Here is a 112,921-nt window from a genome sequence, read left to right as displayed (position 1 = left end):
TCTTTGCGCCGGCGCATTGCGGAGCAGTTTTGACCTTGCTCTGGAAAAGCTGGCTGACGACGGCGTAGATACTGCCGGATTGGGCCTAGCCATTGGTTTTGAATTCGGCCCCATTGCGATCAGCCGCCTTGGAATTAAGGGCGATCGTGTTCGCTGCGCGGTGAGCCGTGGCGTTTTGACTTCAGAAGTAGAGCAGGGGCGTTGTACAGGCACCCAAACGGCGATTGGCCCACTTGCCTATGACAAGGCAAGCCAAGCGGTAAAGGACTTGTTTAACGATAACCGTAAAGTCAGCGATCTCGATTACAACGAAGCGACAGAGGCGCTTTCCAATAGCGGCGATGAGGATGCGAAGGCCTCTAGGAATTCCGGCTTCGAAAAGGCAGCAGCATCGCCTGCCATTATCAAAGCCGCTGACCGCGAAGTGCGCCCGCACGCCAGCATCTAATGGTCTACGCCCTCGAATTGATCGCCTCACTTGCGGCTGAATATGAGTCGCAAGTGGTCGAGCACGACACCTACAGCCTTACGCTCGACGTTAGACTTCGTAGGGCGGACAACCGGATTGCCCCTTACCGTATTCTCGCACGAGCAATGGATGGGAACGTAAGCGCGCAGGAGGAGACACCTGCTCGCTTACCCGCACGATGTCCTGAGCGCCATATCAATGGCGATGGTACTTTTTGCATGTACTGGCAGGGGGAGATGTCCCTGAAAATTGACTCCGATGAAGCCGCACACACCTGGTGGGCGACGCTTCTCGGTTATCTGAAACTTCAAGAGCGCGCGGAAAAGCTTCGACGATGGCCAGATGACAATGCTTGGGCTCATGGCAACGCTGCTTCACATCAGCAAAAAGCAATTGCAGCTGCGGCAAGAATCACCTCTCAACTCGAAGCTGAGGTTAAACGTCGACGTGTTCAAGCAAAACAGAAGGGCCCGCACGGACGACGCCCTCAGATGATCTACGTTTCGCAGCAGGGAAGCCTTTTGTACTCAGTTCGAATACTCCATCAGCCCACGTTCAAAGCGGCTGTCACCCGCTTGCGCCAGCCCTGTCTTTGCGGTCTCAGAAAGCGAAAGAATGGTCGACCGGTTGCGCTTAGAAAGTGCCCCCGCCATGCTGATGCCGCCAGAGATCTCGCTCTCGAGCTCGTGAAATGGGAAAAGGAAGAAGAGAAGTTCTGGGCGAACTACAAAGGCAAGCAGTGTTGCGGAAAGATGGCGAGCTGCCCACTTGCAGCTAACGGCGTCATAACGACAGTTACTGAAGGATAGGAATTCGGCATGCTGGAACGATATCAAGGGGAAGCAGGGCGGCGCCGTACCATTGAGGCGCTCTTGGATCAGCGCATCGTTGTCGGCAACAGGGAGTTGGCGGAACAACTTTATGATCGAGCGGAGCTGCTTCAGGTAAATCGAGGAGAAAAGCTAATAGAGCAGGGGGCCTATGATTCTGACGTTTACTTTATTCTTGCTGGCTCCCTCGGTATTGATGTCAACGGAAGGCAAATCGCAGCCCGAATGGCCGGCAATTCCGTCGGTGAAATGTCGGTCTTAGATCCAACGAATCCCAGGGCTGCAACCGTTTTTGGCTTAGAACACACCGTCGTTGCCAAGGTAAGCGAACCGCACATTTCGGAGCTCGCCAATCAATTTCCTGTCATTTATCGGCTCTTTGCTAAAGAATTGGCACGTCGACTGTTCCAGCGCAACTCTCTCATCAACGAGAAGCGAGACCGCATTCGCGTCTTCGTCATTTCTTCAGTTGAGTCGTTACCTATTGTCCGCGCAATGGAAAACCATTTCGCGCACGACGAGTTTCTTCCCGTCGTTTGGACGAATGGCGTGTTCAAAATTGCCAACTACACTCTGCAAAGCCTCGAAGATCAGTTGGATCGCTGTGATTTTGCAATCGCAGTCGCCCATGCTGACGACACGGCCGCATATCGGGGAAAAGATTGGCCCGTGCCACGTGACAACGTAATCTTTGAACTTGGACTCTTTATGGGACGTCTCGGGAAGGACCGCGCCATTTTGATGGAGCCCAGAGACCATGGCGTGAAGCTCCCCAGCGACCTTTCCGGGATTACCACCGTGCCATATCGCTACGAGCCTGGGGAAGATATGGCTGCGCTGATCGCGCCGGCATGCAACCAGATTCGTGATCACATTAAACGTCTTGGATCCAATGTGGGCTAGGAGCATCAATCTTGACTCTTCGCGCCCGACTTGAGGCTGAGGTACACGCCATCCTGCACAATGAGTGGGATATTAATGTGGGTGTCGTAGTGCCAGTCGCAGAGAGACTTCGGCTTAACACCAATCACGCAATCACCCTGGAAAATGCCACGGTCTTATATGCAGACCTGGATGGTTCAACCGCAATGGTGGATAAATACGTGTGGTGGTTCTCTGCCGAGGTCTACAAGATGTTTCTCCGCTGCGCTTCACAAATTATTCGAGAATGCGGCGGTACGATCACCGCTTACGACGGCGATCGTGTGATGGCGATCTTTTTCGGTGGCTCAAAGAATACGAGCGCAGTTACAGCCGCTCTCCAAATCAATGCTGCGGTCATCGACATTATCCAGCCTGCCATTCTTCGACTTTATCCAGGTGCAGATTTCCGGCTGAACCATGTTGTCGGCATAGATACAAGCCCAATTCGTGCCGCCCGCGTAGGTATCCACGGCGACAACGACATAGTTTGGGTTGGTAGGGCTGCAAACTATGCTGCGAAACTAACAAGTCAGCCGGGCCCTGCGACTTGGATTACCGCTGACGTGTACAACGGCATGTCAGACACAGTAAAAGTCAGCCAAAACGTGCATATGTGGGAAATACATCCCTGGCCCGCAATGGGCAATGCAACCATTTATAGATGCAACTGGAAGCAATCCTTCGTATAAAGAATGACCAAAAAAGAAGTTGAAAAGGGATTTAACCTAGGACTTAGCGCTGTCGGTGACGTACATTGCCGGCGATTGACAGCCGGGGATATGGGGGCCATCCAGAAAAAAGAGCGTGCAGGGGCGGATGCCCCTGCCATTGCAAAATGTATGCTGGAGCTGTTAGCGAAAAAATCGGTCGACGGGACATCGTTAGAGCCGCAGGAAATAGAAGCGGTGACCGAAGAAGAGCTAGATCTTTTCTGCCTTCGTTTGGTTGACACTAATTTAATGCCCGATCGACTGGATTCGCTTCCAGAAACTACTAGGCAAGCAGACGAAAGTGCACCAGATTTTCTTCTCCGCTCCTGGAAACAATATACAAAGATCCCCGATCATTTGGTTCCGGATTACTTTAAGTCCACCCATTTCTCCTCGCTTGTGTCATTTTTTGACCAAGGCACTATACGCAGCATGTCTGAAACCGCTCAAAGAGCGGCAAAACTTGGCAGTGCTATTGAAAAGATACGTTCCCCTTCGGGACGCGAGGCCGTCAAACCAATAGAGCTGCAGCCGCTAGTGTCGCCCGCCGTACGCACCAACCAGCACCTACAGGAAATCGTTGAGCACAATGCCTCAATGCGCGATCTCGCGGCTGAATGTGCTGCTCTGATTCAGAGCATGAATGCAACGGCCACCGGAATGCAAATGGATTTCATGGCGAACTCGATCAAGGCAGAACGGCAAGCGTTTTGGGCGACCTGGTTCGCTATCGGTGGTTTTGCTGTGTCGATTCTTGCGCTGGTCGTTTCGACGGCGTTCTCTTACGTCACATTGATGGATGCCCGGGATGGCGCCAAAGAAAATGAGAGGCTGGTGGAGGCATTGAAGGGTGAAATCCGCCGGCTCACTCCGGCATCAAAGTAGCAAATCTTAGAAGGCCAAAGGCAACACTGATTAGAAAGGGCAGGTACATGCAACGACGGGGAATCACCGAACAATACTGGACTTCCTTGACTCAAGATGAACAATTCTATTGGAAGTTTCTCTCCCGCGCGGTGACGATGGGAGCATCGTTCTTCATTGCGAAGACCGGGGTCGACGTTCTTGACAAGATCATTATGGTGTTCACTGCCATTCTGCCCATGCTGATAGTCGAGGGTCAACGAGCCCATACGCGCCTCAGTGTGCGCCTCTCTAAGAGGCTCCTTCGTGTAGGCCTAAGTATGGCCACTATCGGGGTTGTACTCGTCGGAGGCGTGTATTTTGCAATAGCTATAGTTAACGCATTCGCTCACACCTACCAGTCGGTCTCGCATGTAAATTACAGCAACAACTACACGGCCATCATTATGATTGGTATGGTTTTTGTTGCGACACCTATTGCGGCCTGGCGAGTCTTTCGTGGCACGCAGTACTGGGACTTGATCTATACAGTGCCGCGTCAGCAACTGGTTAAGCTCTTGGTTGGCCGCCGCTACAAGGCAGTGAATGGCTTTGAGTTCTGCAGATTCGAATTGAGTGTACTTTTCCTCTGCTTGATGTATGCCCATGTCCTAGCACTCTGCTTAACTCCATTCGTTGAAGTCGCCAAAGTCCTGATTGGGTCTTGATCGGAGTGGCGGCAGCTTCGCTACACGGTAAATCGCTAGTCTAGTTTCGTGACAATTTGAAAGGAAAAAAAATGTCTTCTATTGACGCGCCAATCCGACAATACGTAGAGAAAATCCAAGCTTTGGCAGTCAAAGCCCTGGATGGTGAAGACGTCGCCAATCGACTAGAGCAGACCGTTCGGGATGCCCTTCATCATTTTGGCGTCGTGGTGGGGGTCGACAAGAACGCATGTGCTCGCGAGTTCAGACGCCAACTGAACCAGATAGCACGTCTCACCCATGAGAGCCAGCCAGCCTATCGGCAAGCCATGCAAGAGGCGGCTTCGCATGTGCCTGAAAGTTCGCTGAACTGACCTTCGAAAAACTGGATATTAATTGGGGAGAAATAGAGGAGGGCGCCAGTGCTGGAACAGCATAGACCTTACTGCTTCCTATTTGGATATACACGCCCTTTCTCCTTAGAAATGCAGCGAGTAGCCAGTGTGCCCCCCTTACGACTGCAGGCTCTTGTGGGCATCGTTTTTGAAGCTGAGGTTCCCGCAAAGTCTCACCTATAGCAAGTTGTATGAGGAAATAGCCGATCTGACTTGGCACGTACATCACGAAAAATCAGGGGGCTTCAGGCCAATATTCGAACGTGGTGCGTCAAAGTCGATATCTCCAACACCTGGCATTGCCAGGGCGTCAGCGATGTTCTGGTGCTTGGATGTGAGACGTTGATATTCCGCAAGACTCAGTAGAACATGCGTTGGCTGGCCGCGGTCGGTGATAAAAACCGGCCCGTTAAGGCTGGCCTTTTTTGCCTTTGTCACATTTCGGTTGAATTCTCGATCGGAAAAAGTAGTGATCATCATGACCTCCGCCAAGTTTTAATAGGGCTACAGCAGTATTGTTACTGCCGGAATCAGGGTATTTTTACTTCTCCGCGCTGGCAAGATGCAAAACGGAAGCCAGAAATGGAGAAAGCCCGCCAGAGGCGGGCTTTCGCTTGCGTTTTGCCTGAAACTCGGCAGCCGACTAGAACCGTTTCCGGGGATGAGGACTACCAGGCGATTTAACTGAATCTTATCGCACCGCGGTAAGGTCTACAAGGATTTCCAAGGACTAGCACCCAATTTAATTTAGCTGCAGACCTCGGCACTTTTCCAGTTCCAGGGTATTCACGTTTCCGCGCAAATAGAACTAAAAGTTTGAATATCCTTCAACCAGCCTCCATTCGACAAAACTTGCTAGTCCTCATTTTTGCCATAAGCTACAGGGGTTTCAATCGAGTTGCTAAAGGATTCATTGGAAGTAAAAGTTTAAATGCTCTGTTTGTGAGCTGTTAATTCTCCAAAAGCAGCAGATAACAAACGCCTCATCACTCCTTAATCCCATTTGGCGGATGCTGGCGACGCTCATGTGAGGAACTAAAAGTTTGAATTCTCTGCAAAACATTGAATTTAAACTTTTAGTTCCAATTAATTCAAACTTTTACTTCGCGGGGCTTTAAGAAAAAGCCGCCTAAAAAGGCGGCAATTCCGGGCTATGGTGACATTCGGTGATGTTGCTTTGCTGCCATCGAACTTCGCATAATTTGTATTATGTAAAATGATATAGGCAATGCGCGCCATCCGAAGTATTCCAATAAGGCCCATTCACCTCAGCGAACCAGCAAACGCCACACGAACATTCCCAGCGCGACAGCAAGGCCACCATCCTCCCGCTGCAACTTTCAATGACTGCCCCTGTCATTCAGGCGATATCTCATGAAGCGATCTCCACAGCAGAGATGTCACTCTGAGGTGTCAAAGCTCTTCCGACCTGGGCTGCGTTCGTCGGGTTGCGGAACGACTCAAGGAAGCGCGGCAAATCACTGCTAGTGGATCACTCGACAGGAGAAAAGCATGGAAAATGACAGCTCCATGAAAATGGGATACGGCCGGTTTTGGGCAATGATCGCAAGTTCGACGGCGGTGATGTACGGGCTGATGTACTTGAACACCTACGTCCTCAGCCATATCGAATTCAGCCAGACGCGCATGTGGATGGCCTTGCTGATGGGCGCGAGCATGGCGTTCATTATGCTCGCCTTCATGGCGTCGATGTACAGGAGCCGGCGCGTCAATATTGCCATTTTCGTCGGCAGCATCGTCGTCTTTGCCGGCGCACTCTGGCTGGTTCGCAGCCAGGAAACGGTAGATGACATCAGCTATATGAAAGCCATGATCCCGCACCATTCGATCGCCATCATGACCAGCGAACGCGCGCATATCAAGGATCCACAAGTGCGCAAACTGGCGGACGGCATCATCGACGCACAGATCCGCGAAATCGCCCAGATGAAGGCCCTTATTGCCCGGCTGGAATCACAGCCGGCCCCGGACTCTGCGCCCGATCTCCCCTCGTACCGTGATCGGCAAGTTCCCCCTCCCCCACCCGAAACCGACGCCACTACCGGTATCGATACCTTGAAACCGTTGCGCTAGCGCGCCACGGGATCGCGCACTGATCTGAACATACAAGTGATCCCCTTGCAGTCGGTCCGAACGGTAGCAGTGAAGCCGGCGGATCACCGGCTGGCCAAGCGCAAGCAGAGATCGATAAGGATCTGGATAGCGAATGGCTGGTGCTTACCTGGCCCTATGAGGCTGCCACCGGCATTAGCCAGCCCTCCATCAAGATCCATCACCCTCGGGGGGCGATGATTCCAACTGCGCATTCTTCTCTTCAGCCGGATGGCGCAACTCGCGCAGGATCAGTTCGTGCGTTTCCAGTCTGGCGCGCACCGCGGCCAGTTCCAGTTCGCTCTGCTGCCACTGCTGGCGTGCCGTGGCCAGGGCCTGTTCGGCCTGGGCCAGTCGGGTGTCGGATTGCAAGAGGGCGTCACTTTTCTCGGTCAACCGGGCTTCCAGCAACTGCTGGGTCGCGGCCACCTGGCGCAAGGCTTCCATCTGCTGCTCGCGTCGATCCGCCAACGCCTGTTGCTCCACCAGCGCTTGCCGGGCATGCGACAGTTCGGCCACCAGCCGGACCCCCTCCTGGTTGATACGGCTGATCTCTCCCTGTCTGACGATGGCTTCCTGGCGCAATTGACGCAGTTCGGCCTGCAGAGCCTGGCATTGCTGTTCATGTTGCCGATGATCCTGCTCGCGCTGCTCCTTGGCGGCGCTGCGGTAGTGATCCAAGGCAGCGCGGGCGTGCTGGTGCTTGTCTTCGAGGGAGATGCGATGTAGCTCGTTTTCCTGCAGGCGTTCCTGCAAGCCGGTGGTGCGCACCTCCAGGGCGCGCAGGGCAACGGCTTGTTGCTGGCATTCCTCCCGGCTGCTTTCGTGGGCGGCACGAGCCGCGATCAGGGCTTTTCCAGCCATCTCCAGCCGGCTCGACAAATCCGCATTGGCCGCATTGGCCGCGGCCAGAGCCTGCTCCATCCGCGCCGAGACCGCCCTCACCTCGTCCCTGGCGGCGTTCACGCGCTCATCGGCCTCGGCCTGCAAGTGAGACGCGAGGCGCTCCACCATCTCCTGCAGGGCCGCACTGATGCTGCGGGGCTGTTGCGCGCTTCCCTCCTCTTCTTCCAGTTCCTTCAGATACTTGTGGATGGTGCTCTTGGAACCGGTGTTGCCCAGTTCCACCCGCACCGCGTCCACCGAAGGGTGCCGCCCCAGGGCGACCAGGGTGTCGCGGGCCTTCTTGACGTCGGATTTATACAGCCCGGTACGCGCCATAATCTCGATTCCGTTATTTGATAATGCATTACATAATACGTAATTACATAATAAATATAAACGGGTTTCCCCATTTTTGGGATGTGAATTCACATTGGATATTGGATCATTATCCAGTGTGATCGGCTAGAATGCCCCTTTCAGCGCCTCGCGGCCGTACACCTCCCTTCCAGCGCGCCAGCCCATGATTGCCATCGACGACTACCTGCACGCCGCAACCCGCGAAAACACGCGCCGCAGCTATCGCGCCGCGGTGAAGCACTTCGAGGAGGAATGGGGCGGCTTCCTGCCGGCCACCGCCGACAATCTGGTGCGCTACCTGGCCCGCTATGCCGGCGTGTTGGCCCATAACACACTCAAGCAGAGAGTGTCTGCACTGGGGCAGTGGCATGTGGAACAGGGCTTTCCGGATCCGACCCGGGCACCGGTGGTGCGCAAGATGATGCGCGGTATCCAGGAACTGCACCCGGCCCAGGAGAAACGCGCCCGTCCCCTGCAACTGGATGTGCTGGAACAGACCGTGGCCTGGCTGGAACGCGAACATGAGCTGGCGCGCCAGCAGGGGCGCTTTGCCGACCTGCTGCGTTACAGCCGGGACAAGGCGCTGCTGTTGGTCGGGTTCTGGCGCGGATTCCGCAGCGACGAGCTGGCGCGGCTGGAGATCGAGCGCGTCGAGGCGGTGGCCGGCCAGGGCATGCGCATCCATCTGCCGCGCACCAAGACCGATCGCAGCCTGCAGGGCCGCACCTATCTCACGCCGGCGTTGTCCAGGCTATGTCCGGTAGCGGCTTATCTGGACTGGCTGGCTGCCAGCGGCTTGCGCAGCGGGCCGGTCCTGCGCGGCATCGACCGCTGGGGCCGCATCAGCGAGGAGGCCATCCATGCCGCCAGCATCATCCCCCTGCTGCGTCGCCTGCTGCATTCGGCCGGGGTCGCCGAGGTCCACCTGTACAGCGCACATTCACTGCGGCGCGGGTTCGCCAGCTGGGCCAGCGCGAACGGCTGGGAAATGCGGACCCTGATGGAATACGTAGGCTGGAAGAATCTCAATTCGGCGTCCCGTTATGTGGACTCCCCCGACCCCTATCACCGCGCGATGCTGGAGCGCCTGCTGCCGCCGGCCCCCGCCAGCGGCCGCTAGAGCCGGGCAACAGACTATGCCAGCCCGGCCGCCTTGAGGCGCCGGTACAAGGTCCGTTCGCTCATCCCCAGGCTGGCGGCCAGTTCCTTGCGGCTGCCTTGGAAGTGCCTGGCGATCTGCGTGAGGTCCGTCGCGGCGGTCTTCGCTCTGGCGGGCGCTGCGGATGGCAGGGAGATCGCGGGCTGCAATGCCAGATGTTCGGGCCGGATGACGCCATCGTCGGCGAACAGGCGTGCACGTTCCAGCACGTTGCGCAATTCCCGGATGTTGCCGGGCCAGTCGTGGCGTATCAGTTGCGCCATGGCCTCGGGCGAGGTCCGGAGGCGCTTGCCCGGCAGCGCGCCGCCCCGCTGCAGCAGCGATTCCACCAGCAGCGGAATGTCGTCGCGGCGCTCGCGCAGTGCCGGCAGATGGATGGGAAATGCGCTGATGCGGTAATACAGGTCCTGGCGGAATCCGCCTTCCAGCACCATCTGCGACAGGGGCTTGTGAGTCGCGGCCACCAGGCGGAATTCGGCCTGCTGGGTGTCGACCGCACCCACCCGTCGATAGGTGCCGGATTCGATCAGCCGCAACAGCTTGACTTGCATCCCTAGCGGCACATCGCCGATCTCGTCGAGAAACAGCGTCCCACCCTGGGCGGTTTCGACCAGTCCGGCCTTGCGGGCGTGGGCACCGGTAAAGGCGCCTTTTTCATAGCCGAACAATTCGCTTTCGAACAGGCTATCGGTCAGGCCGGAACAATCCACCACCACGAAAGGTCCGCGCGCCCGGGGGCTGGCTTCGTGCACCGCCCGTGCGAACAACTCCTTGCCGCTGCCGGATTCGCCCAGCAACAACACCGGCAATTCCGAGGCAGCGACCCGCTGCAGCTCTCCCAATGCCCGGTTGAAGGCACCCGACTGGCCCACCAGGCCCTGGCGGCTGGCCTGCACCGAGGCATGTCGCACGGTCTGCAGGCGTTCCACGAAACCGACCACTTGCTGGCTGGCGTCGATGATGGGCCGCAGCTCCACGTCCACATGCTCCGGCCCGCGCGGGGTGTGATGGACATGCAGCACCCGGTCCGGCCCCTTGCTGGCCAGGGCACTTTGCAGCGGGCAATGCTCGCCAGCCTGGTCGCAAGGCACCTGGTAGTGATGCGACATGGCATAGCATTTGTGGCCGAGGTAGGGCTTGCCGGCCACGGCGAACTGCCGCTGGTAGGCGCCGTTGGCGGCCAGGATTTCATACTCGGTGTTCATCACGATCATGGGCGTGGGCTCGTGATCCAGATAGGAAATCAAGGCCTGCACCTGGAAAGCCTGCAGGACGTCGGGAAGAGGTGGCATGCGCACGCTCGCGGAAAGGGGGAAAGTGAAGACTCAGGGTTCAGTCGGACTGCCAATTGGCATTATGCCACTGCCAATTGGCAGTGTCAGTGGCAGCGGAGAATCTGCCCCGGCCGGCGGCGTCAGCGTTCCCCTTGCCGCCAGATCAAGGACTTGCAGCATCCGGGGAGGCTGGCACATATCTTGATATGGATCAAACATCGACCAGGAAGGAATCCGTATGGACAATCTGCACATCGAAGGACATTTCGATCCCGCCACCAGTACCGTCAGCTATATCGTGCTGGACCGCGCGAGCGGTCAATGCGCCCTGCTCGACAGCGTACTGGATTACGACCCGAAATCCGGCCGCACCGATACCGCCAGCGCCGATCTGCTGATCCGGCGGGTGGCCGAGCTGGGGGCGACGGTCCAGTGGATACTGGAAACCCACGCCCATGCCGACCACCTGTCGGCCGCGCCCTACCTCAAGCGCAAGCTGGGCGGGCGCATCGCCATCGGCGAGCATATCCGCCAGGTGCAGGACGTGTTCGGCAAGCTGTTCAACGCAGGCAGCGAGTTTGCCCATGACGGCAGCCAGTTCGACCATCTCTTCACCGACGGTGAACGGTTCCGTATCGGGCAGCTGCAGGCGCGCGTGATGCACACGCCTGGGCATACCCCGGCCTGCATCACCTATGTGGTGGAAGAAGGCGAACAGACCGCTGCCTTCGTGGGCGATACCCTGTTCATGCCCGATTACGGCACGGCGCGCTGCGATTTCCCGGGCGGCAATGCGCGCGTCCTGTTCCACTCCATCAAGCAGGTGCTGAGCCTGCCGCCGTCGACCCGGATCTATCTTTGCCACGACTACCAGCCCAATGGCCGCGCCCTGCAGTTCGAGACCACCGTGGCCGAGGAGCGCGCACGCAATATCCACGTACGCGATGGCATCAGCGAGGATGAATTCGTCGCCATGCGTAGCGCCCGCGATGCCACCCTGGCCATGCCGGTGCTGCTGCTGCCGTCCGTGCAGGTGAACATGCGCGCCGGCCAGCTGCCGCCGCCCGAGGCCAATGGGCTGCGTTACCTGAAGATCCCGCTGGACGCGGTCTGATCCCCTCTCCGGCCGGTATCACCGGGTAACGCCGGCCGGGGTCCTGTCACCCGAGGAGACCTTCCATGCACATCAAGCAATTGACGGCCGATCTGGCCGTCTCGGGCCAGCTCGCGCCTACCGATATGACAGAGATCGTTGGCGCCGGCTTCAAGGCCATCATCTGCAACCGTCCAGACGGGGAGGCCGGCGACCAGCCGAGCTTTCACGAAGTCGCGCAACAGGCCACGGCCGCTGGCCTGGAAATGCGCTACCTGCCGGTCACGCCGGGGCAGCTCGCAGAGGAGCAGGCGGCCGCCTTCGACCGCCTGCTCGAGGAACTGCCCGGGCCGGTGCTGGCCTATTGCCGCAGCGGCATGCGCAGCGTCAGCCTGTGGGGGCTGTCGCAGGCCGGCCGCCTGTCCCCTGACGACATCCTGGCCCGCGCCACCGCCGCCGGCTACGACCTGAGTGCCCTGCTGCGGCGTATCGCCCAGGCCGGGGCCGCGCCCTTCGCGGTGGCCGATTCCAGTCATGAAGTGGTCATCGTCGGCGGCGGCGCGGCCGGTATCTCGGTGGCGGCCAGCCTGCTGGCGCGCCAGCCCGGGTTGGACATCGCCATCATCGATCCAGCCGACGTGCATTACTACCAGCCGGGCTGGACCCTGGTGGGCGGCGGCGTCTTCCAGGCGACGCAGACGGCACGGGTGATGGGCGCGCTGATCCCGCGCGGCGTGCACTGGATCAAATCAGCGGTCGCGGGCTTCGCACCCGAGCGCAATGCCGTGCTGCTGGAAGGCTGCCGGGTGGTGAAGTACGGCCAGTTGGTGGTCTGCCCGGGTCTGAAACTGGACTGGGAAGCTATCGAAGGCCTGACCGATACCCTGGGCCGCAATGGCGTGACCTCCAATTACCGTTACGATCTGGCTCCCTATACCTGGGAACTGGTGCAGCGTTTCAAGGGCGGCACTGCCCTGTTCACGCAGCCGCCCATGCCGATCAAGTGCGCCGGCGCGCCGCAAAAGGCCATGTACCTGTCCTGCGATGCCTGGCGCCGAGCTGGAGTGCTGGCGCAGTCGCGGGTGCAATTCCATTCGGCCGGCGCGGTATTGTTCGGCGTGGCCGACTATGTGCCAGCGCTCATGGAGTATGTCCGCGCCTATGGCATCGGCCTGCATTTCGCAGAGACGCTCACCGCCGTCGATGGCGCGCGCCGGATCGCCACCTTCAGCGTGAGCGCGCCCGGCGGCACGTCACAGCGGCGCCAGGTCCCTTTTGACATGCTTCATGTGGTGCCGCCCCAGAGCGCGCCGGACTTCATTCGCAGCAGTCCGCTGGCCGATGCGGCCGGCTGGATCGAGGTCGACCAGGCCACTCTGCAGCACCGGCGTTTTGCCAACATCTTCGGCCTCGGCGATGCGGCCAATACGCCCAATGCCAAGACCGCGGCGGCGGCGCGCAAGCAGGCGCCGGTAGTCGCGCACAACGTGCTGTTCAATCTGGGGCGGCAGGCTGGCCAGGCGCGCTACGATGGTTACGGCTCCTGCCCGCTGACGGTGGAGCGCGGCAAGATCGTGCTGGCCGAGTTCAACTATGGCGGCCGGCTGGCACCCAGTTTTCCGGCCTGGCTGCTGGACGGCCGGCGGCCGTCGCGACTGGCCTGGCTGCTCAAGGAGTGCCTCCTGCCGCCGCTGTACTGGAAAGGCATGCTCAAGGGCCATGAATGGCTGGCGCAGCCGGAAATGGTGGGGTAACGCGGTGACCTGCCTGCAATCGACGCGCGAGGTGGCACCATGGGCCTGAGCCTGCTGCTGGGTGCCCTGGTCGGCTGCATCATGGGGTTGACCGGCGCCGGCGGCGGGATACTGGCCATCCCGCTGCTGGTATTCGGTCTGCACCTGAGTGTGCCGCAGGCCGGCCCCATCGGCTTGCTGGCGGTCGGGATCGCATCGGCCATGGGGGCGCTGATCGGCCTGCGCGCCGGTATCGTGCGCTACCGCGCCGCCCTGCTGGTGGCCGTCATCGGTATCGGCGTGACGCCGGCCGGCACCTGGCTGGCCCATCAGCTGGACACGCGCTACCTGACCCTGCTCTTTGCGGCCGTCATGCTATGGGTCGCGCTCAAGGGCTGGCGCGATGCGCGCCGTAGCAAGAGCACGGTGGCCAGCGTCGCGGTGGATTGTCCCTGCCTGCGCGACCAGAGCGGGCGCTTCGTCTGGACACCGCGCTGCGCCAGCCGCCTGGCGGCCATGGGCGGCGTGGCCGGACTGCTCTCGGGCCTGCTGGGGGTGGGCGGCGGCTTCGTCATCGTGCCGGCGCTGCAGCGCTTTTCCGACCTGGCCATGCAGTCGGTGGTATCGACTTCGCTGGCGGTGATCGCCTTGATCTCGCTGGCCGGCGTCGGCACCAGCATGCTCAACGGCCACTTCGACCTGGCCATCGGCCTGCCGTTTTCGGGCGGCGCGCTGCTGGGCATGCTGCTGGGCGGCCGGCTGGCGGTGCGCTGGCATCCGGCGCACCTGAAGCTGGCGTTCTCGCTGGTGTGCCTGGGCGTGGCGCTGGGCTTGATCGTCAAGGCCCTGCATTGAGAGTACGCCAGCGCCTCATTTGCAATCGGGGTTGCCGTGCGTGCGCAGGCACTGATTGCGCGCGCAGGCCGCGATGACCTGGTTGCGCCCATATTCGTTGATGTCGGCCGTGACGTAGACCGGATAGGACTGGTATTCGGTACGGGTGATGTCCTGGCAGACAGTATCGGTGCGGTTGCCGTTGGTGACCGAACTGCACCGGGTCTGCCCGGTCGGCACCTGGATGGGGCGCGTACGCATTTCCATGCGGGTCTGGTTGATCACCGGATACTGGGCGTAGGCAGCGGGCGCGCACTGGCTTTCGGTGGCGCGGTAGGCTTCGGTGGCGCAACCCGAGAGCGCCAGGACCAGGCACAGCAGCGTCAGGCGCCGGGGCGCGGTCCCCGTCCGCGCGCGGGATACGGGTTCAGACGCGCGGCGCGCGTCGCGGGCGGGCTGGATGGGGTTCATTGATTCTCCGGCGATCAGGTAAGCAAAACGGCGATCATGCTACCTCATCCGGCCCTCGGTCCAGCGCTTTCACAAGAGCAGCGCCTGCCAGCCCTCCGGCTTCCATTGCGCCAGTCCGTTGCCGGCGAAGCGCCACAGGTGCAGCCAGCCATGCGCCAGCAACTGGCGCACGATGGCATGGCGCGCAATGATGTCGTCGATGGCAGCCTGCGGCGCGTCGATGACCACCGTCAGCCGCAAGGGTTCGTGTACCCAGCGCTGGCCGTCGTGCAGCGACTGCCTCGACAGGCCGATACGCAGATCGCCTCCATTGCCCTCGAACACACCGATGGTTCCGCCCACCACGTTGTGCAGCAGCTTGTTGCCGCTGCCCATGCGCGCCGGGTCGCTGGTGGAGGCGTGGTATTGCCAGTTGATCCAGTGCGTCACCAGCATCGGCGCGGTCATCAACAGTTCCAGCACACTGCCGTCGGCGTCCTGGCCGGCGTCATAGTCATGTAGGAAACAGCGTCCCCCCAGGTCCAGTCCCCGGCTGCGCGCGCGCGGCGCGATCAGGAAGGCGGCGTTGCCGGTAAGGCCCCATTCCGGGCGGGTCTCGGCACCATCGTTGGCGCGCTGGCGCAGGGCCTTCAACAGCGCCTCCGGCGCCTGCGGCGTCTGCAGGCCGAGCCGGGCGGCACGTTCGCTGCGCACCCGGTGCCCGGCCTCGGCCAGCACCGGCTGCAGCGCATGCCAGCGCTGCTGGCTGGCCGGCGGCAGCAGGTCGAGGTCGAAGGCTTCCACTTCATCGGTGGTGGTATTGTGCAGCACCGCCAGGAAGCGGCTGTCATCGGGAATCGCGATCCCCCGCGCCTGCAAGCCCTGTCTTACCTCACGCTCGTTGAGCAGTTGCGCCAGCGTCCGGGCATTGACCTCGCCGGTCTGGCCGCAGCAGGCGCCGCAATCCAGCGCCGCTGCATGGGCGTTGTTGGCGGACTGACTGCCGTGGCCGACCAGCAGCACCAGCGCGGCGATCTGCCGGTCCAGCCCCATCGCATGCAATACGCGGGCGGCCAGGGCGACCTTGTCGGCCAGCGGGATGGTTTCCAGCTGCGGACGGCACAGCGCCCGGTAACGCGTCGGCAAGCCTGCCAGATCATCGCGCGCACGCTCCGCCCGGCCGGGCCGCAGCCATTTCCACAAGCCCCCCAGCGCCGTCACCCCGGCCACCTCGACGAAGGAGAAGGCCGAACCAGGCCAGCGGGTATTGCCTTGCCACTGTTCGCGGGCGGCCAGTGTCCGCCGCCGGGCACGGGCCACGGCCGCCGTCAGTACCCCGCTGGCAGCCGCTGCGCCGGCTGGCTGGATGCCATCCCTCACCTGGTAGGCCGGCGCCAGCAGGCCCGGCAGCTGCGGCCGGCTGGCTTCACTGGCCAGTGGCGTGTAGGCCACCGGCAAGCCGAAGAAACCGGCGAAACCCAGGGTCTGGATGCCGGGATGCACGCTCTCCAGAGCCCGCCGCAGCGGTTCGCTGCGCACGTCGATGCAGAAGGCGGCCTGCACCTCGATGGCCGGCACCGGTGCCGCCGCCGTTTGCCGCAGCTGCGCCGCCAGCCGGCGCTGGTAGCCGGCTTCCAGCGCGACCTGCCACAGTTCGTCCACCAGCAGGTCGTGCTGCGCCTGTTGCAGACGTTCCGGTGCGCGCGCCCAGGCATGCTGCACGGTGTGGAAGGCATGGCTGGCCGCCGCATCGTCCTTGCATTCCAGCAGCAAGGCGCCCCAGGCCATGCGGATGGCCAGCAGTTCGCGCAGGTGTGCATCGCTGCCCTGCTCCAGGCGCGCCTGCCAACCCAGGTAGGCACACCAGGAAGCCCAGCCGTTGACAGTCAGCAGCACGGCTTCCAGATAGTCGGCCCAGACCTCGGCCGGCAGTCCCAGATGTTGCATGACCCAGCGTTCGGCCTCGCGGGCACAGCCCGGCAGCGCGCGGATGCCACGTGCCAGGTGTGGCAGGCCCATCAGCAGGCCGATGCCGTGATCGTGTTCCAGCGTCTCGCGCCAGAAGGCATACAGTCCCATGCCGCGCTGTGGCTGCCAATCGGCCTGGTGGCGGTCGAAATAGGCGGCGCAGGTCTGGCTGACCTGGTGGGTGATGGCCTGCCGCCAGGACAGGCGCCGGTGGCGCTGGGGGTCGTTGTCCAGTACGTCGATCAGCAGCGGCAGGCGCGGTGACTGGGTGGAAGAGCCCAGCACCGAGAGGCAGTGCGCCACATCGATGCCACGTGCGGCGGCTTCAGCGGACTGCGCCAGGGCATAGTCCAGGTCGGCAGGAGTGACGCGGCCCTGCTCCCAGGCCTGGCGCAGTTGCTCCCGCGGCGGCAGCACCTGGATGCCGCCCAGCAGCAACATGCGCGCGGCGACCTGGCGCAGCGGCAGGCCGACGCGGGTCCAGTGGGGGTTAACGGCGATGGCGCGGTCCAGCGGCCAGGCCGGGGCGATGGCACCGCAGGCATCCTGACAGGCCTGCTCCAGCTGCCGGGTCTGGTCCTCGGTCCAGGCCGCCCGGGCGGAGCCGGCCAGGGCGGCCTGACTGTGGTGGGTAAAGGCATTCATGGGCAATCTCCAAACCATCCGGTTCAACGCTGAGCATCGCTCAGCAAGGTGGGGGCGGCCTGCGTCGTGGCCTCACGGCGCGCCCTGGGAGCCCAGTCGGCAGGCCACAAGCTCAGCGCCAGCCGGGTATAGGCTTCATCCAGATAGAAGCCGGCGTAGCTGCGGCGACGCCAGGCGGCCATGGCCTGCGGATGCAATTGCAGCAGTCCCATGCACACATACAGCACCAGCATGGTCGCCAGGGCCAGGGCGCCGAAGCCGCTCCTGGGCGCATCGATGATCTGCAAGGGCAAATGATGCGCAGCCAGGGCGGCCAGGGTCAGGCCGGCGGACGCCGCCAGCCCCAGCGTCAGCGTCCTCAGCGGCCAATGGCCGGGGCCGGCCCGCAACCACAGCAAGGGCGCCCAGGCCAGCGCCAGCACACCGCTCCACCACCACGGCCAGGCACCAGGAGCGGCGGCCTGATGCAAGGCCAGCACCAGGCCGCCGCTCAACAGCGGGGCTGCGACCACGCTGGCCACCGAGGGCGACGGCGCCACGTACAAGGCCTGCAGACGCGCCTCGCGCACCACCGAAGAGGCCGACAGGAAGGCATGCGCCTTGTACAGCGAATGGCCGATCAGGTGCAGCGCGGCGAACAGGTATAACCCGGCCGCGCATTCGAGCAGCATGAAGCCCATCTGCGCCACGGTGGACCAGGCCAGTTTGACCTTGATGCTGATGCGGGTGAGCATCACCAGCCCGGCCAGCAGGACGGTGGCGGCGCTGACCACCAGCAGCACGCTGCGCGCGACGAACGCCTGTTCCAGTAGCGGTGCAAAGCGCACCAGCACGAAGCCGCCCAGGTTGACCACGCCCGCGTGCAGCAGGGCCGATACCGGGGTGGGCGCTTCCATCACCTGGATCAGCCAGCCATGTACCGGCAGCAAGGCGGTGCGCAGGATCACCGCCAGCGTCAGGCACAGGGCGCTGCCCTGCAGGGCCGGCGACATCCCGTGCTGCGCTAGGTGCGCCCACAGCGCCGGGAAGCTGCCACTGCCCACGGCTGACCAGGCCAGCCAGGCCGCGGCCAGCAGCAGCAGGTCCGCCAGGCGGTCGGCGATGCGCTTCTTGTAGGCCGCCAGCCGGGCGAAGGGGCGCTCGGGATAGAAGCACAGCAATTTTTCCAGTGCCAGGCCGACCAGCGCCCAGGCGGCAATCAGTACCAACCAGTGATCGGCCAGCAGCAGCAGATGCACCGCCGTCAACACCCCGGCCAGCGCCGCCACGTACTGGCGCTGCCCGGCTTCGCCCTGCAGGTAGCGCGCCGAAAAACTACCGATGACCGTACCCAGCGCCTGCACCAGGACCGCCAGCACCAGGCCGAGGGTGGACACCCCCAGTACGCCCGGCCAGGGGCCGGCCTGGCTTCCCAGGGCCAGGTTGACGAGGGCCGCCAGCAGCGCCAGCGCCGACATCGCCTGGAAGCCGCGCCACAGCCCCGCCTGAGACGCCCCGGAGCAGACCGGCAGCATGGCCGCCAACAGCATCAGCGCCGGGCACAGCCAGGCGGTATGGGAAAGAAAGTGAAGAGTGGTCATGACGGCAGCCCCATGCATTGCGAATTGTGCGATGCACACATGATGCTTGCCATGGATCGTTCTGTAAATTACATTTATATGAACGAATCAATCTATAATTAAGAACAATGCGGTTAGAACAGCTCAATTTCCACCATCTTCGCTATTTCTGGCGGGTCGCCAAGCTCGGCCATTTGACCCGGGCCGCCGAAGAACTTCATACCTCACAATCGGCGGTATCGGCGCAGATCCGACAGCTGGAAAAACAGCTGGAAGAAGACCTCTTCCTCCGCGAGGGTCGGCGTCTGAGCCTGACCGATACCGGGCAGTTGGTATTTACCTATGCCGACAACATCTTCGGGCTCAGCCAGGAAATGCTGGGCCGGCTGGAAGGCCGCTCGGCCGGCGTCACCCGGCTGCGGGTGGGCAGCGTGGCCACCTTGTCGCGTAATTACCAGGAAAACTGGATCAGGCCCATGCTCTCCGATGCCAGGGTGGCGCTGACCCTGGAGTCGGGCTTGCTGGAAGGCCTGCTGGAGAGGCTGGTGCAGCATCAGCTGGACGTGGTGCTGGCCAATGAAACGGTACCGTCAGACCCGGACCGTCCGCTGCACTGCCGCTTCCTGGGCAGTCAGGCCGTCTCGGTGGTGGGGCCTGCACATCGCTGGGACAGTCGCAGCCTGCGCATCCCGCAAGACCTGGAAGGGGTGGACATGGCCCTGCCCGGCCCGCGGCACGCCTTGCGGATGCAGTTCGACGCCCTGTGCATCTCCAACGACGTGCGCCCGCGCATGCGCGCCGAAGTCGACGACATGGCCATGCTGCGCCTGATCGCCCGGGACAGTGGCTGGTTGACCGTGCTGCCGGAGGTGGTGGTGCAGGATGAATTGCGCGCCGGCACCTTGGTGGTCGCCGGCCAGACCAGCGAACTGGTGGAGAGTTTCTATGCCATCACCACGCCGCACCACCATCACGATGAATTGCTGGACCGGCTACTCAGCGCCGGGCCACGCGCCGCTTGAACGGCTTGCCCTGACTATATGCAATCTAATACCATTATTGCCATTCAGGTAATAGCGTACACTTCGTCAGGTCAGGATGAGCTTCGGTAAAGCCGCCTGCTTCACAATAAGAAACGCGGCGGACAAGATGAGGAAGGCACTTTTCAGGTATCGCAACGAGCTGGTGAGGATCGAGCTCAAGTGCCCGGGCACCCCGGCACGGGATGACCAGGATGCAATGGGGGGAACCGGCGCAAGTGGCTGGACCTGGGATCTCTACATCAACGGTGAGCTGCAATTCTGCGGCCAGGACGCTCCTTTTGCCTTTGCCGAGGAAGCCATGGCCGCCGCCAAGCAGGCCAGCCGGCACTTGATCGACCTGTTGCACGCAGCTTCCTGACCCCGTTTCCTGGCCTGGCCCCTCCACTCGCCGCGTCGCCGCCGTAACGCGTTTTCCGTCCTTTTTTCGACCAGTGCTGCTGAAGTCTTGCGTCATCGGATTCGATTCTATATTATATGTTTTAATATAATATTTAATTAAATAGTGAATTGGTATGACGGAAACTCCAGCATTGCTGGCCGAGCAGATGCGCCGCGCCGCCGGTGAAGCGGTGAGCGCCCTCAAGGCCCTGGCCAACGAAGATCGCCTGCTGCTGATGTGCCAGCTCTCGCAACGGGAAATGTGTGTCAGCGAGCTGGAAGAGGCGCTCGACATTCGTCAGCCCACCCTCTCGCAACAACTGGGCGTGCTGCGCAGCGAGGGCGTGGTGACCACCCGACGCGACGGCAAGCGGGTCTATTACCGGGTGGCCGATGCGCGCTTGCTGCAGATGCTGGAATTGATGTATCGACTATATTGCCCCAAGGAATGAACATGCATATCGACTGGCACAGCTTCACCCCGGGCGTTTCGCTGGCCGGGGGCATGATGATAGGCCTGGCCGCGGCCATCCTGGTGCTCTTCAATGGCCGCATCGCGGGCATCAGCGGTATCGTGGCCGGTCTGCTGGCACCGCGCCCGGGCGACAGCGGCTGGCGACTGCTGTTCCTGCTGGGGCTGATACTCGCTCCCGTGCTGGTCGGGCTGTTTGGCGCCCTGCCTGCGGTACGCATCGATGCGGGCTATCCGCAACTGATCCTGGCGGGGCTGCTGGTCGGACTGGGCACACGCTATGGCGCCGGCTGTACCAGCGGACACGGAGTGTGCGGCCTGTCGCGCTTTTCGCCGCGTTCGGCGGTCGCCACGGCCTGCTTCATGATGGCCGGGTTCGCCAGCGTCTACCTGCTGCGCCATGTGGCCGGAATCTGAGGAAAAGGAAATGAAGATGTCGATCAAACTCGCTGCATTGCTGGCCGGCCTGCTGTTCGGCCTCGGCCTGATCGTCTCAGGCATGGCTGATCCGGCCAAGGTGCTGGCTTTCCTCGACCTGGCCGGGCGCTGGGACCCTTCGCTGGCCTTCGTGATGGGTGGGGCCATCGTCGTCGGCGTACCGGCCTTTGCCTGGGCCCGGCGCAGGAAGCAGTCGCTGTTGGGCCAGCCGATGCAACTCCCTGCTGGCGGACGGGTCGACCGTCGGCTGGTGCTGGGCAGCCTGTTGTTCGGAATGGGATGGGGGATGGCGGGCATCTGCCCGGGGCCGGCCTTGGTGCTGCTGGGCGAGGGCGTCGACAAGGCCCTGGTGTTCGTGCTGGCGATGCTGGCCGGAATGGCCCTGTTCCGCTGGCGGGAACGCCTGACCCAGCGGCCAGGCTAGGACCACGCAGGGCCGGCGCGCTTAACTGTGGCCACCGGCCTGGAACACACCCAGCAGGGACATGCCCCCGATGAGCGCCACCACGATGATGGCTGCAACGATGGCGATTGCGGTCTTGGGCTTGCGGTCAGACATGGTGGTCTCCTTGGTGTCGGGCAGGGTCGTCTGAGAGAGCCGGAGAGATAGAGCCGGAGAGATGCGGCCGAGAAAAGGATGATCGCTCCTACGACCTGCCCATGAGGTCAAGAATAGCAGCCAGCCTGCATCGACGACATCAGCCACTGTCGCGTCCACTGCTTCCAGGCGGCTGACAAGGGCGTCGGATTGCGGGAAGCCGCGCCCGGCAGGGCCTCAACAAATGCGAATTGCCCTCATTTTCGCTAATTGTCGTGGCCTTATCACGGCCTCGACTCTAGAATCGGCGCCATTCCGATTTCTCGCTCCCCTGCCCTGCCATGCCCAAATTCCATCTCGAACATCATAAGGTTGACGCCATCTCCTGGCTGCGCGCCGCAGTCCTGGGCGCCAACGATGGCATCGTTTCCACCGCCAGCCTGCTGGTCGGGGTGGTGGCTGCCAATGCCAGTCACGACAATGTCCTGCTGACCGGCGTGGCCGGCCTGGTGGCCGGCGCCATGTCGATGGCGACCGGCGAATATGTCTCCGTGCATTCCCAGGCCGATAGCGAAAAGGCAGCACTGAGTCAGGAAAAGGAAGAGCTGGCCACCGATCCCGAAGGCGAGCATCGTGAACTGATGGCGATCTACATGCGACGCGGCCTGAGCCAGGAAACCGCGCATCAGGTCGCCACCCAGCTGATGGCCCACGATGCCCTGGATGCACATGCCCGCGATGAACTGGGCATTTCGGAAACCACTACTGCCCGGCCCGTGCAGGCGGCCCTGGTCTCGGCCCTGAGCTTCGCGGTGGGCGCGGCATTGCCGCTGGCAGTGGTATGGCTGACGCCGACGGCGAGGCTGCTGGAAGCGATCGTGATCGCTGCCTTGCTTTCGCTGGCGGTACTGGGGGCAGTGGCCGCCCGCACCGGCGGCGCCAACCTGTGGCAGGGCGCACTGCGGGTCAGCCTGTGGAGTTCCCTGGCCATGGCCAGCACGGCGGCCATCGGGTCCTTCTTCGGCGCGGCGGTCTAGCGTCCGCCCGGCGCCGGCTTGCCAGCGCCCTCACAGCCAGCCCAGCCAGGCAGCCCACACCAGCTGTCCCAGGTAGCGTGAAGGCAAAAGCGTGAAGGCGCCCGCCACCACACAGGCGCCGAGATAGAGCCTTTGCATGGTGCGGCGGTGCCGGACAACGTCACCGCGCCTGACCGCCGCCAATGCGCGATACAGCAGCAGGCCGCTCATCGGCACCAGCAGATGCAGCGGCGTATAGCCGGCGATATTGGGCAGGTCATGCGAGCGGATGAACAGCGCCGACAGCATGGTGATGCACATGCAGGTGATCCAGGCATAGCCCAGCGCGCGGTGCCAGCGCGGACGTACGATGCGGCCGAGCCGGGTCCAGAGGGCGAAGGGGCCGATCAGGACGGCACTCAGGGCGGCGCCCAGGTGCAGGATGACAAACGGTGTCGGGGACATGGCATCTTCCAGCAAAGCGAGGCCCCGATTCTCATCCCAGCCTTCCGCCGTCGCCAGCGTTTTGCGACCAATGGCGCCCTGCTCTGCGCGAAATGCAGCCCGGCGTGACCGCAGGTAGGTCCGGGCTCAGTTGCCGCGGTGGGCCTCGCGACGCTTGCGCTCCTCGTCTTCGCCCACCAGTTCCTTGACCCGCCGCGCCAGCACATCGGCCGCAAACGGCTTGGTCAGCACCTGCATGCCGCGCTCCAGATGACCGTGGTTGAGCACCGCATTCTCTGCATAGCCGGTCACGAACAGCACCGGCAGATCCGGTCGCGGGGCGCGAATGGCGTCGGCCAGCTGGCGGCCGTTCATGCCGTTGGGCAGGCCCACATCGGTGATGAGCAGGTCCAGTTCGGGATAGGCATGGAGCAGCTTGAGCGCCATCGGTCCATCCTCGGCTTCCAGTACGCTGTAGCCGAGGTCGGCCAGCACTTCCACCGTTACCATGCGCACCAGCGGTTCGTCGTCCACCACCAGGATGGTCTTGCTGCCCGGCGCCGGGGTGGCGCCCGCCTCCTCCGGGACCGGCAGGTCCTCTTCCCCGCCCTCGCCCAGATGGCGCGGCAGGTAGATGCAGATGGTGGCCCCCTGGCCCAGCTCGGAATAGATGCGCACCGCGCCGCCGGACTGGCCGGCAAAGCCGTACACCATGGACAGTCCCAGGCCGGTACCCTGCCCGGTGGGTTTGGTGGTGAAGAAGGGATCGAAGGCGCGCGCCACGATGTCGGGCGACATGCCGGTACCGGTATCGCTCACGCACAGCGAGACATACTGGCCCGGTGCCACGCCGCGCTGCAGGGCGGCCATGTCGTCCAGCCAGCGATTGGCGGTCTCGATGGTCAGCCGCCCGCCATGCGGCATGGCATCGCGGGCATTGATGCAGAGATTGAGCAAGGCATTTTCCAGCTGGCCGATATCCACGAAGGTGTTCCACAGTCCGCCGGCGGCAATGGTTTCCACCGTGATCGCCGGGCCCACGCTGCGGCCGATCAGTTCATGCATGTCGGCCACGATGCGGTTCAGGTCGGCGGCTCGCGGGTCCAGCGTCTGGCGTCGCGAGAAGGCCAGCAGTCGCTGCGTCAGCGCCGCCGCCCGCTTGACGGCCGACTGGGCGCCGTTGAGATGGCGCTCGATGTCACTGATGCGACCCTGGGCCATGCGGACCTTCATCAGCTCCAGGCTGCCGCTGATACCGGCCAGGATATTGTTGAAATCGTGAGCCAGACCGCCGGTCAGTTGCCCGACCGCTTCCATCTTCTGCGCCTGGCGCAACGCTTCCTCGGCTTCCAGCAGTGCGGTGGTGCGCTCCTGCACACGCTGCTCCAGGGTCTCGTTGAGGGAACGCAGCGCGGCCAGCGCGCGATCGCGCTCGGCCTCGACGGCGCGCCGGCCTTCGATATCGATGAGCACACCGGGGAAGGTGCTGGGTACGCCGTCCGGCGTGAGTTCCACGCGCCCGTTGGCTTCCAGCCAGTAATAGCGGCCATCGCACCGGCGCGTACGGTACTGGTGGGCATAGGTGCCGCCCCGGGCCATGGTTTCGCGGATGCGCGCCGCGAGCAGTTCGCGGTCGTCGGGATGCACCGCCTCCATGACATCGGCGATGCTCAGGCGCGAGAGATCGCGGTCCGGCGCCAGGCCGAAGGCCACCGCAAAGCCTTCATCGACATTCAGGCGGTCGGAGGGAATGTCCCAGATCCAGGTGCCGATGATGGCGCCGGCTTCCAGGGCCAGCTGTACGCGCTGCACATTCTCGCGCAGGGCGGTCTCGGTCCGGCGGCGCGCTGTCACGTCACGGAACAGCACCGACACCTGCCGCATCTCCACCGGACCGACCCGGGTAGCCGATACCTCGATATGGCGCCCGACCGCCTGGAATTCCTGCTCGAAGCGCAGTGGCTGGCCGGTCAGCAAGACCTGGCCGTACACGTCCAGCCACACCTGGGCATTGTCTGGCTCGATTTCGCGCAGACGCTTGCCGACGATGCCTTCGATGCCGGTATGCCGGTGATAGCCCGAATTGGCCTCGATGTGAACGTAGTCGCTCAGGGGGCCATGTGGCCCATCGATGAATTCGATGATGCAGAAACCATCGTCGATCGCCTCCAGCAGGGCATGACGATAGGCGCTGCTCAGGGGATTGTTCCCCTCCATGGGCGGTTGCTGATCCAAGTTGATGCCTTTCCTGGTCGTACGTTCGTACGTGTCTGATTGAAGTGCATTGGTCCCGGCCGCCAGCGGCCACGATCGAGCTTGTCGGCAAGCTTAGCGGAAAGCCCGGCCGCGCGGTCGATCTCCAGGACAAAACCCGCGCCATGACAGGCCGGCTTGCCGCACGTAAAATGGCGGCCCGCCGCCTGTCGGCATGTTCCTTCTCGTTGATTGGCTTCTATGACCCAAGGTCCGTCCAAAACGCTCCCGTCGGCACAAAATTTTCCCGCACGCCTGGATCACCTCGTCCTCAACACCCACTACGACATCGACACCGCGCTCGCCCAGCTGCAAGGCCTGGGATTCACGCTCACCCCGCGCGGCCATCACACCCTGGGTTCGGTCAACCATCTGGTGATGTTCGCCGGTGGCTATCTGGAACTGATCGGCCAGCCCCGCGACAGCGACAAGGTGCGCCAGGAAATCCTGGACAGCCCGCTGGGACTGGACGGCCTGGTCTATGCCGTCGACGACGTACCGGCCTGCCACGACGCCTGGCAGGCCATGGGCCTGGCGGTGCAGCCGGTGCAACATTTTTCACGGCCGGTGGCCCTGGACGGGGGCAGCGTCGATGCCCACTTTTCCACGGTGCGCCTGATTCCCGGGCAGTTCGCGGCGGGCCGCGTGTACGCCTGCCACCATTTCACGCCGGAACTGGTCTGGCGGCCCGAATGGATGGTCCATGCCAATGGTGTGCGCGGTATCGACCGCCTGCTGGTGACCGATCCTCAACCGCAGGCCGCACAGGCGGCCTATGCCCGGCTGGGCGTATGGGACGACGGCTTTGCGCTCGAGTTCGCACAGACGGCCGATCTGCGGGCGCGCTTCGGTGCGCTGGCTGAATTTGCACCGCAGCGTCCGACTGCGTTCGCGGCGTTGTGTTTCCTGGGTGGGAACCTGGCACATCTCGCCGCCGCAGCGCAAGCCCTGGATCTGCCGCTGCAGCAAGACCCGGACGGCCAGCGACTGGTGCTGGCCCTGCCCGCCTTCCAGGCCCTGTTCGAGTTCCGGGCCGCACGCTCCAGCTAGCGCGTTTCGGCCGCCACGTGTGGCGCGCAATCGTCGGGGATCTTCTGGCCCGGGGTGATCAGCGGAATCACCGCCGCCACCGGCGCCACCAGGGCCAGCGCGGCGGCCGCCCCGGCGCGCGCGGCCAGTCCTTCCTTGCTGGCACCGATATCGGGCTTGGCGAAGCTGCCGCGCACATACAGCGGTGTGCGCAGCGAGAGTATGCGCACCTGCTTGGTACGCGGATAGACGTTCAGCGCCAGCGCTTCCCGCCCCAGATCCACCTGCCCGGTGATGTCGATGGCCGCGTCCTCGGTATTGAGGATGCCGTGCCGCACCTGCGCCAATCCATCCTTGATCGTCACATCGGCCGCTCCGCACAGCAGTTTCACCTGCTGATCGCGGTACATCTTGGCAAAGACCGCATTGGCCAGGTTCAGGCCAGCTGCCTCCAGGATGAACTGGCTGATGGTGCCCTGGCTCAGGTCGGCCTTGATCCGGCCATCGGCGCTGGCCAGCACGGCGGCCACCGAGTTGCCGCTGCCACTGAGCGTGGCCTGCCCATCCAGCTTGCCGAAGCTGGCATCGAGTTTTTCCAGGCGCGGGAACAGCTGGCGCACCTGTACACCCTGCAATTGCAGTTGCAGTCGCGAGCGGATCTCGCTCTGCCGGCCATCAAGAGTAAGCTCCCCCTGGCCGCTGCCGCCGGCCATGGTAAAGCGCAGCGGCGCGGCGGTGAGCACCTGGTCCTGCAGGCGGATGAGGGTGCTGGCATTCTGCCAGTCCATGCCGCCGCGCAGTTGCACGCGGTGGGCCTTCAGGTCGATCTCGGCGTCCAGCCTGGCCCAACGCTGCGGCTGGGCCGGCTTTTGCGGCAGCACCCGGTCCTCGCCCTGGCTCCGACCGCCCTGATTGCGCTGGCCCGCGGCCGGCACGTAGTCCTCCAGCCGCAACAGGTCGGCGTGCGCCGTCACGCTCAGGCGGTTCTTGGGCGGCCCCCGGTAATAATGGGCGTCGCCGGCAAAATCGCTCTCGCCGACCTTGCCGGTGAAATGGGCGTAGCGCCAGTCCCAGGCCTTGGTCTCGGTATCGACCCGGGTGATGCTCAACTGGCCTTGCGTGCTGAATGCGCGCGTGGCGGGCAGCGGCACCCCGGTGGCGGCGAAGAGGCGATCCAGGCTGTCGCCGCTGAGAGTGATCTTGAGGTCGGCCTGGCGCAATTGATGAGGATTGATGAGATTGCCTTCGATCCGGGTGAGGACCTCGCCGACCTCTCCTTGCGCCCGCAACGGGTAAACGCTGCCTTCGTTGAGCAGGTCGGGCAAGGGACCACCCCGCAGTTGCCCCTTGAGCGGGGCGTCGCCGTAATGACCCGACACCCCGGCCTGCAGGACCAGCGCCGGCGGGACATCGCGGCCTTCGGCCGTGCGCGTGGCCTCCGGCCCCAGTGGGCGGGCGTCGAAACGCAGGTCCAGATCCAGCGGCTGATCCACATAGCGGATCAGGGCGTGATCGAAACCGATGCGGTGGATGTCGAAGCTCCAGCGCGAACGCGGTTGGTCGGAAAAGCGCCAGTTCTTGCGGCGATCATCGACCCGCTCCATGACCAGGTCGAGACCGCTCACCTGCATGTCGGTGATGTGCCAGTGCCAGCGCAGCAGCGGTAAAGGGGAAAAATGCAGATCCAACAGGCTGGCACGTACCAGGTGATCGGCGCTATGGGCCCACTCCGGGTTGCCGATCTGCAGATCGCGGGCAGTGAAATGCAGTTGCGGCAGCCAGGACACCTCGCCCTGGGGTGTGGCCGGTGCCAGCGACCAGGACAGGCTGATCGGCCCGTCGACCCGTATCTCACGCGCCAGCAGACCCGAGAGCTGGCCACTGAGCCAGGGCTTGGCGAGGTTCCAGTCGAACAGAGCCACCAGCAGCGCCAGCATGACCAGCAGCGCGACCAGCGCGCCGGCGCACCAGGCCAGCAGCCGTGCCAGCTTCGCCATCAGCGGCGCCCTCGCCCAGTGCACGCGCATGTCTGCCCCTCCTTCCCGTTTCATGGTTCTGTCCTGCCGCGGTTGGCTCATCCAAACGCAACAGTATCAGCTTGGGCCGTTCCCCTGCCTATAGGAAAACCGGCCGCCTGCTTGTCAGAGGGATGGCCGCTACGCGCGACGACGGGTTCAGAACACCACGCCCGATCCGAGGATGATGTTGGCGTACGGCGTGCATTCGCCGGTGCGGATGCAGGCCTTGGCGCGGGCGCACTCACGCTTGAAGTCCTCGTGGCTCAGGCGGCGGGGTTGCGCCAGGCCGAGGGCGGCGACCTGCGTGGCCAGCGCCGGACTGACGGTCTGCATCTCTTCGGCCACAATGTGGAACTCCACCTGCAATTCGCTGAGCACCGTCTGCAACACCGTCATGAAGTCCGGCACGCCGCGCGCCACGGCCAGGTCGATCATCGGCACCCCGGCCGGAACAGGCAGGCCGACATCGCCGATGACCACGGTATCGCCGTGGCCCATGGTGGCGATCAGGTGGGAAATGGCGGCGTTGAGCAAGGCAGTTTTTTTCATGGCGGTCCTGGCGGGTGATCAGAGTACGACTTCGTCGCGGGTCGGGATGGATGTCTGGGCGCCGACGCGGGTGACGCTCAGAGCGGCGGCGGCCTGGGCGTAGGCGATGGCGTCGAAGGGCGCGCGGCCCTGGGCAATGGCGCCGATGAAGCCGCCGATGAATGTGTCGCCCGCGGCAGTGGTATCGACCGCCTGCACCTTGCGCGCTGGCAGATGGCGTTGCCCACCATCGGCAAAGGCACCATAGACGCCCTTCTCGCCCAGGGTCACCACCACATTGCGGGCGCCTAGCGCATGCAGGCGCGCAGCCAGTTGCGGGATGTCGTCGGACTGTGCAGCAGCCCGGTCCTCGGCCAACATGGCGGCTTCGATTTCGTTGAGGATCAGGTAATCGACCTTCTGCAGCAGTTCGCGCGGCAGCGCCTGGGCGGGCGCCGGGTTCAGCACCACGGTCTTGCCCAGGGCATGGGCCAGTTCGATGCTGTGGATCACGGTCGCCATCGGCACTTCCAGTTGCAGCAGCACGATGGACGCCTGTTCGATGAGCGGCCGGGCGCGTTCGATGCGGTCCACGTCCAGGCGGCCATTGGCGCCGGCAGCGATGACGATACTGTTCTGTGCCTGGGCGTCGACCATGATGGAAGCGATGCCGGTGGCTTCGCCGGCCACCTCGTCGATGTAGTGGTCGTCGATGCCGCAGCCGGTGATGGACTGGCGCATCTGGGTGCCGAAGGCATCGTCGCCCACGCAGGCCACCATGGCTACCCGGGTGCCGGGTGCCGCCAGGCGGGCGCAAGCCACGGCCTGGTTGGCCCCCTTGCCGCCGGGGATGGTCATGAATTTGTCGCCGGCCAGGGTTTCGCCCGGCATGGGCATGCGCGGCACACGCAATACCAGGTCCATGTTGACGCTGCCGATGATGACGATCATGTAGGTTCTCTTCAGGTCTTGATCTTGTGGGTCAACGGGGCCGTCGAGCCCCGCGGTTGTAATTGGGGTGCCACCGTCTCGCGCCGTGCCGGCAGCGCCGGGTCGGCGATGCGCTCGAGCAGGAACTGCGCGGTCAGGTTGCCCAGCTTGCGGGTGTTTTGGGCGACCGTGGTCAGGGGCGGATGGACGAACTGGGCCAGTTCGATATCGTCGAAACCGACCACCGACAGCCGCCCTGGCACTTCGATCTGCAGTTCACCTGCGGCGCGCAGTACACCGATGGCCATCATGTCATTACAGCAGAAGATGGCGTCGGGCCGCTGCGCCGTGGGGCGCGCCTGCAGCAGCTGCATGGCCGCCTGGTAGCCGCCGATGCCGCTGAAGTCGGCATGCAGCAAGTCGTCGCTGGCCAGCCGGTTGCCGCCCTCCTCCAGCGTCTGCCGGAAGCCCTGCACCCGCTCGTCGGACAGCTGCAGGCCGGCCGGGCCGGCGATGCAGGCTATCCGGTGACGTTTCAGTTCCAGCAGGTGGCGCGCCGCCAGGCTGCCGCCCAGGGCGTTGTCGGTACTGACCAGGTCAATGTCCAGCGCCTTGGGGGCGCGGTCCAGCAGCACGGTAGGAATATCCAGCTTGCCGGCCGGGTTCAGGTCGGTCTGGTTCAGGGTGGCGATGATGAGGCCGTCGCAGCGCTTGGTCTGCAGTACCTGCAGGTAGTCGCGCTGCTTGGCAGGATCATCGTCGGAATTGCACAGGATGACGCTGTAGCCGGCGCCATAGCAGTGGTCCTCGATCCCCCGCGCCAGCTCCGAAAAGTAGGGGTTGGTGTTGTTGGGAATGATCAGGCCGATACTGCCGGTCACCTTGCTGCGCAGCGAACGGGCCAGGGCACTGGGCACGTAGTCCAGCTGACTGACTGCGGCCAGCACGCGCTCACGCGCCTCGGCGCTGACCGGCCGGGTCTGGTTGAGCACGTGCGAGACGGTGGTATAGGACACCCCGGCCAGCCTGGCGACATCCTTGATGGTCGACATGGCGTCCCGCTTCAGCGTGCGTGGCGCTGGCCACGACGGCGATAGGTATCGAGGATCACGGCCACCACGATGACCGCGCCGGTGATGATGCGCTTCATCGGTTCGCTCACGCCCACCTGCGCCAGGCCAGCCTCCAGCACCGAGATGATCAGCACGCCGATGAAGGTGCTGACGACGGAGCCGCGCCCGCCCATGAGGCTGGTGCCACCGATGACTACGGCCGCGATCACCTGCAGTTCCATGCCGACGCCGCCATTGGGATCGGCCGCTTCCAGGCGCGAGACCTGGAACAGGGCCGCGATACCGGCCAGCGCCCCCATCAGGGCGAAGGCCAGGATCTTGCTGGGATTGGGGTTCACGCCCGACAGCCGCACCGCTTCTTCGTTGGTGCCGATGCCGATCCAGTAGCGACCCAATACGGTACGGGTGAGCACCAGCTGGGCGATGATGACGATGGCGATGGCCGACAGGAAGGCCGGCGACATGCCGAACAGGATGGGCGAGCTGATCACGTCCACGGCGCTGCCGATATATTCAGTGCGCGAATTGGTGACCTGATAGGCCAGGCCGCGCGCGATTTCCAGCACGCCCAGCGAAACGATGAAGGACGGGATGCGCCAGTGCACCGAGACCATGCCAGTGAGTGTGCCGCACAGCGCGGCCACCACCACACCCAGAGGCGCGGCCGCATACAGCGGCCAGCCCCAGCGCACCATGGCCATGGACAGCATGGAGGCCGCCAGCGCCATCACCGAACCCACCGACAGGTCGATGCCGCCGATGATGAGGATGAAGGTCATGCCCACCGACATCACGACCAACGGCGGGATGTCATTGGACAGCGTGATGAAGGTAGCGGCGCTCAGGAAGTTTTCGCTGAGGAAGGCGAACATCACGCACATGGCCAGCAGCGCCGCGATCAGTCCCAGGTAGTTCTTGAAACCGGCCAGGTAGGCCGCTTGCCGGCTGGCGGCGGGAGTAGTGGAAGTTTGCATCTGTCTCGTCAATTCTTGGCAGTTGAAGTTCTGGCGGGGCGCAGGCCGGCTGCTCAGGCCGTGTTGCCGGCCCCGTGTGCCGCCTCGGCGGCTTCCTGGCGTCCGACATAGCCGCTGAAGGCGGCCGCCAGGATGCGCTCCTGCGACCAGTCGGCACGGCTGAAGGTGTCGGCGATGCGTCCGGCGCTCATGACGGCGATGCGGTCGCAGATCTGCATCAGCTCGCGCAGGTCGCTGGAGACCACCAGAAGGCCCTTGCCTTGCGCCGCCAGTTCGGCAAACAGGCGATAGATATCGGACTTGGCGCCGATGTCGATGCCGCGGGTCGGTTCATCGAACAACATGATGGGGCAATCGCGGTACAGCCAGCGCGCGATCACCACCTTCTGCTGGTTGCCGCCGGACAGTTCACCGGCGGCCTGGGCCACGCTGCCGCTGCGGATGCGCAGCTTCTTCACGTAATCCTGCGCCACGCTGCTCTCGGCCGCATGGTCCAGCATGCCGCCACGGCTCACGCTGCCCAGGTTGGCCAGCGAGGTATTGACGCTGATGGCCTGGGGCAGCAACAGGCCCTGCCCCTTGCGGTCTTCGGTGACCATGGCGATGCCGACCTTGACCGCATCCCTGGGGCTACGGATGCGCGCGGGTGTCGGGCTGTCGCCGATGTAGATTTCGCCCTGCTCGGCGCGGTCGGCACCGAAGATCAGGCGCAGCAGCTCGGTGCGTCCGGAGCCGATCAGGCCCGCAATGCCCAGCACTTCGCCGGCATGCAGCGCCAGGCTGGCCGGCTGCACCACCGGAGCCCGACCCAGACCACGGATACGCAGCACTGGCGTACCGATGCGGCGGTGACCGGCATCCAGGTCGACCTTGGTCAGCTCGCCGGCCATCAGTTGTACCAGCTGCTCGGTGGAATAGCGGCCGATGTCGTCATTGCAGACCAGCTTGCCATCGCGCAGCACCACGATGCGGTCGGCGATGCGCTTCAGTTCTTCCAGGCGGTGCGAGATGTAGATGATGGCCACGCCTTCGGCGCGCAGGCGCTCGATGCGGGAGAACAGCAGTTCCACCTCGCGATTGGTCAGCATGGCCGTGGGTTCGTCCAGGATCAGGCAGCGACAGCTGCCGATCAGGTTGCGCGCGATCTCGACCATCTGCTGGTGGCCCAGGCCCAGCTCACCGACCGGGGTCCACGGGTCCAGCTCACCCAGTCCGACCACTTCCATCTGGGTGCGGGCGGCAGTGGCCAGCTGCTTGCGGTCGATCCAGCCGAAGCGCCGCGGCAGTTTTTCCAGGAACAGGTTTTCGGCGATCGACAGCGTGGGAATCAGGTTCAGTTCCTGCATCACCATGCGGATGCCGAGGCTTTCGGCCTGGGTGCGCGAGACCGGTTGATAGGGTTGGCCGTCCAGAGTCATGCCGCCGGCGCTGGCGTCGACCAGGCCGCAGATGATCTTGGAGAGCGTACTCTTGCCGGCGCCGTTTTCACCGGTCAGGGCCAGCACCTGGCCCGGATGCAGATCCAGGTCGATGCCATCGAGCACCGGAGCGGCATAGCGCTTGCCGATGCCGGACAGTGTCAGCAAGGGCGAGCCTTGGGAGGGGGAGTCGTTGGGCTGCATGGTTCTGTAGCGCGCAAAGAGAAAGAGACAAGATCCTGCGCCCGACTCGGCGGGCGCAGGTAGCTTGCAGGGATGATGCGAGGCGCGGCGGTCTTACTTGGTGACCAGTGAGACCTTGGTCTCGACCACGCCACCCAGGGCGCTTTGCGGCTTCTTCTCGGACAGCGCCTTGAGCGCGGTCTCGATGCCGAAGACCGCCTGCTGCTGGGCGAACTGGTCCACCGTGGCCAGCACGCGGCCATCCTTCAACATCGGCTTGATGGCGTTGATGTTGTCGTAGCCGACCAGTTGCACCTTGCCGGTCTTGCCGGCAGCGCGGATGGCGGCGACCGCACCCAGGGCCATGTTGTCATTGCCGGCCAGGATGGCCTTGATGTCCGGATGGGCGTTCAGGATGGAGGCCGCGACCTTGTTGCCCTGGTCGATTTCCCACTGGCCGGACTGCACGGTGACCACGTTGGCGCCGACGTCCTTCATGGCGTCCTGGAAGCCCAGGGTGCGTTGCTGCGCATTGAAGGTGGTGGAGACGCCTTCGATGATGGCGACCTTGTCACCCTTCTGCAGCTGCTTGCCCAGGTAGTCGCCGGCCAGCTTGGCGCCCTTGCGGTTGTCCGGACCAACGAAGGGCACGGTGATGCCCTTTTCCTTCAGGGCCGCGTCATCCAGCTTGTTGTCGATGTTGACCACGATGATGCCAGCGTCGATGGCCTTCTTGACCACCGGCACCAGGGCCTTGGAATCGGCCGGGGCGATCACCAGGGCGTTGACCTTGGAGACGATCATCTGCTCGACGATCTTGATCTGGTTGGCCGTGTCCTGCTCGTCCTTGATGCCATTGGCGATCAGGTCGAACTTGCCGGCATTGGCCTTCTGGTACTCGCGGGCACCGTTTTCCATGTTCAGGAAGAACTCGTTGGCCAGCGATTTCATGACCAGTGCCACCTTGGGCTTGGTTGGGGTCTGCGCCATGGCGGCGCCGGGGAGGACTGCACAGGCCAGGGCGGCGATGGCGAAATGGCGGCGGGTGAATTTGTTCATCTGGGTCTCCAGTATTGATGTTGCCGGCGTTTCCTAGAAGATAGACGCCGTTATCGGTGCGCAAACGTTTGCGCGGATTGGAGAATAGCACCGTGAAAACAGAAAATAAAGCTGCGGTGCAGCTTTTTTCAGGTTTCCGGTAGGACCGCGGAAGTTTCGGGAGAGGTAGACAGCCAGACGCCGCGCGGGCGGCCGAGGCTAGTTCAGCATGCAAACGGCGGGAAGCATCGACAGGACGCTTCCCGCCGCGGCGAAAGAACAAAGTCAGGAAATCCGGGGGTGACCAGCGCAGCACCGTCTCCATGACCGGACCCTTGTCCGGGATGGAAAACGGCATGCTTCAGGCCGGCACTGGTTCTGTACCCCGTCCTGGGGTGGAGGCCGGCGCCGCCTGTTGCGAGCGCCTGCCGCTTGCGTCGCGTCCGCCTGCTGCGGGCGCGCGCCTGAATCCGGGTCTGCGATCAGTGGCCGAAATGGGTGCGGCGCCAGACATAGGCTGCGAAGGCACAGCTGCCCACCGCCACATACAGTGCATACCACACCAACGCCTGGCCACCATATGCCATCAACATTTCCATCAGGTTCATGTCTGTCTCCTCTGATATGACTGCCGCGCTGTTATTCGCGTGGCTTATCGTCCCAAGGGATGAAAATGTCGAAACAACAACATCCCCCACTTGCTGCGGGCCCTGCTGTCAGCTGTGAGCGGCCTGGCGCCCTTCCACGCCAGGCCACTGCAGGCCCGTGCAATTATCTTGCTACTGCCAAATGATGGTGTAAAGAATCCATTATTCCGCGCAGCAGCATTTCCCTGCCGAGCTGCGGCATGCCTGCAGAAACGCGCGGCAGTTCGAATCCTCACTGATGAGCATGGAACGGCAATACGCGGCCGGGGCGCACTAAAGGTGTGCGGAAACTTAATTTTTGTTCAATCTTTTGCGTTGCAAAACCGAAAGTTGGTAAATCGTCGCCAAAGCACGACTTGTTACCTACTTGCGGAGGATTTTCGAGGTTTTTTGCCGGCATCAGGCGTTCCGGGCGCCGGGAGAAAGCGCCCTACCCTGATGTTCACGCCGTTTATATCTTGCGCCACAACACCAGCGTTCCGCACAAGCCTGCAAGGATGGAGCCGCCCAGCACCCCCAGCTTGAGTTTGGCTTCGAAATCCGCTCCCAGACCCTGGAAGGCCAGGCCACCGATGAACAGGCTCATCGTGAAACCGATCCCGCACAGCATGCAGACCCCGATGAACTGGCGGGTGGTGGCACCGGCCGGAGCATCGGCCAGGCCACTGCGTATCATCAGCCAGGCTGCACCAAAGACGCCGATGGTCTTGCCCAGTACCAGCCCGCCCGCAATCCCCAGTGGAATCGGTTCGAACAGGCTGCCCAGCGACATTCCCTGCAGCGAGACACCGGCGTTGGCGAAGGCGAACATGGGCAGCACCAGGAAGGCCACCCAGGGATGCAGGCCATGCTCGAGGGCGCCGGCCAGTGGCTGCTCGCGGGCGTCGCGCATGGGAATGGCCAGTGCCGTCACCACCCCGGCCAGCGTGGCATGGATACCGGACTTGAGCACGCAGACCCAGATCACCAGTCCCACCACCAGGTAGACATCGGCGCGCCGCACCCCGCCCCGATTGAGCAGGAACAGCGCCAGGCAGCCCACGCCTGCGCCGGCCAGCATGCCCAGCGACAGGTTGTCTGTATAGAACAGCGCGATGACCACGATGGCGCCAAGGTCGTCGATGATGGCCACTGCCGTCAGGAATACCTTGAGCGACGTCGGCACACGCGCGCCCAGCAGCATTACGATGCCGATGGCAAACGCGATATCGGTGGCGGCAGGAATGGCCCAGCCGCGCAGGGCGACCGGGTCGCCAAGATTGACCAGTGCGTAGATGGCGGCCGGCACCACCATGCCTCCCAGGGCGGCTGCCGCCGGCAGGATGGCCTGCTTGCGCGAGGCCAGCTCGCCCTCGACGAATTCCCGCTTGATTTCCAGCCCGACCAGAAAGAAGAACACCGCCATCCACAAGTCGTTGACCCATAGCAGCAAGGGCTTGGACAAGACCACCAGGCCGCCGACATCGACGGTTCCGTGAATCCGCGTAAAGGCCGCGTAGGCATCGCGCCAGCCGCTGTTGCTGATGAGCAGCGCCAGCACCGCGGCGATGGCCAGCACGATGCCGCCGGCGGCTTCATGGGCGAAGAATCGGGTGAAAGCGTTGCCGCCGTGGGAATCATGAGGGGTGTTGGCCAATGGCTGCTCCTTGTTGGGGTTGCGCGAACAAGGCCTGACTGTAGCAAGGCAGCGTCTTTTCTCCAAGCCTTGCCGCTGCGACGGCATGGTGACGGTCTCCAACAGGCCGGATGTGCGCAGACAAAAAAAAGGGCCGTCCCTCTCCACAGGAACGGCCCGACCCTCCACACCACAAACCTTGGACAATGCCTGACATCATCCATCGCGCCCTGCATACAGGACGCGCTTGATACAAATCAGCGGAATACCAGCACCGGCACCTTGCTGCGCGCCAGCAGCTTCTGGGTCTGGCTGCCCATCAGCAGACGGCCCAGCGTCGAACGCGCCTTGGACGCCATGAAGATGGCATCGCAGTGCTCACGCTCGGCCACCCGCATGATCTCCTCGTAGGGGCGACCACCCTGAGCCACCTGCACCGAGCAGGGAACGCCCTGCTCGCGCGCCATCTCCGTGATCATCTCTACGCTGGCCATGGCCCGCGCACGTCCGGCTTCGTCGGTGCGCGCCACATCCACGCCTACGCTCACCTCGGGAATCGACAGCGCCCGCAGATTGCCGGCCACCGACAGTCCCACCAGATTGCTGCCGCAGCTCTTGGCCAGTGCGATGGCGGCCTTCACCGACTCGTTACAGAGACGGGAACCATCGGTTGCCAGCAGAATGTTCTTGAACATGATGACCTCAGCGGGTGACAGAAATTGCGTCGAACTCGTATGACTGCATACTAAGCCCGCCCTACCTGAAGCGACTTGACATGCATCAAGCGCCCAGGGCTCGCCGCGCCAGGCTGGTATGTGTTTGCGCTGGATCAAAAATGGCGCCCCGGCGTGATCGCCCGGATGCAAAAACGGCCTGCGCAATGGCAGGCCGTCCTTGTGGCATACCGGCCGATCACACGGGCCGGAACGCCAGGAAACGCTCTACCAGTCGCCTGAGCACCGGACGGAGCTGGCCGGCCAGCGTCTCATCCAGAGCATACGGCGCCTGTTCCTGCATGTAGCTGCGCTGCGCCAGTTCCAGCTGGATGGCGTGGACCTGCTGCGCCGGCTGTCCATAGTGACGCGTGATGTAGCCGCCCTTGAAGCGGCCATTGAGCACCGCCGGATATTGCGGCGCCAGCTCCTGCGCCAGCGCCAGCAGATCCTCGCCCAGACCGGGAGCGCAGGCCGTGCTGCTGGCATTGCCGAAATTGAAGACCGGCAGCTCACCCTCGAACAGGTGCGGGATGTGTGAGCGGATCGAGTGGGCATCCCACAGCAGGGCATAGCCGTGGCGCGCCTTCAGGCGGGCCAGCTCGTCCTGCAGCGCCGCGTGGTAGGGATGCCAGTAGCGCTGCAGACGCCGCGCCACTTCGGCCTCATCCGGCTCGCAGCCGGGGCGGTACAGCGCGACATTGTCGAAGGTGGTCAAGGGGCACAGGCCGGTTGTGTTCTGTCCCGGATAGAGGCTCTGCCCGTCTGCCGGGCGGTTCAGGTCGATGGTATAGCGCGAATGGAAGGGACGGATCACCGAGGCGCCCAGGCCGGCAGCGAAATCGTACAGCTCGGCGATGTGCCAGTCGGTATCGTCGACCTGCAGACCGGTTTCGCTGAAGACCCCCTGCAGGTCCTGGGGCAGCTGGGTGCCGACGTGCGGCATGGAAATCAGCAAGGGCGCGCTGCCCTGGTGCAACTGGAAAATATCGTTGGACATGGTGTTTCCTCAATCCTTCAGCAGCGCGGCAACGGCGCTGCGGTAAGCACGACGGGCGCTGTCTTCCAGCGCGTGATGGCCATCCCTGACCACCTGACGACCGCCGACATGGACATCCCGGATCGGCTGTCCATCGTGTTCGCAAAAGACCAGCGCCGAGAGGATCTGCTCCGGACTGCGCTCGGCCAGGTTGATGTCCTCACCGTCGAGGACAATGAAATCGGCGCGCTGCCCTGCTGCCAGCCCGGCCACCGGTCGTCCGCTGGCGCTGGCGCCGCCAGCCACTGCCTGCAGGTACAGGCGTTCGGCCACCACCGGTTCGGCTTCGGATGCCAGCACATTGCGCCGGCGATGGTGCAGACGCTGGCCGTATTCCAGCAGCCGCAGTTCCGAACGCAGGTTGATCGCGATATTGCTGTCCGAGCCTATGCCCCAGCGGGTGTTGGACGCCAGCAGGCGCGCGGCATCGATGATGCCATCGCCGAGATTGGCCTCGGTGGTCGGGCACAGGCCCACCACGGCTCCACTGGCGGCCACCGCCTGGTATTCGGCCTGATCCATGTGGGTGGCATGCACCAGGCACCAGCGCGCATCCAGCGCCTGCAGCGAAAGCAGCAATTGCACCGGGCGCTGTCCGCACCAGGCCAGGCAGTCATTGACTTCGCGTTCCTGTTCGGCCACGTGGATATGCACCGGCGCGTCCTGGCCGCCGGACTGCTGGCGCAAGCCGCTGACCAGTTCCTCCAGCCCCGCCGGCGACACCGCGCGCAGCGAATGCGGCGCCACCCCGTAGCGCCGCAGCGCATTCTCGGGCAAGGCCTGCAGCAGGCGTTCGCGCATGGCCAGGAGGCTTTGCGCCGAACCGATGAAGCGCGCCTGTTCGGCCGAGGTCGGCTGGCTGCCGAAACCGCCGTATTGGTACAGCACCGGCAGCAAGGTCACGCCGATGCCGGCCTCCCCGGCCGCCTGCATCACCCGCAGCCCCAGCTCGGCCGGGTCGGCATAGGGAGCGCCACCGGGGGCATGGTGCAGGTAGTGGAATTCACAGACCGAGGTATAGCCGGCCTTGAGCATCTCGATGTAGAGATGGCGGGCGATGGCCTCCAGATGTTCCGGTTGCAGGCGCTGGGCAAAGCGGTACATCAGCTTGCGCCAGCTCCAGAAGGAATCCGAGGGGCTGCCCATGACTTCGGTCAGTCCGGCCATGGCGCGCTGGAAGGCATGCGAGTGCAGATTGGGCATGCCGGCGATCACCGGTCCGCGGGCCTGTGGCGCCTGTCCGGCGGTCTGGTCGGCGCGGACGTCGATGAGGGTGCCGGCCGCGTCCCAGCGCAGCATCACGTTGCGGCGCCAGCCTTCCGGCAGCAGGGCCAGCGGGCAGAACAGCATGCCGCCGGCGAGATTGTCAGGATGTTGCAGGTCTTGTTCGTGAGGCGATGCCATGTGCTCACCTTTATTACGGGTGTTTCCGGAATGGATGCCAGGCCCGGCCATGCCGCAGGTAGCGGGTGCAAGATGGCCGGACCGGCACTTCAAGTATTACATCAATCGCCTGGCGTTCGCTCAAGGCTTGCGCTGGATGCAGACCGCCAGCACCACGCTGCCGGGGGTGCACAGCAGCTCCGGCAGGCGTGCGTCGTGACCATCGCGCAGGCGGGCGAATTCGCCGCAGCGCAAGGCCTGTTGCAGGCCGGTCGCGTCGGACAGGCAGGCCGCGCCCCGTGCCACATACAGCAACACGGTGCCGGCCGGCAGGCAGCGGGCATTCTGTTCGCGCAGCACCACCACCTTGCCGTGGGCGTGCTGGCGTCGCACCATCAGGTTGAAGTCCAGCGTCGGCGCGCCATGAAGCCGCACGCTGATGGCCTGCTCGCCGGGGAAGTCATAGGGGGCGAAGCATTCGGCCAGGTCGTGCAGCGCCTGGTCCTGGGAATACATGTGAAAGCCACCGCCTTCGAGCAAGACGATGGTGCGATCGATGCCCTCGAAGGTCGAGAAGGCACCATCGGCGCCGACATCGGCCACGCTGACGCGCCACAGGAAACTGGCGAAGTCCGCCTGCGGCGGCTCCACGCAGAGCTCGCGCGTCTGGCCGCCCTCGTTCTTCCAGGGCACGGCCGCGATGCTCCCCAGTTCGCCGACGAACTGGATCGCGCCAGGCTGCTGACCGGCCTGCACCGGGACACTGGTCAGTTCAAGCACCATGGGCCACCTCGCGCGCCAGCATGGTCTGCAGGAAGCTGCGGGTACGCGCTTCACGCGGCGCAGTGAAGATTGCCGAGGGCGGCCCGGACTCCACGATGCTGCCGTGGTCCATCACCACCACCACGTCGGCCACTTCGCGGGCGAAGCCCATTTCGTGGGTGACGATGAGCATGGTCATGCCCTCGGCCGCCAGGTCCTTCATCACCTGCAGCACTTCGCCCACCAGTTCGGGGTCCAGCGCCGAGGTGGGTTCGTCGAACAGCATCACCTTGGGTTCCATGGCCAGTGCACGGGCAATGGCCACGCGCTGTTTCTGGCCGCCGGACAAGGTGCCGGGATAGTCCTTGGCCTTGTGCTCCAGGCCGACCTTCTTCAACAGCCGCAGGCCCTGGTCCTGCGCTTCCTTGCGCGGTACGCCACGCAGGCAGGTCGGGGCCAGCGTGATGTTCTCCAGCACGGTCAGGTGCGGGAACAGGTTGAACGACTGGAAGACCATGCCGACCTCGGTGCGCAAGGCGTCCAGCTTGGCCTCGGGCATCATGCGACCGCCCTCCACCACCGGATGGCCGCTGACCACCACGGTGCCGCCTTCAGCCGTTTCCAGGCCGTTCAGGCAGCGCAGGAAGGTGCTCTTGCCACTGCCGCTGGGGCCGATGATGACCACCACCTGGCTGGGCGCGACCGTAAAGTCGATATTCTTGAGAACGACATGACTGCCGAAGGATTTCTGCAATCCCTTGATTTCCACGATGGACTGCGACATCACACCCTCCCTTCCGAACGCAAGACTTTCTCGACCCGGCGCAGCACCAGGGTGGTGGCGCTGGTGAGGACCAGATAGATGACGGCGATGGCCAGATAGGTCTCCAGCGAGCGATAGGTCACGCTGATGATCTTCTCGCCTTCGTGCATCAGGTCAGCGATGGTCAGCAGCGACACCAGGGCCGAGTTCTTGATCAACGCGATGAATTCGTTGCCCAGCGGCGGAATCATGCGCACGAAGGCCTGCGGCAGGATCACGCGGCGCATGGCCATGCGGTAAGGCAGGCCTAGTGAGCGGGCCGCTTCCATCTGGCCCCGCTCGATCGACTGGATGGAACCGCGCACGATCTCCGAGACATAGGCGCCGCTGTAGATGCCCAGGCCAAGGATGCCACAGACATAGGCGGGCAGCAGCAGGCCCAGGTGCGGCAGTCCGAAGAACCACAGGAACAGTTGTACCAGCAGCGGCGTACCGCGCACCAGGGTGAGGTAGACGGTGCAGATGCCATAGACCAGGCGGCGCTGCGGATGGAGCCGGCCAAGGCCGACCAGCAAGCCCAGTACGCAACCCAGCACCAGCGAGGCGGCCGTGATCTCGACCGTGACCAGGGTACCGTGCAGCAGCGATGGCCAGCTGTCCCACACGCCCGAAAAATCCAGATTCATGAAGTGCTCCGGCAAAAGAGGTCCCGTTCCCGCGCGGAGGGCAATCCGCCCGGGCCTTGTGCTGCATCAAGGTGGGGAAAAACGTGAATGTCGGCAGCGACCCGCCCGGCCTGCCAGGGCCGGTCGCTGCTCCGGCTCAGGCCGGTCGGTGAAGCCTGCGCTTTATTCGCTCTTGCCGAACCACTTGTCGGTCAAGGCGGTGTAGGTACCATTGACGCGCAGGGTCTGCAGCGCCTTGTTGAGCTGCTCGGCCAGTTCGGTATCGCCCTTGCGCATGGCGTAGCCATACAGTTCGGTGGTCAGGCCCTTGTCCAGTACGCGGACCAGCGGCTGGGTGCGGGCATATTCCACAGCCGCCGGACGGCCGGTCACCACCGCATTGACGCGGCCGGTGGCCAGCAGGTCGAACATGGCCTGGTTCTTTTCCACTTCCACGCGCTCCACGCCGGGATAGTTTTCCTTCAGGTAGCTAACCGACTTGGTGCCCACCTGCACCGAGACGCGCTTGCCCTTGTTCAAATCATCCGGCACCTTGATGCTGGTGTCGTCACGGCGCACCAGCACGGCCAGGCCGCCACGGTAGTAGGGATCGCTGAAGTTGACCACCTTGCGGCGTTCGTCGGTCATGTAGATGGCCGAGGCGGCGATATCGAAGCGATTGGAGATCAGGCCCGGGATCAGGCCCTTGAAGTCGATGTCGACCCATTGGACCTTCTTGCCCATGGTCTTGGCCAGCGCTTCGATGAGTTCGATGTCGAAGCCGGTACGCTTGCCGTCCTTGACGAATTCCATCGGCGGGAAGGTGGCGTCGGTGCCGACGCGAATCACGTTGTCGGCAGCCTGGGCGGCCGGCACGACGGCGGTCAGCATGGCCAGGCTGGCAGTAAAGGCGCAAAGAAGCTTGGAAATCTTCATCATGAGTTCCTCAATAGAATCGACGACATGGACGGGGCCCCGGAACACTCCGGCGCAATGGACTACAAATCCTGCTGGTGTCCGGTCATGGCATCTCCCCGGAGACGCCATGACCGGCCGTGCTTAAAAACGGTTGCAAATGCGCTGTGCGGCTTCCACCGTCATGCGCACCAGTTCCTGCTCGCGGCTGCCCACGCGCAGCGCCGGTGCCATCAGGGTGATGGTGCCTTCGAGGCGGCCATTGGAGGTCATGATGGGAACCGACACACCCCACACCCCCAGGTCCACTTCGCTCTCGCTGATGCAATAACCGCGCCGGCGGATCTCGTCGAGCTGGGCTTCCAGCGCGGCGGCCTCTTCGGGCTTCTCGCCCAGCTGGTCGGCCACCAGCTTCTGCTGCAGCTTGCGCGGCATGAATGCCAGCAGGCTCTTGGCCGAAGCGCCCTTGAGCAGCGGATGCGCCCGGCCCTTGGTAAAGGAACAGCGCAGCGGCTGGTCGCTTTCTTCCATGGCGATGCAGACCATCTGGCCATTGATCGGCACCAGCAGGCCCACGCTCTCCCCGCTGCGCTGGACCAGCGAAATGATCTCTTCGCGGCTCTGGCTGATGAGGTTGGAATTCTGGTCGAAGCCCCAGGCCAGCTGCACCCCGGTCGGGCCGGGCTCGAAGGTGCCGGAGTTCATATGCTCCTGCAGCAGTCCCCACTTCTTCAGCGAGGCCAGGTGGCGATAGACGGTACTGACCGGCTGTTGCACCATCGCAGCAATCTGCTTGGCACTGACCGGCTTGCCGGCACGGGCCACGCCTGCGAGAACGTGGAGTACGCGGTCAACAATGGTAGATGTTTGTGGAGAGTCCATGACGGCAATATAAGGTTAAATTCTCACTTTAGGCGAACGATTCCCGCATATAGGGAAATATTTTGAAAAAATTTGAAAGGCCATTTCACTTATTCCCAATGTGCGGCTGAATTTTCTCACCTGTAACGAAAATTACCTCATGCTATTTTTTAACCGCTTAGTGCCTAAATTATTACGGTGTCGACACTTCTTCCATTTTTTAGGCAAAGTGCTATCATGAATCGCACTAAAACCTCAAAATTGTCGACACGGTGAAAATGACATGAGCGCGCTGATTGCCTTGCCGAGTGCTGAACGTGAAGGAGAAACACTCTCCGAGCACGTTTTCCGCAAGATCCAGAGCGCCATCGTGCAAGGCGAGATCGCGCCCGGCAGCAAGATTTCCGAGCCTGAACTGGCCCGCACCTACGGCATCAGCCGGGGTCCGCTGCGCGAAGCCATCCACCGGCTGGAGGGCCAGAACCTGCTGGTACGGGTGCCGCATGTGGGCGCGCGGGTGGTCTCGCTTACGCTGGAGGGGCTGGTGGAACTGTTCCAGATCCGGGAATCGCTGGAAGGCATGGCCTGCCGTCTGGCAGCCGAGCGCATGAGCCGGGCCGAACTGGACGAACTGCGCCGGGTGCTGGACACCCACGAAAAGGATGAAGCCTTCCAGGCCGGACGCGGCTACTACCAGCAGGAAGGCGACTACGACTTCCATTACAAGATCATCCAGGCCAGCGGCAACCAGATCCTGACCCGCATCCTGTGCGGCGAGCTGTACCAGCTGGCGCGCATGTATCGTATCCAGTATTCCGCCACCCCCCACCGGCCGCGCCAGGCCTTCGCCGAACACCATCGCATCCTGGATGCCCTGGCCGACGGCGATGGCGAACTCGCCGACCTGCTCATGCGGCGCCACATCGGCGCTTCCCGTCGCAACATCGAACAGCAGATTGCGCAATCCGGCACCGGCGCCGCGCGCAGCAAGCGCGACCTGGCCGGACCAATAGCACCGAGAAGTTGAAAGACAGGCCTGCTACGCCGTACCACCGACCGGCCACCCTACAACCATTCCATCAACGAGACACGAGCCAACCGCCATGAATACCCAATACCGCAAGCCCCTGCCCGGCACCCGTCTGGACTATTTTGACGCCCGCGCCGCGGTGGAAGCGATCCGTCCTGGCGCCTGGGACGGCCTGCCCTACACTTCCCGCGTGCTGGCCGAGAACCTGGTGCGCCGCTGCGACCCTGCCACGCTGACCGATTCGCTGCGTCAGCTCATCGAGCGCAAGCGCGAACTGGACTTCCCCTGGTTCCCGGCGCGCGTGGTGTGCCATGACATCCTGGGCCAGACCGCACTGGTGGACCTGGCCGGTCTGCGCGATGCGATTGCCGACATGGGTGGCGATCCGGCCAAGGTCAACCCGGTGGTGCCGGTACAACTGATCGTGGACCATTCGCTGGCGGTGGAATGTGGCGGCGACGACCCGCAGGCCTTCGAGAAGAACCGTGCCATCGAGGATCGCCGCAATGAAGACCGTTTCCACTTCATCGACTGGACCAAACTGGCCTTCGAGAATGTGGACGTGATCCCGCCCGGCAACGGCATCATGCACCAGATCAATCTGGAGAAGATGTCGCCGGTGATCCATGCCAAGGATGGCGTGGCCTTCCCCGATACCCTGGTCGGCACCGACAGTCACACCCCGCACGTGGATGCGCTGGGCGTCATCGCCATCGGCGTGGGCGGCCTGGAAGCGGAGAACGTCATGCTGGGCCGCGCCTCCTGGATGCGCCTGCCTGACATCATCGGTGTGGAGCTGACCGGCCGGCGCCAGCCTGGCATCACCGCCACCGACATCGTGCTCTCGCTGACCGAATTCCTGCGCAAGCAGAAGGTGGTGGGCGCCTATCTGGAGTTCTATGGTGACGGCGCTGCCAGCCTGACCCTGGGCGACCGCGCCACCATCTCCAACATGGCCCCGGAATATGGCGCCACCGCCGCCATGTTCTCCATCGACCAGCAAACCATCGACTACCTGAAGCTGACCGGCCGTGAAGACGAACAGGTCAAGCTGGTGGAAACCTATGCCAAGGAAGCCGGCCTGTGGTCCGACACCCTGGCCAAGGCCGAGTACGAGCGCGTGCTGCACTTCGACCTCTCCACCGTGGTGCGCACCCTGGCCGGCCCCAGCAATCCGCACAAGCGCCTGCCGGTCTCCGAGCTGGCCGCCCAGGGCATCGCCGGCAAGGTCGAGAACGAACCGGGCAAGATGCCCGACGGCGCCGTCATCATCGCTGCCATCACCAGCTGTACCAACACCAGCAATCCGCGCAACGTGATCGCCGCTGGCCTGCTGGCACGTAACGCCAACCGCCTGGGACTGGCACGCAAGCCCTGGGTGAAAAGCTCGCTGGCCCCTGGTTCGAAGGCGGTCGAACTGTATCTGGAAGAAGCCGGCCTGACCGCCGATCTGGAAAAGCTGGGCTTTGGCATCGTGGCCTTCGCCTGCACTACCTGCAATGGCATGTCCGGTGCGCTCGACCCCAAGATCCAGCAGGAAATCATCGACCGCGACCTCTACAGCACTGCCGTGCTGTCCGGCAACCGCAACTTCGACGGCCGCATCCACCCCTATGCCAAGCAGGCCTTCCTGGCCTCGCCGCCGCTGGTGGTGGCCTATGCCATTGCCGGCACCATCCGCTTCGACATCGAGCAGGATGTGCTGGGCAAGACCGCCGACGGCAAGGAAATCCGCCTCAAGGACATCTGGCCCAGCGACGAAGAGATCGACGCCGTGGTCGCTACCGCCGTCAAGCCGCAGCAGTTCCGCAATGTCTACACACCGATGTTTTCGGCCCGCGTGGATCGCAGCCAGTCGGTCAGCCCGCTGTACAACTGGCGCCCACAGAGCACCTACATCCGCCGTCCGCCCTACTGGGAAGGCGCGCTGGCCGGCGAGCGCACGCTCTCGGGCATGCGTCCGCTTGCCGTTCTGGGTGACAACATCACCACCGACCACCTGTCGCCCTCCAACGCCATCCTGCTCGACAGCGCAGCCGGCGAATACCTCGCCAAGATGGGCCTGCCGGAAGAAGACTTCAATTCCTACGCCACCCACCGCGGCGACCATCTGACCGCGCAGCGCGCCACCTTCGCCAATCCCAAGCTGTTCAACGAGATGGTGAAGAAAGCCGATGGCAGCGTGCAGCAAGGCTCGCTGGCGCGCCTGGAGCCGGAAGGCAAAGTCATGCGCATGTGGGAAACCATCGAAGCCTACATGGAACGCAAGCAGCCGCTGATCATCATCGCCGGTGCCGACTATGGCCAGGGTTCTTCACGCGACTGGGCCGCCAAGGGCGTGCGCCTGGCAGGTGTGGAAGCCATCGTGGCCGAGGGCTTCGAACGCATCCACCGCACCAACCTGATCGGCATGGGCGTGCTGCCGCTGGAGTTCAAGGCCGGCGAGAACCGCAACACCTATGGCATCGATGGCACCGAAACCTATGACGTCATCGGCCAGCGCCGTCCGCGCGCGGACCTGACCCTGGTCATCCATCGCAAGAACGGCGAACGCGTCGAAGTGCCGGTGACCTGCCGTCTCGATACCGCCGAAGAAGTCTCGATCTATGAAGCCGGCGGAGTGCTGCAACGCTTCGCCCAGGACTTCCTGGAAGCCTCGGCCAGTGCCGGCCAGAACGCAAAGGAACAAGCATGAGCCAAGTCCCCCAGATCCGTATCCCCGCCACCTACCTGCGTGGCGGCACCAGCAAGGGCGTCTTCTTCAAGCTGGACGACCTGCCCGAAGCCGCCCGCGTACCAGGTCGCGCCCGTGACAAGCTGCTCCAGCGCGTCATCGGCAGCCCCGACCCGTATGGCAAGCAGATCGACGGCATGGGCGGCGCCACCTCCAGCACCAGCAAGACGGTCATCATCTCGCGCAGCAGCCGTCCCGGCCATGATGTCGACTACCTGTTCGGCCAGGTTTCCATCGACAAGGACTTCGTGGACTGGAGCGGCAATTGCGGCAACCTGTCGGCTGCCGTCGGGCCCTTCGCTATTGCCGCCGGCCTGGTCGATCCGTCCAGGCTGCCGCAGGATGGCGTGGCCGTCATCACCATCTGGCAAGCCAATATCGGCAAGACCATCGTGGCGCATGTGCCCATCCGGGGTGGGCAAGTGCAGGAGACAGGAGACTTCGAGCTGGACGGGGTGACCTTCCCGGCCGCCGAGGTACAGCTGGAATTCATGGACCCGGCGGCCGAGGAAGAAGGTGCCGGCGGCGCCATGTTCCCCACCGGGAACGTGGTCGACACGCTGGACGTGCCCGGCGTGGGCAGCTTCCAGGCCACCATGATCAATGCCGGCATTCCGACCATCTTCCTCAATGCGGAAGAGATCGGCTACACCGGCACCGAGCTGCAGGACGCCATCAACAGCGACCCGGCCGCGCTGGCGCGTTTCGAGACCATCCGCGCCCACGGTGCCATCCGCATGGGCTTGATCACCAAGGTAGAAGAAGCCGCCACCCGCCAGCACACCCCCAAGGTGGCCTTCGTGGCCAAGCCCAAGGAATATGTCTCCTCCAGCGGCAAGACGGTGGGCGTGCAGGATACCGACGTGCTGGTGCGCGCCATGTCCATGGGCAAGCTGCACCACGCCATGATGGGGACAGCGGCGGTAGCCATTGGCACGGCCGCGGCCATTCCCGGGACCCTGGTCAACCTGGCTGCAGGTGGTGGCGAACGCAACAGCGTGCGCTTCGGCCACCCCTCCGGCACCTTGCGCGTGGGTGCCGAGGCCAGGCTGGAAGACGGTCAGTGGGTCGTCACCAAGGCCATCATGAGCCGCAGTGCCCGGGTGCTGATGGAAGGTTGGGTGCGGGTGCCGGGGGACGCTTTCTGATAGCGGCTGAAAACGCTCGTTCTGCCCCTATCTACACTTACCGTTGACGGTTTTGTAGATGATGACGGGCAGTCCGAGCAAGCCGCCGCCGCTCGTGCATTCAGGAACGACGGCTTTCTTGATCCCCTCAGCGAGGCTGTTACGTGGTCCGCCAGGGTTTAATTGCTCATTGGCCATCTCCGCATAGCTCTTTTGCCGTGGTTGCGTGTCTCTGTAGTGATCTGGAAGGATCAATGGCGCCCCAATCGACGCCCGGCTATCGCTCCCCAATACGGCAGGAGACGCGGACGTGGGCAAGCGTTGAGTAGCGTCGCTCGCCTGCTTTAATCCGGTACCTTCCAATTGCCCCAGCGCGGTCGTCGGCGACACGGTAGATGGTCTCGGCAGGACTGCTGCCCGTGGTGCTCTTCGCCTGGGTACTGGAGATAATTCTGCCGGTTCTCCACGCAATGACAGGGCAGGACTCGCAGTTGCCGACGGCACGAGAACGACCGTAATCGACCGAGACTCCCGCTCAACGCCATGAGCCCGAACGCGTGGCGCGGTCGCGTGCGTCAGCCACCACGCTAGCGCGAGATGGAGCAGGCTCGCCAACGCGATCGCCATTAGATATCGCCAATTCGATTCTCTCGGCTGAGAGCTTGATAGGGCTTTTTTCATTCTTCTGGTCTGCCTCAAAACAAATCAGGCTGGCACAGTCCTCATGGATCACAACAACGAGAGGGCGCTGCGCATCAACTTCGTGCGAGCGAACTCTACCAAGATGAAGTGACGCCTCAGACGTGAAGACACTTTTAGGTGTCTTCATCAAAGTTCTTTGAGGGAATGATCTCGTTTGAGCGAATGGTTGACACGTAAAACCTGTCAACGGAATATTCGCGGCGCTAAGTTCAACGACCAACGAACTTCAAGCACCGGGAAAACATCACCATTGCAGCCAGTTCCTTGGGACCGCAAGCATTCAAGACATGTTCAGACATCCACTCAAGAAAACGGTATTGACCAGTCTGTGGGGCATCGTGGCCGCACTGACCAACGGCTGCGCCTCAGTTCATGACGGCAGAACGTCCGCGCAGGTCGTTTCGCCGCGGGACGTGTTACAGCAAAACGCAAGCCGGTACGATGTCTGCGCCACAGCAGCGCTCATCAAGCATCGCCAACTCCTATCCGTCGAAACGGCTCAAGGTTGTGCATCCGCTTCGCTTTTGACTCCCGATAGCGTTTTTGAAGCGGCCTCCTTGAGCAAGCCCGTGTTCGCCTATGCGGTGCTCAAGCTCGTACAAGATGGGACGCTGGACCTAGACGCTCCTGTCTTGAACTACCTTCCGGATGGATACCTGCATCAGGCCCAACCCTATAAGCAGAATTCGAAGACCGATGAGGTGAGCGATCCTCGCATCCAGTCCATCACGGTACGCATGGCGTTGAACCACACCAGCGGCCTGCCCAATTGGGCGGGAGGACCACTGACCTTCGAAGGCGAGCCTGGCGAAAGGTGGCGATACTCCGGCGAAGCTTATGTGCTGCTGCAGCGTGCAGTCGAGGCAGTGACCCATGAAAGGCTCGACGAATTCATGGAACGCCAGGTCTTCCGGCCACTGGGCATGAAGAACAGTGCCTTCATTCGCCAATCGAGACTGGAAAAACATATCGTGGCTGGTTCGACCAGCGACGGAACGGTCATGCGGCCCTTCCCTTTCAGGGTTCCCGTGGCCGCTTTCACGCTCTACACGAGTGCCAAGGACTACGGGCTGTTTCTTGCCGCCCTTCTCAACGATGAGCGCACTCTCGAGCAGATCGTCGAGTCACCCGTGACAGTCAATCCCAAGCTGGAGTTGGGCTGGGGTCTGGGTTGGGGGCTGGAGCGCAAACCAGACGATATTTTGATCTGGCATTGGGGAAACAACCCGGGCTACAGGGCCTTCGTGATGGCATCGACCACGAGCGGAGATGGCTATGTCATGCTCACCAATAGCGACGCAGGGCTGGCACTTGCCCAGCCCCTTGCTGACGCCGTACTGCCACAAGGGCCGCATAAGGCCTTTCGCTTTCATCTGCTGCGGGAAGGTTTGAGCAACCTCCTGTGCGAAACCTTCGACGTCTGCCTGTAGCAAGCCAGTTAGCGACGCGCGGTGGCACCGCTCGCCAATGCAGTATTCCGTTCGACGTTGGCTGAGGTGTTGAAGGGCCAGCCGCGCCTCCACCTCCTTGACCGTTTCTCTAGCGCCAGTGCTTCAGCCGCGAGGTCTTGCCGACACCGGGGTTGAAGCTGTTGGTCGGGTCGAGCCTGCGATAGAAATCTTCCAGCGCGGGTTCGGCCCGGTATTGATGGCCGACATTATGTTCAGCCGGGTATTTGGCGCCCTTGGCGTCGAGCAGGGCAAGGATGGCTGCTTTGACCTGCTCGCAGTCTTCGCCCTTCCGGACCAGGTATTCCTGGTGCATCACGTGGCAAAAGAAGTGGCCGCAATACATGGTGAAGCGGATCTTCTCGGCGATCGCGGGCGGCAATTGCTCGAACCAGTCGCGGGTATTGCGCGGTAGCGCGATATCCAGCGCCACGATGTCTTCCACTTCCTGCGCATGGACGGCGCGATAGCGCACGATGGCGGCGCCCACCACGAAGCGGTTGAGGAAGGCCGCCCGGCCCTCGGCGGCATCACATTCGAAGAAATCCCCCGTCACCGACGGCATGCGCGCCTGCAGGAAGCCACGCGCGAAGGCCGCGCCGTCTTCGCTCATCTTCAACAGCAGGTGGTGCTGGTAACGATCCCGATATTGCGTCAGCCGCGCCGGCAAATGTCGCGGCAAGCAGCCGGAGAGCCGCTGCAGCAGCCGATCACTGCAGCCGGGGCGCAGCCCCAGCCGCTCCAGCCAGGCGTCGACCCGGCTCTTCATGGCGAAGGCCTGCATCAGACGTTCCGTGCCGAAGTGATGGATGAAGAGGAACAGGTCCTTGCCATAGCGCTCGCTGGCCTCGAAGGCGGAGCGGTGCATGTATTCGCCGGCAATCGGCAGATGCGGCGCTTGCTGCAGCAGCCCGCGCCGGATGTCCTCCAGTTCGGCGGCGTCGTTAGTGCCGATGTAGAACACGGTGGACGAGGCATCGGCCGCGAAGGTGTCCAGCCGCAGGGCGAATACCACGACGTGACCGGCCGAGCCTGAGGCTTCATAGAGGCGGCGCGGGTCGGCGTTGTAGCGGGCTGGCGTGGCGGCGTCGACATCGCGCACATGCTGGGCATACTCATGATCGGACGCATGGCGACCACCGCAGTCGCAGTCGGCGGCAGCGCTAGCGCCACCTGCATCGGTATTGGGCAACTGGCCGCTGTCCAGGCGGTCGAGGATCTCTTCCGGTGTCTCGCCCAGTTCCAGTCCCAGATGATTGACCAGACGCAGTTGACCGTCGCTATCCACCTGCGCATACAGCGCCAACTGGGTGTAGGCCGGACCACGGCGTATCAGTGAGCCACCGGAGTTGTTGCAGATGCCGCCGGTGACGGAGGCGCCCATGCAGCTTGATCCGATCACCGAATGCGGCTCCCGCCCAAGCGGTTTCAGGGTCCGTTCCAGCTGGTCCAGCGTGACGCCGGGCTGGGTCAGCACCTGCTGTCCCTGTGCCAGCAGTTCCAGCCGACGCAGGCGCAAGGTGTTGAGCACGATCACGGGCCGGTCATAGCCTGCTTCGGCAGGACTGGAGCCGCCCGTCAGGCCGGTGTTGGCCGCCTGGCAGATGACGATGGTATCGGCCGCATGACAGGCCTGCAGCACCTGCCACATCTGGCGCAGGCTGCCGGGGCGCACCACGGCGGCTGCGTCGCCCTGGCCATAGCGGTAGCCCCGGCAATAGCGACGCTTGGCGGCGGCGCTGGTCAGCACGTGAGGCGTACCCACGATGTCCTGCAGACTGCGGATCAAGGCTTCCATCGTCGGGTTCACTGGACGAAGAAACGCACGCGGATGGCGTCGATGGCAACGGCGATGAAGATCATCACCCCGCCAATCATGCCGACATAGAACGAGGGCACGTTGGTGATGGCCAGGCCGACCTGGATCACCGTCAGCAACAGCACGCCACCGAGGATGCCCAGTACGCTGCCACGCCCGCCAAATACGCTCACGCCGCCGATGATGGGCGCGGCGATCGCATACAGCAGATAGCTCGCGCCCTGGTTGGAGGTGATGGCGATCTGCCAGGAAGCCAGCAGATAACCGGCAACACCCGCCAGGAAACCGGCCAGTGCGTAGCAGATGATCTTGATCCGGTGCACCCGGATGCCGGCCGCATGCGAGGCCAGCGCATTGCCGCCCACGGCGTAGATGGAGCGGCCCAGTACGGTGCGGCGCAGCAGTACCGACATCGCCAGCAAGGCCAGTACGAAGATCACCGGCATGATCGGCCAGCCGCCTAGAGTAGCCGAGCCGATCCAGATATAGCCATCGTCAAGGTTGGTGATGGTCTTGCCCTGGGTCAGCGCCAGCAAGGCGCCCTGCAGCACGATCATCATGGACAGCGTCTGGATCAGCGAGACCATGCGCAGTCGCGTGATGCACAGGCCGTTGAACCAGCCGATCAGGGTGGCCACCGCCACGCCAGCCAGCATGGTGATCCACCATGGCCCGCCGACGCTGGCATACAGCCAGGCGCCGATGGCCGAGGAAAAGCCCAGGTTGGCCGGCAGCGACAGGTCGATCTCGCCCACCAGCAACGGCAGGGCCACTGCCAGCGCCAGCAGGCCCAGCACGGTGGCCTGCACCAGGATGTTCTGCAGGTTCATCACGCTGAGGAAGAACTGGCTGAACAGGCCGAAGCCCAGCACCAGGGCCACCAGCCAGATCCAGACCACATTGCGCAGTACCCAGCCCAGTACCTGGCGGGGCCGGTGTGACGAACTGCCCTGTGGCCTGTCGTGTGGGCCAGGTTGTCCGCTGGCGGACTGCGGGGCGCCTGGCGTGGCGCCGATTTCTGTTGCGCTTGTCATGCGGGTGTCTCCTTTTGTCATGGTCTGTGCTGGGCGGCGCTCATTGCGAAAGCTGGCGCAGCCTGTCGGTACTGATGTCGTCGCCCTCGACCACGTGGGCGATACGCCCGCGCTGGAAGATGCAGACGCGGTCCGCGGCACGGGCCAGTTCGTCGACATCGGTGGAGACGATGATCACGCTCACGCCGGCCCGGCTCAGCTGATCGAGGATGCGCAGGACATCCTGCTTGACACCCACGTCGATGCCACGGGTCGGCTCGTCCAGGATCAGCAGGCGCGGCATGGTCGCCAGCACGCGCCCCAGGCAGACCTTTTGCTGGTTGCCGCCGCTGAGGGTATTGACGGCCTCGTCTGCGCTGCCGGCCTTGATGCCCATGCGGGTGAAGTAGGAGGAACAGACCTGCTGCTCCTGTCCGCGATCCACCAGGCCGCGCCGGATGCGCTGGCGCAGTGAGGACAGCGCGATGTTTTCGCGGATCGACAGATGCCCCACGACACCGTCACGACGGCGGTCGTCAGAAAGATAGGCGATGCCCATGGCGAAGGCCTGGTCAGGCGTCTGCGGCACGCGGGCCGTCGCCTCGTGTGCAAAGGCGATCTGCCCGGCCTGCAGCGCTGCCAGGCCGAACAGGCTGCGCGCCAGCTCCTTGGCACCCTCCCCTGGCAAGCCGGTGAAACCGACGATTTCGCCAGCGCGGATGTCCAGCTGCGCCACGTCCAACCGCTCTCCCCGCACGCCGCTCAGGCGGATGCCTTCCTCGCCCTTGGGGGATAGACTGCGTTCGCGCTGGAACAGGTCCAGCTCACGCCCCAGCACGAACTCGGAGAGCCGGGAAGAATTCAGGCTGCCCACGTCCTCGCAGTTGGCCACCAGTTCGCCATCGCGCAGCACGGTGACGGCGTCGCAGATGTCGAGGATTTCATCGTTGAAGTGGGAAATGAAGAGAAAGGTCACGCCGGATGCGCGCAGCTGGCGCATGAAGTCGAACAGCTGCAGGCGGTCCGGCACCGTGAGTGAAGCCGTCGGCTCATCCAGGATGATGACGCTGCCGCCGGAGAACATGGCCCGCAGGATATTGAGCTTGCGACGGGCGACGGCATCCAGGCTACCGGCCAGGCGGTCGGCCTCGATACCGGTGCCGGCCAGCATGCGCGTGGCGTTCTCGCGCATGCGGCGCCAGGCGATGAAGCCGCGTGAGGCCGGCCAGATGCCCAGCATCAGGTTTTCCATCACCGACATGTGTTCGATGATCATCGGTTCCTGCGGTACCAGGAAGACGCCGGCGGCTTCCATGCGCTTGACGTCGGCGCCCTGGATTTCCTGGTCGTTCAGGAAAATGCGGCCTTCGCTGGGAGCGCGCTGGCCGGAGATGATGCCCACCAGCGTGCTCTTGCCGGCGCCGTTTTCGCCGAGCAGGCCGTGGATGCTGCCGCGGCGGATGCCCAGGTTGATGGAACGCAGTGCATGGAAGGCGCCATAGCGCTTGCTGATGTTTTCCACGCGCAGGGCCAGGTCCGGTTGGGCTTGTACCGATGCACGGGGGGCTGCTTGGGTCGTCATGGCGCCTCCTTGGCGAGTGGTGATCCGCTATTGGCCGCTGTTGGCTCATCGGCCGGCAGGCCATCAGGCCATCAGGTATAGGCGATGCCCCAGACCTTCTCGGCCACGTAACCCCAGTGCCGCTGGTCGGCGGCATTACTGCGGTCGATCACGAAGGGCGGAATGATCAGCGTGGGACCAGTCTGGCCCTTGACGATCTGGCCCTTCTCCCAGAAGTATTTCTTGTTCTCGTACGGCCCGATGGGGACTTCCTTGCCGGGGATGGAATACTTGACCAGCATTTCCACCGCCACCTCGCCATAGGCGATCGGGTCCTGCGAAACGCAGGCGTCCATGTAGCCATCCTGGATCCAGCGCAGCGCCACCGGCTCGCCATCGATGGTGACGAAGATGACATGGTCCTTTTCATCGACCTTCTTCCAGCGGTTCTTCTGCTGCAGGGCGGTGGCGATGCCGCGTGCCGGTGAATCGCTGGGCGCGTGCACGGCGTCCAGATCGGGATGTTCGGACAGCGTGGCCAGGGTGACGGAGAGCATCTGGTCCAGCTTGCCTTCGGTGGGACGGGCGATGTAGGTAATGCCGGGATACTTGGCGAACTCGGCATCCATGCCCTCCTTGCGCTGGCGCCAGGCCACGCTGGCCAGCGCGCCGTAGCAGTTGAGCACCTTGCCCTTGGGGCTGCCGTGCTTCTTGATCAGACGGTTGATGATTTCCCTGGCAGCCATGACGCCGCCCAGGCGGTTGTCGAAGCTGACGGTGATGGCGACGTTGCCGCTTTCGGCCGGGGTATCGATGATGGCCACCGGGATCTTCTGCTGGTTGTAGCGGCGCAGCGCGCTGACGATGGCCTGGCTGTCGATCGGGTCCGACACCAGCGCCGCCGGCCGCGAGAGCATCAGCGATTGCCATTGCTCCAGCTGGCGGGTGTTGTCGAAGCTGGCGTTGGTGGCCTGGAAGCTGCCCTGGTTGGCTTCGACGGCGCGCTTCACGGCCGCCTCCTCGATCACGAAGAAGTAATAGTCCAGGCTCTTGTTACTGAACGGAATCAGCAGTTTCTGCTGCGCCGAGGCCCAGCGCGTGGTGGCCATGGCCCCCAGTGCCAGGCTGCCCAGGACGATCTGGCGGCGGGTGAATTGGTGATCGTGCTTCATGTCTACCTCCAAATGATTTATATAGTTTTGCTATAAAAACGATGCAAGCGAGGCCATGCCGACTATCGGTGAATATGCGACTGCTTACATCAGGGGCCATCCTCGGGGAAAAACACAACAAGAAAAAATGGGATACAAGTCAAAAAAAACCTGCACCAGACGCGCGGAGTTTTACTAGCTCGCGGCACGCAAGGAAACATAGGAACTGCCATCGAAGCAGCCCACCACCATTGCCGCTGCCTCCCGCGTAAACAGTCCGTTCTCGACCACGCCTGGGATGCGGTTCAGCTGCGTCTCCAGCCACGGGGCATCCGCGATGGCCTGGCAATGACAATCCAGGATGAAATTGCCGCTATCGGTCACCACCGGCCGCTCGTCCCGGGTACGACGGACGATGCGCGCCTCGATGCCCTGCGCGTGCAAGAGGTTGGCAATCATGCGTTCGGTCTGCTTCCAGGCGAACTGCACCACCTCCACCGGCAACGGGAAGGCGCCCAGCCGGTCGACGATCTTGCTCTCGTCGCAGATGGTGATCATCCGGGTGGAGGCATGGGCAATGATCTTTTCCCACAGCAGGCAGGCGCCGCCGCCCTTGATCATCTGGAAGCTTCGGTCGATTTCGTCCGGACCATCGATGGTCAGATCCAGCTGGCCGATCTCGTTGGGGTCCATGATGGGAATGCCGACCTCGCGGGCGACGTCGATGGTGGAGCGCGAAGTGGCGGTGCAGCTGACCTCGAGGCCATCGGCGATGTGCTTGGCGAGTTCTCGCACGAAGAAGTGTGAGGTCGTGCCCGAGCCCAGTCCCAGCCGCATGCCATTGCGCACGAATTCCTCGATGGCACGGCGGCCGGCCAGTTTCTTTGCTTCGTTCTGGTTCAACTGCATGGATCTCTCCTCTTGAAAAACACTGGCCCGGAGGCGGGTGGGCAAAGCGCTAGATCTTGTCCGTCATCCAGGAATCGAGCGCCGGCAACTGGTCGGGAAATTCGCTGTTGCTGGCCACGGCAATGGCGGTCACCAGCATGTTGACCACCAGGTGGTGATTCAGACGCGAAGCCAGCGGCGTCATGAATTCGGTCTGGTCGTAGGGCAGTACCGCGATCAACGCATCCGTGACACCGGCCAGGGGGCTGGCGGCAGCGGTCACCGAGACCACGCGCGCGCCGCCGGCGCGTGCCGCCATGGCCAGTTCCACCATGCGCTTGGTATGGCCCGATTGCGAGAAGATCAGTGCCACCTCGTTAGGCCGCGATTTCTCGGCGTGCATCCACTGCTTTTTCTCTTCCATGACAGCCGAACAGCGCAAGCCCAGGCGCTGGAACTTGTGTTCGGCATCCAGCGCGGTGATTTCCGAGATGCCGCTGGCGTAGATGCCGATCCAGGTGGCCGATTGCAGCAAGGCCGCCGCTTGCTCGATCTGTCGCGGCACCAGATCTTCCAAGGCGCGCTGAATGGCCGACAGCGAGTTGCGGCAAGTCTTGCGCACGATGTTGTCGATATCGTCGTCCTTGGTGATCTGCTCATAGACGAAGGGGGCAGTCGGTACCAGGCTCTGTGCCAGGCTCAGCTTGAAATCCTGGTAGCCATTGAAACCGAAGCGGCGGCAGAAGCGCACGATGGTAGGATCGCTCACGGCGCAGCGCTCGGCCAGAGACGCCATGCTCATGTGGATCACCTCGCCCGGCGCCTGGCTGACGAACTGCGCGATGCGCAATTCGGCCGGCTTCATTTCGTCCTGTTCACGCAGGATCTGCTGCAGCAGGCTGTTGCTCATGACTGTCCTTTCATCACTTGTCCTTATTGCGTTCTATCGAAGGCCGCAGCCAAAGGCGCGATTCTATAGGACAGCAGGTCAGCAAGACGCTGCAACCGCTGCGCCGGTTGCACCCTCACCGCACTGCCCCCGCCCCACGGCACCACGAAGAACGGCGCCCCGGCAGCAGCGGCCGTCGCCTGGTCCACCGGCGTATCGCCGACATAGGCCCAGGTGCCATCGGCCAGCGACATCTGCGCGGCCACCGCCCGCAGGTGCCCCGGATCCGGCTTGCAGGCCGGCACGGCATCGGCGCCCAGTGCCACCTCCACCAGCGGCGAGAGTTGCAGCAGGTCGAGGATCTGGTGCGTCAGGGCATGGGGCTTGTTGGTACAGATGCCCAGCCGGACGCCGGACGCATGCAGGCTGGCGAGGTCTTCGCGGACATGCGGGAAGAAGCGCGTGTGGCTGGCCGGATGGCGACGGTAATGGGTGATGTATTGCTCCACCGCCTCGTCCAGCTCAGCGACATCGAGGTGCACGCCCTGTTCGGTGAGAATGTCATCGATCAGGCGCCGCGGGCCGTTGCCGATAAAGCGTTCCACGCTGGCCACCGACAGTGGCGCATGGCCGTGCTCGGCCAAGTAGGCATTGACGGCGGCCGCAATGTCTGGCGCACTGTCGATCAGCGTGCCGTCCAGATCGAAAATGATGGCCTCATAGCGATAATTGGATGGCTGCCTCATCCTGCCTCCCCCGTGTCGGCCAGGCTGCCCAGGCGCACGAAGCTGGCGCAGAGCGCAGGATAGAGTTGGCGGTAGATTTCCCGTGCTTCCTGGTAGAGCGCTTGATGAACACGATTCGGGTGCTCCCGCGTCAGCTCCGGCAACAACCCGGCGGCGTGATCGATGTCGGGCCACACCTGCATACTGACCCCGGCCAGCAGGGCTGCTCCCAGGGCCGCGCCTTCGGCCGCGCCCTGGCGCGTAACGACGTCGCAGCCCATCATGTCGGCCTGGATCTGGCGCCACAAGGCCGAGCGCGTACCACCGCCGGAGGTGCTGACCGGGCCCGACGGCACACCCATGGCACGCATCAGGGCATGCATGTCGCATAGCGAATGCACCACACCTTCCAGCACGCTGCGAGCCAGATCGGCAGTGTCATGCCGCGCAGTGAGTCCAATGAAGGCGGCACGTGCGGCAGGATCGGGATGCGGGCAGCGTTCGCCGTTCAGGTAAGGCAGGAACAGCAGGCCGCGCGCACCGGCAACACTGCGACCGGCAGCGGCGATGATGTCCTCGAAATCGGGTGCCCGCTCGGCGCCGGCCGCCAGCACCTGACGGAACCAGGCCAGCGCACCGCCGGCATTGAGGGACACCCCCATGGCATGCCAACGTCCGGGTGCGACATTGCAGAACACCTGGATGCGTCCATCCGGCGAGGACAGGGGCTGATCCAGTGCGGCCGCAAGGATGCCGGCGGTGCCCAGTGTGGTCTGCAGCACACCGGGCGCCACCACGCCCGCGCCCAGCGACTGGATGACGCTGTCGCCGCCGCCCCCGATGACCGGGATGCCCGGCGCGATCCCGAACCTGGCCGCCGCCTGGTGGTGCACCCGGGCGCTGACCACCTGCGATTCGTGGCAGCTCGGGAAATGCGCCGGCTCCAGGCCGGCTGCCGTCATCAGCCCGCGCGCCCAGCGTCGACCGCGTACGTCGAACAGGCCGGTACCGGAGGCATCCGAGACCTCGGTGGCGATTTCCCCGGTGAGCAGGTAACGCAGGTAGTCCTTGGGATTGAGGGCAAGGTGCAGACGTTCGTACAGGTGTGGCTCGTTCTTCTGCAACCACAGCAGCTTGCCGCCGGTATAACCGACCAGCATGCGGTTGCCGGTTTGCGTCAGCAAGGCCTCCAGGCCGCCGGCGGCGTGGGTGATCGCGTCGGCCTCGGCCTCGTTGCGCTGGTCGTTCCACAGGATAGCCGGACGCAAGGGGCGGTAGTGCGCATCCAGTGCCGTCAGGCCGTGCATCTGCCCGGACAGGCCGATGCACAGCAGTTCTACCTGCCCGGCCTGCTGCAGCGCCTGGGCCACGGCCAGGCGCGCGCCCTCGACCCAGTCTTCAGGATCTTGTTCCACCCAACGCTCGCGCGGCTGCGAGACTGGATAGGCGACGCTGGCGCTGGCGACGATGCGGCCTTCGGTCGATAGCAGCAAGACCTTGCAGGCCGAGGTGCCCAGATCGATGCCCATCAGACAGGACCGCATGATCAGGCTCCCACGCCGTGGTGCAGGCGCACGTGCTTGAACTGGAAATACTCCAGCAAGCCTTCGCGCCCGTGCTCCACCCCTACCCCGCTCTGCTTGCGGCCGCCATAGGGGGCGTTCATGATGCCGGCATCGACATGATTGAGCGCGACGTTGCCGACGTCGAGTTCAGCGGCACAGCGATGGATTTCCTGCAGGTTCTGGGTGTAGGCGTAGGCCGCCAATCCGTAGGGTGTGTCATTGGCCAGTGCGATGGCTTCGTCCAGCGTATCGAAAGCGGCCACGCCGACTAGCGGACCGAAGGTCTCTTCGCGCATGACCAGCATGGCCGGGGTGCAATCGGCGACGATGGTGGGCTGGAAAAATAGACCTTGCGCGTACTCTTTTCCGGCCGGGGCGGCGCCGCCGGCGACCAGCCTGGCGCCCTGGGCCAATGCATCTTCCAGGTGGGCACGCGTCTTCTGCAATGGCGCCGGTTGCGCCATCGCACCGACGTCGGCAGCGGGATGCAACAGCCCATCGCCGATCACCAGCGCCCGCGCGGCGCTGGCAAAGCGCGTCAGGAAATCGGCATAGATCGGACGCTCGACATAGATGCGGTTGATGGCAATGCAGATCTGTCCCATGTTGCGAAACGAACGCCGCACGGCACCCTGCACCGCTTGCGCCAGATCGGCGTGACGCGTCACCAGCATCGGGCAGTTGCCACCCAGCTCCAATGAGAGGCGCTTGACCGATGGACAGCTCTGCTGGATGCGCAGACCGGTCTGGCTTGATCCGGTAAAGGCGATCTTGGCAACGGCCGGGTGTTCCACCAGCGCCCGGCCGACGCTGGGGCCATCACCGGTCAGCACCGTGACCACACCGGCGGGGATACCGGCCTGAAGCGTCTTCTCGGCAATGTACAGCGCAGTGAACGGAGTGAATTCGGAAGGCTTGATGATCACCGCGCAGCCGGCGGCGACCCCTGCACACAATTTCCAGCCCACCAGTTCGGCGGGGTAGTTCCAGGGCGTAATGGCGGCCACCACACCGATGGCCTCGCGCATCACCACGCTCTGATAGCCGGGCTGGTCGTTGGGGATGACTTCACCATGTACACGCAGCCCTTCCTCGGCATAGAAATGACAGGCCTCGGCCAGCTTGAGAATTTCACCGCGCGCTTCGTTGAAGGGCTTGCCTTGTTCCAGCGTCATCACCTGGGCCATGGAGGAGGCATCTTCCCGGATCAGCTGCCCCAGCGCATGCAGGGCCTCGGCGCGTACCCGAGCCGGCTCCTTGGCCCAGGTGCGCCAGGCGCGCTGGGCACAGGCGACGGCGGAGGCGATTTCCTCCGTGCCGGCCACTGCGATCTCGCCAATTACGGTGGCGCGTGCGGGATTGCGCACCTGCAGCCGTTCACCCTGTCCCTCGACGAAGCAACCATCCACAAACAGCTTGCCCGACAAGCGGGTCAATACTTCCTGCATCGCACACCTCCTTGAGCTAAGGAAAATATAGTATAACTAGATGCAGAGAAGTCGTACAAGCGCAATAGATCGAAATTTCTCGAGAAATATTGCATTTCGACCACGCTTCGTCTGAACCGGGGGACATCAATTTTCTCGTTTATGTAGCATTACTATATTTATCATTCTTTTCAAGGAGGAAGAACATGACCAAGCACTCGCGTTTCGATCTGGACGGCCGGCTCGCCCTGGTCACCGGTGCCGGCCAGGGAATTGGCGCGGCCTGTGCGATGGTATTGGCCGAACAGGGCGCGACCGTCATCTGCAGCGACCTCTCAGCCGAGCGCGCGGCCGTCACTGCGGCGCGGCTGGAACGTGCGGGCCAAGCCTGTGCGCTCGACGTGACCGACAGCGCAGCACTCAATGCCCTGGCGGCGAGACTTCCTCCCTTGGATATCCTGGTCTGCAACGCCGGTATCGTCAGCAATACTCCGGCGGAAACCATGAGCGATGAAGAATGGGAAAGGGTCATGGCGATCAACCTGGGCGGCGTCTTCAAGACCTGCCGGGCCTTCGGAGGGCGCATGCTGGAGCGCGGCCGGGGCAGCATCGTCAATATCGGCTCGATGTCGGGGATGATCGTCAACGTGCCGCAGCCGCAATGCCACTACAACGCCTCCAAGGCGGCGGTGCATCACCTCACGCGTTCGCTGGCGGTGGAATGGGCCTCACGCGGGATCCGGGTTAATGCGGTGGCGCCGACCTATATCTCCACCCCGCTGCTGCAGGAGCTGGAAAAGGAACAGGCCCTGATTGCCCGCTGGCTGGAGCTGACCCCGCAGCAGCGTATGGGGCGCCCCGAAGAAGTGGCGTCGGTGGTGGCCTTTCTCGCCTCGGATGCGGCCAGCCTGATCACCGGCACCGTCATCAATGCCGACGGTGGCTACACCTGCCTGTGATCCCTGCCCGGCCAGGATGGCGCGGGCGCAAAAAAGCCGGCAACCTTGCGGTGCCGGCGTAGCAGCTGGTTCAGCCTGAACGGCCTGGCGGCCTTCGGGCCGATCGGCTCATGCTCAGACCCGGTAGATCTTCTCGCCGGTCTGCACGATCCTGAATTTTTCATTGGACAAGGGGTCCAGGGCGCGCCCATCGGCCAGCTTGTAGCTGCGGCTGAACGCCAGTGCAGCGGCATCGGCTTCATCCTGCTGCGTCTGGTACACCTCTACGTGGTACGCCGCGCCGGTCTTGCCCTTGGCATCGAATTTTTCCACCAGATCCATATGTCGTCTCCTTAGTCGTGGCCTTGCGCCAGGGTCAAAGATAGCAGATTTGACCAGGCTTTCCAGCGCCTTGCATGGTGCACTGCACAGCGATAAGTGCCGTGCAACCGCCGCCGGCACTCAATAGTGCAAGGTCACGCCGACGCCGAACTGCCGCGTCACCTCGGCCTTGTTGAGGCCGAACTTGGCGCCGGCATCCAGATCGATGGTCTTGCTGGGCGACCAGATCACCCCCACCAGCGCATACGACGGCAGCTTGCGACTGGACGCATCCGGATTCTGTGCCACGCCGGTATCGGCCAGCAGGCGCCAATGTTCATCCAGACCATACGAGACCGCCGCCGAGGCGCGCCACAGGGTCTTGCGCTGCGATTGCTGGTCGCTGTCGAGCTTGAAACGGTTGAGCTTTACGCCGAGGTTGCCATGCACGGCCCAGGGGCCGGTTTCGTAGGAAGCGATGCCGGTCAGGGCAGCGCTGCTCTTGCCATTGCCCAGCCCCTTCTCTTCGTCGCCGCTGGGCATGAAGAATTCGGGCTTCAAGGCCAGTGCCAGGCCCTCAGCTTCGTAATAGCGCCACTTGGCGCCCAGCGAGACATCCCCTACTCCGGTGCCGGTAGGCGCCTGGAAGGTCTGCGGCAGATTGAAAAACAGGTCCAGCTTGTCGGTCAACCCATACGTGAGGGTGAAGGCGCCGACATGACCGGCATCGGCGCTCTGTTTGCTCCAGTCGGTGTTCATTTCCAGCTGGATACCGCCTGCGCCCTGGACCCCGGCATCATCGGTGACCAGCGGGTGGGCGGCGAAGGCCGACTGGCTGGCCGCCAGCAACAGCCAGGAAAGACTTAGGATTTTCTTTTTCATGGTAGACCCCATTGTGTGCTGCGATCAGTACGGCATTCATGTCCGGCCGCCACGATGACACAGCCGCGCCCATACGGACGTGACAGCGCACACCGCAGGCGGGGAGTACAGAGAAGTGGTCGGAGCGAACCGAAGGGAAAGCGCGCCGTTGCATGTTCAGAACACGATATCAAAAGCGCGTACCGTGCATTCCGAACAGAAAGAGCGCTGGCAAGGCCTATTTGATGAATATGTCCTGATGGATGGCTGCGGTAAATGCCGTGGCTTTTACGGAAGGAACATCATCGGGCTGGCTTCAGCTGGCCTTGCGGGCGTCGGGAAGAGCTTCACCGGGTGAAGCCTTGCTTCCAGAGCGAGGGGGATAGTAACACCGCCGCCTGACAAATCAGCAACAAAAAGCTTCGATATTTGCTGACCGAATCTGTTCTGTTGCGCAGCCTGATTCAGCCGGGTTGCATGGCCGCAGCGGCCAGTTCCGGCCCGATCTCACGCAGCACACGGGTAGGTACCTTGAGCATCGCGCCCCATTCGCTCCAGTCCCAGGAGACGCGGCCGCACAGGTATTCCAGGCTGGAACTGGGCAGTTCGAAACGCTCGCCCAGCGTCAGCAGATGCGGCAGCAAGGTGGAGCGGGCGGCATCATCGGCCACGCAGATATCGGCCACGCAGCCCGCCAGTTCCAGCAGGCGGACCAGACGTTGCTGGCGGTCCTCCTCATCCAGGCCGCTGTGGTCGGCGGCTTCATGATGCAGCACCGCCTCGCAGAACAATCCGGGGAACAGCCAATCCTGCATCATCGCCGCCGCCAGGGCCAGGTGATCGAAACCGAAGGCCTGCTGTTCCGCCTGGCGCAGGGCGAGGCCGGTGACGCCGCTGCGCAGAATCTCGCCATAGCGCTTGGGACGGGCCGAGGCCAACGCCAGCCGGCCGATATCGGCCAGCAGGCCGATGGTGAACATCTCCGCCGGCGGTGCCACCTGCATCAGGTCACCCAGCGCCTGGCCGGCGCAGGCCATGGCGGTGGCACGGCTCCAGAAGGCATCGTAGTCGAACTCGGTACAGTCGCCGCGGCGGGCCGATTCGGTCAGCGAAATCGCCAGTGCCATCTGGCGCACCGCCTGCAGGCCCACCATCAGCAGCAATTCGACATTGACCGAAGCCACCATGCGGCCCTTGTTGATGTTGGGGATATTGGCGATCTGGATCAGCCGTCCGGCCAGCACCGGGTCGCCCTGGACCTGTGCCACCAGGTCCGGCAGGGCGATGTCTTCCTGCTGGCACATCTGCATGATCCTCAGGCGCACCCCGGAAGGAGCCGGCAAGACTTCGGAGTCCTGTAATTCACGGAAAATCAAGGGATCGACGTAGTTGGACATGAGGATTCGTGTGGTTCTCGGATAAGAGGCCGGCGCCAGCCGCAAGCAATGGCGACAAGGATACCGAATTAATCGCCATTGTGCGTTGCGACATTGCAAAATCCGCAGCCCGCCCGTCCTGCTTTTTGCGCTGCCCGCTGACAGCGCCGCAAGACGCTCACCGACAGCCGGCGCACGCGCTAGCGGTTAAGCTGAAACAGCCTGGAGGACCGGCCGCGCGCCAGCATCAAATCCTGCGGCAAAGCGGAGACAGGCGCACACAAACCGCCCCGAAGCCGGTACAAGCATCCAGCGACAGGCACGAAGCACAGCGAGGACAGAGCAACGATGGAAGACCTGGTGGTGGTACGCAAGGAAGGACTGTATTGCGTGCCCGGCGATTTCTACATAGACCCGTGGCGACCGGTGACGCGCGCCGTGATCACCCACGCCCACGCCGATCATGCCCGCATCGGCCACACCCATTACCTGGCGGCGGCAGCCGGCGCAGGCATCCTGCGCGCCCGCCTGGGCGCCGATATCACCTTGCAGGCCCTGCCCTATGGCGAGAGCGTCAACCACAACGGGGTGCGGCTCTCGCTGCACCCGGCCGGCCATGTACTGGGTTCAGCGCAACTGCGCATGGAGTGGCAGGGACAGGTCTGGGTCGCATCCGGCGACTACAAGCTGGAGGCCGACGGCACCTGTGCTGCCTTCGAACCGGTGCGCTGCCACACCTTCATCACCGAGTCCACCTTCGGCATGCCGATCTACCGCTGGCAGGCGCAGGCCGAGATTTTCGACGACATCAACCGCTGGTGGCGCGCCAATGCCGCCGAAGGCCGCGCCAGCGTGCTGTTCTGCTATGCCTTCGGCAAGGCACAACGCATTCTGCACGGGATCGACGCCAGCATCGGCCCCATCGTCTGCCATGGCGCGGTGGAACCGCTGAACCGGCTCTATCGCGAGGCCGGGGTGGCGTTGCCGGCGACCTCGACCGTGGGCGAAGCAGAGGCCGGCAAGCGCGGCAAGGCCAATGCCTATGCCGGCAGCCTGGTGGTGGCACCGCCTTCGGCGGCCGGGTCGCCCTGGATGCGGCGCTTCGGTGACTATAGCGATGCCTTCGCCAGCGGCTGGATGCGCCTGCGCGGCACACGGCGCCGACGGGGCGTGGATCGCGGCTTCGTGCTGTCCGATCACGCCGACTGGCCGGCCCTGCAGGAAGCCATCGCCGCCAGTGGTGCCGCGCGGGTCATCGTCACCCACGGCCAGGTCGCGACCATGGTGCGCTGGCTGTGCCAGAATGGTCTGGATGCCGCTGCCTTCAATACCGAGTATGGCGACGAAGACGATACCGCTGCCGAAGTCACGCAGGATAGCAATGCCGTGCCGCCCGTCTCCGTGCCCGGCCAGGAAAGGCCCGGCCAGGAGGGGCCCGGCCATGCGTGAATTCTCGCGGCTCTATGCCGAACTGGATGCCACCACCTCCACCACCCGCAAGCTGACGGCACTGCAGGATTATTTCCGGCGCGCCGATGCCGCCGACGCCGCCTGGGCGGTATATTTCCTGGCGGGCGGCAAGCCGCGCCAGGCGGTGCCGACCGGCCTGCTCAAGCAATGCGCGATGGCGTATGCGCAGATCGATGACTGGCTGTTCGAAGAGTGTTATCACAGCGTGGGCGACCTGGCCGAGACCATCGCCCACATCCTGCCGCCGGCCAGCCATACCAGCGACCTCGGCCTGGCACGCTGGATGCAGGAGCGCATCACCCCCTTGCGCGGCGCCGAACCGGAGGTGATCCGCCAGACGCTCTTCCAGGCCTGGGACGAACTGGACTGGCAGGGACGTTTTCTGCTTTCCAAGCTGATCGGTGGCGGGTTCCGGGTCGGCGTGTCGCGCCTGCTGGTGACGCGGGCGCTGGCCACGGTAGCGCAACTGGACCCCAAGCTGCTGGCCCAGCGCATGGTCGGCTGGACCGACGGCCGCGCCCGCCCGGACGCCGAACGTTTTACCCGCCTCATCGCCCCCGATGACGGTGAAGACCATCACCTGCAAGGCGGCCAGCCCTATCCCTTCTTCCTGGCCCATCCGCTGCTGGAGCATCCGCGCCAGCTGGGCCCGCTTGACCGCTGGCAGGTGGAGTGGAAGTACGACGGCATCCGCGCCCAGCTGGTCCGGCGGCATGGCAGCAACTGGCTGTGGTCGCGCGGTGAGGAACTGATCACCGAACGCTTTCCCGAACTGGCGGCGCTGGACCTGCCGGACGGTACCGTGATCGATGGCGAGATCGTGATCCGCCTACGCGATTCCGGCCGACAGGCCGATCGCGTGGCACCCTTCGCCGACCTGCAGAAACGCATCGGACGCAAGAACCTGACTGCAAAAATGCTGGCCGAGCTGCCCGCCGGACTGATCGCCTATGACCTGCTGGAGCAGGATGGCCATGACCTGCGCGGGCTACCCCAGCAGCAGCGTCGCGCGCGCCTGGAGCAGCTGGTACACCGACATCCGGCGCCGGCCCTGATGCTGGCCCCGCAGATCGTGGCGTCCGACTGGGACGCGCTGGCGCAGTTGCGCCTTGGTTCGCGCCAGCGCGGCGTGGAAGGCATGATGCTCAAGCAGGTCGACGCCCATTACGGCATCGGTCGCACCCGCAACGCCGGCACCTGGTGGAAGTGGAAGGTCGATCCCTACTCCATCGATGCCGTCCTGATCTATGCCCAGGCCGGCCACGGCCGACGTGCCTCGCTCTATACCGACTACACCTTTGCGGTCTGGGATACCCCCGCAGAGGCTGATGGTGAGCGCAGACTGGTGCCCTTCGCCAAGGCCTATTCGGGATTGACCGATGCCGAGATTGCCATCGTCGATCAGACCATCCGCAAGACCACCATAGAGAAATTCGGCCCGGTGCGCAGTGTGCGGCCGTCCATGGTATTCGAGATCGGCTTTGAGGGCATTGCCCTGTCGTCGCGCCACAAGGCCGGTATCGCCGTACGCTTTCCGCGCATCCTGCGCCAGCGCATGGACAAGACGGTAGAGCAGGCCGACACTCTGGACAACCTGCGCGCCCTGCTGCCGTCGACACCTGTCCATGAGAGCGAGGAAGATGCCCAGCCCGCCCAGCAAGACCACTAACCGGCGCCCGGTCAGGGGCCATCGCACCGGCCTCCCGAAGGCGGCGCCCATCCCGGCTGCTGCCGAGGAGTGGTTTGCCCGGCGCCACTGGCAGATATTCGATTTCCAGCGCCAGGTCTGGCAAGCCGCGCAACAAGGTCGCAGCGGCCTGCTGCACGCAGGCACCGGTGCCGGCAAGACCTACGCGGTCTGGTTCGGCGCCCTGTTGCATGCCGAGCCCGACCTGGGCCGGGCTGAGCAGGCCCGCACTGCGCAGGGCTTGCGTATCCTCTGGATCACCCCGATGCGGGCGCTGGCCGCCGACACCCTGCGCGCGCTGCAGGCGCCGCTGGCTGATCTGCTGCCGCACTGGCAGGCCGGCATGCGTACCGGCGATACCGGCTCGACCGAACGCGCGCGCCAGATGAAGTCGCTGCCGCAAGCCCTGGTGACCACGCCGGAAAGCCTGTCCCTGCTGCTGTCCCAGGCCGATGCCCGGCAGCGCTTCGGGCGGCTTGATGCGGTCATCGTCGATGAATGGCACGAACTGATGGGCAACAAGCGTGGCGTACAGGTCCAGCTGGCGCTGGCCCGCCTGCGCCGCTGGCGCCCGGCAATGGTGGTATGGGGGCTGTCGGCCACCCTGGGCAATCTGGAGCAATCGCTGCAGGCCCTGCTCGGCCCTGCACGTGCCGAGGATGGCGTGCTGGTGCGCGGCGAACAGCGCAAGCGCATCCTGATCGACACCCTGCTGCCGCCGCAGCCGGCGCGCTTTGCCTGGGCCGGCCACCTGGGACTGCAGATGCTGCCGGCGGTGGTGCAGGAAATCGAGGCCAGCGGCAGCACCCTGGTCTTCACCAATACCCGTTCGCAGGCCGAACTGTGGTACCAGAACCTGCTGGAGGCCCGCCCCGACTGGGCCGGCATCATTGCCCTGCATCACGGCTCGCTCGACCGTGAAGTGCGGGAATGGGTGGAACAAGGTCTGCGCGATGGCCGGCTCAAGGCCGTGGTCTGCACTTCCAGCCTGGACCTGGGGGTGGATTTCACGCCGGTGGAACGGGTGCTGCAGATCGGCAGCCCGCGTGGCGTGGCGCGCCTGCTGCAACGGGCCGGCCGCTCCGGCCATTCGCCCGGGCGCGATTCCCGCGCCACGCTGGTGCCCACCAACAGCCTGGAACTGGTGGAAGCCGCCGCCGCCCAGGACGCCGTGGCCGCCGGCCGGGTCGAACAGCGCCCGGTACCGGAGTCGCCCCTGGACGTGCTGGTGCAACACCTGGTGACGATAGCCCTGGGCGGCGGATTTCTTGCCGACGAGCTGCTGGACGAAGTGCGCCAGGCCTGGTCCTATCGCCATCTGCGCGACGACCAGTGGCAGTGGGCGCTGGACTTCGTGGTGCGCGGCGGCCAGAGCCTGGGCGCCTATCCGGAATATCACCGCGTGCGTGCCAGCGAGGAGGGTCTCTACCGGGTAGAACTGCCCGCTATCGCCCGCCGCCACCGCATGAATATCGGCACCATCGTGGCCGATGCCAGCCTGCACGTGCAATACATGAAGGGCGGCCGCATCGGCACCATCGAAGAAGGCTTCATCGCCCGCCTGCGCCCGGGCGATCGCTTCCTGTTCGGCGGCCGGGTGCTGGAATTCGTACGGGTGCACGAGATGACCGCCTGGGTCCGCCGCAGCAGCGCCGGCAGTGGTGCCGTACCGCGCTGGCAGGGGGGCCGCATGCCGCTCTCCTCGACCCTGGCGCATGCCGTTCTGGATCGGCTGGAACAGGCGGCCCAGGGCCGCTTCGACGGCCCCGAGATGCACGCGGTACAAGCCCTGCTGGATCTGCAGCAAACCTGGTCGGCACTGCCCACGGCGCAGCGACTGGTGGTGGAAACGCTCAAGAGCCGCGAGGGACATCACCTGTTCTTCTACCCCTTCGCCGGGCGGCTGGTGCACATGGGACTGGCCTCGCTGCTGGCCTGGCGCCTGAGCCGGACGCGCGCGGCCACCTTTTCCATTGCCGTCAATGATTACGGCTTCGAACTGCTGGGCGCGGAACAGGTCGATGTGCGCCGCCTGGCGCCCGAGGCGGCCCAGGTCCTGTTCAGCGAAGAGCAGTTGCTGGAGGACGTACTGGCCAGCCTGAATGCCACCGAACTGTCGCAACGGCGCTTCCGTGAAATCGCCCGTATCGCTGGCCTGGTATCGCAGGGCTATCCCGGCCAGCACAAGAGCGCGCGCCAGTTGCAGGCGTCCTCGGCACTGTTCTTCGAAGTCTTCCGCAAGCACGATGCCGGCAATCTGCTGCTGAGCCAGGCCCAGCGCGAAGTGCTGGAACAGGAGCTGGAACTGGAACGGCTGCGCAGCACCCTGGCCGAACTGCGTGCGCGCAGCCTGACGCTGGTACCGCTGGAACGCCCTACTCCCTTTGCCCTGCCACTGATGGTGGAACGCTTCCGCGAAAAACTGTCGACCGAAAAGCTGGCCGACCGCGTGGCCCGCATGCTGCGCGAGCTGGAAAGCGCCGCCGACAAGACCGCTGCCGGCGCCCCGCCCGCCGCTAGCCGTGCGGCCCGGCCATCTGCCAAGCCTGCTCCCCGGACATGAACGACTACCCCAGTTTCGACGCCGCCGGCGCCACCCTGACCATGCTGCCCGAACGCGCCCTGCTATGGCGCGAGCGCGCCATGCTGGTATTGGCCGATGTGCACTTTGGCAAGGCCGCCGCCTTCCGCGCCGGCGGCATCCCGGTCCCGCATGGCACCACCCGTGACAACCTGGAACTGATCGATGCCCTGGTACAGCGCCATGCGGCGCGCCACGTCGTATTCCTGGGCGACTTCCTGCATGCGCGCGCCGGACGGGCCGCCGCCACCCTGCAGGCGCTGGCGCAATGGCGCAGCCGCAACGCCGGCCTCTCGTTGACACTGGTGCGCGGCAATCACGACCGCCATGCCGGCGATCCCCCGGCCGAGCTGGCCATGCACCTGGTGGATGAACCCTGGCGGGTCGGCCCGCTAGCCTTCTGCCATCACCCGCAGACGGTGGCCGGCGCCTTCGCCATCGTCGGTCACCTGCACCCGGTGTACCGCCTGGCTGCGGCGGGCGACACCCTGCGACTACCCTGCTTCGTGGTCGATGGCAGCTGGGCCATGCTGCCGGCCTTCGGTGCCTTCACCGGCGGTTACCGTGTCCAGGCAGAACCCGGCCAGCGCATCTTCCTGGCCGCCGACGACTGCGTGTTGCCGCTACCGGGCTGAAGGATGCGGCAATGTGGCGTATCATCGGCCGCGCAATGACACCACAATCACAAGGAGAACCCGGAGATGAAACTCAAGACTAGCCTGCTGGCGCTGACGCTGGGCCTGGCCGCCCTCACCGCCACCGCGGCCCGCGCGGACGCACTGTCCGACATCCAGAAAGCCGGCGTGGTACGCATCGGCGTGCCCCAGGACTTCGCCCCCTTCGGCTCGGTCAACACCGATCTGCAACTACAGGGCCTGGACATCGACGTGGCCAGGCTCATCGCGCAAAAGATGGGGGTGAAGGTGCAACTGGTGCCGGTAGCCAGCGCCAACCGCATCGCCTACCTGCAGACCCACAAGACCGACCTGGTGATCTCGACCCTGGGCAAGAATGCCGAGCGCGAGAAGGTGATCGATTTCTCGCAGCCCTATGCGCCCTACAACAACAGTGTCTTCGGCGTGCAGGACATCAAGGTCAGCGGCCCGGCCGACCTGGCCGGCAAGACGGTGGGCGTGGCCCGCGGCACCTTCCAGGACCTGCAGCTGACCGACACCGCCCCCAAGAGCGCCACCATCAAGCGCTATGAAGACAACAACGCCATGATCTCGGCCTATGTCTCAGGACAGGTGCAGCTGGTGGGCACGGGCGACTTCGTCGCCTATGCGCTGGCCGAGAAGGCGCCCAACAACAAGCCCGTGCTCAAGTACATCATCCAGGAGTCGGCCTGCAACGTCGGCCTGAACAAAGGCGAACCCGCCCTGCTGGCCAAGGTCAACGACGTCCTGACAGCGGCCAAGAAGAGCGGCGAACTCAACGGCATCGTGCAGAAGTGGCTCAACGTGCCACTTCCGGCCAAGATGGCGGCGACCTTCCAATAATCCGGTGACGGGGAAGTCGACTTCGAACGAGCCCAGGCCCGCTGCTCCGCATGCCTTCCGGATCGGCCTGGCCAGGCCCGCCCGTCAGAACTTCGAGGATACCGCCAGTCCCCACTTGCGCTCCGGGTCGCCGCTGTCGGGCAGCAGTCCATTCGAGTAATCCAGGCTCAGGCCGACGTTCTGGTTGAAGTTGTAGGTCAGCACCGACTTCCAGTAGTGGATGCTGCGATTGCCCTGCAAGGCCTTCAGGCCGGTATAGGTGGTGGTGAAATCGAAGGGCAGCGCCGGATTGGTGGACGAGAGCGTGAACCCGGCCTGCGCACCCAGGCGGATGAAATCGCGGTGCTGGTCGTAGACATCCGGATCGCCACGATTGATGTAGATACCGTTGCGGCTCTGGCCGATCAGGATGGGCTTGAACGCCAGGCCATTGCCCCAGCGCAGGAAATCGTTGAGTCGCCCCGGCCGTACCGGGGTGAGCGTAAAGTTTACGGTCAGCAGGCGGCTGCCATCGGTGTTGTTGACCAGGTAGTCGGGACGGGCCGTCAGGTCTTCGGTGTTGGCGGTGTCGGGATGGGTGAAGTGGAAGGCCGACAGCATGCCGATCTGGCTGGTGCGGGTGGTGGTGATCTCGGGATTGCCGGCATCATAGGTGGTGACACGGTTCTGCTTGAAGCCGACATACGGTACCGCCTCATAGGTGCTGCCCGGTTCGGCCATGGCGCGCTTGTCCAGCGAATAGCCGGCATAGACCACCACATCATTGGTCCGCGATTGCGCCACATCGTCATTGGCCAAGGCCACCCGCGCGCGTTCGACCGAGGCGAAGCCGGCCTTGTCGCGGTGATCGATGGAGAGCTGATCAGGATTGCCGCGTACGCGGACGTGATCCATCCAGCCCGCTTCCTGGGCCGTGGCCGCAGCGGGCGCGGTTGCCGGTGTAGCAGGGCCGGCCACGGGAGTGGCGGTGCCGGCGGTGGCCGCTACGCCCATGCCCAAGGCGCTGCCGGCATAGGCCAGGGTCGGCGCCGCATCGGACTTGACGCAGCTCAGCGCCACCCGGCTGTCGTCACGAAAGAAGGCGCCCGCTTCACTGCGGCCGCTGGGCCGGATCTGGGCGTCCCTGCCGTCGAGCAGGCGCTGCACTTCCTCGGCCATGTGTTCGACATTGCAGCTGTCACCCTGGCACGCCTGGCCGGCGGCCTTCTCGGCGGCGCGCTTCTGCAGCAGCCAGGCCACCAGCGCCCGCGGCGAGGACAGCGGCGCAGGGTCTCGGCCCACCGACAGGTAGGCCGTGCTGACCGGATACGTGCGGATCAGGGCGCTGGCCAGCTGATCCTTGTCCAGCGTGAGATCGCTGCGGCACAGGCCGTTGATCACGGCGGCATGGGCCAGTGTTGCCGGCGCGGCCAGAACCAGGGTGGTCGCGTAGCGGGAAAGTCGGGGGAGTCGAGGCAGTCGTCGTTGCATGCAGGTCGGGGAAAAGCGTGCGCCGGGCAGACGCACGGACAGGACGGACAGGGGGTGGCCCCCCCGGCGGAAAACGGGTTCAGGCCGCCAGCGGCAGGCCCGGCAGCGGGCGCAGGTCCAGCTGGCCCAGCAGGTAAGGCTGGATCACCATCTTGTAGCAATCCAGATCGAACCCCTTGAGGCTGGCAGCCGGGCGCAGCCGCAACTGACGGTGCTCGCGATCCAGCGACCCCAGATAGCGCCAGTGGTCGATCACGTGCACCTGCTGCCAGCCCTCGCCGTGTTCGACGATGCCCATGGGTCCGGCATAGGGCCAGGGCAGGATGCGCAGGTCTTCCAGCGCCTGCATCAGCCGTTGCTGGTGCTGCTCATGGGATTCTTCTCCGGTGCAGGCGCCCCGGCAGCGACGGATCTGCCGGCCGAAGCAGGCCATGCCGAAGCCGTCCGGCTGCTCCAGGCCGGTCACGATGGAGCACAGGCCGTGGCCCTGAACCAGCTTGTGCAGGGCGTCGAGGGCGGCGCGTTCGCTGGTATAGATGCCGAACAGGTTTTCGGCCCGGCTGAATTCACGCTCTGCCACTTGCATCACCTGCGGCTGGCCGTCGGCATTCAGGCGCAGCGTGAACAGGCCACGCTTGCTGCGCTGCTTCTTGTTGTGTGCCGGGCGCAGATCGCGCAGCAGGCTGTTTTCCAGCAGCGCCGCACCCAGTTCGCCAGCGGTGCGGCGGCATTCGATGCGGCGCGTCTGGCCGATCAGGAACTGTTCTTCGTGGTGATGCAGATGCGCCAGCACCCGGCTGCGCAGGTTGACGCTGCGGCCCACGTACAGCGGTACGTCGTCCACGCCCCGAAAGATATAGACGCCGCAGGCATTGGGCAGCGCCTCGATGCTGGCGCGCTCGATGTGCAAGGGGTAACTGAAGGTGGCAGCCCGGTGGGCCGCCGGCTGGGGGGCGTTGAAGGTCGCCAGCGGCAGGCCGGGAGCGCGCATGCCGCGCTGAGCTTCCTGCTGCAACAGGCGTTCCACCAGCGCGGCCGGCAGCTTGCGCGGCGCGGCTGCGGCCTGCGGCATCAGGGAAGGCATGGCGGCCTGGAGGGGACGGGTCAAAAGCTGAGTCAGCGAAGTGCGGTGGCTGAGGGTATTCATGGCGCTGGCCAATTCCTTCTTGGTATTCATGTCACGTCTGGACGTGCTCGACAGTGTGGCAACTGACCCGGACGCGCCGGGCCATCAAGTTAAAGTGGATTATGAAGTTGGCCCCCCGCGCCCACAGTCGGCAGGAAGATGAAGATCGTGTAGGACATTGCCGCGTGGTCGAGCTTGGCGGCCCGGCGCCCGGCGCGCTCAGACCGGCGCGAAGGCCGCCAGCATGGCCTTGGTGAGGCGCTGGCGGGACTGGCCGAAAGTGGCCCAGGGATCGCTGTCCTGCACCGCCTGCAACCGTTCCGGCATGGTCGCGACCTTGAAATGGTCGGCCTGGATACCCTGCTCCAGTTCATCCCAGGTGATCGGCACCGAGACCGGTGCCCCGGCACGGGCACGTACCGAATAGGCCACCACGGTGGTGGCACCCGGGGCGTTCCGCAAATAATCCACGAAGATCCTGCCCTGACGCGCGGCCTTGCTCATGCGGGCGATGAAACGATCGGGCAATACCCGCGCCAGATGCGCCGCCACCCGGTGTGCCCAGTCCTTGATCGCTTCCCAGTGATGCTCGGGGCGGATCGGGACCATCAGATGGAGGCCCTTGCCCCCGGACGTCTTCAGGTAGCACTCCAGCCCGATTTCGCCCAGCAGGCCGCGCAGCAGTTGCGCGCCCTCCACGACGGTAGCCCAGGGGACGTCGGGTGCCGGATCGAGATCGAACACCACCCGGTCGGGTTGTTCCAGCGCGCGCCCGGTGGCGCCCCAGGCATGCAGTTCCAGCACACCCATCTGTACCGTCGCGATCAGGCCGGCGAGGTCGTTGACCATCATGTAGCGGGCCTTCCCCTCGCCTTCGGGGACGTCGATGGCATCGATGGCCTCCGGCATGCCCTGGCCGATGTGCTTCTGGAAGAAGCACTTACCGCCCTGCCCGTCCGGACAGCGCACCAGCGACAGCGGCCGCTGCTTGAGTTCCGGCAGGATGAGGTCAGCCACGCTCTGGTAATAGCGGGCCAGTTCCAGCTTGGTCAGGCCGGTGTCGGGATACAGGATCTTGCCCGGATGGGTGAGCTTGACGCCGGCCACGGTGACTGGCCGCGAAAGGTCGGTCGCACCGGCCGTCCTTCGGCGGCGCACCGGCTTGGCTTGCTCGGCAGCATCCTCCCCATGCGGCACGGCAGGCGCTTGCCCGGTTTCGCGCACGATGTCGCGCGCCCGCTTGTCTTCGCGCAAGGCCAGGAAGCTGCCGTGTCGCAGGATACCCGACTTGGTCCACTGGGCGAAGCGCACCTCGGCCACCAGTGCCGGGGCCAGCCAATGCACACCGCGCCGTTGCTGGCCGGTGGGCGGGTCGACGAAGGCCGGCTGGTCCTGCTCCAGCTTGCGGAACTGCCGCAGCAGGCCCGCCAGCAGGCGCTCGTCGAAGCCGGTACCCACGCGCCCGGCATAGCGCAGTTGGCCCTGGTCGTCATGCACCCCCACCAGGATGGCACCGAAACCGCTGCGTTGACCGGCGGGTTCGGTATAGCCGGCGATCACGAATTCCTGGCGATGCTCGCACTTGAGCTTGAGCCAGTTGCGGTCGCGCCGCCCGGTATAGGGGGCGTCGGCGCGCTTGACCACGATGCCTTCCATGCCATGCTGGCAGGCATGGCGGAATACCTCATCGGTATGGCCCAGGATGTGTTCGCTGTAGAGCAGCAGCCCTGCCTCGTCCGAGCCGGGAATCAGGGTGCGCAACAGTTCCTTGCGTTGCAGCAGCGGCACTTCGCGCAGATCGTGGCCATTGAGGAACAGCAGATCGAAGGCATACAGGGCCAGGCGGATGCCATTGGCCTGCTGACGGTCGCCGCGCACCAGGGTCTGCAGGGCTTCGAAGCTGATCTGTCCCTGGGCATCCAGTGCCACCACCTCGCCATCGATCCAGGCGTCGTCCACCGGCAGGCGCGCCAGAGCCTGCACCAGGATCGGCCAGCGATGGCTCCAGTCCAGGCCTTCGCGGGTGTGGATGGCGGCCTGGCCGGCCTGGATGCGGCACAGGCCGCGATAGCCGTCGAACTTCAGTTCGCTGAGCCATTGTTCGCCCTGGGGCGCCTGCTCGACCAGCGTCGCCAGCTGCACATCCACCCGTTCGGGCAGCTGTGCAGCGCGCGCTTGACCGCTCTCGGAGCGGGATGCAGCCTGGGGCTGCGCTCGATGGATGGCTTTCCTGGACTTGGCGCGGGCCGGCTGGGCATCGACGCCATCGCCCTTGTCCTTGACGCTCTCCGGCCGCAGCCGCGTGATGGCGGCGGCTTCGCCGCTCTGCGCGGCCTCATCGTCGTCCTTGATCAATAACCAGTTTTCCTTGCCATCGGCGGCAGGCTTGCCCATGCGGACCAGTGCCCAGCGCCCTTCCAGCTTGTCGCCCTGCAGAGCGAAGCTGAGGTGGCCTTTCTCCAGGCCGGCGTGCGGATCCCCATGCGGCAGCCAGTGGCCGCGGTCCCACAGCACCACATGGCCGGCGCCATATTGATGCGCCGGGATATCGCCTTCGAAGGTGCCGTAGTCCAGCGGATGGTCTTCCACCCGCACGGCGAGACGCTTGTCGTGCGGATCCAGACTGGGCCCCTTGGGAACCGCCCAGCTCTTGAGGACGCCGTCGAGTTCCAGTCGGAAATCGTAATGCAGGCGCCGCGCATGGTGGCGCTGGATGAAGAATTGCAGGCTGTCGCTGGCCGTGCGGGCGGCGCGCCGCCCCTTGCCGGAAGGTTCCGGCGTGAGTTTGAAATCACGCTTGGCGTGATAGCGGTCAAGAGAAGAAGTGCTCATGCCTGCGCCCTCCGGGCCGTGCTGCGCTCACCACTGGCGCGGCGCGCACTGCTGCCCTTGGCGCCGGCCTTGGGGCGCGACGCGGTGGAAGATTTGGCGCTGGTGCTGCGCTTGGCCGCCGGCTTGCGGTCGGCCAGCTTGTGGACCTTGGCGCCGCTTCTGGACTTCGGTTTTTCGCCGTCGTCCGCCGCATCCTCTTGCTTGGTGGTCCGGCTGGCGGATTTGCCGCGGCCTTCCAGGCTGCTCTTGAGCAGGGCCATCAGGTCCACCACCTTGGCCCCGCTGCTGGCGGGCGCGGCGGCTTCGTCAGGTTCTGCCACCTCGTGGGTCTGACGGCTCTTGATCTTTTTCTTGATCAGCGCCAGGACGTCATCGCGATAGGTATCGTGGAACTGTTCCGGCTCCCAGTCCGAGGACATGTGCTCCACCAGGGCGCGCGCCATGTCCACCTCCTGCCGGGTGACGCCCGCCTTCTTCGACTTGCGCGAGGGCAGCGGCAGGTCATCCGGCGCCCGCAGTTCGCTGGGATAGCGCAAGGTGATCAGTTGCAGCATGTCGCCCTGGGGAATCAAGGCCGCCAGGTGCTGACGGGTGCGGATCACGATCTGGGCGATGGCCATCTTGTCGCTGGCCAGCAAGGTCTCGCGCAACAGGGCATAGGCCTTGTCTCCGCCCTTGGACGGCGCCAGGAAATAAGGCTGCTCGTAATACAGGATGGGAACCTGCTCGCGCTCCACGAAGCTCTGGATATCGATACTCTGGGTCGCCTCGACGTTGGCCCGGCGCAGGTCTTCATCGGACATCAACACGAACCTGCCATCCTCGTATTCGTAGCCCTTGATGATGTTTTCCCACGGCACCTCGCGCCCGGACTTCTTGTTGTAGCGCTTGTAGCCCACCGGTGACAGGTCGCGCTTGTCCAGCAGCGTGAAGTCCAGCTCGTCATGCTTTTCGGCGGTATAGAGTTCGACCGGGATATTGATCAGTCCGAAGCTGATCGCCCCTTTCCACAGTGCGCGTCGCATCGTTTCCTCCGCAATCTTGCTGATGCGCCGATTATCGGAGCGGCGCGCCGCCGCCGCAGTCGGCCTGTTGATGAAGCCGGCGTAGGACTGTGCCGCAGGCGCGCGCTTTTCCTACAAGGATTTACCGCACCCACCGATAGAGAGGCGCGGCCGCCAGACTTACTCTTGAGCGATCTTTCCTCGTCCATGGAGCAGCCATGTCCGCCACCGTTGCAGAAATCCTCATCGATACCCTCTACGAGATCGGAGTCCGACAGATCTTCGGAGTGGTCGGTGATGCCCTCAATCCCCTTACCGATGCCATCCGGCGCGACAAGCGCATCGAATGGATAGGCGTACGCCATGAAGAAGGCGCGGCCCTGGCCGCGGCTGGTCAGGCCAAGTTGACCGGCCGCCTGGCCGTATGCTGTGGCACCACCGGGCCGGGAGCCAACCACCTGGTGGCCGGCCTCTACGAAGCGCGCAAGGACCACGCCCCGGTCCTGGCCATCTCGGGCGGCGTACCGGCGGCGCGCCGGGGTACCGATTATCTGCAGGAGAATTCCCCCGACCTGCTGTTTCGTGACGTGGCGGCCTACAGCCAGATCGTCACCAGCCCCGACCAGGCGCCGGCCGTGTTCCATCAGGCCATCGCCCAGGCCTACGCCCAGCGGGGCGTAGCGCATCTGAACCTGCCCGCCGACATCATCGGCGCCCGCACCTCCGGTACCGTGCCCAGCCTGCATACCCTGCGCCAGCGTACCGAACTGGCCCCGCCGGTGGCCGACATCGAGGCCGCCGCCGAACTGATCAATGCCGCCGGCTCGGTCGCCATATTCGCCGGCAATGGTTGTCGGGGTGCGCTCGATGAGGTGCTGGCCCTGGCCAGCAAGCTGCAGGCACCGGTGATGCACACCTTCCGCGGCAAGGACCTGGCATCCTACGACCATCCGCACTGGATAGGCGGGGTCGGCCTGATCGGCGGCGCCCCCGGCACCGATGCCCTGCAGGCAGCCGAGCTGATGCTGATGCTGGGCTCGGACTATCCCTATTCGGAATTCCTGCCGACCAAGTCCAAGGTGATTCAGATCGATGAACGCGGCTTCGTGCTGGGACGCCGGGCGCCGGTCACGCTGGGCATCACCGGCTCGGTCGGCCCCAGCGTGCGGGCCTTGCTGGAGCGGGTGGAAGGCAAGACCGACGGCAGCTTCCTGCACAAGGTGAACGGCGAGCGCGAGCGCTGGAATGCCAAGCTGGACAGCGCCGCCGAGATCAAGCGGCATCACAAGAAGATCAAGCCCCAGAGCGTGGCGCGCGCCCTCAGCGATCTGGCCGACGACGATGCGTGTTTCGTGGTGGATACCGGGGTGGTGACGCTGTGGTGCGGCAATTGGATCCGCCAGCGCGGCCAGCAACGCATCCTGGCCTCGTTCAACAATGCCGCCGTCGGTACGTCGCTGGGTCAGGCTAACGGCATCCAGGCCCTGGATCGCCAGCGCCAGGTCCTGGTGGCGGTAGGCGATGGAGGTTTCACCATGCTGCTGGGCGAATTCATGACCAGCGTGGAGCACAAGCTGCCGGTGAAGGTGGTGGTCTTCAATAACCGCGAATGGGGCCTGGTGCACCTGGAGATGGAAGAAGCCGGCATGCCCGCCTTCGACGGTTCGGAATTCCCCAACGCCGATTTCGCCGCCTTTGCGCGCGCGTGTGGCGCCCAGGGCTTCAGCGCCCGTTCGCCCGATGCGTTGCAGGAAGGCCTGCAACAGCTGCTGGCCGCGCCCGGCCCGGCAGTGCTGGACGTGTTCATCGATCCGGCCGAACTGCCGGTGATGCCGCACATCAAGATGGAGCAGATCTGGCGCTTCGGCCTGGCCAAGGTGCGGGAAAGTCTGATTGCCATGAAAGGAGGTTGAACATGGACCCTGTCGAACAGCAACGCGAGGCCTATGCCCGCGAACTGCGGCAGCGTTTCGCCGCTTACAAGCAATGGGCCATCGCGCATTGGCCGGTGGCCGAACAGCCGCTGGAGGACAGTGCCTTCGTGGCCTCCGAGCGGGAGCTGGAACTGCTGACCGGCAGCCGCTTGCATCCGGGCCGGCAGAGCGGTGCCATCCCTGCCGATGACGCACAGCAGGCGCAGTTCGAGGACGTCACGCCGGCTCCGTGGCCGTAGCCGCCGCTCCTCCCGCATTCTTACGCAGGGTTGCGCTGCCCGCTTATACCCGCGCCCGGTGTGGCGCGTTAATCTGGACATCACCGGTCCTCGCGCGCCGTCCGGTGCCGACGCGCCGGGCCGATCCAGATGAACATCCAAAGGAGGTCACCATGAGTACAGACAAACAGGAAAAAAATCATCGTCCGAACAAGTACGACACCCCCTCGGAAGTGGCGCTGGACGAAGCCAATGAAATGAGCTTCCCCGGCAGCGACCCGGTGGCCACGTCCAACATCACGCGTATCGAGAAGGCGCCGGAGATGGACAAGGCCAGCAACGACCACCAGAACCGCAACAAGGTTCGCCAGAATACTCCGGATTGATCGTCGATCCGCCTCCATCAGGGGCGGCCGGTGCATGCCGGTCGCCCTTTTCTTTTTGCAAGGGAGATCCATCATGAGCAATCGCTATCATCAACTCAAGGTCGCCGTCCTGGTGACCGACGGCTTCGAACAGGCCGAACTGCTGGAGCCGAAGAAGGCATTGGAAGCTGCCGGCGCTACCGTGCATATCCTCTCCGACAAGAGCGACAGCGTGCAAGGCTTCAAGCACGTCGACAAGGGAGAATCGGTGGCGGTAGACGGTAGCCTCGATACCGCCCGTCCCGAAGAATATTCTGCCGTGCTGCTGCCCGGCGGCGTGGTCAATGGCGATGCCATGCGGCTGCTGCCGCAGGCGCGCAATTTCGTGCGGGCCGCCAACGACGCGGAAAAGCCCATCGCGTCCATTTGCCACGGGGGCTGGCTACTGATTTCGGCAGGTATCGCCAAGGGCCGCACCGTGACCAGCTGGCCCAGCCTGCAGGATGACTTCCGCAATGCCGGCAGCCAGTGGGTGGATCAGGAAGTGGTGCGCGACGAGAATTTCGTCTCCTCGCGCAAACCCACCGATATTCCTGCTTTCAACAATGAATTCATGAAGCTGCTGGATGAACAGCAAAGGCGCGAACAGCGTCAGCAGCCATCGGCCGCCGGCGGGGAAGAATCCGTCACCGAGGCCGGCGGCGTAGCCGGCAGCAGCCAGCCGCGCCTGTCGGAGAAGGGCAGCGCCCCGCCCGCTCCTCCGGCCCATGAAAACGAAGCCTTTGCCGTGGCGCACGGGGAATCGCCGCAAAGCGACGGCTGAGGAGCCAGCAGACGGTGCGGATGGCTTTATCCGCGTTTATCCGCGCGCGGACGTTCGGGGAGAGAGTCTGACTCTGCTGTGCCGGCCTACGCACCGGCAAGTCAGTGACCTCCCCGCCCGCAGGGTCCCTGACAGAATCGGGAAGTCAAGCAAATGCCGTCCGCAACCAGGGTTGCGGACGGCATTCTTCCTTGCGGCGCGGTGTGGGCTGCTGACGTCGGCCCGACCCGGCTCTTACGCCTGCTGGCGCATGGCCTCGGCCAGCAGGGCCAGGGCGGCCTTCTCGGCGGCCTTGCGTTTCTTGCAGATACGCACCGGCTGGCCCTTGAGGTCATGCAGGTCCATCTGCCAGAGGTGATCGATACGGGTGTCGAGGTAAGCGACGTACTTGTGCTTGTCCAGCTTGGTCACGCGGGGCATGAAATGGCCGGCTTGCTGCTGTTCAACGGAATGGGCGAAGTGTTTCATGGCAACTCTCCTCGACACAAATGCGGGGATGGGACGTCATGACAGGCGGGGCAAGGCTGCTCTTGCAGCATAGTCGATCAGGGCGGCAGGGGAAGGTCTTTTTCGCGCTGCCGCCGTGACATCAGGGCGGTGGGAGCCGGTCTTATTTCTTGGCGGCATCCACCTTCTGCTTCAGATCACGCCCCATCTGCAGGTGTTCCTTCAGCCCAGGCAAGGTCTTGGCGGCGAAACTCTTCACATCGGCATCATCAGCCGAGCTGGACGATTTCTGGAAGAGCTTGACCGCATCCTCGTGCGCGGACACACCGATCATGCTGGCATAGCGCTTGTCGAAGGTATTTCCCTTGAGCTTTTCCAGCACGGTGATCTTGGCGCGCTGGGCCATGCTGGGCTCGGTGGGCAGGGTCACATCCTTGCTGCTTGCCAGTTGCTTCAGTTCATCGTTGACCGTGGTGTGCTGGTCGATCATCTTCTGGGCGAAATCCTTGACGGCGGGATTGCTGCTCTTTTCGAGGGCCACCTTGCTGGCGGCGATTTCCGCATGACCGGCCTCGGCGGCCTTGGTCATGAAGCTCTTGTCCTTGCTGGTGACCGGGGCGGCCGAGGCGCCCACGGCCAGGGTGGCGCCGGCCAGCATCAGCGCGCCTGCACCCAGCAGACGGCGCGAAGAACGGAACAGCATCGCAGAGGTGGCGGGTCGGGTGGAATTCATGGCGTTGCTCCTTATGTTTGTTGAGAAAATGGATCAGCTCGCGGCGACCGGCCGTGCCTGGCCGCTGATACCGCCACTGTAGTGAGGATGCTTGAGGGCTGGCATCAGACAGCGCCAATGACATCTGTAAGAATCGATGAGCGCGGCCACGCACAAGCTCAGCGCTGTTCGCCGCTCTTCTGGCGCCGGCGGTTGCGCAGATAGAGGATCTGCCCCAGCAACGCCGTACCCAGCAGGAACACGTTGGACACCACGAACACCCAGTCCCCCTGCAGCAGGCTGTAGGTGACGAAGCCGGCCGAAGCCGCCAGTTGCCCGGCGAACAGCCAGTGCGATACGCCCTGGGTGGAGCGGCTGCGCCATTGCTCATAGACCTGGGAAGAGATGGTCAGCAACAGGATCAGGGTGGCGCCCCAGCCGATGAGGTCGGTGATGTGATCGGACATGATGTTCGTGCGGGACCGGTGCGGCCCCGGTAGCTGTGGATGATGCGATGGTGAGGCAGGTGCCGGGCAAAGACAGTCGGCCGGTATCGCAAGCCGTTGTAGGAACTGTGCGCGCCTGCGGGGTGGCGTCGGCGCATTCGCGCAGTCCTGCGCGAATCGGCCGACCCCACATCAGGACGCTGTGGCATTGCGGCAGGCGACCGCCTTGTCTAGGCTGGGAAAGCATCGATTTGCTTTCATTTGTTTCACTCAACCAGGAGGTCAACATGCACGCTACCCGTACCATTGCCGACGTCATGACACGCGGTGCCCATACCCTCAGCCCGGATGATTCAGTGATCCACGCCGCCCAGGCCATGGAAGCCCTGGACGTGGGCGCCCTGCCGGTGTGTGATGCGCAGCGGCAGCTGGTGGGCCTGGTGACCGACCGTGACATCGTATTGCGTGCCGTAGCCTCCAATCGCCTGACCGAGGCCATGCCGCTGACCGAGGTGATGAGTCACGATGTCCTGTGGTGTTATGAGGACGAACCGGTGGACGATGTGCTGGACGATATGGTGCAGCGCCAGATCCGGCGCCTGCCGGTGATGGATCGGGACAAGAATCTGGTGGGCATGGTCAGCCTGGGCGACGTCGCCGCCAAGACGCAGAATCGCGGTGTGGGCGAGGCCTTGGCCGAGATTTCCCTGCCCGCGGCCCCCAGTCGTGGCAGCGTGGAAATGTCGCCGCAGGGCGACTATGCCCTGCCGGAAGTCGAGAATGGCGATCTGGTCGAGGTCAATCTCGGCCGAAGCTAGGCGGGGCGCGGCTGTCGGGGTGGAGCGACAGTCCGCCGTGTAGGTTTTTTCCTACGCATCAATTGGGCACTGTCCGATCTTCTTTTTTGCAGTGCATCGCTACTATGCATTCCAACGCACTCGAAACCGAGGACCCCATATTCCGGCAAGAACGTCCCCCTCCGTCTTGTCATGAATACAGTCCATCCCCCATCGGTTTATCCCCACGAGTCGTTTTCATAAGCAGAAATTCTCCGAAGATTCCCCCGATCCTCGGCGTCTTATATCCCTCCCCCTCAGGCCGCCTCCCCCAGGCGGCCATTTTTTTGCCTGCTTTCCTCCCAGACTTCCACCTGGTTCTCATCGGGCCTGGCGTGCGATGTATTCCAGCGCATCGGCGTAGGCCAGGTCGCTGGTGCTGCGCAGCGGGGTGCAGACATGGGTCGCTAACGGGTCCTGACCATGGCTGCCGATCAGGACGATGCCATGGAAGCCGCCCGCTTCAGCTTGTTGCACGCCGGGTTGCAGCACAGGGGTGGTCAGTTCGCCCAGCTTCTCGCCGCCGGGGATATCGATGGGAATGCTCATGTCGGGCTCCTCGCACAAGGGAAAGGCCCCATGCCTGGTCACACCATTGCGGCAGGAGGCTGACGCAGGTCAGCCATCGGCGTATTGACCAGCACAACGGGCTCAGAAGAAGTATTCTTGTCAGGATAAAAAACGCTGAAGGAAAAGACAGCAAGAAGCCGCCGGGGATCTGCGTAGGAAGGGACGAAGATGAGTCCCCCTGACGGGATGGGGCCCAGGCGGATCGGCAGCGGGCCTGCGGTCGATTTCCTGGCGTCTGCCTTGCCACCCTGGAACCGTCATGCCCATCAACTACCTGCGCCGCCTTACCAGTCCGGCGCGTACCGATCTGTCCAACCGCCACCTGGGCCGTTCCCTGGCCTTCATTGCCGGCGCCGTCAATGCCGGTGGCTTCCTGGCGGTCGGCCAGTACACCTCGCACATGTCGGGCATCGTCTCTTCCCTGGCCGACAACCTGGTCCTGGGCGAAACCCTGCTGCTGGTCTCCGGGGCCAGCGCCCTGCTGTCCTTTGTGCTGGGGGCGGCCTGTTCGGCGGTGATGATCAACTGGGGGCGACGGCGGGGCCTGCACAGCGAATACGCCATGCCACTGATGCTGGAAGCCATGCTGCTGCTGTGCTTCGGCATCCTCGGCAGCAACCTGGAAAATCACCGGCTGCTGTTCGTGCCGGTGACGGTGGCGCTGCTGTGCTTCGTGATGGGCCTGCAGAATGCCATGATCAGCAAGATTTCCCGTTCCGAGATCCGCACCACCCATGTGACCGGGTTGGTCACCGACATCGGGATCGAGATCGGCAAGATGTGCTACTGGACCCTGGCCCCGCACCAGCCCGGCGAAGCCGCGACAGAAGATCCGGTACCGGGAGCGCGCCGCAAGTTCATGCTGCTGTCTTCCCTGCTGCTGATGTTCTTCATCGGCGGAGTGGCGGGTGCCCTGGGCTTCAAGGCAGTGGGTTTCGTGGCGACCATGCCGCTGGCGGCGGGATTGTTCCTGCTGGCGCTCGTGCCGATGATGGATGACCTGGCGCGCTCCTGAAGGCTGTGAACGCCGGCATGCGGCGCGGCCATGGAAAATGCCCAGCCCCGGAATGCAAAAAAGGCGCTGTCCGCGCCTTTCGTTTTCTTGTTATCGATCTGCCTGACCGCCTGCCCCTGTCGTTTCCAGCGACCTGGGTGAAATGAGACGGCGATGACAGGTACCGCCTGAGGTGTATCGCCCGCATCAACCTTGTTGCTGCGGGGTGCTGTCCGACTGCTGGGGTTGCTGGCCGCCCTGGGCGGATTCCTGCGGGGTGCTCTGGCTCATCTGCGGCTGGGCCGAGGTGCTGGCGTTATTGCCATTCTGCGCAGCGGCAGCAGCAGCGGCGGCGGCAGCATTCTTGCGGCCGTGGCTGTTCAGACCACCCTTGCGTCCGGCTTCGCGCGCTTCCGCGGAGCTGAATTCATGGGCTGCGCCCTTGGCATGGGCCGCCTTGCCACCCATGCTGGCGATCTGGCGCTGCTTTTCCCTGTCCATTGCGGCAAAACCGCGATTGCTGTTCCCCGGATTTTGTGAATTTGCCATGTGTGACTCCTTGTCTTGGATACTTGGATAGTCGAGGTTGAGCGGACGAACCCGTCGCCGGCCCGCCCTACTGCTCTGCGCGGGCGCACTGGCGGCGTACTGCATCTGTCCACGTCTGCAGTTTAGGAAGCCTCACCGAACCTCACTATCGGAAGAGCTCCCCAGCCCTTGTCAGTGCAGACTGTAGGAGATGTAGGAAGAGATGAAGATGAGCTTGCGTTTTCGATATGGCAGAGCTTGTTTCCATCCAAAAATCGCATTGCATGAAGGAAATGTCATGCTTTTGCTTGCACCCAGGCAGTTTTTGTCACATCCCAAGATAATTACTGTATATTTATACAGTTATCACCTTCTTCGCCTGCGCGTCCGCACTGCCATGCTGCCTCACCCCACCCCGGTTCCCCGTCCGGAAAACATCCATCCTTCGCTCTGGCTGGCCTCCCAGCTGGCGCGCGGGGACGGGCATGGCATTCCGACCGGTTTCGAGGCCCTCGACGCCGAGTTGCCGGGGCGCGGCTGGCCGGCCGGTGTGCTGATCGAACTGCTGCTGCCCCAGGATGGCATCGGCGAATTGCGCCTGCTGCGTCCGCTCCTGGCGCGCCCGCCCGCCAAGTCGAGGCGCATCGGCTGGGCCGAACGCATCGCCCTGTTGCAAGCCCCGCACCAGGTCAACGCGCCCGGCTGGCTGCATCTGGGGGTGCAGGCCAGCCGTCTGCTGCATCTACAGGCCGACCATGTGGCCGATGCCTGCTGGGCCGCCGAACAGGTGCTACGCGCCGACAGCTGCCAGGCCCTGCTGATGTGGCAGTCCAGCCTGCGCGCGGGCGAGCATGATCTGCTGCGCCGGCTGCATGTGGCCGCGCAGGCCGGCCAGACACTTTTTTTCATGCTGCGTCCCTGGTCCTGCGCGCGCCAGCCGTCTCCGGCCCCCTTGCGGTTGATGCTGCAGCCGGCCCGGGATGGACTGGAAATCGGTTTCCTGAAGCGGCGCGGGCCGCTGCGCGCGCAGAGCCTGTTTCTTCCCTTGACGCCTTCACCGAACCTGCAACGCCATGTCTCCCCTGTGGATCGCCGTACACCTGCCACTGCTGCCGCTGGAAGCCTTTCGTCCGAACTGGCTGGATGAGGCCCCGGTGGTGGTCTTCGAGCGCGAGCGCGTAGCCGCCCTGTCGGCCCCGGCCCGGGCGCTGGGTGTGCAGGAAGGCATGCGGCGCGGCGGTGTGCAGTTGCTGGCGCCGCAGGCGCTGCTGCAGGAACGCGACCCCGGACGCGAACACACCCTGCGCGATCAGGCCGCGCTGGCCCTTTTGCAGTACACGCCGCAGGTCAGCCTGGCCGAGGAAGCCTGCATCCTGCTGGAAGTGCGTGCCAGTCTGCGTCTGTTCGGCGGCATCCGTACCCTGTGCCGCAGGATCCGCGTGACCATCGCCCGGCTCGGATTGTCGGCCACCCTGTCGTGCGCCGTCACGGCCACCGGCGCCTGGATGCTGGCGCGCTCCGGCTATGTGCGGACCCTGCGCGAAAGCTCCCTGCAGCGTCGCCTGGATCGCTTGCCGGTGGTATTGCTCAGCGCGGCACACCCGCATCTGGAATGGCTGCACGGCCTGGGCTGCCGCCAGTTGGGGCAGGTGCGGCGCTTGCCGCGCGCCGGGCTGCAGCGGCGTTGCGGCCGGCCCCTGCTGGACATGCTGGACCGTGCCTATGGCGACCTGCCGGAACTGCATGAATGGGTGGTGGCACCGCCGGTCTTCAAGGCCCGCGTGGAGCTGCCCGACCGCATCGAGCACACCGACATCCTGGCCGCCTATGCCCAGGGGCTGCTGGTACAACTGGCCGGCTGGCTGGCGGCGCGCCAGTTGAGCATCAAGCAGTTACACCTGTGGCTGGAGCACGAACGCGGTCGCCAGGCCGTGGCGCCGACCGAATTGCGGATCGCCCTGTCGGTGCCGGCCTGGCAGGAAGACCACCTGCATACCCTGGTCAAGGAAAAGCTGGCCCGCTCCAGCCTGCCGGCGCCGGCCATCGCCCTGGGACTGGCGGCCGAGGAACTGCAAGCCATGCAGGCCGCCAGCGAACTGCTCTTCCCCGAACCCGGCGGCAGCCCCGAAGATCACCAACGCCTGCTGGAACTGCTGGTAGCCCGGCTGGGCGCGGACAAGGTGCGCCAGGCCGCGCCCCGGGCCGATCATCGGCCCGAGATCGCCAATCGCTGGTGCAGCGTCATGCAGCCTGCGACCACATTGCCGGCACCGCTGGCGACCGATCCGGCGCGCCTGCCACCGCGCCCGCTATGGCTGCTGGAAGAGCCCTTGCCCTTGCGCATGCAGCAGCACAAGCCGTTCTACCGCACACCACTGGAATTCACCTCGCCGCCGGAACGCATCGAAGCCGGCTGGTGGGAAGGCCGCCCGCTGACCCGCGACTACTTCACCGCACGGGATGCGCGCCATGCCTATTACTGGATCTTCCGCCAGTGGCGTGGCGGCGAGGCCAGCGACGAAGAACCACAGTGGTTCCTGCACGGGCTGTTCGGCTAGGAGCATCGCATGCAAGCCCCTCTCCCTGGCCTCGGTACTGGTCCTGGCAATGACAGCGGCCTGCCCGACTATGCCGAACTGTATTGCCGCACCAACTTCAGTTTCCTGCAAGGCGCCTCGCATGCCCAGGAACTGGTGGAGCGGGCCATCGCCCTGGGTTATCGCGCCCTGGCCATCACCGACGAATGCACCCTGGCCGGGGTGGTGCGCGCCCATGCGGCCTGGCAGGAGCAGGTCAGCAAGAACCAGAGCCTGGATTTCAAGCTGATCATCGGCAGCTGCTTCCGCTTCACTCAGCTTACGCAGCTTGCCCAGCTCCGGGATGGCCCGGATCATCCGCTGGCCCATCTGACCCTGGTTGCGCTGGCCAGGAACCGGGAGGGTTACGGCAATCTCTCCGAACTGGTCACCCTGGCCCGCACCCGTGCCGAAAAGGGCCAGTACCTGCTGGCCCCGGAAGACCTGAGCCAGCCGCCGCCGGCCTTGTCGCACCTGCGCGCCCTGCCCGATTGCCAGTTGATCCTGGTGCCGGATTACGCGGTCGGTGAAGACACCCTGGACGCCCAGTTGCGCTGGTTCGCCGGCCTCGCGCCCGGACGCTCCTGGGTCGGTCTCACACGCCTGTATCGCCCCCTGGACGAACTGCACCGCGCAGCGCTGGAGCAGGCTGCGCGGCGCCATGGCTTGCCACTGGTGGCGGTGGGCGACGTGCAGATGCACCAGCGCTCACGCAAGTACCTGCAGGATGTGGTGACCGCCATTCGCCTGGGCCAGCCGGTGCAGGAATGCGGCCATGCGCTGGCGCCCAACGCCGAGCAACATCTGCGGCCTAGAATGCGGCTGTCGCTGGTGCACACGCGGCAGACCCTGGAGCAGACCCTGGCCATCGCCGCCGAATGCCGCTTCAGCCTGGCCGAGCTGCGCTATGAATACCCGGACGAGCTGGTGCCGCTGGGCATGAGCCCGGCCGACTACCTGCGCCAGGAAACCCTGGCCGGTGCCGCCAGACGCTATCCGCAGGGGCTGCCCGGCGAGGTGCGGCAACAGATCGAGGTGGAACTGGCGCTCATTGCCAGCAAGGACTACGAAGCCTATTTCCTGACCGTCTACGACCTGGTGCAGTTCGCCCGTTCACGCGGCATCCTGTGCCAGGGCCGGGGTTCGGCGGCCAATTCGGCGGTCTGCTACTGCCTGGGGGTGACCGAGGTCGACCCCACCTCCACGCGACTGCTGTTTGCCCGCTTCATCAGCGAAAAGCGCGACGAGCCGCCCGATATCGACGTCGACTTCGAACACCAGCGCCGCGAAGAAGTGATCCAGCACATCTACCGCAAGTATGGCCGCCGTCGCGCCGCCCTGGCCGCCGCCGTCCACAGCTATCGCCCGCGTGGCGCGCTGCGTGAGGTGGGCAAGGCGCTGGGGGTGGACCCGGCCATCGTCGATACGGTGGCCAAGTCGCAGCACTGGTTCGACAGCCGCGAAGAGCTGCTGGCGCGCTTTGCCGAAGCCGGGCTGGACCCGGAACTGCCGCAGATCGGGCTGTGGGCCAGCATCACCGGCAAGCTGCTGCGCTTTCCCCGCCACCTGTCGCAACACACCGGGGGCTTCGTGATCGCACGCGGGCAATTGTCGCGGCTGGTGCCGATCCAGAACGCCGCCATGCCAGACCGCTCCGTCATCGAATGGGACAAGGACGACCTGGAGTCGCTCCGGCTGCTCAAGGTCGATGTGCTGGCGCTGGGCATGCTCACCGCCCTGCGTCGGTCGCTGGAGCTGGTGAGCCTGCGGCGCGGCTTGCCGCAGGTGATGCAGATGTACGATATCCCGCGTGAAGATCCGGCTACCTTCGAGATGATCTGCAAGGCCGATACCATCGGTGTGTTCCAGATCGAGAGCCGGGCCCAGATGAGCATGCTGCCGCGCATGCAGCCGCGCACCCAGTACGACCTGGTGGTACAGGTGGCCATCGTGCGTCCCGGTCCGATCCAGGGCGGCATGGTCCATCCCTACCTGCGCCGGCGTGAGCTGGTGCGCAATGGCGGCAGCTTCGAGTATCCCGACAACACCAGCAAGAGCGGCAAGATCAGGAAGGTGCTGGAGCGCACCCTGGGCATCCCCATCTTCCAGGAACAGGTGATGGACGTGGCCATCGAGGCCGCCGGCTATTCGCCCAGCGAGGCTGACGACCTGCGCCGCTCCATGGCGGCCTGGAAGCGCAAGGGTGGCATGGGGCCACACCATGAGCGGCTGGTGCTGGGCATGACCGACAACGGTTATTCACGCGAATTCGCCGAAAGCATCTTCAACCAGATCGAGGGCTTCGGCGAATACGGCTTCCCGGAAAGCCACGCCGCCAGCTTTGCCCTGCTGACCTACTTCAGCAGCTGGCTCAAGTGCCATGAGCCGGAGGCTTTCCTGTGCGGCCTGCTCAACAGCCAGCCCATGGGCTTCTATTCGCCCTCGCAACTGATCCAGGATGCACGTCGGCACGGAGTGCGGGTGTTGCCGGCCAATGTCGTGCGCAGCGGCTGGGAGTCCACGCTGGAGCTGCCCCTGGAGTCCGCCTCCGGACCAGCGCGTCCGGCCGTGCGGTTGGGCATGAGCCTGCTGCGCGGCATGCCGGCCGAGGCGGCGCAGCGCATCGAGCAGGCGCGCGCCGAGCGTCCCTTTGCCGATGTCGACGACCTGGCCCGGCGCGCCGCCCTGGATCGCCATGCCCTGCAGGCACTGGCGGCCGGCGATGCCCTGCGCGAACTGGCAGGCCATCGGCGCCAGGCGCTGTGGCATGCGGTGGGTGCGGTACCCGACCGTGACCTGCTGCGCAGCGCGCCACGCGGTGACGATGCGGTGCAACTGGAGACACCCGGCGAAGGCGAGCAGATCATCGACGACTACCGCGCCATGAACCTGACCCTGCGCCGCCACCCGCTGGCCCTGCTGCGACCGACCCTGCAGCGCCGCCGCTTCATGAGCGTGGCCGATCTGAACACGCTGCAGAACCGCCAGTTTGCCTGCTGCTGCGGCATCGTCACGGTGCGCCAGCGGCCGGGCACGGCCAAGGGGGTGATCTTCATGACGATCGAAGACGAGACCGGTTCGGCCAACGTCATCATCTGGCCGGCGGTGCTGGAACGACAGCGCAGCGAAGTGCTCAATGCGCGCCTGCTGGGAGTGTATGGAAGCTGGCAATGCCAGGGAGAAGTGCGCCATCTGGTGGCCGGGCGGCTGGAAGACTGGACCCACCTGCTCGGGGAACTGCAGCCGCGCAGCCGTGACTTCTTCTGATGACTGGAGAATCAGGCCGCCAGCGCCATGCGGAAGGCGTTGCGCCCTTCGCTCTTGGCCCGGTACAGGGCCAGGTCGGCCTGGTGCACCAGGGCATCCCAGCCCAGCATCTGGCCCGGTGTGAGCACGGCCAGGCCGACGCTGATGGTGACCGGCCGTCCATGGCCGAAATCATGCTGGCGCACGCTCTCCAGCAGGTGCTGGGCGATCTGCCGCGCCGATACTTCATCCAGCCCCGGGAAGACGGCACAAAATTCCTCGCCGCCATAACGCCCCAGCAAGCCGGCCTGGCCGCAGCATTGCCGCAGCAGGGTGCCGATCTCGGCCAGTACGCGGTCGCCCACCTGGTGGCCCTGGGTATCGTTGATCTGCTTGAAATGATCGACGTCGATGAAGGCCAGGGTCAGCACCTGCCCCGACCGCACCGCCTGCTCCAGCGCCAGCTCGCCGCAGCGCACCAGCTCGCGCCGGTTGAGGGTGCCAGTCAGTTCGTCCTCGGTGGCCAGGCGCTGCTTGTCGGCCAGCAGGCGTTCGAAATAGATCATCATCAACGCCACCGACAGCAACAGCGTACCGCTGATGGGAATCAGGTAGATCAGGCCGACCCCGAGATTGCTCATCTCAGGCGGTTCGAACACTTCCGGATGGCGCAGCGAAATGAGAAAGCGGCTGATGTAGCTGGCACTGAGGATGCCCATGGCACCGATACCGATGCAGCGGCCAAAGGTCCAGCGCGGATAGCGTCCGGCCAGGGGGGCGGAAAGTCCTTGCAGGAATTCCCACAGCACCAGGCAGAACACCACCTGCAGCGCGCCCACGGCGAGGAAGGCGCGCTGGGTGAAGTTGGCGCCGGCCGCCTGCAGCGAGGCAAAGGCCAAGACGTAGGCAATCACCAGCAGCACCGGCCACCAGGCCAGGCGGCGCTGGTAGAAGTTGCGCAAGCCGCACCAGGCCACGATGCCGGAAGAAAACACCATGGTATTGCCCAGCAGCAGGCCCAGCGCACGCGGCGTGCCGCTCAGACCGGCATAGGCCGTCACCGTAGTGCAGATGCCCAGCGCCGCCAGCACCCCGGACAGCGCCCACAAGCGGGTGAAGCGTTCCGAGGGCGTGCTGATGAACAGGCCCGTCATGATCACGCCACTGCAAAACTGAACGATGGCCAGCGCCAGGCTGGCGGTGAATGGATTCATCCGGATAAGCTCGTCCTTGCGGACGGTGAAGAGTGCAGAACTGGTGTCCGGCCGAGCCTGGGAGGCCATGCCGGAAGCGCCCCCTGCAGCGTCCAGCGGCCCCTTCCAGCGGCGCGCGCAGGCAGCACAGGCAGGACGCGGTTAGTGTAACCGATGCGGCCGACAGGATAGTGATTTTCAGCAATGTATCAAAAAAACTGAATTTTCCTGCCGTGCTGCGCCGCGTTCACTCCCGTTCCAGCACGCGGGTATGGCCCCACTGCCCGGAACGGCAGAGCTGATCGGTGACATCCAGCACCAGCCGCTCGACCGCCGCCGCCGCCGTGGTCAGGGGGATATTGCGCGAGGCGCACAAGACCAGGGTGCGGGAAATCTGCTCGCCGGCGATGGCATGGGCCACCATGTCCCCGCGCTCGATGTCGGCCAGCAGCGGCGCCACCGGCAGGATGGTGGCACCGATATCGGCCAGGATGGCCGATTTCAGGATGGCCACCGAATTGATCTCGATGACATTGTCCAGGCTCATGCCCTGGGCGCGTACCAGGTTTTCGATGCGCGGGCGCACGCCATGGGCCAGCCCCGGCAGGATCAGCGGTGCCTGGATGGCGCGCGCCAGCGGCACGCCCTTGCGCCCGGCCACGCCGTATTGCGACTTGGCCCTGGTGATGTACAGCATCTCTTCCTCGATCATGGGCGTCGCCGCGAAGGAAGACAGCTGGCCATCATCGAACAGCACCGCCAGGTTGATGCGGCCGGACTTGAGCTGGGTGATGAGGTTGCCGGTCAGCTCCTCCGTCAGTTGCAGCGTGATTTCCGGATAGGTGGAGCGCACCGCGTTCAACAGCGGCAAAGCCAGCGCATTGGACACGCTCTGCGGAATGCCCAGCGCCACGGTGCCCGAGGGTTTGTCGGTGGATTGCGCCACGGCCTGCTTGGCATCCTGCACCTGCTTGAGGATCGCCAGCGCATGTTCGTAGAAGACCTTGCCGGCATCGGTGGCGATCACGCCCTGGGCCGAGCGGTGCAGCAGTTGCGCCTCCATCTCGTCTTCCAGCTGGCGGATCTGCTGGGTCAGCGCCGGCTGGGCAATGTGCAGCACCCGTGCCGCCCGCGAGAGCGAGCCGTGATCGACGATGGCCACGAAGTAGCGCAGTTGGCGTAATTCCATGCGAAGGTTTTCCCTGCTGTCCAGCGAGTTGTCAAATTGTTTTACAGGCCCGGACGACTATTGAACATGCGGGTGCGTGCATTCTCGATGTGGCCCCGCATGGCACGCCGGGCGCCTTCGGCATCCTGCAGCCGGATCAGTTCGAAGATCTGGCGGTGTTCATCCATGGCGTCCTGCGAGCGCTTCCAGGGCGGGATGTGCATCAGGTGGCGCAGCATGTTCACGGCGTGGCTGACATCGTATTCCAGCGTCTTCATCACCTGCACGAAGCGCAGGTTGCCGGTGGCCATGGCAATCGCCTCATGGAAACCGAAGTCGTAATGGTGGGCGATGCCGCCGACCCGGTTGGCCTCTTCGAAGCCTTCCAGCAGGCGCTCCATCTGGTCCAGATCCTGCTTGTTGCGACGCAGGGCCGCCATGTAGGCCGATTCGGGTTCCAGCACCAGGCGCAGTTCCAGGCCGTTCATGATGTGGCCGATGCGGGTTTCCGGTTCACCGTCCGGCCGCGCCGGAGCCAGACCGGCCTTTTCCTTCACATAGGTCCCGGAACCCCGCAGGGACTCCACCAGCTGGTCCTCACGCAGCCGGTCCAGCGCCTGCCGCACCACCGGGCGCGAGACTTCGAACAGCGTGGCCAGGTCATTCTCGGAAGGCAACTTGCTGCCCACTGCGATGCGCCCTTCCACGATGGCATGGAACAAGGTCTCATAGACCCGCTCGGCAAAACGTTCCGGCCGCACCGGACCCAGGCCGGCGGCAGCCAGGCTCAGGAGTTCGCTGGACGCGGCGGGGCGCGCCGGTTTGCTGGGGTTGGGCATCGATGCTCCGGGAGACTGGAATGGACTTGCGCATGGTAGCGGATTTGCCGTCCTTCCCGCCACCCTGGCGATGCAGGCAGTCAGCAAAGTAGTAAATTCAATTGACAGCTTGTTCGCCCTGGCTTAGATTGGCTCACCACAAAAAGCAAAACGACTCAGGAGACCAGCCCCTTCCAGGCCAGCCCGCGGACCGTGCGTCCGGGACTGACCTCGTCCATGCCGCCTGCTGCGTTTTACTTCACCTTGCTCCACCTGCGTCACTCCAGTTGCGCTTTGCGCTTACCACCCAAGGACAGCACCGCCATGAAACAGCACTTCATCGACAACCGCTGGGTCGCCCCCGCCTCCGGCGAGAGCATCCCCGTCATCGATCCTTCCGACGGACAACCCTTCGAGGCCATCGCCCGCGGCAATGCCGCCGACATCGACCGCGCCGTCGGCGCCGCCCGCCGCGCCTATGAGGGCGCCTGGGGCAAGTTGTCGGCGGCCGAGCGCAGCCGTCTGATGATGAAACTGGCCTACAAGCTGCAGGATCACCAGGAAGAACTGGCGCAACTGGAAGGCCGCGATTGCGGCAAACCGATGAAGCAGGCGCGCGCCGATGCGGCCGCCATCGTGCGCTATTTCGAGTTCTATGCCGGTGCCGCCGACAAGTTGCATGGCGAGACCATTCCCTACCAGGCCGGCTATACGGTGCTGACCCTGCGCGAGCCGCACGGGGTGACCGGCCATATCGTGCCGTGGAACTACCCGATGCAGATCTTCGGGCGCTGCGTGGGCGGCGCCCTGGCGGCCGGCAATACCTGCGTGGTCAAGCCGGCCGAGGATGCCTGCCTGTCCATCCTGCGGGTGGCCGAGCTGGCCGCCGAGGTGGGCTTCCCGGAGGGCGCGCTCAATATCGTGACCGGGTATGGCCATGAGGCCGGCGACCTGCTGGTCAAGCATCCGGACGTGGACCACGTGTCCTTCACCGGTTCGCCCAACGTGGGCAAGCTGGTGGTGCGCGGCGCGGCCGAGCACCATACGCCTGTCACCCTGGAACTGGGCGGCAAGTCGCCGCAGGTGGTCTTCGACGATGCCGACATGGAGGCCATGCTGCCGGTGGTGGTCAATGCCATCGTGCAGAACGCCGGCCAGACCTGCTCCGCCGGCAGCCGCCTGCTGGTGCAGCGCGGCGCCTATGAGCAGGTGCTGGAACGGCTCTCGGGCCTGTTCTCGCAACTGCGGGTCGGTTCTTCCCAGATGGATCTGGATTGCGGCCCGCTGATCCGCAAGACCCAGCAGGAGCGCGTGGCCGGCTTCCTCGCCGATGCGCGGCGCGACGGCATCCCGCTGGTGGCGCAGGGCGAGGTCGCCCCGGGTGCGCCGGCCAGTGGTTTCTACCAGGCCCCGGCGCTGCTGCGCGATGTGCCCGCGCGTCACCGGCTGGCACAGGAAGAGGTGTTCGGCCCGGTACTGGCGGCCATGCCCTTCGAGGATGAAGCCGAGGCCATCGCCCTGGCCAACGGCACCGATTACGGGCTGGTGGCCAGCGTCTGGACCCGCGATGGCGGACGCCAGATGCGCCTGGCGCGGGCCATTCGCAGCGGCCAGGTGTTCATCAACAACTATGGCGCCGGTGGCGGCGTGGAACTGCCTTTCGGCGGCGTCAAGGCCAGCGGCCACGGGCGTGAAAAAGGTTTCGAGGCGCTCTATGGCTTCACGGTCTTGAAGACCATCGCCATCCGTCACGGCTGATATCGGATCGATGCAACCTGGAGCCCATTTGTATGACGCGACTACCGTTCGTCCTGAGTAGGCCCTTTCAGGGCCGTATCGAAGGCGCACCGTCATTACGCCTTCGATACGCGGCTACGCCGCTACTCAGGACGAACGGTGAGCGCATCGCAATCAGGGTTCTACCCAATCATGAAAATGCCTAAGCATTTCTAATCATTTCTAATCATTCATTGCCAGGAGACACATCATGCGTTTGCAAGACAAGGTAGCCATCGTCACCGGTGGCGGTTCGGGTTTCGGCGAGGGGATCGCCAAGGCTTATGCCCGTGAAGGCGCGGCCATCGTCGTGGCCGACATCGGCGAGGCTGGCGGCCTGCGGGTGGTCGAGGAGATCAAGCGCGCCGGCGGCAAGGCGGTGTTCGCCCGCGCCGACGTGTCCAAGCGGGCCGATATGGACCAGTTGCTGGCCACGGCCCTGGAGCAGTTCGGCAAGCTCGACATCGTCGTCAACAATGCCGGCACCACCCACCGCAACCGTCCCATGCTGGAAGTGGAAGAGGAAGAATTCGACCGGGTCTATGCCGTCAATGTGAAGAGTATCTTCCTCTCGGCCAAGACCTTCGTGCCCTACTTCCGCAAGGTCGGCGGCGGCGCCTTCGTCAACATCGCCTCCACCGCCGGCGTGCGTCCGCGTCCGGGCCTGACCTGGTACAACGGGAGCAAGGGCGCGGTCATCACCACCAGCAAGTCGATGGCGGCCGAACTGGGTCCCGACAAGATCCGCGTGAACTGCGTGAATCCGGTGATCTCGGCCACCGGCCTGCTGGCCGAGTTCATGGGCGTGCCCGACACCCCGGAAAACCGCAAGAAGTTCGTCGCCACCATCCCCATGGGTCGCTTCTCGACCCCCGAGGACATCGCCAACGCCTGCCTCTACCTGGGTTCGGACGAAGCCCAGTTCGTCACCGGCGTATGCATCGAGGTCGATGGCGGGCGCTGCGTGTAAAAACCTTCATGTGCGCGGGGCGATATTGCTTTGACAATCCTGCCCCCGCCACTACAATGCTGGGCACCGTCAGCCGGCCACACAGAAGGGTCGGCGACGTAAAACAACATAACGTCAAAAAATCTACCGGAGCGAGACATGACTTATCAAGCAGGCGCGGCTGCCGACGGCGCACGCGCATCCTTTGAAGACGCTACCTACGCCAAGGTCACCTGGCGCCTGTTGCCCCTGCTGTTCCTGTGCTACGTGGCCTCCTACCTGGACCGGGTCAACGTCGGCTTCGCCAAGCTGCAGATGCTGCAGGACCTGAAGTTCAGCGATACCGTCTACGGCCTGGGCGCGGGCATCTTCTTCCTCGGCTACTTCGTCTTCGAAGTCCCCAGCAACATGATCCTGCACAAGGTCGGAGCGCGCCTGTGGATCGCCCGCATCATGATCACCTGGGGCATCATCTCCGGCGCCATGGCCTACGTGACCACGCCGGAAATGTTCTACATCATGCGTTTCCTGCTGGGAGTGGCCGAGGCCGGCTTCTTCCCGGGCGTGATCCTGTACCTGACCTACTGGTACCCGGCGGCGCGGCGCGGCAAGATCACCGCGCTGTTCATGACCGGCATCGCGCTCTCGGGCGTGATCGGCGGCCCGCTCTCGGGCTGGATCATGCATGCCATGCCGGGCGTGTGGGGCCATTCCGGCTGGCAGTGGATGTTCCTGCTGGAGGCGGTACCTTCGCTGATCCTGGGCGTGCTGGTGATCCTGTACATGAAGGATCGCATCCGCGATGCCGACTGGCTCAACGAGGAAGAAAAGCGCCTGCTGGAAGCCAATATCAGCCACGAGGAAAGCCAGAAGGAACACCTGTCGCTGAGCGCCATGTTCTCCAATGGCCGGGTCTGGCTGGGTGCGCTGATCTACTTCTGCTTCGTCATGGGGCTGTACGGCGTGAGCTTCTGGCTGCCCACCATCATCAAGACCACCGGGGTGACCGATCCGCTCAACGTGGGCCTGCTCACTGCCATTCCCTATGCCTTCTCCGCCGCCGCGATGGTGTTGATCGCCCGTAGCGCCGACGCCCGTCGCGAGCGTCGCTGGCACGTCGCCATTCCGGCCTTCCTGGGATGCATCGGCCTGCTGCTGTCCACCGTCTATGACCACAACACCACCCTGGCGATGGCCTCGCTGACGCTGGCCAGCGTCGGCATCCTGACCACGCTGCCGCTGTTCTGGAGCCTGCCGACGGCCTTCCTGTCCGGGACCGCAGCGGCTGCGGGGATTGCGCTGATCAATTCGCTGGGCAACCTGGCCGGTTTCGTCAGTCCCTTCCTGGTGGGCTGGTTGAAGGACACCACCCAGAGCACCAATGCCGGCATGTACGTGCTGGCGGCCTCACTGGTGCTTGGCGGCCTGCTCACGCTGACCCTGCCGGCCAAGCTGGTCAACAAGTAATCTGCATCGATGTCAGCACAACGGCGGCTCTGCGGAGCCGCCGTTTGTCGTTTCAGGAGCGGGAGGAGGATTGCGGTTCCAGCAACTCGCGCATGGCCAGCCGGACCACCTCGGCCTGAGTCGCCTGGGTATGACGCTGGCGCTGCAGCGCCAGCAGGGCCTCCACCCTGCCGCGGTCGCCGTGGCATAGCTCGGTCACGCGGGCAGTCATCTCCAGATAGCCATCCGGATCATGCAGCGGCAGGTCGTCGCGCGCGACATGGCGCAGCCAGGCGCGGTCGGCGGCAAACAGCGCCAGCACGGCGCAGGACATCAGCAATAGCCAGAGCAGCATGGAAGTCTCGCGGTCAGGTAAAGCGGCGATTCTGCCTGCGGGCCGGCGCGACCACCATCGACCCAGGGGGCAATACCGGCGTCATGCCCGCTACAGCGCCAGCCACTCCGCCTGCACGCCCTCATCGGCCTCCAGCGCGGCGGGCGTGCCGTGGAAGACCATCTCGCCGCGCCCCATGACATAGACCCGCTGCGACAGGTCCAGGGCGATTGCCTGCTTTTGCTCGATCAGCAGCACCGCCACCTGCCGGTGACGCAGCAGCGTCAGGTAATGCGCGACCTGCTCCACCATCTGTGGCGAGAGGCCTTCGGTGGGCTCGTCGATGAGCACCAGCGCGGGATTGCCCAGCAGTGCGCGGCCCAGCGCCAGCATCTGCTGCTCCCCGCCGGACAGCGATCCGGCCGCCACCTGACGGCGCCTGGCCAGCGCCGGGAACAGCGCATAGACCTCCTCCTCGCGCCAGGCGTTGGCCGGCTGTCGCCCGCCCTGGCGGCCCAACAGCAGGTTCTGCGCCACGCTCAGGGTGGGAAAGACGTCGCGGCTCTCTGGCACATAAGCGATCCCGCGCCGGGCAATCACATGGGTCGGCAGACCGGCGATGCTGGCGCCGGCAAAGCGGATGTCGCCGCTGCTGCGCACCAGGCCCATCAGGGCCTTGAGCAAGGTGGAGCGGCCGGCGCCATTGCGCCCGAGGATGCTGACGATCTCTCCCCGCTGCACTTCCAGCGAGACACCCTGCAGCACGTGACTCTGGCCGTACCAGGCCTGCAGGTCGTGGACGCTGAGCAGAGTGTCAGCCATGTCGCCTCCGGTTCAGATAGAGCGCCTGCACTTCCTGATTGGCGCGGATGCGCTCGGCGCTGTCGCAGGCGATGACGCGGCCGTTATCCATCACCGCGATGCGGTCGGCCAGGTCGAAGACCACCTGCATGTCGTGCTCCACCATCAGCAGGGTCTTGCCCACCGTGACTTCGCGGATCAGGGCCACCATCGCCGCGCTCTCGGCCCGGCTCATGCCGGCCGTGGGTTCGTCCAGCAGGATCACGGCGGCATCGGCGGCAATGGTGACGGCCAGTTCCAGGGCGCGCTGCTCGGCGTAGCTCAGTTCGCCTGCCGGCACCTGCGCGCGCGCGCCCAGCCCGACGCGCTCCAGCACCGCCTGGGCACGGGCACTGGCGTCGTGCAATTGACCGAGGCGGCGCCAGAAGGCATAGCGATAGCCGAGCGCCCACAGCAGCGCACAGCGCACGTTCTCGAAAGCGGTCAGGCGCGGGAAGAGACTCGTGATCTGGAAGCTGCGCGCCAGTCCCAGGCGATTGATCTGCTGCGGTGAACGCCGGGTGATGTCCTGCCCGTGCAGCAGCACGCGCCCCGCGTCAGCCCGATAACGGCCCGAAACCAGATTGAAAAGGCTGGACTTGCCGGCCCCGTTGGGCCCAATCAATGCGCAGCGCTCACCGGGATGCAATTGCAGGTCCACGCCGCGCAGGATCTGGCTGCCATCGAAGGCCTTGGTCAGGCCCTGCATGTCCAGGGAAAACGGTGCAGTCATCGGTGCAGTCATCGGCCCGCCCCCTGGCGGCGCCAGATGGTCAGCGCCGTCACACCGGCCACGATGAGCAAGGCGGCGGTGAGCCACGGCAGCGGCGCATGCACATCGATGGAACCGCCCCACCACTGCAGGGGCGCCGCGCCATCGCTACCTTCGGCCAGGCTGCCCAGGCTGGCCTGATAGGCCATCTCGGTGGCCAGCACCACGCCAGCCAGCGTGACCAGTGCGGCCAGCAGCCAGCTTGCCAGACGCCACACCAGGTGGCGGTCGAAGGCGCCGTCGCGCCAGGTGCGCCAGCCGCGGTCGATCAGGCTGGCAAGGCCGCCCGGGGTGGTCATGACGATCAGGATGAAGAAGGCACCCAGATAGAACTGCCAGGCCTGGGTATAGGCCGAGAGCCAGGACGAGAACAGCACGCCGACCACGCCGCCGACGATGGGGCCATAGAAATAGGCGGTGCCGCCGATGAAGGTGAACAGCAGGATGGCGCCGGAGCGCAGCGCGCCCACGTATTCGGCGCTGACGATCTCGAAATTGATGGCCGACAGCCCGCCCGAGACGCCAGCAAAGAAGGCCGACAGGATCAGCGCCAGGTAGCGCACCCGCTGCGGATCGTAGCCGATGAAGGCGGCGCGTTCCGGGTTGTCGCGCACGGCATTGAGGATGCGGCCCAGCGGCGTGTGGCGCAGCGCGCAGATGGCCATGGCGCAGACCAGCAACCAGCCGGCGATGAGGTAGTAGACCTGGATCTGCGGCCCGTAGCTGATGCCCAGCACCGGCGCGCCGATGACCCGGTTCCCGGAGATGCCACCCTCGCCGCCGAAGACCTCGGGCAGCATCAGCACGCAGGCCGAGACCAGCTCCACCAGCCCCAGCGTGATCATGGCAAAGGTGGTGCCGGCGCGGCGCGTGGTGGGATAGCCCAGTACGACGCCGCACAGCGCGCCGGTGAGGCCGCCCGCCAGCGGGACCAGCGTCAGCGGGAAGGCCAGCGCACCCTCGCTCATGCGGTTCATCAGATGGATCGCACCGAAGGCACCCAGACCCGAATACACCGCGTGGCCGAAGGAGAGCATGCCGCCCTCGCCCAGCAGCATGTTGTAGGACAGGCAGAGCAAGACCATCGTCCCCATCTGCGAAAGCAGCGACAATGCCGCGCTTTGCGGAAACACCAGCGGTGCCGCCAGCAGCAGCAGGGCCAGGCCCATCCAGGGCAGGACGATACGCTTCATGCTCAGCCCTCCCGCTTGCCCATGAGCCCCTTGGGGCGCACCACCAGCATCACCACCAGCAGCAGATAGGGCAGCACCGGCGCCACCTGGGCCAGCGTCAGGCGCACCAGCGGCGCCAGCGCGCTGCCGCTGGGGACCTGCACGCCCAGACTGGCCAGGGACACATCCAGCGCCACCGCGAAGGTCTGCATCAGACCGATCAGCAGCGAGGTGATGAAGGCACCGGCCAGCGAACCCAGCCCACCCACCACCACCACCACGAAGATGATGCTGCCCACGGCCGCTGCCATGCCTGGCTCGGTGACGAAGGCATTGCCGCCGATCACCCCGGCCAGCGCGGCCAGCGCGCAACCGCCGCCGAACACCAGCATGAACACGCGGGGCACGTTATGCCCCAGGGCCTCTGCCATCTGCGGGTGCGTCAGCGCAGCCTGGATCAGCAGGCCGATGCGTGTATGACGCAGCAGCAGCCACAAGGCCAGCAGCATCAGCGCCGCCACCAGCAGCATGAAGCCGCGGTAGATGGGGAAACTGGTCGAATAGAGGGTAAAGAGCGTGCCATCGAGTTCCGGCGGGATGCGGTAAGGCACCGGCGAACGGCCCCACACCAGTTGCACCAGCTCCACCACCAGATAGGACAGGCCGAAGGTAAACAGCAGTTCAGGCACGTGCCCGTAGCGGTGCACGATGCGCAGGCCGTAATGCTCCACCAGCGCACCGGCCACGCCCACCAGCAGCGGCGCCAGCAATAGCGCCGGCCAGAAGCCCAGCACGCCGGCAATCGCATAGGCGACGTACGCCCCCAGCATGTAGAAGCTGGCATGGGCGAAGTTGGGCACGCCCATCATGCTGTAGATCAGCGTCAGACCAGAGGACAGCAGGAACAGCAGGAAGCCGTAGCCCAGGCCGTTGAGGAAGGTGATCAGCGCGAATTCCAAGTTGCCAGCCTTGCCAGGGATGCGATGGGTTCAATAGGAGTCAGACGGGGTCAGACAGCGTCGAGGCGCCGGGCCGAGCGCGGCCGGACGCAAAAGTGGAGCGATCCTATGGGATTCGCGCTTCTCTGTCAAAATAGCGAATTGCGGCCCGCTTTGGGCCTCACAGGCTGCCTATGACCGATTCTTATCCGCTTCCTCCGCTGGGCAACGGCTTCGCCGCCCTGCCCCCTGCCTTCTACACCCGACTGCAGCCCACGCCCCTGCCCGATCCCTACCTGGTCGGTTTCAGCGACGAGGCCGCTGAAACCATCGGACTGGCGCGTCCGGCACCGGAGGACCGCGGCTTTCTCGACATCTTCGCCGGCAACCAGCTGGCACCGGGCTCGCAGCCGCTGTCGGCGGTGTATTCCGGCCACCAGTTCGGCGTCTGGGCCGGTCAACTGGGCGATGGACGCGCCATCACCCTGGGCGACCTGCCGGCAGCCACCGGTCAGGGGCGCATCGAACTGCAGCTCAAGGGCGCCGGCAAGACGCCCTACTCCCGCATGGGCGACGGCCGTGCCGTGCTGCGCTCCTCGATCCGCGAATTCCTCTGTTCGGAAGCCATGGCGGCGCTGGGCATCCCCACCACCCGCGCCCTGACCGTGATCGGTTCGGACCAGCGCGTGCAGCGCGAAACTGCCGAGACCGCAGCGGTGGTGACCCGCATGGCTCCCAGCTTCATCCGCTTCGGCTCGTTCGAGCACTGGTACTACAACCAGCGTTTCGACGATCTCAAGGTATTGGGCGATGCCGTACTGGAGCAGTTCTATCCGGAACTATTGCGGGAAGAAAACCCCTACCAGGCCCTGCTGAAGGAAGTCACCCGCCGCACCGCGACGTTGATGGCGCAATGGCAGGCGGTGGGCTTCATGCACGGGGTGATGAATACCGACAACATGTCCATCCTGGGCCTGACGCTGGATTACGGCCCCTTCGGCTTCATGGAAGCCTTCGACGCCCGCCACATCTGCAACCATACCGACAGCCAGGGCCGCTACAGCTACCAGATGCAGCCGCGCATCGGGCAGTGGAACTGCTTTGCGCTGGGCCAGGCGATGCTGCCCCTGATCGGATCGGTAGAGGCCACCGAGGCCGCGCTGGCCGATTACGAGGCCGTGTTCCAGGCGCAGCATGATGCACTGCTGCATGCCAAGCTGGGACTGCGCACCCAGCGCGCCGACGACAGCCAGTTGATCGAGGCCATGTTCGCCCTGCTGCAGGCCGGCCATGTCGATTTCACGCTGTTCTTCCGCCGCCTGGGCGACTTGCAGATCGGCAATGCAGCCAACGACGAGCCGCTGCGCGACCTTTTCATCGATCGCCCCGCCTTCGATGCCTGGGCCACGCAATACCGCGCCCGCCTGCGCGCCGAGGACAGCGACGATGCCGGCCGCCGCCTTGCAATGCATGCGGTCAACCCCAAATACGTGCTACGCAATTACCTCGCCCAGGTCGCCATCGACAAGGCGCAACAGAAGGATTTCACCGAAGTGGCACGCCTGCAGACCATCCTGCGCCACCCCTTCGACGAGCAGCCTGAATTCGACCGCTATGCCGACCTGCCCCCCGACTGGGCCAGCCATCTGGAAGTGAGCTGTTCTTCCTGAGCGGCCATTCATACAGTAATGCCGTCATCGCCCGTCATCACCAAGGAGCCAAGCATGACCAAACGAGTAGAAAAGACCGAAGCCCAATGGCGCGAGCAACTTGACCCCGTGGAATACCAGGTCACCCGCGAAGCCGCCACCGAGCGCGCCTTCACCGGCCGCTACTGGGATCACCACGAAGCCGGGACCTACACCTGCGTGTGCTGCGACACGCCGCTGTTCACCTCGGACGCCAAGTTCGACTCCGGCTGCGGCTGGCCGAGCTACTTCGAGCCCATCGATCCGGCCAACGTACGCGAGAAAGTGGACCGCAGTTATGGCATGATTCGCACCGAGATCATCTGCAACGTCTGCGACGCCCACCTGGGCCACGTCTTCCCGGACGGCCCACCGCCGACCGGACTGCGCTATTGCATCAACTCGGCTTCGCTGCGTTTCGACCCGGCGTAAGCCGGGCGGCCCGCGCTGCACCGCTTGCAACCAATGCGGTACAGGCAACACATGCAGCACGGGCCGGATGATCGCCGATCAACCGTTTTACTGACTTTTCCTGAAGAAGCCAACCGATGAAGTTCCTGTTCGACCTGTTCCCCGTCATCCTGTTTTTCGGCGTCTTCAAATGGGCCGAAGGCCATCCCTCGGCCGCCCAGGACCTGGTGATGCAATACCTGGGCGGCGCCATGTCGGCCGGTGCCGTCACCGCTACCCAGGCCCCTATCCTGCTGTCTACCGCTGTGGCCATCATCGCCTCGCTGGGCCAGATCGCCTGGCTGCTGCTGCGCCGTCGCAAGGTGGATGGCATGTTGTGGGTGTCGCTGGCCATCATCGTGGTCTTCGGTGGCGCGACCATCTATTTCCGTGACGATACCTTCATCAAGTGGAAGCCGACCATCCTGTACTGGGCCTTCGGCCTGGCCCTGCTGGTGTCGCAACTGTTCATGAAGAAGAACCTGATCCGCGTCATGATGGAAAAGCAGGTCACCCTGCCCGAAGCCATCTGGCCGCGCCTGAACCTGGCCTGGATCGTGTTCTTCGCCGTCATGGGCGTACTCAATCTGTACATCGCCTTCAACTATCCGCTCGACACCTGGGTCAACTTCAAGATGTTCGGCAGCATGGGCCTGATGTTTGCCTTCATCATCGGCCAGAGCCTGTTCCTGTCGAAGTATATGAAGGATGCCGAATGAGTGGCGCCGCTCCCGCCCATCCCGCCGATACCCGTGTGGAACGCATCCGCGCGCGCCTGACTGCAACTTTCTCGCCGGCCGCATGTCTGGTCGAGGATGAGTCTGCCCAGCATGCCGGACATGCCGGTGCAGCCTCGGGCGGAGGACATTACAGGATCCGCCTGGTTTCCGACTTGTTCGAGGGCAAAAATCGGTTGAACCGCCATCGGCTGGTGTATGATTGCCTGTCCGACCTGATGCAGCAGGAGATCCATGCGCTGGCCATAGTGGCGCTCTCCCCGTCAGAGGCAAAGAACTGAGACCAAGAACAAAGACCGACGCCTGCTTATCAAGCCCCCTCCTGTTTTTTTCTCCGTTTTGATTCATTCCTTTCTTTTCTAGGATTCAACAATGACATTCAAACCTGCTCGTCTGCTGGTGCTGCTGTTCGCAATCGCTTCCATCCCGGCCTTCGCACAAAACCTGGCCGTCGTGAACGGCAAGGCGATCCCCTCCTCCCGCGCCGATTTGATGGTCAAGCAGATGACTGCGCAAGGCCAGCCCGACAGCCCGCAGCTGCGCGGCGCCATCAAGGAAGAGCTGATCAACCGCGAAATCCTGATGCAGGAAGCCGACAAGCAAGGCCTGGCCAACAGCACCGACGTCAAGAACCAGCTGGAACTGGCCCGCCAGTCCATCGTGATCCGCGCCCTGATCGCCGACTACCTGAAGAAGAACCCGGTGTCGGACGCCGACATCAAGGCCGAATACGACAAGTTCAAGGCCCAGGCCGGCGACAAGGAATACCACGCCCGCCACATCCTGGTGGACAAGAAGGAAGACGCCGAAGCCATCATCGCCAAGCTGAAGGCCGGCACCAAGTTCGAAGACCTGGCCAAGCAATCCAAGGACACCGGTTCGGCCGCCAACGGTGGCGATCTGGACTGGGCCAGCCCGGCCTCCTTCGTCAAGCCGTTCTCCGACGCCATGGTGGCCCTGAAGAAGGGTGAAATCACCCAGACTCCGGTGCAGACCCAGTTCGGCTGGCACGTGATCAAGCTGGAAGACGTGCGCGCTGCCAAGGTCCCGACCCTGGAAGAAGTCAAGCCGCAGATCGCCGAAGCCCTGCAACAGAAGAAGCTGCAGGCCTATCAGGAACAACTGCGCGCCAAGGCCAAGGTGCAATAAGCCCCTCCCGCCTGCGCAGCCCGAGTGGCTGAAGGAAGACCCCCAGGTCTTCCACCGCCCTCCACCGACATGCCCGGACAAGGTTTCCTTGCCGGGCATGTTGCATTTTAGCTACGAATTGACGCACAACTCATGCAGCTGCCGTCAAAAACCCGTTCAAATCCTCCGCAATTCCTCCCAAAAGCGTCTTTTTGATGCCTTCCCGCCACGCGGGAATCCTATCTTGCGCGTCATAGTGAAGATTTATTCTTATAAAAGATTTATCCAATAAATTTTTCATAAACATATAAATTCACTAAATAATTAAAAAAGAAGAATAAACCCGCAGCATTTTGCGCAATTTACGAACCATCGTTCTGATATTCTTCGATCCTGTTCCAAATAGGGACAGGCTGCGAATCGCCACGGGAGCAGGAAACAAGGGAGTCCTGGTTCGCAGCCAAGAAAAAGGTGTTTCGGGGAGAAGCACACAAGGCTGATCCACGACGCCATCAACAACACAACATTCGTGCTTTCAGGAGAAATACCTATGAAGAAGAGTTCCATGCTGCTGCTGGCAGCCGGCCTGACCACCGGCGGCGCAGCGTTTGCCCAATCCACCGTGACCATCTATGGCATCGTCGATACCAGCATCCGCTATCTGAGCAGCGACAATGCGCAGGGCAACAGCAACGTGCGCATGGATAACGGCGCCATCGCCAACAGCCGTCTGGGCTTCAAGGGTACCGAAGACCTCGGTGGCGGCCTGAAGGCCATGTTCCAGCTGGAAAACGGCTTCAACGGTGATAACGGCAGCATGAGCCAGGCCAATACCATCTTTAACCGTCAATCCTGGGTTGGCCTGGGTGGCAGCTTCGGCAAGGTGTCCATCGGCCGTCAGAACACGCCCCTGTTCGACCTGATGGCTGACCACTTCGATCCGCTGACCGTCGGTAACTACGACAGCAACTCCTGGCTGCCGGCTGCTGGCACCCTGGTGCGCAACAGCAACATGATCAAGTACTACGGCAGCTTCAGCGGCTTCAACGTCGGCCTGTCCTACGCCGCTGGCGAACAAGCCGGTTCGGCCCGCCGTGGCAGCCAGATCAGCAGCTCGCTGCAATACACCACCGGCCCGTTCTCGGTCGGCGGCGGCTGGCAGCAAACTGTGAGCGCGACCAACAGCGACAACAAGGACACCACCTACAACCTGTCGGCGTCCTACAAGATCGGCGCAGCCAAGCTGTTCGGCGGCTACTACAACATCAAGGACAGCACCGGCACCACCGCTGCCTACATGGCCATGAGCAACAGCACCGCCTCGGCTGGCGGCATCGCTGGCGTGCAACGCAAGGACAAGGGTTACTTCCTGGGTACTTCCTACCAGGCAACCGCCGCCCTGTCCCTGACTGGCGCCTTCTACTACGACAAGAGCCAGAACGCCTCGGTCGCAGGTGTGGGCAATGTCGGCGACGGCAAGCGTTACGCCGTGGTGGCCTGGGCGGACTATGCGCTGTCCAAGCGCACCCAGCTGTACACCATCGTGGACTACAACAAGGCCAAGGACGCAGCCCGCTACGAGCTGACCGGCCAGGCCGCCGGCAAGGACAACGTCACCACCCTGGGTGTTGGCATTCGTCACATCTTCTGATCCGGGCGTGAAGGCGCTCTCCCTCGGGAGAGCGTGCTAACAACGGGAACCATTCAGAAAGCAGAAAGAAAAAGCGCAGTTCCTTTTGGAACTGCGCTTTTTTTCGCCTGTACTGCCTGACCAGTCCCGGATTCCCCACCAGCAGGGCAACCCGGACTCCGTCACGCATCCGGCATCATGTCGTCAGATCGACGATCAGCCCACCCACTTGCGCGCATTACGGAACATGCGCATCCACGGCGAATCCTCGCCCCAGGTATCCGGGTGCCAGGACTGGGTCACGGTGCGGAACACGCGCTCGGCGTGCGGCATCAGGACCGTGAAGCGGCCGTCCGGGGTGGTCACCGAGGTGATGCCCTGGGGTGAGCCGTTCGGGTTGAACGGATAGGCTTCGGTGGCCGCACCGCGATGGTCGACGTAGCGCATGGCGATGATGGCCTTGTCGATGTCGCCGGTCTGCGAGAAGTCGGCAAAACCTTCGCCGTGGGCGGTGGCGATCGGCGCCTGGGTGCCGGCCATGCCCTGCATGAAGATGGAGGGCGAATCGGCGACTTCCACCATCACGAAACGCGCCTCGAACTGCTCGGACTTGTTGCGGGTGAACTTGGGCCAGGCTTCGGCGCCCGGGATCATGGACTTCAGGTTGCTCATCATCTGGCAACCGTTGCAGATCCCCAGCGAGAAGGTGTCCTGGCGCTGGAAGAAGCGCGAGAACTGCTCGGCCAGCTGGGCATTGAACAGGATGGTCTTGGCCCAGCCTTCGCCGGCACCCAGCACGTCACCATAGGAGAAGCCGCCCACGGCGATGAAGCCCTTGAAGTCATCCAGCTTGGCGCGGTTGGCGATCAGGTCACTCATGTGCACGTCCACGGCGGTGAAGCCGGCCTTGTGCATGGCATAGGCGGTCTCGATGTGCGAGTTCACGCCCTGCTCGCGCAGGATGGCCACCTTGGGACGGGCAGCAGCCCCCAGCGACAGGTAGGGCGCGGCGATGTCTTCCTGCGGGTCGAACGTCAGCTTGGGCGTCATGCCGGGGTCGGCGGCGTCCAGCAGGCGTTCATACTCGGCATCGGCACAGGCCGGGTTGTCGCGCAGACGGGCGATGCGCCAGCTGGTCTCGCTCCAGGTGCGGTGCAGCTCGGCACGCGGCTGGCTGTAGATGTTCTTGGCGTCGCGCATGAACTCGACCACGTCGCGGTCATTGGGCTTGCCGATGATGTGGCTGCAGGCGCCCAGGTTGTAGCTGCGCAGCACGTTCATGACATCCGACTTCTGTTCCGCCGGGACCTGGATCACGGCACCCAGTTCTTCGCTGAACAGCGCGCGCAGGGTCAGTTCGTTGCGGCGCTCGGCCACTTGCGTGGTCCAGTTCTTGGAATCGCCCCAGTCAGCGGCATGCTCGCCTTCCATGGTCAGGATGTCGAGGTTGACCGAGATGCCGGTGTGACCGGCAAAGGCCATTTCCACCAGGGTGCCGTACAGGCCGCCGTCGGAACGGTCATGGTAGGCCAGCAGACGCTCTTCGGAGTTCAGTTGCTGGATGGCGTTGAAGAAGGCCTTCAGGTCCTCGGCGCTATCCACGTCCGGGGTCTCGTTGCCGATCTGCTGCATGACTTGCGTCAGGGCCGAGGCGCCCATGCGGTTCTTGCCACGGCCCAGGTCGATCAGGATCAGGACCGTCTCGCCCTTGTCCTTGCGCAGTTGCGGCGTGAGCACGCGGCGCACGTCGGTCACCGGGGCGAACGAGGAGACGATCAGCGACACCGGCGAGGTCACCGACTTGGCGCCCTCTTCGTCGCTCCAGGTGCTGCGCATGGACAGCGAGTCCTTGCCCACGGGGATGGACACGCCCAGCGCCGGGCACAGCTCCATGCCGACTGCCTTGACGGTGTCGAACAGGGCGGCATCCTGGCCGGGCTGGCCGCAGGCTGCCATCCAGTTGGCCGACAGCTTGATGTCGCCGATTTCGGCGATCGGGGCGGCGGCGATGTTGGTGATGGCTTCGCCCACAGCCATGCGGCCCGAGGCCGGGGCGTCGATCACGGCCAGCGGGGTACGCTCGCCCATGGCCATGGCTTCGCCGCGATAGCCTTCCAGGCCCATGGCGGTCACGGCCACGTCAGCCACCGGCACCTGCCAGGGACCGACCATCTGGTCGCGCACGGTCATGGCGCCCACGCTGCGGTCACCAATGGTGATCAGGAAGGACTTGTCGGCTACGGCCGGCAGGCGCAGCACGCGCTGGGCCACCTCCACCAGGTCCATGCCGGTCAGGTCCACCGGCGGCAGTCGCTTCTCGACGTGCGTCACATCCCGGTGCATCTTGGGCGGCTTGCCCAGCAGCACGTCCATGGGCATGTCCACGGGGCTGTTGTTGTGTTCGGGGTCGATCACCTTCAGCTGGCGCTCTTCGGTGGCGGTACCGACCACAGCGAAGGGCGCGCGCTCGCGCTCGCACAGGTATTTGAAGAGGTCCAGGTGTTCCGGCAGGATGGCCAGCACGTAGCGTTCCTGGGACTCGTTGCTCCAGATCTCGCGCGGAGCCAGGCCGCTTTCTTCCAGCGGTACCTTGCGCAGGTCGAACAGGGCGCCGCGCTTGGCGTCGTTGGTGATTTCCGGGAAGGCGTTGGACAGACCTCCCGCACCCACGTCGTGGATGGACTGGATCGGGTTGTCGTCACCCAGTGCCCAGCAGGCGTTGATGACTTCCTGGGCGCGACGCTCCATTTCCGGGTTGCCGCGCTGGACCGAGTCGAAGTCCAGGTCAGCGGTGTTCACGCCGGTGGCCATCGAGGAAGCGGCGCCGCCGCCCATGCCGATGCGCATGCCGGGGCCACCC

Annotated in this window: 103 protein-coding genes (2 of these 103 cut by a window edge); 47 read left to right on the top strand and 56 right to left on the bottom strand. The window is 64.2% G+C overall.

Annotated elements, in window-relative coordinates:
- The 7 genes from VE092_RS02465 to VE092_RS02435 form a co-directional block, all read left to right on the top strand.
- Window positions 1-448 carry the 3' end of an adenylate/guanylate cyclase domain-containing protein gene (locus tag VE092_RS02465; RefSeq protein ID WP_324873481.1) on the top strand. The gene continues 1,085 nt to the left of window position 1, outside the view, so only the last 448 of its 1,533 coding nucleotides appear in the window; its start codon lies off the left edge, out of view; its stop codon occupies window positions 446-448.
- Complete coding sequence (locus tag VE092_RS02460; RefSeq protein ID WP_324873479.1) at window positions 448-1,278, top strand: E2 domain-containing protein; 831 nt, start codon at window positions 448-450, stop codon at window positions 1,276-1,278. The genes VE092_RS02465 and VE092_RS02460 overlap by 1 nt, the downstream gene beginning before the upstream one ends.
- Window positions 1,279-1,287: 9 nt before the next feature.
- On the top strand, window positions 1,288-2,202 hold the full coding sequence (locus VE092_RS02455) for a TIR domain-containing protein (protein ID WP_324873477.1): 915 nt from the start codon (window positions 1,288-1,290) through the stop codon (window positions 2,200-2,202).
- A gap of 11 nt (window positions 2,203-2,213) precedes the next feature.
- Window positions 2,214-2,912 carry an adenylate/guanylate cyclase domain-containing protein gene (locus VE092_RS02450; RefSeq protein ID WP_324873475.1) on the top strand — a complete coding sequence of 233 codons (699 nt, stop codon included), beginning with the start codon at window positions 2,214-2,216 and terminating at the stop codon, window positions 2,910-2,912.
- A 3-nt stretch (window positions 2,913-2,915) separates the two neighbouring features.
- Complete coding sequence (locus VE092_RS02445; RefSeq protein ID WP_324873473.1) at window positions 2,916-3,818, top strand: hypothetical protein; 903 nt, start codon at window positions 2,916-2,918, stop codon at window positions 3,816-3,818.
- Between the two features lie 86 nt (window positions 3,819-3,904).
- A complete protein-coding gene (locus VE092_RS02440) occupies window positions 3,905-4,504 on the top strand; it encodes a hypothetical protein (RefSeq protein ID WP_324873470.1) in 600 nt (199 codons plus the stop codon).
- A 71-nt stretch (window positions 4,505-4,575) separates the two neighbouring features.
- On the top strand, window positions 4,576-4,857 hold the full coding sequence (locus tag VE092_RS02435; protein WP_324873468.1) for a hypothetical protein: 282 nt from the start codon (window positions 4,576-4,578) through the stop codon (window positions 4,855-4,857).
- A 246-nt stretch (window positions 4,858-5,103) separates the two neighbouring features.
- Here VE092_RS02435 and VE092_RS02430 read toward each other — a convergent pair whose 3' ends face one another.
- Window positions 5,104-5,358: a type II toxin-antitoxin system Phd/YefM family antitoxin gene (locus VE092_RS02430; protein ID WP_324873465.1), complete on the bottom strand. Its 255-nt coding sequence runs from the start codon at window positions 5,356-5,358 to the stop codon at window positions 5,104-5,106.
- A 1,032-nt stretch (window positions 5,359-6,390) separates the two neighbouring features.
- Between VE092_RS02430 and VE092_RS02425 the strand changes: the two genes are divergently transcribed.
- Window positions 6,391-6,972 carry a DUF305 domain-containing protein gene (locus tag VE092_RS02425; RefSeq protein ID WP_324873462.1) on the top strand — a complete coding sequence of 194 codons (582 nt, stop codon included), beginning with the start codon at window positions 6,391-6,393 and terminating at the stop codon, window positions 6,970-6,972.
- 189 nt (window positions 6,973-7,161) lie between these two features.
- Here VE092_RS02425 and VE092_RS02420 read toward each other — a convergent pair whose 3' ends face one another.
- Complete coding sequence (locus VE092_RS02420) at window positions 7,162-8,211, bottom strand: DNA-binding protein (RefSeq protein WP_324873460.1); 1,050 nt, start codon at window positions 8,209-8,211, stop codon at window positions 7,162-7,164.
- A gap of 184 nt (window positions 8,212-8,395) precedes the next feature.
- On the opposite strand from VE092_RS02420, the gene VE092_RS02415 reads away from it, so the two are divergent.
- Window positions 8,396-9,352, top strand: a complete 957-nt coding sequence (locus tag VE092_RS02415; RefSeq protein ID WP_324873458.1) for a site-specific integrase — start codon at window positions 8,396-8,398, stop codon at window positions 9,350-9,352.
- 14 nt (window positions 9,353-9,366) lie between these two features.
- Here VE092_RS02415 and VE092_RS02410 read toward each other — a convergent pair whose 3' ends face one another.
- Window positions 9,367-10,683: a sigma-54-dependent Fis family transcriptional regulator gene (locus tag VE092_RS02410; protein WP_324873456.1), complete on the bottom strand. Its 1,317-nt coding sequence runs from the start codon at window positions 10,681-10,683 to the stop codon at window positions 9,367-9,369.
- A gap of 220 nt (window positions 10,684-10,903) precedes the next feature.
- Here VE092_RS02410 and VE092_RS02405 point away from each other — a divergent pair, with 220 nt between their 5' ends.
- The 3 genes from VE092_RS02405 (at window position 10,904) to VE092_RS02395 (ending at window position 14,346) form a co-directional block, all read left to right on the top strand.
- Window positions 10,904-11,779 (top strand): MBL fold metallo-hydrolase, encoded by an 876-nt coding sequence (locus VE092_RS02405; RefSeq protein ID WP_324873453.1) that lies wholly within the window; start codon window positions 10,904-10,906, stop codon window positions 11,777-11,779.
- 65 nt (window positions 11,780-11,844) lie between these two features.
- The gene (locus tag VE092_RS02400) at window positions 11,845-13,512 is read left to right on the top strand and encodes a TIGR01244 family sulfur transferase (protein WP_324873451.1); all 1,668 of its coding nucleotides are present in this window, start codon (window positions 11,845-11,847) and stop codon (window positions 13,510-13,512) included.
- A gap of 39 nt (window positions 13,513-13,551) precedes the next feature.
- Window positions 13,552-14,346: a sulfite exporter TauE/SafE family protein gene (locus tag VE092_RS02395; RefSeq protein WP_324873449.1), complete on the top strand. Its 795-nt coding sequence runs from the start codon at window positions 13,552-13,554 to the stop codon at window positions 14,344-14,346.
- A gap of 15 nt (window positions 14,347-14,361) precedes the next feature.
- Here the strand turns inward: VE092_RS02395 and VE092_RS02390 are convergent, their stop codons facing one another.
- The 3 genes from VE092_RS02390 to VE092_RS02380 all read right to left on the bottom strand — a co-directional run bounded on the left by VE092_RS02390 (window position 14,362) and on the right by VE092_RS02380 (window position 18,968).
- Window positions 14,362-14,796 (bottom strand): hypothetical protein, encoded by a 435-nt coding sequence (locus tag VE092_RS02390; RefSeq protein WP_324873447.1) that lies wholly within the window; start codon window positions 14,794-14,796, stop codon window positions 14,362-14,364.
- A gap of 69 nt (window positions 14,797-14,865) precedes the next feature.
- Window positions 14,866-17,388 carry a DUF2309 domain-containing protein gene (locus VE092_RS02385; protein ID WP_324873445.1) on the bottom strand — a complete coding sequence of 841 codons (2,523 nt, stop codon included), beginning with the start codon at window positions 17,386-17,388 and terminating at the stop codon, window positions 14,866-14,868.
- A 23-nt stretch (window positions 17,389-17,411) separates the two neighbouring features.
- Window positions 17,412-18,968: an NADH-quinone oxidoreductase subunit L gene (locus VE092_RS02380; protein ID WP_324873443.1), complete on the bottom strand. Its 1,557-nt coding sequence runs from the start codon at window positions 18,966-18,968 to the stop codon at window positions 17,412-17,414.
- A 107-nt stretch (window positions 18,969-19,075) separates the two neighbouring features.
- Here VE092_RS02380 and VE092_RS02375 point away from each other — a divergent pair, with 107 nt between their 5' ends.
- The 6 genes from VE092_RS02375 (at window position 19,076) to VE092_RS02350 (ending at window position 22,853) form a co-directional block, all read left to right on the top strand.
- Window positions 19,076-19,969 (top strand): LysR family transcriptional regulator, encoded by an 894-nt coding sequence (locus tag VE092_RS02375; protein ID WP_324873441.1) that lies wholly within the window; start codon window positions 19,076-19,078, stop codon window positions 19,967-19,969.
- A 127-nt stretch (window positions 19,970-20,096) separates the two neighbouring features.
- On the top strand, window positions 20,097-20,348 hold the full coding sequence (locus VE092_RS02370; protein ID WP_324873439.1) for a hypothetical protein: 252 nt from the start codon (window positions 20,097-20,099) through the stop codon (window positions 20,346-20,348).
- Between the two features lie 154 nt (window positions 20,349-20,502).
- Window positions 20,503-20,820 carry a metalloregulator ArsR/SmtB family transcription factor gene (locus VE092_RS02365; protein WP_324873437.1) on the top strand — a complete coding sequence of 106 codons (318 nt, stop codon included), beginning with the start codon at window positions 20,503-20,505 and terminating at the stop codon, window positions 20,818-20,820.
- 2 nt (window positions 20,821-20,822) lie between these two features.
- Complete coding sequence (locus VE092_RS02360) at window positions 20,823-21,257, top strand: YeeE/YedE family protein (RefSeq protein ID WP_324873435.1); 435 nt, start codon at window positions 20,823-20,825, stop codon at window positions 21,255-21,257.
- A gap of 16 nt (window positions 21,258-21,273) precedes the next feature.
- Window positions 21,274-21,702, top strand: a complete 429-nt coding sequence (locus VE092_RS02355) for a YeeE/YedE family protein (RefSeq protein ID WP_324873433.1) — start codon at window positions 21,274-21,276, stop codon at window positions 21,700-21,702.
- A 455-nt stretch (window positions 21,703-22,157) separates the two neighbouring features.
- Window positions 22,158-22,853: a VIT family protein gene (locus VE092_RS02350; protein WP_324873431.1), complete on the top strand. Its 696-nt coding sequence runs from the start codon at window positions 22,158-22,160 to the stop codon at window positions 22,851-22,853.
- Window positions 22,854-22,883: 30 nt separating this feature from the next.
- Here VE092_RS02350 and VE092_RS02345 read toward each other — a convergent pair whose 3' ends face one another.
- Both VE092_RS02345 and VE092_RS02340 read right to left on the bottom strand, forming a co-directional pair.
- Window positions 22,884-23,297 (bottom strand): DUF2306 domain-containing protein, encoded by a 414-nt coding sequence (locus VE092_RS02345; RefSeq protein ID WP_324873429.1) that lies wholly within the window; start codon window positions 23,295-23,297, stop codon window positions 22,884-22,886.
- A 126-nt stretch (window positions 23,298-23,423) separates the two neighbouring features.
- Window positions 23,424-25,493 (bottom strand): response regulator, encoded by a 2,070-nt coding sequence (locus VE092_RS02340; protein ID WP_324873427.1) that lies wholly within the window; start codon window positions 25,491-25,493, stop codon window positions 23,424-23,426.
- A gap of 237 nt (window positions 25,494-25,730) precedes the next feature.
- On the opposite strand from VE092_RS02340, the gene VE092_RS02335 reads away from it, so the two are divergent.
- Window positions 25,731-26,579, top strand: a complete 849-nt coding sequence (locus VE092_RS02335; RefSeq protein WP_324873425.1) for a VOC family protein — start codon at window positions 25,731-25,733, stop codon at window positions 26,577-26,579.
- Here VE092_RS02335 and VE092_RS02330 read toward each other — a convergent pair.
- From VE092_RS02330 to VE092_RS02245, 18 genes are all read right to left on the bottom strand, one after another.
- Window positions 26,576-28,609 (bottom strand): AsmA family protein, encoded by a 2,034-nt coding sequence (locus VE092_RS02330; RefSeq protein WP_324873423.1) that lies wholly within the window; start codon window positions 28,607-28,609, stop codon window positions 26,576-26,578. The genes VE092_RS02335 and VE092_RS02330 overlap by 4 nt on opposite strands.
- Window positions 28,610-28,732: 123 nt before the next feature.
- Complete coding sequence (rbsD, locus tag VE092_RS02325) at window positions 28,733-29,125, bottom strand: D-ribose pyranase (RefSeq protein ID WP_324873421.1); 393 nt, start codon at window positions 29,123-29,125, stop codon at window positions 28,733-28,735.
- A gap of 18 nt (window positions 29,126-29,143) precedes the next feature.
- The gene (rbsK, locus tag VE092_RS02320; protein ID WP_324873419.1) at window positions 29,144-30,055 is read right to left on the bottom strand and encodes a ribokinase; all 912 of its coding nucleotides are present in this window, start codon (window positions 30,053-30,055) and stop codon (window positions 29,144-29,146) included.
- An 11-nt stretch (window positions 30,056-30,066) separates the two neighbouring features.
- Window positions 30,067-31,086, bottom strand: a complete 1,020-nt coding sequence (locus VE092_RS02315; RefSeq protein ID WP_324873416.1) for a LacI family DNA-binding transcriptional regulator — start codon at window positions 31,084-31,086, stop codon at window positions 30,067-30,069.
- An 11-nt stretch (window positions 31,087-31,097) separates the two neighbouring features.
- Window positions 31,098-32,081, bottom strand: coding sequence for an ABC transporter permease (locus VE092_RS02310; RefSeq protein WP_324873414.1), 984 nt, complete (start codon window positions 32,079-32,081; stop codon window positions 31,098-31,100).
- Window positions 32,082-32,134: 53 nt separating this feature from the next.
- On the bottom strand, window positions 32,135-33,703 hold the full coding sequence (locus tag VE092_RS02305) for a sugar ABC transporter ATP-binding protein (RefSeq protein WP_324873411.1): 1,569 nt from the start codon (window positions 33,701-33,703) through the stop codon (window positions 32,135-32,137).
- Window positions 33,704-33,796: 93 nt separating this feature from the next.
- Window positions 33,797-34,741 carry a sugar ABC transporter substrate-binding protein gene (locus tag VE092_RS02300; protein ID WP_324873408.1) on the bottom strand — a complete coding sequence of 315 codons (945 nt, stop codon included), beginning with the start codon at window positions 34,739-34,741 and terminating at the stop codon, window positions 33,797-33,799.
- 461 nt (window positions 34,742-35,202) lie between these two features.
- Window positions 35,203-35,328, bottom strand: coding sequence for a hypothetical protein (locus tag VE092_RS02295; RefSeq protein ID WP_324873406.1), 126 nt, complete (start codon window positions 35,326-35,328; stop codon window positions 35,203-35,205).
- A 271-nt stretch (window positions 35,329-35,599) separates the two neighbouring features.
- Window positions 35,600-35,767: a hypothetical protein gene (locus VE092_RS02290; RefSeq protein WP_324873404.1), complete on the bottom strand. Its 168-nt coding sequence runs from the start codon at window positions 35,765-35,767 to the stop codon at window positions 35,600-35,602.
- A gap of 51 nt (window positions 35,768-35,818) precedes the next feature.
- Window positions 35,819-37,003 (bottom strand): Na+/H+ antiporter NhaA, encoded by a 1,185-nt coding sequence (nhaA, locus tag VE092_RS02285; RefSeq protein WP_324873402.1) that lies wholly within the window; start codon window positions 37,001-37,003, stop codon window positions 35,819-35,821.
- 236 nt (window positions 37,004-37,239) lie between these two features.
- Window positions 37,240-37,677 carry a universal stress protein gene (locus tag VE092_RS02280; protein WP_006464846.1) on the bottom strand — a complete coding sequence of 146 codons (438 nt, stop codon included), beginning with the start codon at window positions 37,675-37,677 and terminating at the stop codon, window positions 37,240-37,242.
- A 217-nt stretch (window positions 37,678-37,894) separates the two neighbouring features.
- Complete coding sequence (hutG, locus tag VE092_RS02275) at window positions 37,895-38,695, bottom strand: N-formylglutamate deformylase (RefSeq protein ID WP_324873397.1); 801 nt, start codon at window positions 38,693-38,695, stop codon at window positions 37,895-37,897.
- A 9-nt stretch (window positions 38,696-38,704) separates the two neighbouring features.
- Window positions 38,705-40,138 (bottom strand): formimidoylglutamate deiminase, encoded by a 1,434-nt coding sequence (locus VE092_RS02270; protein WP_324873395.1) that lies wholly within the window; start codon window positions 40,136-40,138, stop codon window positions 38,705-38,707.
- A gap of 120 nt (window positions 40,139-40,258) precedes the next feature.
- A complete protein-coding gene (locus tag VE092_RS02265) occupies window positions 40,259-40,900 on the bottom strand; it encodes a HutD family protein (protein ID WP_324873394.1) in 642 nt (213 codons plus the stop codon).
- A complete protein-coding gene (locus VE092_RS02260; RefSeq protein ID WP_324873392.1) occupies window positions 40,890-41,663 on the bottom strand; it encodes an amino acid ABC transporter ATP-binding protein in 774 nt (257 codons plus the stop codon). The genes VE092_RS02265 and VE092_RS02260 overlap by 11 nt, the downstream gene beginning before the upstream one ends.
- Complete coding sequence (locus VE092_RS02255; RefSeq protein ID WP_324873390.1) at window positions 41,663-42,328, bottom strand: amino acid ABC transporter permease; 666 nt, start codon at window positions 42,326-42,328, stop codon at window positions 41,663-41,665. Before VE092_RS02255 ends, VE092_RS02260 begins: the two co-directional genes overlap by 1 nt.
- Before the next feature lie 162 nt (window positions 42,329-42,490).
- The gene (locus VE092_RS02250; RefSeq protein WP_324873502.1) at window positions 42,491-43,243 is read right to left on the bottom strand and encodes a glutamine ABC transporter substrate-binding protein; all 753 of its coding nucleotides are present in this window, start codon (window positions 43,241-43,243) and stop codon (window positions 42,491-42,493) included.
- Window positions 43,244-43,366: 123 nt separating this feature from the next.
- Window positions 43,367-44,104 carry an IclR family transcriptional regulator gene (locus VE092_RS02245; protein WP_324873388.1) on the bottom strand — a complete coding sequence of 246 codons (738 nt, stop codon included), beginning with the start codon at window positions 44,102-44,104 and terminating at the stop codon, window positions 43,367-43,369.
- Window positions 44,105-44,366: 262 nt separating this feature from the next.
- Here VE092_RS02245 and VE092_RS02240 point away from each other — a divergent pair, with 262 nt between their 5' ends.
- The 4 genes from VE092_RS02240 to VE092_RS02225 all read left to right on the top strand — a co-directional run bounded on the left by VE092_RS02240 (window position 44,367) and on the right by VE092_RS02225 (window position 51,106).
- Window positions 44,367-45,110, top strand: a complete 744-nt coding sequence (locus tag VE092_RS02240; RefSeq protein ID WP_324873386.1) for a GntR family transcriptional regulator — start codon at window positions 44,367-44,369, stop codon at window positions 45,108-45,110.
- A gap of 76 nt (window positions 45,111-45,186) precedes the next feature.
- Window positions 45,187-47,808, top strand: a complete 2,622-nt coding sequence (acnD, locus tag VE092_RS02235) for a Fe/S-dependent 2-methylisocitrate dehydratase AcnD (RefSeq protein ID WP_324873383.1) — start codon at window positions 45,187-45,189, stop codon at window positions 47,806-47,808.
- Window positions 47,805-48,995 (top strand): 2-methylaconitate cis-trans isomerase PrpF, encoded by a 1,191-nt coding sequence (prpF, locus tag VE092_RS02230; protein ID WP_324873381.1) that lies wholly within the window; start codon window positions 47,805-47,807, stop codon window positions 48,993-48,995. Before acnD ends, prpF begins: the two co-directional genes overlap by 4 nt.
- 968 nt (window positions 48,996-49,963) lie before the next feature.
- On the top strand, window positions 49,964-51,106 hold the full coding sequence (locus tag VE092_RS02225) for a serine hydrolase domain-containing protein (RefSeq protein ID WP_324873378.1): 1,143 nt from the start codon (window positions 49,964-49,966) through the stop codon (window positions 51,104-51,106).
- Window positions 51,107-51,215: 109 nt separating this feature from the next.
- On the opposite strand, the gene dld is transcribed toward VE092_RS02225, so the two are convergent.
- The 9 genes from dld to VE092_RS02180 form a co-directional block, all read right to left on the bottom strand.
- Window positions 51,216-52,922, bottom strand: a complete 1,707-nt coding sequence (dld, locus tag VE092_RS02220) for a D-lactate dehydrogenase (RefSeq protein ID WP_324873376.1) — start codon at window positions 52,920-52,922, stop codon at window positions 51,216-51,218.
- 8 nt (window positions 52,923-52,930) lie between these two features.
- Window positions 52,931-53,977 (bottom strand): ABC transporter permease, encoded by a 1,047-nt coding sequence (locus VE092_RS02215; RefSeq protein ID WP_324873374.1) that lies wholly within the window; start codon window positions 53,975-53,977, stop codon window positions 52,931-52,933.
- A 40-nt stretch (window positions 53,978-54,017) separates the two neighbouring features.
- Window positions 54,018-55,538, bottom strand: coding sequence for a sugar ABC transporter ATP-binding protein (locus VE092_RS02210; protein ID WP_324873372.1), 1,521 nt, complete (start codon window positions 55,536-55,538; stop codon window positions 54,018-54,020).
- A gap of 71 nt (window positions 55,539-55,609) precedes the next feature.
- Window positions 55,610-56,689 carry a sugar ABC transporter substrate-binding protein gene (locus VE092_RS02205; RefSeq protein ID WP_324873370.1) on the bottom strand — a complete coding sequence of 360 codons (1,080 nt, stop codon included), beginning with the start codon at window positions 56,687-56,689 and terminating at the stop codon, window positions 55,610-55,612.
- Between the two features lie 174 nt (window positions 56,690-56,863).
- Complete coding sequence (gene rpiA / locus VE092_RS02200) at window positions 56,864-57,577, bottom strand: ribose-5-phosphate isomerase RpiA (RefSeq protein ID WP_324873368.1); 714 nt, start codon at window positions 57,575-57,577, stop codon at window positions 56,864-56,866.
- Between the two features lie 49 nt (window positions 57,578-57,626).
- Window positions 57,627-58,466, bottom strand: coding sequence for a MurR/RpiR family transcriptional regulator (locus VE092_RS02195; protein WP_324873367.1), 840 nt, complete (start codon window positions 58,464-58,466; stop codon window positions 57,627-57,629).
- Window positions 58,467-58,489: 23 nt separating this feature from the next.
- Window positions 58,490-59,191 carry a phosphoglycolate phosphatase gene (gene gph, locus VE092_RS02190; protein ID WP_324873366.1) on the bottom strand — a complete coding sequence of 234 codons (702 nt, stop codon included), beginning with the start codon at window positions 59,189-59,191 and terminating at the stop codon, window positions 58,490-58,492.
- Window positions 59,188-60,714 carry a xylulokinase gene (gene xylB / locus VE092_RS02185; RefSeq protein ID WP_324873365.1) on the bottom strand — a complete coding sequence of 509 codons (1,527 nt, stop codon included), beginning with the start codon at window positions 60,712-60,714 and terminating at the stop codon, window positions 59,188-59,190. The genes gph and xylB overlap by 4 nt, the downstream gene beginning before the upstream one ends.
- Before the next feature lie 2 nt (window positions 60,715-60,716).
- Window positions 60,717-62,183 (bottom strand): NAD-dependent succinate-semialdehyde dehydrogenase, encoded by a 1,467-nt coding sequence (locus VE092_RS02180; protein WP_324873364.1) that lies wholly within the window; start codon window positions 62,181-62,183, stop codon window positions 60,717-60,719.
- Window positions 62,184-62,368: 185 nt separating this feature from the next.
- Here VE092_RS02180 and VE092_RS02175 point away from each other — a divergent pair, with 185 nt between their 5' ends.
- Complete coding sequence (locus VE092_RS02175; RefSeq protein WP_324873362.1) at window positions 62,369-63,121, top strand: SDR family NAD(P)-dependent oxidoreductase; 753 nt, start codon at window positions 62,369-62,371, stop codon at window positions 63,119-63,121.
- A gap of 114 nt (window positions 63,122-63,235) precedes the next feature.
- Here VE092_RS02175 and VE092_RS02170 read toward each other — a convergent pair whose 3' ends face one another.
- From VE092_RS02170 to VE092_RS02160, 3 genes are all read right to left on the bottom strand, one after another.
- Window positions 63,236-63,442, bottom strand: coding sequence for a hypothetical protein (locus tag VE092_RS02170; RefSeq protein ID WP_324873360.1), 207 nt, complete (start codon window positions 63,440-63,442; stop codon window positions 63,236-63,238).
- Between the two features lie 120 nt (window positions 63,443-63,562).
- Window positions 63,563-64,303 (bottom strand): transporter, encoded by a 741-nt coding sequence (locus VE092_RS02165; RefSeq protein WP_324873358.1) that lies wholly within the window; start codon window positions 64,301-64,303, stop codon window positions 63,563-63,565.
- Between the two features lie 443 nt (window positions 64,304-64,746).
- Window positions 64,747-65,679, bottom strand: a complete 933-nt coding sequence (locus VE092_RS02160; protein ID WP_324873355.1) for an HDOD domain-containing protein — start codon at window positions 65,677-65,679, stop codon at window positions 64,747-64,749.
- 327 nt (window positions 65,680-66,006) lie between these two features.
- On the opposite strand from VE092_RS02160, the gene VE092_RS02155 reads away from it, so the two are divergent.
- The 5 genes from VE092_RS02155 to VE092_RS02135 all read left to right on the top strand — a co-directional run bounded on the left by VE092_RS02155 (window position 66,007) and on the right by VE092_RS02135 (window position 72,895).
- Window positions 66,007-67,107, top strand: coding sequence for a ligase-associated DNA damage response exonuclease (locus tag VE092_RS02155; protein ID WP_324873353.1), 1,101 nt, complete (start codon window positions 66,007-66,009; stop codon window positions 67,105-67,107).
- On the top strand, window positions 67,100-68,797 hold the full coding sequence (locus VE092_RS02150; protein ID WP_324873351.1) for an ATP-dependent DNA ligase: 1,698 nt from the start codon (window positions 67,100-67,102) through the stop codon (window positions 68,795-68,797). Before VE092_RS02155 ends, VE092_RS02150 begins: the two co-directional genes overlap by 8 nt.
- Window positions 68,769-71,378, top strand: coding sequence for a ligase-associated DNA damage response DEXH box helicase (locus VE092_RS02145; protein WP_324873349.1), 2,610 nt, complete (start codon window positions 68,769-68,771; stop codon window positions 71,376-71,378). Before VE092_RS02150 ends, VE092_RS02145 begins: the two co-directional genes overlap by 29 nt.
- Window positions 71,375-72,031 carry a ligase-associated DNA damage response endonuclease PdeM gene (pdeM, locus tag VE092_RS02140; RefSeq protein WP_324873347.1) on the top strand — a complete coding sequence of 219 codons (657 nt, stop codon included), beginning with the start codon at window positions 71,375-71,377 and terminating at the stop codon, window positions 72,029-72,031. Before VE092_RS02145 ends, pdeM begins: the two co-directional genes overlap by 4 nt.
- A gap of 66 nt (window positions 72,032-72,097) precedes the next feature.
- Window positions 72,098-72,895, top strand: a complete 798-nt coding sequence (locus VE092_RS02135) for a transporter substrate-binding domain-containing protein (protein ID WP_324873345.1) — start codon at window positions 72,098-72,100, stop codon at window positions 72,893-72,895.
- Window positions 72,896-72,979: 84 nt separating this feature from the next.
- Here the strand turns inward: VE092_RS02135 and VE092_RS02130 are convergent, their stop codons facing one another.
- From VE092_RS02130 to VE092_RS02115, 4 genes are all read right to left on the bottom strand, one after another.
- Window positions 72,980-74,365 (bottom strand): hypothetical protein, encoded by a 1,386-nt coding sequence (locus VE092_RS02130; RefSeq protein ID WP_324873343.1) that lies wholly within the window; start codon window positions 74,363-74,365, stop codon window positions 72,980-72,982.
- Window positions 74,366-74,444: 79 nt separating this feature from the next.
- The gene (locus tag VE092_RS02125) at window positions 74,445-75,542 is read right to left on the bottom strand and encodes a nucleotide excision repair endonuclease (protein ID WP_324873341.1); all 1,098 of its coding nucleotides are present in this window, start codon (window positions 75,540-75,542) and stop codon (window positions 74,445-74,447) included.
- A gap of 168 nt (window positions 75,543-75,710) precedes the next feature.
- Window positions 75,711-78,323: a DNA ligase D gene (ligD, locus tag VE092_RS02120; RefSeq protein WP_324873339.1), complete on the bottom strand. Its 2,613-nt coding sequence runs from the start codon at window positions 78,321-78,323 to the stop codon at window positions 75,711-75,713.
- Window positions 78,320-79,348: a Ku protein gene (locus tag VE092_RS02115; RefSeq protein ID WP_324873337.1), complete on the bottom strand. Its 1,029-nt coding sequence runs from the start codon at window positions 79,346-79,348 to the stop codon at window positions 78,320-78,322. The genes ligD and VE092_RS02115 overlap by 4 nt, the downstream gene beginning before the upstream one ends.
- 197 nt (window positions 79,349-79,545) lie before the next feature.
- Here VE092_RS02115 and VE092_RS02110 point away from each other — a divergent pair, with 197 nt between their 5' ends.
- The 4 genes from VE092_RS02110 to VE092_RS02095 all read left to right on the top strand — a co-directional run bounded on the left by VE092_RS02110 (window position 79,546) and on the right by VE092_RS02095 (window position 82,667).
- Window positions 79,546-81,240, top strand: a complete 1,695-nt coding sequence (locus tag VE092_RS02110; RefSeq protein WP_324873335.1) for a thiamine pyrophosphate-binding protein — start codon at window positions 79,546-79,548, stop codon at window positions 81,238-81,240.
- Between the two features lie 2 nt (window positions 81,241-81,242).
- Entirely contained in the window at window positions 81,243-81,500 is a 258-nt protein-coding gene (locus VE092_RS02105; RefSeq protein WP_324873333.1) for a hypothetical protein, read from the top strand.
- A 152-nt stretch (window positions 81,501-81,652) separates the two neighbouring features.
- Entirely contained in the window at window positions 81,653-81,865 is a 213-nt protein-coding gene (locus tag VE092_RS02100) for a hypothetical protein (protein ID WP_324873330.1), read from the top strand.
- A 73-nt stretch (window positions 81,866-81,938) separates the two neighbouring features.
- On the top strand, window positions 81,939-82,667 hold the full coding sequence (locus VE092_RS02095) for a type 1 glutamine amidotransferase domain-containing protein (protein ID WP_414653388.1): 729 nt from the start codon (window positions 81,939-81,941) through the stop codon (window positions 82,665-82,667).
- 234 nt (window positions 82,668-82,901) lie between these two features.
- Here the strand turns inward: VE092_RS02095 and VE092_RS02090 are convergent, their stop codons facing one another.
- The 3 genes from VE092_RS02090 to VE092_RS02080 all read right to left on the bottom strand — a co-directional run bounded on the left by VE092_RS02090 (window position 82,902) and on the right by VE092_RS02080 (window position 84,293).
- Window positions 82,902-83,135 (bottom strand): hypothetical protein, encoded by a 234-nt coding sequence (locus VE092_RS02090; RefSeq protein WP_324873328.1) that lies wholly within the window; start codon window positions 83,133-83,135, stop codon window positions 82,902-82,904.
- A gap of 142 nt (window positions 83,136-83,277) precedes the next feature.
- A complete protein-coding gene (locus tag VE092_RS02085) occupies window positions 83,278-83,847 on the bottom strand; it encodes a DUF4142 domain-containing protein (protein WP_324873326.1) in 570 nt (189 codons plus the stop codon).
- Window positions 83,848-84,005: 158 nt separating this feature from the next.
- On the bottom strand, window positions 84,006-84,293 hold the full coding sequence (locus VE092_RS02080) for a PQ-loop domain-containing transporter (protein WP_324873324.1): 288 nt from the start codon (window positions 84,291-84,293) through the stop codon (window positions 84,006-84,008).
- Between the two features lie 266 nt (window positions 84,294-84,559).
- Here VE092_RS02080 and VE092_RS02075 point away from each other — a divergent pair, with 266 nt between their 5' ends.
- Window positions 84,560-85,090: a CBS domain-containing protein gene (locus VE092_RS02075; RefSeq protein ID WP_324873322.1), complete on the top strand. Its 531-nt coding sequence runs from the start codon at window positions 84,560-84,562 to the stop codon at window positions 85,088-85,090.
- A 339-nt stretch (window positions 85,091-85,429) separates the two neighbouring features.
- Here the strand turns inward: VE092_RS02075 and VE092_RS02070 are convergent, their stop codons facing one another.
- Window positions 85,430-85,657 (bottom strand): hypothetical protein, encoded by a 228-nt coding sequence (locus VE092_RS02070; RefSeq protein ID WP_324873320.1) that lies wholly within the window; start codon window positions 85,655-85,657, stop codon window positions 85,430-85,432.
- A 280-nt stretch (window positions 85,658-85,937) separates the two neighbouring features.
- On the opposite strand from VE092_RS02070, the gene VE092_RS02065 reads away from it, so the two are divergent.
- Window positions 85,938-86,693: a YoaK family protein gene (locus tag VE092_RS02065; RefSeq protein WP_324873318.1), complete on the top strand. Its 756-nt coding sequence runs from the start codon at window positions 85,938-85,940 to the stop codon at window positions 86,691-86,693.
- A 186-nt stretch (window positions 86,694-86,879) separates the two neighbouring features.
- Here VE092_RS02065 and VE092_RS02060 read toward each other — a convergent pair whose 3' ends face one another.
- Entirely contained in the window at window positions 86,880-87,221 is a 342-nt protein-coding gene (locus VE092_RS02060; RefSeq protein WP_324873316.1) for a KGG domain-containing protein, read from the bottom strand.
- Window positions 87,222-87,597: 376 nt separating this feature from the next.
- On the opposite strand from VE092_RS02060, the gene imuA reads away from it, so the two are divergent.
- The 3 genes from imuA to VE092_RS02045 are packed head-to-tail and all read left to right on the top strand — an operon-like array spanning window position 87,598 to window position 93,043.
- On the top strand, window positions 87,598-88,347 hold the full coding sequence (imuA, locus tag VE092_RS02055; protein WP_324873314.1) for a translesion DNA synthesis-associated protein ImuA: 750 nt from the start codon (window positions 87,598-87,600) through the stop codon (window positions 88,345-88,347).
- Window positions 88,274-89,758 (top strand): DNA polymerase Y family protein, encoded by a 1,485-nt coding sequence (locus VE092_RS02050; RefSeq protein WP_324873312.1) that lies wholly within the window; start codon window positions 88,274-88,276, stop codon window positions 89,756-89,758. Before imuA ends, VE092_RS02050 begins: the two co-directional genes overlap by 74 nt.
- A gap of 9 nt (window positions 89,759-89,767) precedes the next feature.
- Complete coding sequence (locus tag VE092_RS02045; RefSeq protein WP_324873310.1) at window positions 89,768-93,043, top strand: error-prone DNA polymerase; 3,276 nt, start codon at window positions 89,768-89,770, stop codon at window positions 93,041-93,043.
- Window positions 93,044-93,054: 11 nt separating this feature from the next.
- Here VE092_RS02045 and VE092_RS02040 read toward each other — a convergent pair whose 3' ends face one another.
- The 3 genes from VE092_RS02040 to VE092_RS02030 form a co-directional block, all read right to left on the bottom strand.
- Window positions 93,055-94,236, bottom strand: a complete 1,182-nt coding sequence (locus VE092_RS02040; protein WP_324873308.1) for a GGDEF domain-containing protein — start codon at window positions 94,234-94,236, stop codon at window positions 93,055-93,057.
- A gap of 226 nt (window positions 94,237-94,462) precedes the next feature.
- Window positions 94,463-95,404 carry a LysR substrate-binding domain-containing protein gene (locus VE092_RS02035; protein WP_324873306.1) on the bottom strand — a complete coding sequence of 314 codons (942 nt, stop codon included), beginning with the start codon at window positions 95,402-95,404 and terminating at the stop codon, window positions 94,463-94,465.
- A gap of 41 nt (window positions 95,405-95,445) precedes the next feature.
- Window positions 95,446-96,222: a FadR/GntR family transcriptional regulator gene (locus VE092_RS02030; RefSeq protein ID WP_077237178.1), complete on the bottom strand. Its 777-nt coding sequence runs from the start codon at window positions 96,220-96,222 to the stop codon at window positions 95,446-95,448.
- A gap of 303 nt (window positions 96,223-96,525) precedes the next feature.
- Here VE092_RS02030 and VE092_RS02025 point away from each other — a divergent pair, with 303 nt between their 5' ends.
- From VE092_RS02025 to VE092_RS02015, 3 genes are all read left to right on the top strand, one after another.
- Window positions 96,526-97,959, top strand: coding sequence for an aldehyde dehydrogenase family protein (locus tag VE092_RS02025; protein WP_324873302.1), 1,434 nt, complete (start codon window positions 96,526-96,528; stop codon window positions 97,957-97,959).
- A 229-nt stretch (window positions 97,960-98,188) separates the two neighbouring features.
- Window positions 98,189-98,947 (top strand): SDR family oxidoreductase, encoded by a 759-nt coding sequence (locus VE092_RS02020; RefSeq protein WP_006712611.1) that lies wholly within the window; start codon window positions 98,189-98,191, stop codon window positions 98,945-98,947.
- 138 nt (window positions 98,948-99,085) lie between these two features.
- Window positions 99,086-100,393, top strand: a complete 1,308-nt coding sequence (locus VE092_RS02015; protein WP_324873299.1) for an MFS transporter — start codon at window positions 99,086-99,088, stop codon at window positions 100,391-100,393.
- A gap of 52 nt (window positions 100,394-100,445) precedes the next feature.
- Here VE092_RS02015 and VE092_RS02010 read toward each other — a convergent pair whose 3' ends face one another.
- From VE092_RS02010 to VE092_RS01990, 5 genes are all read right to left on the bottom strand, one after another.
- Window positions 100,446-100,727 (bottom strand): hypothetical protein, encoded by a 282-nt coding sequence (locus VE092_RS02010; RefSeq protein WP_324873297.1) that lies wholly within the window; start codon window positions 100,725-100,727, stop codon window positions 100,446-100,448.
- Between the two features lie 90 nt (window positions 100,728-100,817).
- Window positions 100,818-101,528, bottom strand: coding sequence for an ABC transporter ATP-binding protein (locus VE092_RS02005; RefSeq protein ID WP_324873295.1), 711 nt, complete (start codon window positions 101,526-101,528; stop codon window positions 100,818-100,820).
- On the bottom strand, window positions 101,521-102,279 hold the full coding sequence (locus tag VE092_RS02000) for an ABC transporter ATP-binding protein (protein ID WP_324873500.1): 759 nt from the start codon (window positions 102,277-102,279) through the stop codon (window positions 101,521-101,523). The genes VE092_RS02005 and VE092_RS02000 overlap by 8 nt, the downstream gene beginning before the upstream one ends.
- Window positions 102,280-102,287: 8 nt before the next feature.
- Entirely contained in the window at window positions 102,288-103,511 is a 1,224-nt protein-coding gene (locus tag VE092_RS01995; protein ID WP_324873293.1) for a branched-chain amino acid ABC transporter permease, read from the bottom strand.
- A 2-nt stretch (window positions 103,512-103,513) separates the two neighbouring features.
- On the bottom strand, window positions 103,514-104,449 hold the full coding sequence (locus VE092_RS01990; RefSeq protein WP_324873291.1) for a branched-chain amino acid ABC transporter permease: 936 nt from the start codon (window positions 104,447-104,449) through the stop codon (window positions 103,514-103,516).
- A 173-nt stretch (window positions 104,450-104,622) separates the two neighbouring features.
- On the opposite strand from VE092_RS01990, the gene VE092_RS01985 reads away from it, so the two are divergent.
- The 6 genes from VE092_RS01985 (at window position 104,623) to VE092_RS01960 (ending at window position 110,082) form a co-directional block, all read left to right on the top strand.
- A complete protein-coding gene (locus VE092_RS01985) occupies window positions 104,623-106,098 on the top strand; it encodes a protein adenylyltransferase SelO (RefSeq protein WP_324873289.1) in 1,476 nt (491 codons plus the stop codon).
- Between the two features lie 54 nt (window positions 106,099-106,152).
- Window positions 106,153-106,548 carry a peptide-methionine (R)-S-oxide reductase MsrB gene (msrB, locus tag VE092_RS01980; protein ID WP_324873287.1) on the top strand — a complete coding sequence of 132 codons (396 nt, stop codon included), beginning with the start codon at window positions 106,153-106,155 and terminating at the stop codon, window positions 106,546-106,548.
- A 116-nt stretch (window positions 106,549-106,664) separates the two neighbouring features.
- Window positions 106,665-107,285: a septation protein A gene (locus VE092_RS01975; RefSeq protein WP_006712620.1), complete on the top strand. Its 621-nt coding sequence runs from the start codon at window positions 106,665-106,667 to the stop codon at window positions 107,283-107,285.
- A complete protein-coding gene (locus VE092_RS01970; protein ID WP_324873285.1) occupies window positions 107,282-107,584 on the top strand; it encodes a BolA family protein in 303 nt (100 codons plus the stop codon). The genes VE092_RS01975 and VE092_RS01970 overlap by 4 nt, the downstream gene beginning before the upstream one ends.
- Before the next feature lie 91 nt (window positions 107,585-107,675).
- Entirely contained in the window at window positions 107,676-108,452 is a 777-nt protein-coding gene (locus tag VE092_RS01965; RefSeq protein WP_324873283.1) for a peptidylprolyl isomerase, read from the top strand.
- A gap of 529 nt (window positions 108,453-108,981) precedes the next feature.
- Window positions 108,982-110,082 carry a porin gene (locus VE092_RS01960; protein ID WP_324873281.1) on the top strand — a complete coding sequence of 367 codons (1,101 nt, stop codon included), beginning with the start codon at window positions 108,982-108,984 and terminating at the stop codon, window positions 110,080-110,082.
- A 195-nt stretch (window positions 110,083-110,277) separates the two neighbouring features.
- Here the strand turns inward: VE092_RS01960 and purL are convergent, their stop codons facing one another.
- Window positions 110,278-112,921, bottom strand: partial view of a phosphoribosylformylglycinamidine synthase gene (purL, locus tag VE092_RS01955; RefSeq protein ID WP_324873279.1) — the 3' portion only. The gene runs 1,382 nt beyond the window's last position; only the last 2,644 of its 4,026 coding nucleotides appear in the window; its start codon lies off the right edge, out of view; it ends in the stop codon at window positions 110,278-110,280.

This window comes from Herbaspirillum sp. (assembly GCF_035644555.1).
GTDB lineage: Bacteria > Pseudomonadota > Gammaproteobacteria > Burkholderiales > Burkholderiaceae_D > Herbaspirillum.
Note: the sequence above shows the minus strand (reverse complement) of the source record. Positions and strands in the feature narration are given on the sequence as shown.

What these genes read in the sequence shown, in the direction of transcription:
- VE092_RS02330 (WP_324873423.1), bottom strand. Translation starts at nt 28,609, where the DNA reads ATGAAACGGGAAGGAGGGGCAGACATGCGCGTGCACTGGGCGAGGGCG.
- VE092_RS02455 (WP_324873477.1), top strand. Translation starts at nt 1,288, where the DNA reads ATGCTGGAACGATATCAAGGGGAAGCAGGGCGGCGCCGTACCATTGAG.
- VE092_RS02350 (WP_324873431.1), top strand. Translation starts at nt 22,158, where the DNA reads ATGCCCAAATTCCATCTCGAACATCATAAGGTTGACGCCATCTCCTGG.
- VE092_RS02155 (WP_324873353.1), top strand. Translation starts at nt 66,007, where the DNA reads ATGGAAGACCTGGTGGTGGTACGCAAGGAAGGACTGTATTGCGTGCCC.
- VE092_RS02380 (WP_324873443.1), bottom strand. Translation starts at nt 18,968, where the DNA reads ATGACCACTCTTCACTTTCTTTCCCATACCGCCTGGCTGTGCCCGGCG.
- VE092_RS02135 (WP_324873345.1), top strand. Translation starts at nt 72,098, where the DNA reads ATGAAACTCAAGACTAGCCTGCTGGCGCTGACGCTGGGCCTGGCCGCC.
- VE092_RS02310 (WP_324873414.1), bottom strand. Translation starts at nt 32,081, where the DNA reads ATGCAAACTTCCACTACTCCCGCCGCCAGCCGGCAAGCGGCCTACCTG.
- imuA (WP_324873314.1), top strand. Translation starts at nt 87,598, where the DNA reads ATGCTGCCTCACCCCACCCCGGTTCCCCGTCCGGAAAACATCCATCCT.
- VE092_RS01985 (WP_324873289.1), top strand. Translation starts at nt 104,623, where the DNA reads ATGACCGATTCTTATCCGCTTCCTCCGCTGGGCAACGGCTTCGCCGCC.
- VE092_RS02315 (WP_324873416.1), bottom strand. Translation starts at nt 31,086, where the DNA reads ATGTCGACCATCAAGGATGTCGCCAGGCTGGCCGGGGTGTCCTATACC.
- VE092_RS02300 (WP_324873408.1), bottom strand. Translation starts at nt 34,741, where the DNA reads ATGAACAAATTCACCCGCCGCCATTTCGCCATCGCCGCCCTGGCCTGT.
- VE092_RS02255 (WP_324873390.1), bottom strand. Translation starts at nt 42,328, where the DNA reads ATGAATCTGGATTTTTCGGGCGTGTGGGACAGCTGGCCATCGCTGCTG.
- VE092_RS02290 (WP_324873404.1), bottom strand. Translation starts at nt 35,767, where the DNA reads ATGCCGGCAAAAAACCTCGAAAATCCTCCGCAAGTAGGTAACAAGTCG.
- hutG (WP_324873397.1), bottom strand. Translation starts at nt 38,695, where the DNA reads ATGTCCAACGATATTTTCCAGTTGCACCAGGGCAGCGCGCCCTTGCTG.
- VE092_RS02205 (WP_324873370.1), bottom strand. Translation starts at nt 56,689, where the DNA reads ATGAAGCACGATCACCAATTCACCCGCCGCCAGATCGTCCTGGGCAGC.
- VE092_RS02370 (WP_324873439.1), top strand. Translation starts at nt 20,097, where the DNA reads ATGAGGAAGGCACTTTTCAGGTATCGCAACGAGCTGGTGAGGATCGAG.
- VE092_RS02095 (WP_414653388.1), top strand. Translation starts at nt 81,939, where the DNA reads ATGAGCAATCGCTATCATCAACTCAAGGTCGCCGTCCTGGTGACCGAC.
- pdeM (WP_324873347.1), top strand. Translation starts at nt 71,375, where the DNA reads ATGAACGACTACCCCAGTTTCGACGCCGCCGGCGCCACCCTGACCATG.
- VE092_RS02375 (WP_324873441.1), top strand. Translation starts at nt 19,076, where the DNA reads ATGCGGTTAGAACAGCTCAATTTCCACCATCTTCGCTATTTCTGGCGG.
- VE092_RS02015 (WP_324873299.1), top strand. Translation starts at nt 99,086, where the DNA reads ATGACTTATCAAGCAGGCGCGGCTGCCGACGGCGCACGCGCATCCTTT.
- VE092_RS02295 (WP_324873406.1), bottom strand. Translation starts at nt 35,328, where the DNA reads ATGAACCTGATGGAAATGTTGATGGCATATGGTGGCCAGGCGTTGGTG.
- VE092_RS02020 (WP_006712611.1), top strand. Translation starts at nt 98,189, where the DNA reads ATGCGTTTGCAAGACAAGGTAGCCATCGTCACCGGTGGCGGTTCGGGT.
- VE092_RS02390 (WP_324873447.1), bottom strand. Translation starts at nt 14,796, where the DNA reads ATGAACCCCATCCAGCCCGCCCGCGACGCGCGCCGCGCGTCTGAACCC.
- VE092_RS02240 (WP_324873386.1), top strand. Translation starts at nt 44,367, where the DNA reads ATGAGCGCGCTGATTGCCTTGCCGAGTGCTGAACGTGAAGGAGAAACA.
- VE092_RS02305 (WP_324873411.1), bottom strand. Translation starts at nt 33,703, where the DNA reads ATGCAGCCCAACGACTCCCCCTCCCAAGGCTCGCCCTTGCTGACACTG.
- VE092_RS02270 (WP_324873395.1), bottom strand. Translation starts at nt 40,138, where the DNA reads ATGGCATCGCCTCACGAACAAGACCTGCAACATCCTGACAATCTCGCC.
- VE092_RS01975 (WP_006712620.1), top strand. Translation starts at nt 106,665, where the DNA reads ATGAAGTTCCTGTTCGACCTGTTCCCCGTCATCCTGTTTTTCGGCGTC.
- VE092_RS01970 (WP_324873285.1), top strand. Translation starts at nt 107,282, where the DNA reads ATGAGTGGCGCCGCTCCCGCCCATCCCGCCGATACCCGTGTGGAACGC.
- gph (WP_324873366.1), bottom strand. Translation starts at nt 59,191, where the DNA reads ATGAGGCAGCCATCCAATTATCGCTATGAGGCCATCATTTTCGATCTG.
- VE092_RS02410 (WP_324873456.1), bottom strand. Translation starts at nt 10,683, where the DNA reads ATGCCACCTCTTCCCGACGTCCTGCAGGCTTTCCAGGTGCAGGCCTTG.
- VE092_RS02075 (WP_324873322.1), top strand. Translation starts at nt 84,560, where the DNA reads ATGCACGCTACCCGTACCATTGCCGACGTCATGACACGCGGTGCCCAT.
- VE092_RS02280 (WP_006464846.1), bottom strand. Translation starts at nt 37,677, where the DNA reads ATGTTCAAGAACATTCTGCTGGCAACCGATGGTTCCCGTCTCTGTAAC.
- VE092_RS02100 (WP_324873330.1), top strand. Translation starts at nt 81,653, where the DNA reads ATGAGTACAGACAAACAGGAAAAAAATCATCGTCCGAACAAGTACGAC.
- VE092_RS02085 (WP_324873326.1), bottom strand. Translation starts at nt 83,847, where the DNA reads ATGAATTCCACCCGACCCGCCACCTCTGCGATGCTGTTCCGTTCTTCG.
- VE092_RS02040 (WP_324873308.1), bottom strand. Translation starts at nt 94,236, where the DNA reads ATGAATCCATTCACCGCCAGCCTGGCGCTGGCCATCGTTCAGTTTTGC.
- VE092_RS02215 (WP_324873374.1), bottom strand. Translation starts at nt 53,977, where the DNA reads ATGACAAGCGCAACAGAAATCGGCGCCACGCCAGGCGCCCCGCAGTCC.
- VE092_RS02160 (WP_324873355.1), bottom strand. Translation starts at nt 65,679, where the DNA reads ATGTCCAACTACGTCGATCCCTTGATTTTCCGTGAATTACAGGACTCC.
- VE092_RS02130 (WP_324873343.1), bottom strand. Translation starts at nt 74,365, where the DNA reads ATGCAACGACGACTGCCTCGACTCCCCCGACTTTCCCGCTACGCGACC.
- VE092_RS02225 (WP_324873378.1), top strand. Translation starts at nt 49,964, where the DNA reads ATGTTCAGACATCCACTCAAGAAAACGGTATTGACCAGTCTGTGGGGC.
- VE092_RS02035 (WP_324873306.1), bottom strand. Translation starts at nt 95,404, where the DNA reads ATGGAATTACGCCAACTGCGCTACTTCGTGGCCATCGTCGATCACGGC.
- VE092_RS02265 (WP_324873394.1), bottom strand. Translation starts at nt 40,900, where the DNA reads ATGGTGCTTGAACTGACCAGTGTCCCGGTGCAGGCCGGTCAGCAGCCT.
- VE092_RS02105 (WP_324873333.1), top strand. Translation starts at nt 81,243, where the DNA reads ATGGACCCTGTCGAACAGCAACGCGAGGCCTATGCCCGCGAACTGCGG.
- VE092_RS02260 (WP_324873392.1), bottom strand. Translation starts at nt 41,663, where the DNA reads ATGTCGCAGTCCATCGTGGAAATCAAGGGATTGCAGAAATCCTTCGGC.
- VE092_RS01995 (WP_324873293.1), bottom strand. Translation starts at nt 103,511, where the DNA reads ATGAAGCGTATCGTCCTGCCCTGGATGGGCCTGGCCCTGCTGCTGCTG.
- VE092_RS02150 (WP_324873351.1), top strand. Translation starts at nt 67,100, where the DNA reads ATGCGTGAATTCTCGCGGCTCTATGCCGAACTGGATGCCACCACCTCC.
- ligD (WP_324873339.1), bottom strand. Translation starts at nt 78,323, where the DNA reads ATGAGCACTTCTTCTCTTGACCGCTATCACGCCAAGCGTGATTTCAAA.
- VE092_RS02400 (WP_324873451.1), top strand. Translation starts at nt 11,845, where the DNA reads ATGCACATCAAGCAATTGACGGCCGATCTGGCCGTCTCGGGCCAGCTC.
- VE092_RS02050 (WP_324873312.1), top strand. Translation starts at nt 88,274, where the DNA reads ATGTCTCCCCTGTGGATCGCCGTACACCTGCCACTGCTGCCGCTGGAA.
- VE092_RS02090 (WP_324873328.1), bottom strand. Translation starts at nt 83,135, where the DNA reads ATGAAACACTTCGCCCATTCCGTTGAACAGCAGCAAGCCGGCCATTTC.
- prpF (WP_324873381.1), top strand. Translation starts at nt 47,805, where the DNA reads ATGAGCCAAGTCCCCCAGATCCGTATCCCCGCCACCTACCTGCGTGGC.
- VE092_RS02005 (WP_324873295.1), bottom strand. Translation starts at nt 101,528, where the DNA reads ATGGCTGACACTCTGCTCAGCGTCCACGACCTGCAGGCCTGGTACGGC.
- VE092_RS01960 (WP_324873281.1), top strand. Translation starts at nt 108,982, where the DNA reads ATGAAGAAGAGTTCCATGCTGCTGCTGGCAGCCGGCCTGACCACCGGC.
- VE092_RS02340 (WP_324873427.1), bottom strand. Translation starts at nt 25,493, where the DNA reads ATGGAGGGGAACAATCCCCTGAGCAGCGCCTATCGTCATGCCCTGCTG.
- VE092_RS02110 (WP_324873335.1), top strand. Translation starts at nt 79,546, where the DNA reads ATGTCCGCCACCGTTGCAGAAATCCTCATCGATACCCTCTACGAGATC.
- VE092_RS02115 (WP_324873337.1), bottom strand. Translation starts at nt 79,348, where the DNA reads ATGCGACGCGCACTGTGGAAAGGGGCGATCAGCTTCGGACTGATCAAT.
- VE092_RS02365 (WP_324873437.1), top strand. Translation starts at nt 20,503, where the DNA reads ATGACGGAAACTCCAGCATTGCTGGCCGAGCAGATGCGCCGCGCCGCC.
- rbsD (WP_324873421.1), bottom strand. Translation starts at nt 29,125, where the DNA reads ATGAAAAAAACTGCCTTGCTCAACGCCGCCATTTCCCACCTGATCGCC.
- VE092_RS02065 (WP_324873318.1), top strand. Translation starts at nt 85,938, where the DNA reads ATGCCCATCAACTACCTGCGCCGCCTTACCAGTCCGGCGCGTACCGAT.
- dld (WP_324873376.1), bottom strand. Translation starts at nt 52,922, where the DNA reads ATGGAAGCCTTGATCCGCAGTCTGCAGGACATCGTGGGTACGCCTCAC.
- VE092_RS02080 (WP_324873324.1), bottom strand. Translation starts at nt 84,293, where the DNA reads ATGTCCGATCACATCACCGACCTCATCGGCTGGGGCGCCACCCTGATC.
- VE092_RS02355 (WP_324873433.1), top strand. Translation starts at nt 21,274, where the DNA reads ATGTCGATCAAACTCGCTGCATTGCTGGCCGGCCTGCTGTTCGGCCTC.
- acnD (WP_324873383.1), top strand. Translation starts at nt 45,187, where the DNA reads ATGAATACCCAATACCGCAAGCCCCTGCCCGGCACCCGTCTGGACTAT.
- xylB (WP_324873365.1), bottom strand. Translation starts at nt 60,714, where the DNA reads ATGCGGTCCTGTCTGATGGGCATCGATCTGGGCACCTCGGCCTGCAAG.
- VE092_RS02070 (WP_324873320.1), bottom strand. Translation starts at nt 85,657, where the DNA reads ATGAGCATTCCCATCGATATCCCCGGCGGCGAGAAGCTGGGCGAACTG.
- VE092_RS02360 (WP_324873435.1), top strand. Translation starts at nt 20,823, where the DNA reads ATGCATATCGACTGGCACAGCTTCACCCCGGGCGTTTCGCTGGCCGGG.
- VE092_RS02060 (WP_324873316.1), bottom strand. Translation starts at nt 87,221, where the DNA reads ATGGCAAATTCACAAAATCCGGGGAACAGCAATCGCGGTTTTGCCGCA.
- VE092_RS02180 (WP_324873364.1), bottom strand. Translation starts at nt 62,183, where the DNA reads ATGCAGGAAGTATTGACCCGCTTGTCGGGCAAGCTGTTTGTGGATGGT.
- VE092_RS02335 (WP_324873425.1), top strand. Translation starts at nt 25,731, where the DNA reads ATGACCCAAGGTCCGTCCAAAACGCTCCCGTCGGCACAAAATTTTCCC.
- VE092_RS02395 (WP_324873449.1), top strand. Translation starts at nt 13,552, where the DNA reads ATGGGCCTGAGCCTGCTGCTGGGTGCCCTGGTCGGCTGCATCATGGGG.
- VE092_RS02405 (WP_324873453.1), top strand. Translation starts at nt 10,904, where the DNA reads ATGGACAATCTGCACATCGAAGGACATTTCGATCCCGCCACCAGTACC.
- VE092_RS02145 (WP_324873349.1), top strand. Translation starts at nt 68,769, where the DNA reads ATGCCCAGCCCGCCCAGCAAGACCACTAACCGGCGCCCGGTCAGGGGC.
- VE092_RS02425 (WP_324873462.1), top strand. Translation starts at nt 6,391, where the DNA reads ATGGAAAATGACAGCTCCATGAAAATGGGATACGGCCGGTTTTGGGCA.
- VE092_RS01965 (WP_324873283.1), top strand. Translation starts at nt 107,676, where the DNA reads ATGACATTCAAACCTGCTCGTCTGCTGGTGCTGCTGTTCGCAATCGCT.
- VE092_RS02165 (WP_324873358.1), bottom strand. Translation starts at nt 64,303, where the DNA reads ATGAAAAAGAAAATCCTAAGTCTTTCCTGGCTGTTGCTGGCGGCCAGC.
- VE092_RS02430 (WP_324873465.1), bottom strand. Translation starts at nt 5,358, where the DNA reads ATGATGATCACTACTTTTTCCGATCGAGAATTCAACCGAAATGTGACA.
- VE092_RS02250 (WP_324873502.1), bottom strand. Translation starts at nt 43,243, where the DNA reads ATGAAGATTTCCAAGCTTCTTTGCGCCTTTACTGCCAGCCTGGCCATG.
- VE092_RS02460 (WP_324873479.1), top strand. Translation starts at nt 448, where the DNA reads ATGGTCTACGCCCTCGAATTGATCGCCTCACTTGCGGCTGAATATGAG.
- VE092_RS02385 (WP_324873445.1), bottom strand. Translation starts at nt 17,388, where the DNA reads ATGAATGCCTTTACCCACCACAGTCAGGCCGCCCTGGCCGGCTCCGCC.
- VE092_RS02210 (WP_324873372.1), bottom strand. Translation starts at nt 55,538, where the DNA reads ATGACGACCCAAGCAGCCCCCCGTGCATCGGTACAAGCCCAACCGGAC.
- VE092_RS02010 (WP_324873297.1), bottom strand. Translation starts at nt 100,727, where the DNA reads ATGCTGCTCTGGCTATTGCTGATGTCCTGCGCCGTGCTGGCGCTGTTT.
- VE092_RS02415 (WP_324873458.1), top strand. Translation starts at nt 8,396, where the DNA reads ATGATTGCCATCGACGACTACCTGCACGCCGCAACCCGCGAAAACACG.
- VE092_RS02175 (WP_324873362.1), top strand. Translation starts at nt 62,369, where the DNA reads ATGACCAAGCACTCGCGTTTCGATCTGGACGGCCGGCTCGCCCTGGTC.
- VE092_RS02445 (WP_324873473.1), top strand. Translation starts at nt 2,916, where the DNA reads ATGACCAAAAAAGAAGTTGAAAAGGGATTTAACCTAGGACTTAGCGCT.
- VE092_RS02030 (WP_077237178.1), bottom strand. Translation starts at nt 96,222, where the DNA reads ATGCCCAACCCCAGCAAACCGGCGCGCCCCGCCGCGTCCAGCGAACTC.
- VE092_RS02195 (WP_324873367.1), bottom strand. Translation starts at nt 58,466, where the DNA reads ATGAGCAACAGCCTGCTGCAGCAGATCCTGCGTGAACAGGACGAAATG.
- VE092_RS02025 (WP_324873302.1), top strand. Translation starts at nt 96,526, where the DNA reads ATGAAACAGCACTTCATCGACAACCGCTGGGTCGCCCCCGCCTCCGGC.
- VE092_RS02045 (WP_324873310.1), top strand. Translation starts at nt 89,768, where the DNA reads ATGCAAGCCCCTCTCCCTGGCCTCGGTACTGGTCCTGGCAATGACAGC.
- VE092_RS02420 (WP_324873460.1), bottom strand. Translation starts at nt 8,211, where the DNA reads ATGGCGCGTACCGGGCTGTATAAATCCGACGTCAAGAAGGCCCGCGAC.
- VE092_RS02125 (WP_324873341.1), bottom strand. Translation starts at nt 75,542, where the DNA reads ATGAATACCAAGAAGGAATTGGCCAGCGCCATGAATACCCTCAGCCAC.
- VE092_RS02345 (WP_324873429.1), bottom strand. Translation starts at nt 23,297, where the DNA reads ATGTCCCCGACACCGTTTGTCATCCTGCACCTGGGCGCCGCCCTGAGT.
- VE092_RS02170 (WP_324873360.1), bottom strand. Translation starts at nt 63,442, where the DNA reads ATGGATCTGGTGGAAAAATTCGATGCCAAGGGCAAGACCGGCGCGGCG.
- rpiA (WP_324873368.1), bottom strand. Translation starts at nt 57,577, where the DNA reads ATGCAGTTGAACCAGAACGAAGCAAAGAAACTGGCCGGCCGCCGTGCC.
- rbsK (WP_324873419.1), bottom strand. Translation starts at nt 30,055, where the DNA reads ATGATCGTCATCATCGGCAGCGTCAACATGGACCTGGTATTGCGTGTG.
- VE092_RS02435 (WP_324873468.1), top strand. Translation starts at nt 4,576, where the DNA reads ATGTCTTCTATTGACGCGCCAATCCGACAATACGTAGAGAAAATCCAA.
- VE092_RS02000 (WP_324873500.1), bottom strand. Translation starts at nt 102,279, where the DNA reads ATGACTGCACCGTTTTCCCTGGACATGCAGGGCCTGACCAAGGCCTTC.
- msrB (WP_324873287.1), top strand. Translation starts at nt 106,153, where the DNA reads ATGACCAAACGAGTAGAAAAGACCGAAGCCCAATGGCGCGAGCAACTT.
- VE092_RS02245 (WP_324873388.1), bottom strand. Translation starts at nt 44,104, where the DNA reads ATGGACTCTCCACAAACATCTACCATTGTTGACCGCGTACTCCACGTT.